Below are 115,343 nucleotides of genomic sequence, written 5' to 3' on the forward strand. Positions count from 1 at the left end.
TGGGCCAAAGGATTTTGATGAAGCAATCAAATTGTTAGAGCAAGCTACTAGAGAAGGCATTACAACTATAATCGCAACATCACATATCAAACATCCTCTATATAGTGTGGATTATGAGGTTGTTAAGGAGCAGGTTGAATGTTTACAGGAAACAGTAGAGGAACGAAAACTACCTTTAAACCTTTATACTGGCCATGAGGTAAGATTGACAGAAAATATGTTGGAGCTTTATGAGATGAAACAAATCCACACATTAGCGAACTCAAAGTATTTATTAGTTGAACTGCCTAATAATATGATCCCCTTTTATACAAAGAAGCTTATTGTATCACTAGTGGGGGCAGGTATTACACCGATTATTGCACATCCTGAACGAAATCGAGCAATTATTGAAAATCCAAAGCGACTAGAGATCTTAGTGCGTGAAGGGGCGCTTTCTCAAATAACTGCAGGGAGCTTGACAGGACAATTCGGTAGAAAAATTCAACATTTTTCAATGGAATTAGTGCGCTCCAATCTTGTTCACACATATGGGTCAGATGTACATAATTTAAGCACGCGACCTTTTCTATTTAATCAAGGGCTAAAAATTTTAGAGAAACATAAAGAATTTGAAGCTGTTGATTATTTACTAGGAAATAATGAAAAGATAGTAAGAAATGAGCGAATAATACCTTATGAACCAGAGGATATTATTCCAAAGAAATGGAGGCGTATATTTAAAAATTAAGTTCTATTTTAACTTCTTTATAGCAAATTTTTTTCGTAGCGAAAGTGAAACGTCAGAACGTCTATTATGCCGAGGCATAATGGATGTCTTATTTTCTTAAATAAATGTGGGTTATCATTGACGAAAAGCCCTCATCAATAAACTCCCTGCTTATACATGTCTTCATGTGATCAAGTTGTTTTTCTAATAGACTTTTAATAATAAGCTTTAGCAGAAGCTAAGGTTGTTTTAAGCATGGACAAATTTAAAAATCAAATGACGAAATAGGTGAGTATTGATATTTCTAAGTTACTAATGAATAAATAATAGATTAAATTAATATAATAAGTGATTGAATATCATAGAGTGAGCGCAAAAGGAGGGACTGGGAAAATGAACGAAATAAGAACGGCTGCGATTTTTTCCTATGTAACTATCTTTTGTACTTTTGTTGTTTCTATAGTGTATACACCATTTATGATTCGCATACTAGGGCAAGAAGAGTATGGTTTATACTCATTAATGATGGTACTTATTGGCTATTTCTCGATTTTAGATTTAGGATTCGGTAATGCGATTGTTCGTTATATATCGAGAAATCGTGCTCTTGGTGACAAGAACAGTGAAGCGGAATTAAATGGATTTTTCCTGAAATTATTTATCTTAATTGGTCTGATTGCAATTGGAATTGGAGTAATTTTATATTCACAAGTCGACAATATTTTTGGAGGCAGCTTATCCGATCATCAATTGGGGAAAGTAAAAATGATGATTATTTTTATGACCATTAGTTTAGCAGTGCAATTTCCATTAAGCGTATTTTCTTCAATCCTACAAGCGTATGAACGATTTATTTTTATTAAACTAGTATCTTTAATACAGGTGATCATTCAACCAATTACGATGCTGATTTTCCTTTTACAAGGTGCTGATTCTGTTACGTTGATTGGTATTGTTGCGGTTTATAATACGTTATTTATCCTAGTAGATGCATTAATTTGTATGAAAATTCTTGATGTAAAATTTACTTTTACAAATAGTAATCAGAACTTGCTAAAAGAGATTTGTCTCTATGCATTTTTTATTTTTGTCACTGTAATTGTAGATAAAATTTATTGGCAAACGGATCAACTACTTTTAGGTATTTTAAAAGGCACTGTAGATGTGGCTATTTATGCGATTGCCATCCAGATTGTTATGATTTTTATGTCATTGGCACTAGCTATTAGCAATCTCTATTTGCCTAGAATATCTATACTCGTTACGCAAGAAGATGGTCTAATGCATATTAATCATCTATTTAAAAAAGTAGGATCGATTCAGTTTTTAATAGTTGGATATGTTATGGGGGGGTTCATACTTTTTGGAAAAGATTTTATTGCGCTATGGGTCGGAAAAGAGTTTCTACAAGTTTATTATATTGTATTGATCATTATGATCCCTTTCACAGTGGACCTTATTCAGAATTTAGGATTGAGTGTCTTAAAAGCGAAAAATTTATTTCGATTTAGAACAATTCTATTAATCTGTATTGCTTTGTTAAATCTGATGTTATCAATTCCCGCTATTAAATATTTTGGTTTACTAGGAACAGCAAGTATAACAGCATTATCATTGTTAGTGGGTAATGGTGTCATTATGAATGTGTATTATCACAAAAAATTAAAATTAGATATCAAAGGTTTTTGGCTGAATATATCAAAATTAATGATCGCTCTCTTTTCCTCAACAATTACCATGAAGTTACTATTATTTATATTTAATCCGAATATTACATGGGTTTCTCTCATTAGTTATATAATTTTATATGGCATACTTCTATTTCTAACTCTCTTTGTGTTTGGAATAAATGCTCAACAAAGAAAAACGCTAATCCATGTTGCAAAAAGTAAAATTCCGAACTTATTAACAAGAAAAGTGGAACGGGAATAAGCAAAATGCATAATTTATTCTCTTAAACTATAGCTCCAATGATTTACTTTAACTTCTTTCAGCACATGTCTTTTGCAGCGAAAGCGAAGCAACAACAACAACAACACACGACTGAGTGACCAACACCATGTTTTTGCTGTCTTTTTGCCACCTCATGAACATCCTTTTGCAAGAGCAGAGGAATTAGTCGAAGAGGCGCGTAAAACGTCACCGTTAGTTCGTTTATTTCCACGATAATGGCCACAAGTGAGAAAATTGCACTCGGCTGGCATTTAGATGCGAAGGCAGTTGAGACCCCACAGGAGCGAAAGATGAGCGACGAGAAGGCTCAGGTCACTCCTGCTGTGGAATGTGCAGTCAAGTACATATTTTGGTGAAGAGCCAAATTTCCCATCGTTTTTAAGTAGAGAATAGAAGCACTTTATATAAAGACACATTGATTGCTTAGAAATGGTGGGTGGGAAAATTGAAGCCAGTTGTAAAAGAAATATATTTATTAAGATTTGTAGCTTGTCTGGGGATTGTGTTCATGCATGCAATCACGTTAGCATTGGACATGTATGAAATTGAAGGAAGTCAACTTTTCATTGGACTGACAGCTGTTCAACTAGCATTAATGTTTGGAACACCCATCTTTATTTTTATATCAGAGTTTGTTATCGCTTATTCCTACCCGGAGCAAATGCCAAAGGGGTTTTATAAAAAACGTTTTCACTATATTTTTATCCCTTTTCTAATAATAGGTATTCTTGACGCAGCTTTTCATAATAATACTGAATTTGAAAAGAAAATCATTTTAAATATTTTTGAAGGTGACTTTCATGGTTACTTTATCGTCATTATCTTTCAGTTCTATTTTTTACACCCATGGTTTGTGAAAAATATTGCATCGAAATTTTCAGCTAGTAAAGTAATAATAACCGCGTTTTTCATTAATTTTGGATATTTAGCTTTTTTTAATTTTTTAAATCCAGAGAAGTATCTTTATTTTATTCCTCATGTGAAACTGGAATGGGGATTTTTAAATAAAATGCCGTTTCCTGCATGGATCGCTTATTTTGTAGTTGCTTATTATTGCGGCAAAAACTATGAGACGTTCCTAGCCTTATTGCAGCGCTTCCGAAGACAATTATTCATTTCCTTTTTTATGACGCTGATCATTTTACTCGCTTTCCATTTTTCTGGCTTAATAAGTGAAATGTATTCAAAGAGAGTGGATGTTATCTTCTATACACTAAGTATTGCATGTTGCCTGTTTTTTATTGCGAGTAAAATGCGTAAAATGCCTCAATTTGTTCTATTGATTAGTCGTTATTCCTTTGGTATTTACTTATTACACCCATTTTTCAATCTACTAGTGAGTGATATTTTAAAGAACCATACGGAAAACGTGAACATTTTTTTTGCCATTATGATGTCATTTATTGTAAGTGTTACTTGTTCTATTCTTCTTACGTATCTATTGAACAAGTGGAGATTTGGTGCTTATATAGTAGGAAGGGTAAGTGGTGGTACAAGAAACAGCTAAAACATTGTATCGATTATAGAATTTCATCGGAAACTGTTGTTTAAAAGTAGTAAGAGCATCCTTTGCACAAATCATTAATAGCAGTTTTCAATTGGGAATTTGGATTATATTTTGCAGTTCACCGTGGAAAAGTGCTAAACTAAAGGGTGCTAATTAATGAAAGAGTGGTTTTGGAAAATGAAAGTTTTATTTATAGGAGATATTGTAGGTTCAATTGGTCGAGATGCGGTGGAAAAATATTTACCCCGCTTAAAGAGAAAGTACAATCCAGACGTTGTTATTGCAAATGGAGAAAACGCAGCAGCGGGACGTGGGATTACGCGTAATATTTATAATGACCTATTGCAAATGGGTGTAGATGTTATTACGATGGGTAACCACACTTGGGATAATAAAGATATTTTTGATTTTATAGATGATGCAGATTATTTAATACGCCCTGCAAATTTTTCAAGTGAGGCACCAGGTAAAGGCATGATGCAAATTTCAAAAAAAGGCGTTACATTATCTGTTATTAATTTGCATGGTCGAGTGTTTTTACCTCCTCATGAGGACCCATTTGCGATGGCAGAGAAATTGATCGAAGAAGCACATAAAACGTCACCACTTGTATTCGTGGATTTTCATGCGGAAGCGACAAGTGAAAAGATTGCCCTTGGATGGCATTTAGATGGAAAGGCCTCGGCAGTCGTTGGTACACATACACATGTGCAAACAGCTGATGCACGTATTTATCCAAATGGAACAGCCTATATTACGGACGTTGGTATGACAGGTCCATACGATGAAATTTTAGGGATGACGAAGGAAAGTGTCATTTATAAATTCCAAACAAATATGCCATCTCGTTTTGAAGTACCTAAAAAGGGACGTGATGTGTTAAGTGGTTTCTTTGTAGAGATTGATGATAAAACAGGAAAAGCTCTACATTGTGAGCGAGTTTATATAAACGAAGATTATCCGTTCCAAGCATAAGAAGAGAAACTATTGTGTATTAATAAATGCACAATAGTTTTTTTGTTTAAAAAATTGTTGTGTCAATAAAAATAAACTATCGTATTAAATAAAATATGACTCTTCGGCAAAACGAGGGGTTGATTTCCGCTCCGACTGGGCGCTTTCCTGGGGGCGTCCGATGAGCCGCTTCACTCGCGTTGCTCGCTCCAGGGTCTCATCTGTGACGCTAATCCCCAAGGAGTCGCCCAGTCTCCGCTACAATCAACCTCTTCACTTAGCATGTATTTTCTGGCATGTTAATCTAATTTATAGGGATAAAATCAAGCTTCAACAAGATGTCGTTATTTGTGCGAAAGCGAAGCGGCAGCAAAGACATATATACAATTACCTTAACTGTTATAAGTTTCTATTCTGAATAGAGTAACCATCAAGGTTCACTTTTGAATTCTTAAATTTTATAAAAGTTCTACACTATTGTTGATTGCAGTGGAAGGCTACTCGACTCCCGTGGGATAGCGAGACAGGCGAGACCCTGCACGGAACGAATGTTTTCCGTGCGAAAGCGAAGCGTCAGCAACAAAGCGAGTAGCCTGGAACGGAAATCATCCCCTCGTTCTGCAAAGGAGCCCAAGTTATTTAAAATGGCACCTTTATTTCATTGACAAAGTAATTTTCTAACGGGAATTTTCAGTCTTTTTCGATTGTTTCAATATATAAGAAATGAAAATAGTCTATTTTCTTCTTGCCGAGCATAAAATGACCTACGGACAATAACTTGAGGTCCAAAAAGGGGGACATGAGTTGTTGAGCGTAAACACTATTCGCGAAACGGGGAGGAATAATTGTGGATTCATTAAAAGTATCATCACGCTCTAATCCAAATTCAGTTGCAGGTGCATTAGTCGCGGTAATCAGAGAAAAAGGGCAAGCAGAAATGCAAGCAGTTGGGGCAGGTGCACTTAACCAAGCCGTGAAAGCAGTGGCCATTGCACGCGGATTTGTAGCGCCAAGTGGCACAGATTTAATTTGCGCACCGGCGTTTGCCGATATTTTAATTGCTGGTGAGGAACGTACAGCCTTAAAGCTTCTTGTAGAAAAGCGTACTCGATAAAAAAGTTATGAAGTAAAATGCCTTGCACATAATAAGCTGCAAGGCATTTTTTCGTTTTGTATAGTAGTAGCCGATTCCGGACGCAATTATGCCGAGGCATAATTGATTATTTAGCTGATTTGAAAATTACAACTTTTTGAACAGGATTTTCAGTCAAAGGTCTGATTTTCGTTTAAAACGTGGAATAACAATAGTGCAGACCGTTTCTTCGTGTTAAACTTATGAAGGAAAAATAAATAGTACACATTGGATTTAAGGAGTTGTTGACATGTTACATCAGCTTTCATGGAAAGTCGGTGGGCAACAGGGTGAAGGGATTGAAAGTACAGGGGAAATTTTCTCAATGGCAATGAATCGTTTAGGTTACTTCCTATACGGTTATCGTCATTTCTCTTCTCGAATTAAAGGTGGCCATACGAATAATAAAATTACAGTTCGTCCAACAGAAGTGCGTTCAATTGCGGATGATTTAGATATTTTAGTAGCGTTCGACCAGGAAACAATCGACGTCAATTATAAAGAGCTAACAGAAACAGGCGTTATTTTAGCTGATTCAAAATTTGATCCAGTGAAGCCAGAAGATTCAAAAGCGCCATTATTTGCGGTACCTTTTACAGAGGTAGCGGCAGAGCTTGGCACTTCGTTGATGAAAAATATGGTGGCAATCGGAGCAACAGCTTCATTGCTGAATTTAGAGGACGCAGTGTTCCAAAATGTTGTAGATGATATTTTTGGCAAAAAAGGCGAAGAAGTTGTTCAGAAAAATATGGAGGCCATCGCACGCGGTCATGAATTAATGAATGAGCTTTTAGGCAATCGTGTAGGTGAATGGGCTTTAGCACCAGCAGATGGTAAACGTCGTATGTTCATGATCGGGAACGATGCAGTTGCACTTGGAGCACTTGCAGCTGGGACACGCTTTATGGCAGCCTACCCAATTACACCAGCTTCTGAGATTATGGAATACCTAATTAAAAAATTACCGAAATTCGGTGGTACGGTTATTCAAACAGAAGACGAAATTGCTGCAGCGACAATGGCAATTGGGGCAAACTTTGGTGGTGTTCGTTCCTTTACAGCTTCTGCTGGTCCTGGTCTTTCATTAATGATGGAAGCACTAGGTCTTTCAGGTATGACGGAGCAGCCACTAGTTGTTATTGATACTCAACGTGGTGGTCCATCAACAGGTTTACCGACAAAGCAAGAGCAATCAGATCTAATGGCAATGTTATATGGTACGCATGGTGAAATTCCGAAAGTTGTGATTGCACCTTCTACAATGGAGGAAGCATTCTTTGACACAATCCAAGCGTTTAATATTGCAGAGGAACTACAATTACCAGTTATTTTAATGACTGACTTGCAATTATCTCTAGGTAAACAATCTGTTGAACCATTTGATTACAATAAAATTGAAATTCGTCGCGGTAAAATTGTCACTGACGACATTGAAGAAGTGACTGATAAAGCATACTTCAAACGCTATGAAAATACAGAAGACGGCATTTCACCGCGTGTATTACCTGGTACGTTAAACGGTATTCACCATGTAACAGGGGTTGAACACGATGAAACAGGTAAACCATCTGAAGCAACTGGTAACCGTCAAGTACAAATGGATAAACGTTTCCGTAAGCTAGCTGCATTGAAATTTGATACTCCAGTGTACTCAAATGCGCCACACGAAGAAGCAGATATTTTATTGGTGGGCTTTAACTCAACTCGTGGAGCTATTGAAGAAGTACAAGAGCGATTAAATGCTCAAGGTATGAAGGTGAACCATGCACACATGCGTTTAATTCACCCATTCCCATCTGCTGAGGTGGCACCACTTGTAGCAAAAGCGAAAAAAGTAATCGTTGTAGAAAATAACTACACAGGTCAATTAGCAAATATTATGAAGATGAATATTGGTGGTCACGATAAAATCGAGACTATTACAAAATATAATGGTACACCATTCTTGCCAGGTGAATTAGAAAATCGTGTGAAGGAGTTGACTCGCTAATGGCAACATTTAAGGATTTTCGTAATACAGTGAAACCAAACTGGTGCCCAGGCTGTGGTGACTTCTCTGTACAAGCAGCGATTCAGCGCGCCGCGGCTAACGTTGGTATTGAACCAAACGAACTAGCTGTTATCTCAGGGATTGGCTGTTCAGGTCGTATTTCAGGTTACATTAATTCATACGGTTTCCACGGTATTCATGGTCGTGCATTACCGATTGCACAAGGCTTAAAAATGGCTAACCGTGATTTAAACGTTATTGCTTCTGGCGGTGACGGGGATGGCTTTGCGATTGGTATGGGTCATACAATTCATTCTATCCGTCGAAATATTGACATCACGTACGTTGTTATGGATAACCAAATTTATGGTTTAACAAAAGGGCAAACATCTCCACGCTCTGCTGCAGGATTTATTACAAAATCTACGCCAGGTGGTGCGATTGAACCATCATTAAAACCATTAGAAGTCGCTTTAACAAGCGGAGCTACATTTGTAGCACAAGGTTTCTCAACAGATATTAAAGAGTTAACCGCTATAATTGAAGCGGGCATTAATCATAAAGGCTTCTCATTCATCAACGTATTCTCACCTTGTGTTACTTATAACAAAGTGAACACGTACGATTGGTTTAAAGAAAACTTAACGAAGCTTGCTGATATCGAAGGCTATGATAATTCTGACCGTAGTATGGCAATGCGTACAGTGATGGAGCATGAAGGTTTAGTAACAGGTATTATTTATCAAGATACTGAAACAACTTCATATCAAGAAAAAGTACCAGGCTATTCAGAGCTACCATTAACGGATATTGATATTAAAATGAGTGAAAATGATTTTAATGATTTAGTGAAAGAATTTATGTAAATTCAATTTTATATAACATTAAAAAAGCATTTGGGATTCCTCCAAATGCTTTTCGTGTTTTTGAAAGACTGTTATGTCAATGAAATTAAGATATTAAAAAATTATTATTTTGTCGCTACGTTAGCACTACGCTTTCGCACATTTGAAACATTGATAAAGTTTTGTTTTATCCTTATAAATGAGTAGATATATGCTCTGTGAAGTGGTTGATTGGAGTGGAGACTGAGCGACTCCTCGGGGATCAGCGTCACAGATGAGACCCTGCAGCGCAGCGAAGCGGCTCATCGGACGCCCCCAGGAAAGCGCTCAGTCGGAATGGAAATCAACCCCCTCGTTTTGCCAACCAATTTGATTTTTATAGGGTTGTTCTTCAAAAAATTCTCGAAATCCTTATAAAATCCTTATAATCATTTTCTACACTATAATCATCGAAAGGAAGATGATTATAGATGGAAGATATTATTTTACAAACTGAAAATCTTAGTAAAAGCTTTAAGGGGCAAAAAATTGTAGAGGACTTGTCGTTGACGATACCTCGCAATACTGTTTACGGTTTACTCGGTCCTAACGGTGCTGGGAAATCAACAGCGTTAAAATTGATAACAGGGATGCTGCGTCCGAATGCAGGAAAGATACTTTTTAATGGACGTGAATGGAATCGTAATGATTTAAATGACCTTGGTGTATTAATTGAAACACCACCGCTTTATGAAAATTTAACGGCAAGAGAAAATCTCAAGGTTCGAACGATTGCCCTCGGATTGCCACAGTCACGTATTGATGAAGTATTAAGAATCGTAGACTTGACCAATACAGGAAAAAAACGAGCAGGACAATTTTCCTTAGGGATGAAACAGCGTCTAGGAATTGCTATTGCGCTATTAAACTATCCAAAGCTTTTAATTCTTGATGAGCCGACAAATGGTCTCGATCCAATCGGCATTCAAGAACTTCGAAAGCTGATCCGATCTTTTCCAGAGCAAGGCATTACAGTCATTTTATCTAGCCATATCCTGTCAGAGGTAGAGCAGGTCGTTGATGAAATTGGCATCATTGCAGGAGGAAAATTAGGCTATCAGGGAGTTGCCCCACAAGGTCAGGAATTAGAATCATTATTTATGCAAGTAGTGTCTGCTAATAGAAAGGTAGGCATGTAACATGATTTCAATTATGAAAGCTGAAAGATTAAAATGGAAAAAGACTTTTATTATTAAATTAGTTTGGCTAGCGCCTATTGTTGCGATATTACTAACTGCAGTATTAATGGGAGGAAAGTTTTTTCAAAGTGGTGCTTATAACTTTTGGTATACAATGCTCCTACCAGGTGCTCTGACGATATGTTGTGCATTAGCTGTGGAAAAAGATGCTAAATTGAAATATCATAGTATTCTCGCAATGCCGATTGATCTGAAGAAGATTTGGTTTGGCAAAATACTAGCATGTAGTGCCTGGTTGTTAGTAACTACGCTTATTTTCTTTGTAAGTATAACTGCTAGTGGAATACTTTTTGGCACTAGCTATTCTTTAACAAGTAGTCTTACAGGTAGTTCGTTAATTTTCTTAACGCTATTATGGCAAATTCCATTTTGTCTATTTCTTGCGACAAAATTAGGCACTTATATGGCTATTTTAATTAATTTAGTTGGCAATATTTTTGGCGTGGTTGCATTTGCTGATGGAGAGTTTTGGTATAGCGTACCTTATGCCATTACAGCAAGATTAATTTGTCCAACACTAGGGATATTACCAAATGGTCTGCTAGTGCCTGAAGGAAGTCCATTATTGAGTATGTCGGTTATAGTTCCGGGCTTACTGATTGCTTTAGCTTGGTTTGCGTTAATTAGCTACTTTACTGCACGTTGGTTTCAGAAAAGAGAGGCGAAATAGTATATGGTAATGTTAAGATTACTGAGAGCAGAGTTTCTTAAAACAAAAAGAACGCCATTTTTACTAATTCATCTCTTTGTACCTATTATTATTTCTGGTCTGTTTTTAGCATACTACACATATTCGCCATGGGATTTCAATGGGAAAGTATCAACCTATTTTCAGGCTCTCGCGTGTGGATTTCCGATTATAATTGGAGTAGTTTGTTCAATGATGTCGGAGCAAGAAGCTACTGCATGCCATTTTCAGGAGATGCTAACAGCTTCTAAAACAAAAATATTGGCCTTTTTAAGCAAGTTGCTACTGTTATTGTTATTTAGTTTTGGAGCAATATTACTGTCCATCGGTATTTTTAGTTTTGGTTTTATTGAACTTTTACATGAGGATACTTTTAGTTTTCAATTTTATGTAATAGCTGGATGCATTCTATTTGTAAGCTTTGCATTTTTATATATTTTACATTTTTTTGTTAGTCTTCATTTTGGTAAAGGCGCCTCCATAGGATTAGGTATTGTGGGATCACTATTAGTAGCCTTACTACTCACTGGATTAGGTGAAGGTATTTGGTCATTTATACCTTATGGTTGGGGCGGTCAGTTTGTTTCGTTATGGACAATGAAGGCGTCAGGGCTTGACCTATCAACGGTGGAAATAGGACTACAGGAAGGTATTATTGCTTCCGTTTGCGGAACATTGCTAGCGTTAGTATTATCTTGTTTATGGTTTTGGAAATGGGAAGGAAGAAAGTCTGATAATTAGGGTATGAAGAAATGATGAGGGTAGAAATATGGCAAAAATATTAGTAGTAGATGATGAAAGAGACATTTTAGTATTAATAAAAAATGCATTACTAAAAGATGAACATTTAGTAACGGCAGTCTCTGATGCAACAGAAGTAAGTAAAATGGATCTTGGTGCCTTCGATTTAATTTTACTGGATGTGATGATGCCCGAAATTGATGGATTTACTCTATGTGGCCAAATACGTCATGCTGTTGATTGTCCAATCCTTTTTTTAACGGCTAAATCATTGGAGGAGGATCTAATGTATGGTCTAGGTCTTGGTGCTGATGATTATATTATCAAGCCGTTTGGAATTGGGGGGCTACGTGCAAGAGTGAATGCGCATTTGAGACGCGAAAAAAGAGAAAGACGTAGCATTCTTTTTGTAGATAATGTTCACTTCAATCTATCAGGTAAAGAGCTGTTTGTAAATGAAGTGAAGGTAATGCTGACAAAAAGCGAATATGAAATATGCGAATTTCTAGCTCGAAATCGAGGACAGGTATTTTCTAAAGAAAAGATTTATGAAACTATTTTTGGATTTGATGGGAAGAGTGACAGTACAGCTATTACTGAGCATATTAAAAATATTCGTTCAAAGCTACATGCCTTTGAGATTGACGTCATTGACACTGTTTGGGGGATTGGATACAAATGGAGACAATGAAGCCCAATAAAGGAACACGCCTTCATACTTTTTTTCTTCGATATCTCCTTTTCCTAAGTTTAGGCACCATTCTGTTAGTAGTGTTGCTGATCGGTTTAACGATGTTTGCCTTTTCTACCAACATCGTATTACCAGCAAATTATGCAGAAACTCAAATTTCATTATCAAGAGATCGTATTGCGTCTAGTAGTACGGTTACAGCTGATATGATCCCAGACCTTGTTGATTACGCAGTCTTTTCTAAAGAAGGTAAACTTCTTGCAGGAAATCTTTCAGAGAAGGAAGCCTATAAAGCTTGGAATGCAATGAAAAAAGAGCAAACTCAAGGTATCTCCCAATTTTACTCGTTTATAGAGCGAGAAAATGAGATTTGTATATTACGGTATTATATATTGCCACAGTATCGTTCGGCTAATATGAGGGAATATTTACCAAATCCACAACTGTTAGATGTTCTATTATTTATTATAGGAATAATAACGCTAGTAACTGTCCTTGCGATCCATTTTGGAAGAAAGCTTAAGAAAAAAATGTTTGGTTTGCAGGAAGCGATTGAAAAAATACAAAATCAAAATTTAGATTTTACGATAAGCCCTTCAGGAATTCGTGAAATAGATGAAATATCCATTTCTCTTGAGCATATGAGAGAGGCTTTAAATAGCTCCTTAAAACAACAATGGGAATCAGAACAGACCCGTAGAGAACAAATTTCTGCTCTTGCCCATGATCTGAAAACACCTCTTACAATTATTCGAGGGAATGCAGAGCTTTTACAGGATACTGTTCAAGATGACATTCAAAAAGAATATAATAACTATATTTTGAAAAATACAATCGAAATAGAAAAATTCACGAAAGAGCTAATTGATTTATCGAAAATGGAGAAAAATATCGTTCGTGAAAAAACAAATGTTAAAGCGGATGCATTTATGACAGAAGTAGAGAATCAAATGAGAGCTCTTTCGTTGGAAAAAAGGCTACAAGTGGATGTAAAGAAGGAAATGATTCCTGCATTTATGTTTATCGATGAAGAACAGTTCTATCGAGCGATTTTAAATGTTATTGCCAATGCTGTGGAGCATACACCTGAAAATGGTAAGGCGACATTCACTGTGCAAGGCGCTGCTGATTTTATCCAATTTATCGTTACTGATAGCGGCTGTGGATTCTCTCCGAGAGATTTAAATGAGGCTACCAAACAATTTTATCGCGGAGATCCAAGTAGGAATGCAGGAAATCACCATGGCATGGGACTTTATATTGCTCAATCAATTGTTCAGAGTCATAGTGGCACACTGCTAATTGGCAATGATTTAACAACTAGTGGAGGAAAAGTGACCATTACAATCCCAATCAAAGAAGCGCACAGCCAGAACGGAAATCAACCCCACGCTATGATGACGAGCCTTTAACTAATAAAAATGGTTGGCTAACACACCTGGATAAAATATCTTGAGAAAAGAATGATTTTGGCAAATTTGCTAATATCATTCTTTTTTTGTTTTGGTAGAAAGGGAAAAAATGGGGAGCGTGTTCGGGCAATAGTATTGTAAAAAATGCTACAATAAAAGAAAAAAAGAAGAGGCGATGCACGTGGATAACGTCATTGATTTTATTGCAAAGAAAAAAGAACGCGAAGAAAGACAGCGGGCTCAGGATTTAGAGAGGTACGTTGCGACGCAATGTAATTTTCATCAACCAGAAAATATTGATGCACTTGTTGATGGAAAAATAATTGAGGTCAAAGACCATACGTTGTTTTTAGGTTTTCTCTCGATATTAAAAGATGAACAAATTGAGCCACTTGATATTTTTCAAGATGTTTTTACATTAGAGCCTGCTCGTTTTGAGATGTCCTACAATATGAGATGGTGGTCAGTTGTACAGCTTGCATTTACATTTTTAACAATTTTAAAGGAAAACGAGCCGCATACATATGCAGATTTTCTTGGTTTATCAGATTAATCTAGAGTGTGTGCACGTCTTGGGAAGATACATAAACGTGCGCATACAAACTAGATTCCCTCTTATCCCCACTCAAACAAATAATCATCTTTACAATTCCCCCTTAAATCAATAATTGTTCATAGATTTTCATAATTCCTTCATAATTTTTACTGAATATTTTAACGTCCTCCATACTTGCTTAATGTTTGTTTTCTAACATAACTGTTGTAAGGCAAATGAAAACAAACATAAACAAATGGAGGTTCCAACTCATGACAATTCAAAAGTTGTGGAAGAAAGGTCTAATCGGTGCATTAGCAATTTCAATGTTAGCAGCTTGTTCTGACAATTCATCTAGTTCCAATGAGGTAAAGAGTGATTTGACGCTTGAAGAGATTACGAAAAAAGCAAAAGAAGAAGGAACTGTAAATTCTGTCGGTATGCCAGATACGTGGGCTAACTGGGTGGAGACTTGGGATGAGCTTGGTACTGAATATAGCCTTAAGCATAAGGATTCAGATATGTCGAGTGCTGAGGAGTTAGCAAAGTTTGAAGCAGAAAAGGATGACGCAACTGCGGATATTGGTGACGTAGGAATTGCCTTTGGTCCGATTGCCAAGGACAAGGATTTAACATTACCGTACAAAACATCTTATTGGGATGAGATTCCTGACTGGGCAAAGGATGAAGAAGGACATTGGATCGTCGGTTACACGGGAACCATTTCATTTTTAACCGATAAAAACAACGTCAAAAACGCTCCAACTTCTTGGGAGGACCTTAAAAATGGAGATTACACTGTCAGCATTGGTGATGCTTTAACAGCGAACCAAGCACAGTTTGCTATTTTAGCAGCTGCTATGGCATTTGGCGGCGATGAATCGAATATTCAACCAGGGATTGACTTTTTCGCAGACTTAGCAAAGCAAGGCCGTTTACAAGGTGATCCATCTGTTGCGAATTTAGAAAAAGGAGAAATTGACGTTGCCATCTTATGGGATTTTAATGCGCTTGGCTATCGTCATCAAATTGATGAGAAACGTTTTGATGTGGTCATTCCATCAGAAGGTTCTGTAACATCAGGCTATGCAACGATCATTAATAAATACGCCAAAAATCCTCATGCAGCAATGCTTGCTCGTGAATACATTTTATCTGATGCAGGTCAAGAAAATTTAGCGAAGGGTTATGCTCGCCCAATTCGCGACAAGGTTCAATTGTCTCAAGAGGTTGAGGAGCTATTATTACCTGCAGAAATGTACAAAAATGCACAGCCAGTAAAAGACCAAAAGAAATGGGAAGAAACTACAAAACAAATTCCACAACTATATCAGGAGCAGGTATTAATTCATGCAAAATAATAAAGTTGTGTTAATTGTCGTAGATGCTCTTCGTTTTGATACAGCCTGTACCCATATGGGATTTATGCACCATTTAGTTGAACGCAAGATTGCAGCACGCTACAAAGTTTGTTCGGAGGTCCCGGCATTATCAAGACCTTTATATGAAACGATTTTAACGGGGACACCACCCATTGTACATGGGGTAACGAGCAATATGACAGTACGTTTATCCACGCAAAATAGTCTATTTCATTTAGCGAAGGAAAACGGTCTGTCCACAGCGGCAGCTGCCTATTATTGGGTCAGTGAGCTATACAATCGTGCACCATTTGTGCATATGGAGGACAGGCTACAATTAGATACTCAATTGCCGATTGAGAATGGCCTATTCTACTTTGAGGATCACTACCCAGACAGTCATTTATTTGCTGAAGCTGCATGGCTAATGGATCAAAAGCAACCAGATTTCTTGTATATTCATCCGATGAATGTAGATGATGATGGTCATAAATTTACAGCAGACTCAGCACAATATCGAAATCGTGTTTTAGCAGTTGATGCATTATTATCTTTATTTATTCCAAAATGTCTTGCACAGGGCTATGAAGTTATCGTGACGGCTGATCATGGGATGACGAGTGATGGTAATCATGGAGGCACGACAGCTGAGGATCGTCATGTACCAATGTTTGTTATTTCGAATCAAGTTAAAGTAGGCATTAAGGATGAGATTGTATCACAGCTACAAATTGCTCCGCTGTGCTGTCATTTATTGAATATCGAACCCTCTGATGAAATGGTTCCGCTGTTATTAGAGGGAATGCATTCATTAAACAAGGTTTAATTATTATTATTAATCCGGCGTGTTAGGGAAGCTTCCAGCAGGGAAATTAAGTAGCCTGTATTAAACAGGTTCTCTAATTGGCTCATCACTAAAAGTTGGGATGACATTTTTAAAATATAAGCAATGTATTAGTTGATTGGAGTGGAGGCAGGGCGACTCCTTGGGGATTAGCGTCACAGATGAGACCCTGGAGCGAGCAACGCGAGCCGGAACGGAAATCAACCCCACATTATGGTGATGAGCCTTCTAATTAATAAAAATGATTAATCTAAATGGCTCTATTAACTATAGAAAGAAGTGATTGTTTTGATTTCGAAGCGGCAAACAGTTGCCTGGCTTTCTCCTTTTCTAGTACTTGTCCTGTTATTTTTCTTAGTACCGTTACTGTATATGCTAATCACAAGCTTTCAAAATAGTGATGGATTTACACTTGCACAATATCAATCTGTACTAACGAATGATTACATTTTACAAGGCTTTAAAAATAGTATTACACTGTCTGTTATTTCAGCAGTCATTGCCTTAATCGTTACCTTATTCTCAGTATATGCGATTATGAGATTTTCTCAGCCAGTGCGCGAGAAAATTTTAATACTGACAAACTTAACGTCAAATTTCTCAGGTATTCCGTTAGCTTTTGCCTTTATCGTATTACTTGGCAATAGTGGGCTCTTTACATTGTTATTCGATAAATGGGGTATCAGCGCTTTATCATCATTTTCTCTTTATAGCTGGGGTGGCTTGTTACTGATTTATATTTATTTTCAGCTGCCGTTAGCCTTAATGCTTTTATACCCAATTTATGATGGAATTCAGCAACAATGGAAAGAGGCAGCGGCCCTGCTCGGAGCTTCTACATGGCAGTTTTGGATGAAGATTGGGATCCCTATTATGCTTCCTGGGATAGTTGGAACATTTAGCGTATTGTTTGCCAATGCAATGGGAGCGTATGCCTCAGCCTATGCGTTAACGAGCAGTAATTACAATCTAGTGGCCATTCGTATTGGCTCTCTTATTAAGGGAGATATTTTTGCCCAGCCAGAGTTGGCAAGTGCTATTGCTGTAATACTAGCAGTAACGATGGTGACGGCCATGCTGTTAAGCGAATGGAGCATTTCAAAAACAAGGAGGAAGTTATAGTGAAAAAAAGAGGCTTTGCTGATTTATTTTTCCTCCTGTTAGTGGTGTATTTAGTGTTGCCAGTTATTGCAACAATGCTTTATGCCTTTGCATCGAATTGGAATAAGACCATTTTGCCAGAAGGATTAACATTTAAATGGCTTGCTACATTATTTCAGGATGCAGAATTTATTCAGGCTTTTGGACGTTCTGTTTTATTGTCGAGTGGGGCTGTAATGATCGCATTGCTCGTTATCGTACCGGCCATTTTCGTAATCGTGTTGTATTTTCCAAAATATGAAAAATGGATTCAGATGGCAGTTGTTATGGTGTATTCATTTCCAGGAATTATTTTAGCAGTCGGGCTCATTCGTGTTTATAGCAAATTTGGTGTGCCGATGATTTTAGTCGTTTTAGGGGCCTATGTCGTCGGTATCCTACCATACATTTACCAAGGGACACGCAATAGTTTGCGGAATGTAGATGCACGACAGTTATTAGATGCAGCACAATTACTTGGAGCATCTAAATTGCAGGCATTTACAAAAATATTGTTACCTACTGTTTATCCAGGCTTATTTGCAGGTGCGTTATTATCGTTTTCCGTGCTTTTTGGAGAGTTTGTACTGATTAATCTTGTAGTCGGTTCTCGCTTTGAAACGGTGCAAATTTATTTAATGAAAAAGCTTAGTACAAGTGGACATATTGCCAGTGCAGTTGTCTTCATTTACATCGTTCTTATGGGCTTATTAACGTTCGTTATTGCAAGATTAACGAAACAATCGAAAGGTGCTACAAATCTATGAGTTATATTGTGATTGAAGGACTTCATAAAAAATATGGATTAACGACGGTTTTATCAAATATAGATATGAAGATTGAAAAAGGTGAATTTATAACTCTTCTAGGTCCGAGTGGCTGTGGTAAGAGTACCATTTTACGTATTGTAGCAGGCTTAACAGATGCATCTGCAGGAAAAATTATCATTGAAGGTAAGGATATGATGGGTGTTCAACCTAAGGATCGTCAAGTTGGCATGGTGTTTCAATCATATGCACTATTCCCAAATATGACGGTGAAAGAAAATGTAGCCTTTGGTTTACGCATGCAAAAAGTAAATCCTGCTGAAGTTGACCAACGTGTTCAAGAAATGCTTGCGCTTGTCCATTTATCTGAAAAAGTAAACGCATATCCGAAAGAATTGTCTGGTGGCCAGCAGCAGCGTGTTGCCCTTGCTCGTGCTTTAATTGTACGGCCAAAGGTGTTGCTGTTAGATGAGCCGCTTAGTGCGCTAGATGCCCAAATTCGTAAGAAACTACAAGCAGACTTACGAGCCATCCAAAAAAAGCTAGGTATAACGATGATTTTAGTAACACATGACCAAGAGGAAGCGATGGCCGTTTCTGACAGAATATTTGTCATGAATAATGGGATGATTGCACAAAGTGGAACACCTACTGCGATTTATACAAGTCCTGAAAATGAATTCATTGCTAATTTTATCGGTCATTACAATGTCTTTACGCGCCGAGCTCTAGAGAAAATGATTGGCGAGACATTGCCAAAAGAATACTCAAAGTTCGCGATTCGACCAGAAGCTATTCATCTCGATCAGAGACAGGGGGATGTTTGTATTACTGGAGAGGCGAAGCAGTCACTAATGAGCGGTAATGTTATTCGAACAACGTTAGAGGGAGAAGGTCTCTTTACGATGGAGCAGCTACACCAACGAGGGCATTCGTTTGAGCTGGGTAAGAAATATAAGTGTTATGTAGCGAAAGAAGATGTGATTGCATTATCATGACCTATTCAAAAATTGAACGTTTCGAATTTATTTTAAATCAGTTAGAGGTTGATGGGAAAATTGTTGTTGCCCATATTGCGGAAGAGTTACAAGTGGCACCAGAAACGATTCGTAGAGATTTTGATGAGCTAGAACAACAGCATTTATTAACGAGAGTACACGGAGGTGCTGTAAAGTATACGCACGTTAGAAATGAACCCGTGTTTTTGCGTAAGCTTCAAATGCAAAAAGACGCGAAACGCAATATAGCTCGTTTAGCAGCAAGACGTATATGTGATGGGGATACAATTGCCGTTGATACAGGTACAACGACCGTACACATTGCAGATTTTTTACTGGCAGTTGATGATATAACTGTCGTAACCAATTCCATCGCTGCAGCTGTACAATTTAATTTGGCTATTGAAGAGCGGAGAATGACGGGGAAGGTCATTTTACTTGGAGGAACAACAAATCCAAAGCAATCTTCAGTAGCAGGAGCTATGACATTAGAAGTGTTAAATAATATGAATTTTGATAAAGCATTTATATCATGCGGCGGTATTAGCGAATGTATCGTTTACGATTACGATTTGGATGAATCGTTAATTTCTAAAAAAATGCTTGACCATAGTAAAATGAACTTTTTACTAGCGGATGCATCTAAAATAAATGGGAAGTCCTTTTATCAAATTTGTCACATAGAGGAGTGCTCAGAAATTCTTTGTGATATAGCTTGTCCATCGGAGTGGCAAGCATATGAGGAAAAGTGGACGGTATGTAATGGAGGGAAAAGCGGATGATTGATTATCATGTACATTTAGAGGAGGGCCCATATTCATTTCGTTGGCTAGAGCGTACTTCTCAGGCAATTAGATTTTTTAATGAAGATGAAGTGACAGCAAAAGGTTCTAAAGCATTTGTGGAGTTGCAAATGCAGCAGTTGTCAAAGCGGTTACAAAGTGGCTGTTATAGTGAAGAATGGTTAGACTTATATCTACAACAGGCTAAACAGCTTGGTTTGCGCGAGGTTGGCATTGTCGACCATCTATATCGTTTTAAGGAGACGCGAGCATATTTTGAGCGTTATATGCAGTTGGATGACAATGAAGTAGGTAAAGTGCAGCGTTACTGGCTTGATCGTGTGATGACGGAAAGCATCGATGATTTTGTGTCAGCCATTAATCGAGCAAAGGAAAAGTGGAGTCGTCATGGTATTTCCTTAAAGCTTGGTATCGAGGCCGATTATTTTGTCGGTGGTGAGGAAGAATTAACTTCATTATTAGAAGGATATCCATGGGATTATGTCATCGGATCCGTCCATTTTGTGGATGGCTGGGGCTTTGATAACCCTCAAACACAGTACATATTTGAGGACATGGACAATGCTACTTTACAACAAAACTATGCACGATTTTTTGCTACAGTTGAAAAAATGATCCTCTCCAATATGTTTGATTTTGTGGCACATTTGGACAACTTTAAAGTATTTGACTATCAAGTGAAGAATACGGCTTTTCTTGACTCTTGGTATGAAAGAATTGCAAAAGCACTTGTGGCAACACAAACTGCCACTGAAATAAATGCTGGCTTATACTATCGCTATCCAGTAAAGGAAATGTGCCCCGGACCTCGTTTCTTACAAATATTAATTGATCATAGTGTAGCCTTTACAGTTTCCTCAGATGCGCATTTCCCAGACGATTTAGGCAAACACACCTTTGCCAATACAGATTTACTAAAAAGCTATGGCCTTCAATCAATTGTTGGGTTTGATCAACGCAAAAAACAATATATAGAATTATAATAAATGTCGCCGTTGATGGATATCTTCGGTGATTTTTTTATCTGGAAGAGGGCGATGAATAGGCTCGGCGAAGTGGCGGAGGGAATCTACGACGAAGCGACCGATGGAACCGCCAAAGTAACGGATAGAATCGTCAAAGTCGTGGATAGAATTTAAAGCGATGGATAGAATCGTCAAAGTCGTGGATAGAACCATCAAAGTGGATAGCCCTGGCAAAGCGACGGAAAGAACGGTCGAAGTGACGGAAAGAATTCGAAGCGCCGGATAGAACTGTCGAAGTGATGGAAAGAACAGGCAAAGCGACGGAAAGAAACGTCAAAGTGACGGAAAGAATTCAAAGCGACGGAAAGAATCGTCGAAGTGATGGAAAGAACAGGCAAAGCGACGGAAAGAAACGTCAAAGTGACGGAAAGAATTCAAAGCGACGGAAAGAACTGTCGAAGTGACGGAAAGAACAGGCAAAGCGACGGAAAGAAACGTCAAAGTGACGGAAAGAATTCAAAGCGCCGGAAAGAACTGTCATAACGACGGAAAGTCCCCCGAAACTAACAGACACGCCCCTCAACCTGACGAATAAATTCATCTAGCTAAGAGTAATTAAGTCTAAACCACGACATTTAGTACGCAAACCTTGTAGGTTATAGCAATTATTCAGTATAATAGTAAAATGGGAATTCAAATGTATGGAATTCGTTTGAAAGGAGTTACCTGATTGCGATGAATGAAGAACAACGCTTAGCTAATCAACAAGTCAATCAACCAAAAAAAGAAGACAAGCCTGAAAAGGATTATAGTAAATATTTTGAAACGGTCTTTACGGCACCTTCATTAAAAGATGCTAAAAAACGTGGGAAAGAGGAAGTTAAGTACCATAAGGACTTTAACATTGCAGAAGAGTTTGCAGGTATGGGCACAGGACGTACATTTTATATTCGTACCTACGGCTGCCAAATGAATGAGCATGATACAGAAGTAATGGCTGGGATTTTTATGCAGCTTGGTTATACACCTACAGATGTTATTGATGAAGCTGACGTCGTGCTACTGAATACGTGTGCTATCCGTGAAAATGCAGAAAACAAAGTATTTGGAGAACTTGGCTTCCTGCTGAAATATAAACGTAAAAATCCAGAAATGCTGATCGGAGTTTGTGGCTGTATGTCACAGGAAGAATCCGTTGTAAATAAAATTTTAAGAAGTTATCCACATGTCGATATGGTGTTTGGTACACATAATATTCACCGTTTACCGAACATTTTAAAAGAAGCATATATGTCTAAGGAAATGGTCATTGAGGTTTGGTCTAAAGAAGGCGATGTTCTTGAGAATCTGCCGAAAAAACGTCTTGGCTCCATCAAAGCTTGGGTAAATATTATGTACGGCTGTGATAAATTCTGTACGTATTGTATTGTACCTTATACGCGTGGTAAGGAGCGTAGTCGCCGTCCAGAGGAAATTATTGCTGAAGTTCGTGAACTAGCGGCTGCGGGCTATAAAGAAATTATGCTGCTGGGGCAAAATGTCAACGCTTACGGTAAGGATTTTGAGGATATTGAATATCGACTTGGTGATTTAATGGATGAATTACGAAAAATTGATATTCCGCGCATTCGTTTTACAACGAGTCATCCACGTGACTTCGATGATCATTTAATCGAAGTTCTTGCACAACGTGGTAACTTAGTTGAACATATTCATTTACCAGTACAATCTGGTTCAAATGATGTGCTAAAAATTATGGCGCGTAAATATACACGCGAGCATTTCCTTGGATTAGTAGCGAAAATTAAAGCGGCTATTCCAGAAGTAACACTAACGACAGATATTATCGTAGGTTATCCTAACGAAACAGAAGAACAATTTGAGGAGACCTTATCCTTGTACCGTGAAGTAGGCTTTGAAATGGCCTTTACTTATATTTATTCTCCTCGTGAAGGTACACCTGCTGCCAAAATGGTGGATAATGTACCTGAAGAAGTGAAAAAAGAACGTCTTCACCGATTAAATGAGGTTGTAGGAGAATACTCTCGCAAAGCATTAGAGGGATTGAAAGGTGAAATAGTAGAAGTATTAGTCGAAGGTACAAGTAAAAAACGCGAAGATGTGTTAGCTGGCTATACGCGTAAAAATCGTCTTGTAAACTTTAAGGCGCCAGCAGATCTAACTGGTCAATTAGTGAATGTGAAAATAGTTGAGGCTTCTTCGTATTCACTAAGTGGCGAATTCGTAGAAGTAGTAAAAAATGAAAAGGTGGAAGCGTAAATGACACAAGTATTGTATACAAAAGATGATTTAATCAAGAAGTCACACGAAATTGCGCATATGATTGCCAATACGCCAGAAGTTGAATTTTTCAAAAAGGCAGAAGCACAAATTAATGAAAACCAACAAGTACGTGAGCGTATTGCAAGTCTAAAGAGCTTACAAAAGCAAGCTGTTAACTTCCAGCACTTAGGAAAAGAAAAAGCGCTGAAATTGATTGAAGATAAAATCGCTAAAATCGAAGAAGAAATCAATACAATCCCAGTGGTACAACAATTTAAAGAATCTCAAGGGGATGTAAATGATTTGTTGCAATTAGTTTCGAATACAATTGCTAACAATGTTACAAATGAGATTGTTCGTTCAACGGGTGGCGATTTGCTACGTGGAGAAACTGGCTCACAAGTAGAAAATACAAAACCAGGTAGCTGCTCATAAAAATAATAGAAGGAAAAGCTCGAATGAATGATTTCATTCGGGCTTTTCCTATTGTTGAAAACTATTGTGTCAATGAAATTAAGATGCCCTATTAAATAAAGTATGGCTCTTCGGCAAAACGGGGGGTGATTTCCGTTCCGACTGGGCGCTTCGTTGCTGTCGCTTCGCTTTCGCACAGAGCAATGCTTCCTGGGGGCGTCGGGGCAACAAATGTTTTCTGTGCGAAAGCGCAGTGCAACGTAGCGGCAGTGGCAGGATGTTGCGCGAAGGGAAAGCGTCAGNTTTTTGCGCGAAAGCGAAGCGTCAGCGGCAGGATGTTTTTTTGCGCGAAAGCGAAGCGTCAGCGGCAGGATGTTTTTTGCGCGAAAGCGAAGCGTCAGCGACAAGATGTTGGTCACGAAGGCGTTATCACAGGACGTGATGCTTTTAGCCTTCGTTCCCCTACCCGCTGCGCTCCAAGGTCTCATCTGTGACGCTAATCCCCAAAGAGTCGTCAAACCTCCACTTCACATATCATGTCTCTTTTGGCATGTCACTTTAATATATGAAAAAAGAATTTTATCAGCAATTCGATTCTATAAAATATATGTTCACCCAATAGGCGTTACCTGCATATGATGGAGTGAAAAGAGTCGAAGGAGGAATTGCGCTGAAACGTTTACGACAAATCGTGACGAGAGCAGTAGTTGCCAAAGGGAAGAAGAGAACGGAAGAACGTGTAACATTAAGTCCATCAAATAAGCCGACGAGTATTCTCGGTTGCTGGGTCATCAATCATACTTGCTCCGCAAAAAAAGTCGGTAAATTTGTAGAGGTATCAGGTAAATTTGATGTCAATGTATGGTATGCCTATAGTAATCATTCGAAAACAGCAGTGTTTTCTGAAACGGTTCACTATAAAGACAAAGTGAAGCTTTCTTTTAGAGAAGGCGAAGTGAGTGTTGGTGATGATGTTCGTGTACGTGTCATTCAAGAGCCAAACTGCATAGAGGCAATCATCTCTCCATGTGGTACGAAATTTGAAATCGTTGTAGAACGCGAAGTCATTGTAGAGGTAATGGGAGAAACGACGATTTGTATTAGTGTACATCCACTAGATTTAGAAGAAGAATGGAACTTTGATGAGGAGAGCTCATCCTCGTCTTCATCTAGCTCAAGTTCCAGCTCTTCGTCTAGTTCTTCGTCCAGCTCTAGTGGAGAAGGCAGGTATGTTTTAGAGTCCTCATCGTTTCCTGGTGAAAGACCAAGATAATACTAAAAGCCATATTTCTTTCATACATGCGAAACGCTAGCATCTTAAAAAAGGTGAATTAAGCGTTTCGCATGTATCTTTTGTTATAATAAAAATATCTATATGATTAGAGCGAGGGAATTTTGAAAATGACAACTTATACACCAATGATGCAACAGTATTTGCAGGTAAAGGAAGATTACAAGGATGCCTTTTTATTTTTTAGATTAGGCGATTTTTACGAGATGTTTTTTGAGGATGCTATTAATGCCTCTCAACTTTTAGAAATTACATTAACGAGCCGAGATGCTGGTGCAAAAGAGCGTATCCCAATGTGTGGTGTTCCACATCATTCGGCAAAAAATTATATTGAAACACTTGTGCAAAAGGGCTATAAGGTTGCTGTTTGTGAGCAAACAGAAGATCCAAAGCAAGCAAAGGGTGTAGTGAGGCGTGAAGTTGTACAGCTTATTACACCGGGTACGATCATGGAAGGTAAGTCGCTTGATGGTAAAACCAATCATTTTATTGGTTCTGCGGAGCAATTCGACGATACGACATTTGGCTACGCTTATTTAGACTTATCTACAGGTGAAGCAGTAGCCTCCTCTATTGAGGGCGACGGTAAAGCACTTTTATTGCAAATGCAGGCATATGGTATTCGTGAATTAATTGTAACGGAAAGTTTGCAACTTCTATTAGCAGAGCATGCAGTAAACGCAGGTATCGTCCTTTCTATTGAAACAGGTGAAATGACATTGGATAAAGCTGCACATTATTTAGATGCGGTGCCAAATGATTTACAGATTGCTTGCCTTCGTTTGCTGGCTTATATCGATAAAACACAAATGCGTTCTTTATCACATATTCAAGCATTTACTTACAATGAAATGAAAAATTATTTACGTATTGACTCTAGCTCAAAGCGTAATTTAGAGCTTATTCAATCTATTCGCGGTGGCGATCAAAAGGGCACACTTTTATGGTTGTTAGATGACACAGTGACAGCAATGGGGGGACGGAAGTTAAAGCAATGGTTACACCAACCTCTTGCTTCACGTTCTGCCATTGAAGAAAGACTAGCAACTGTCACTGATCTATTAGAGGAGTATTTTGTAAGAACGGAGCTTCAAGCCTCTTTAAAACAAGTATATGATTTAGAGCGTTTAGCTGGGCGTGTAGCTTTTGGTAATGTTGGTGGACGTGATTTAGCGCAGCTACGTGATTCATTACGTCAAGTACCTGCCATTCAGCAACAATTACTTGGTGCCAATAAAGAAACATTGCAAAAGCTTGGCGCTGCGCTTGATACGTGTGCGGATGTAGAGGCACTATTAGCTCGTGCTATTACAGACAATCCGCCAATTACGATTAAAGAGGGTGACGTCATTCGAGATGGCTATGATGAGCGCTTAGATGAACTACGTTATGCTTCTCGTAATGGGAAAGATTGGATTGCGCAGCTCGAGCAAGAGGAACGGATAAAAACAGGCATTAAAAACTTAAAAATCGGCTACAATCGAATTTTCGGTTACTATATTGAAATTACGAAATCTAATATCCATTTAGCTGATTTAACACGTTATGAACGAAAGCAAACTTTAGCAAATGCCGAGCGTTATATTACACAAGAGCTAAAGGAAAAAGAAGCATTAATTTTAAATGCCGAGGAAGAAAGTTTAACGTTAGAGTATAACTTGTTTGTGGAAATACGCGATGAGTTAAAGGCATATATTCCGCGTGTACAAGCGTTAGCGGCAAGCATTAGTGAGTTAGATGTGCTGCTAAGCTTTGCGAGCGTTTCAGAGAAATATCGTTTTACAAAGCCAGAATTTCATGGCGGACGTTCGCTTGAAATTATTGAAGGGCGCCATCCGGTTGTAGAGAAAATGCTCAATAAGCAAATGTATGTACCAAACGATTGTGTACTTGAGGAAAATAACAATATGATGCTTATTACAGGTCCGAATATGTCCGGTAAAAGTACGTATATGCGTCAGGTTGCACTAATTGTTGTCATGGCACAAATGGGTTGTTACGTGCCAGCTGAAAAAGCTAGATTACCAATTACAGATCAGATTTTTACTCGTATCGGTGCAGCGGATGATTTAGCTGCGGGACAATCAACATTTATGGTGGAGATGTTAGAATCTCAGCACGCTATTATGCATGCTACGAAAAATAGTTTGATGTTGTTTGACGAAATTGGTCGTGGGACATCTACTTATGATGGCATGAGTCTTGCTCAGTCCATGATGGAATATATTCATGATAAAATTGGGGCAAATACGCTGTTTTCAACTCATTATCATGAATTAACGGCACTCGAAATGGAGCTTCCTCGACTGCAAAATGTACACGTATCTGCTACTGAAAAAAATGGCACGGTTGTCTTTTTGCATAAGGTGAAAAAGGGAGCTGCCGATAAATCTTACGGTATTCATGTAGCACAGCTTGCACAATTGCCAGAGGAAATTTTAACAAGAGCACGCGTTCTGCTTGAAAACTTTGAGGCTGGAAAGGAAGTAGCCATATCACAGGAGGTAACTGAACAGCCAGTGCAAATGTCACTATTTACGGAGGAAGAACAAGCCTCACCAGCAGAGGCAGAAGTGCTTAAAAACTTAGAAAAAGTAAATATTCTTGGCACTTCACCAATGCAAGCCATGAATATTTTATACGAATTACAGCAGCAGCTAGTAAACGCAAAAAAGTAAAGGAGTGATGCGCTATGGGAAAAATACAAATTATGGACGAGTGGCTGTCCAATAAAATTGCTGCAGGGGAAGTAGTTGAAAGGCCAGCCTCTGTAGTCAAAGAGCTTGTTGAAAATGCCATTGATGCAGGAAGTACGTCCATTGATGTTTTTTTACTAGAAGCGGGCCTCACTTCAATTCAGGTCATTGATAATGGTGGTGGCATGGATGAAGAGGATGCATTAATATCATTCTCTCGCCATGCGACAAGTAAAATCCATCAGGAGCATGATTTATTTCGAATTCGTACACTTGGCTTCCGTGGGGAGGCATTAGCTTCAATTGCATCGGTGTCTAAAATGACACTCATTACATCAAATGGTGAATCGGGTACTTATTTAGAGCTTGAGGGTGGGCATATCGCCACACATAAACCTGGCCCTTTGCGCAAGGGAACAGATATTACAGTGGCGCAGTTATTTTTCAATACACCTGCTCGATTAAAATATATGAAAACAATTCAGACCGAGCTTGGGCATACAATTGATCTGATGAACCGCCTTGCACTTGGAAATCCACAAATTGCGTTTAGATTGCTACATAACGGCCAGCAATTGTTACAAACAAATGGACGAGGTGACGTGCAGCAAGTATTAGCTGCCATTTACGGTGTGCATAATGCCAAGAAAATGGTGTCCTTCCATGGAGAGTCACATGATTATAAGATTTCTGGCTTTGTATCACTACCAGAGGTGACCCGTGCCTCGAAAAACTATATGTCGTTGTTTGTGAATGGTCGCTGGGTGAAGCATTATTTAGTACAAAAAGCGATTGTAGATGCCTATCATACGTATTTGCCAATTGAGCGTTTTCCAATTGTAGCACTCTTTATAGAGGGTGATCCTTATTTAACAGATGTCAATGTGCATCCTGCAAAACATCAAATACGTTTAAGTAAAGAACCAGAGCTTCTTAAACTAATTGAAGGAACAGTACGGGAGCAAATACGCAATGTAATTCGAGTGCCACAAATGGAAAAGAAAGAGAAAGTCGCGAAGTCTGCGACGGAACAGTTAAATATATGGAAGCCGGCACCAAAGCTTGATGTGGAGAAAATGAATGCCATTGTAGAAAAGCTTTATGATGTGCAAACTGTTCAGGAATCGAACACATTAGACCCTATAGTGCCAGAACCCAAGTCCGTCCCTACTGCCATAGAGGACAGTTGGCAACCAACACCAATGATAGAAGTGAACCCTCTTGAAGAAGTGACCCTAGAGGAGGCAATGGAAGTTCTAACGGATGAGCCTATTCAAGAGCCATTCCCTGCGCTTGAAGTAGTAGGGCAAATTCACGGCACATACATTGTTGCACAGATGGAGGATGGATTTTATTTAATCGATCAGCACGCTGCTCAAGAACGTATTAAGTATGAATTTTTCCGTGAAAAGGTCGGTCAGGTGAATCCAAATGAGCGTCAGGCTTTATTGCTTCCATTGACCTTCCATTATGCAGCTGATGAGGCACTTATATTAAGAGAAAATAGGCAGGAGTTAGAAGCTGTTGGCGTATTTTTAGAAGAGTTTGGACAGTCATCATTTGTCGTGAGAGAGCATCCTAGTTGGTTTCCTACAGGGGAAGAACAAGAAATTATTGAGGACCTAATTGAACAGGTGCTAACAACTAAAAAGGCGGATGTCAAAAAATTACGTGAGGCGGCAGCTATTATGATGAGCTGTAAAAAATCGATAAAGGCCAATTATTATTTAACGAAAGAGCAAATGGAAACGTTATTGCAAGATTTACGCAATGCTGATAATCCATTTACATGCCCGCATGGACGTCCAGTACTTATACATTTTACTACTTATGAAGTGGAAAAAATGTTTAAACGGGTAATGTAGTTGGAACGTCTAGAACAACAGCTCAAGAGCAACATGAACAATCCATGCGCATAAAAGGAATTTTATTTTATAGGTAAAGCTTAATACAAATGACATTAGAATTTCTATGCTTAAAGTTATTGCTAGTGTAATCAGGTTAGCATACGCAGTAGAAGTTACACGTATTTTCAATTTATAGCAAATGGGGGAGAAAGATATGTTTTCATTTGAGCATCGTCCTAAAATTATGCATTTTTTAGAGCAATATAGCTTTGACGTATTAGTCATTGGTGGTGGCATCACTGGTGCTGGCATTGCGCTTGATGCTGCATCTAGAGGGTTATCAGTCGCTTTGATTGAGATGCAGGATTTTTCTGCTGGCACATCAAGCCGTTCAACAAAACTTATCCATGGTGGACTTCGCTATTTAAAGCAATTTGAAGTAGGTGTAGTAGCTGAGGTTGGGCGTGAGCGTGAAATTGTTTATGACAATGCTGTTCACGTGACAACACCTGAAAAAATGCTACTCCCATTATATAAGAAGGGCTCACTTGGTCCATTTACAACGTCATTGGCATTGAAGGTATATGATCGATTAGCAGGTGTGAAAAAGCATGAACGTAGAACAATGCTGAACGCTCAGGAAGCGGCAGCACTAGAGCCTTTACTTAATCGAGATGAGCTTGTCGGTGGTGGCTATTATGTTGAATATCGTACGGATGATGCCCGTCTGACAATTGAAGTGCTGAAAAAAGCTGTGGAATATGGGGCGCTTTGTCTAAATTATGCAGAGATGGCAGGGTTTTTATATGAGAAGAAAAAACTTGTTGGGGTACAAGTGAAGGATCATGTGACAGGGAAAACAATCGAAGTGCAAGCTGCTCAAATCGTCAATGCTACTGGGCCTTGGGTGGATGAGGTTCGTCAAAAGGATAAAGTAGCAGACAAAAAGCAATTACGCCTCACAAAAGGGGTTCACATTGTCCTTGATCAAAAGGATTTTCCACTAAGGCAGGCAGTGTACTTTGATATAATGGATGGACGTATGGCCTTTGCTATTCCACGTGATGGCAAAACCTATGTAGGGACAACAGATACGGTTTACGAGGGAGATCCTGTACATCCTGTAGCTACCCAAGAGGACGTTGATTATTTAATTGCAGCTGCAAAAACTATTTTTCCAACAGCAAATATTTCAAGAGAAACGATTGAATCGTCGTGGGCAGGTGTGCGTCCACTTATTTTTGAAAAAGGAAAGGATCCATCCGAAATTTCACGAAAAGATGAAATATGGATGGCACCAAGTGGACTAATAACAATTGCAGGTGGCAAACTAACGGACTACCGTCAAATGGCAGAAACTATCGTTGATAAAATTGTGAAAATGCATAAATTTAAGCATGCAAGTCCATGTGTGACGCGTGAGTTATCGCTTTCAGGAGCAAAAGGCATTAACGCCATCAATTTCACTGATTATAGTGCTTATAAAGCAAGAGAGGGCGTTCAATATGGCCTGAATTATGATGAAGCAAAACAGCTCGTACAAAAATATGGCACGAATGTTGATGCATTATATAACCAGGTGAAATATTTGCATGAACATGGAAGTACGATGCCCCTTGCCTTACATGCAATGCTACTTTATGGCATAGAAGCAGAAATGGTGTACACTCCAAGTGATTTCTTTATTCGCCGTACAGGCTTATTATACTTTGATATTGATGCGGTAAAACGTTATAAACAGCAGGTCATTCAAGTTATGCAGCAACATTTTCACTATACAGAATCACAAAGAAATACGTATATCGCTCAACTAGAGCAAGCTATTTTAGATGCTACAAATTTTGTGGAGGGAGGAGTGTAAGGGATGGAACGTTATATTGAAATGTCAGACGGCCATTTTGTGTTTACTCGAACATTCGAGCCGTCGAATCCATGTATTGGTCATATTCATATTTTGCATGGAATGGCGGAGCATAGTGGACGTTATACAAAATTTGCTCGTACACTAAATGAAGCTGGCTATGCAGTGACAATGCATGATCATCGAGGACATGGAGAAACGGCAGCCTATAATGGCACTCTAGGTTTTTTTGCTGAACAAAATGGGTTTGACCGTGTCGTAGAAGATGCACATGAGTTAGTAACATTGTTGCATGCACAATTCGCAGATGTACCTTTAATTTTATTTGGTCATAGTATGGGATCGTTCATTACTAGAAGATATATTCAATTGTATAGTAATCAAGTGGATTATGTGATTCTTTGTGGAACAGGAAACGTTACAGCATTGCATAAGATGGGGAATTTAGTAGCAAAAACATTAGCAAAGCAGCTTGGAAAAGAGACGGAGAGCAAGTTGTTAAATACGTTGAGCTTTGGTAGCTTTAATAAGCAGTTTCCAAATTCGAAGACTTCGTATGATTGGCTATGTTCAGTAGAGGATGAGGTTCAAAAATATATAGATGATCCGTATTGCGGCTTTATCCCAACAAATCAATTTTTTGTGGATTTAACAACTGGTTTTATGTCGTTAAATCGTAAAAAAGAGATAGCAAAAATAAAGAAAGACTTACCTATACTGTTGATAAGTGGTAGCAAGGATCCGGTCGGAGAACAAGGACAAGGCGTATACGCTGTTGCAGAACAATTTGTAGCAGCGGACTTACAGGATGTGACGGTCTACTTAATTGAGGATAAGCGACATGAAATCTTGAACGAGGATAATCAAGAGGCAGTCTATCAAGTTTTATTACGGTGGTTAGAAAAATATGATACAAGATAAAATACAACAGGCAGAGGTCGTAGCAATTGTTGGGCCTACTGCTTCTGGTAAAACGGCACTAAGCATTGAGTTAGCGAAAAAATATAATGGTGAAATTATTAACGGTGACTCCATGCAAATCTATCAAGGGTTAGACATTGGTACAGCGAAAATTACTGAGGAAGAGATGGAGGGTGTGCCACATCATTTACTGAGCTTTAAAGAGCCAACGGAGCCTTTCTCAGTAGCTGACTATCAAAAATTAGTGCGAGCTAAAATTGCGGAAATTCAAGCTCATGGCAAGCTACCGATTATTGTAGGAGGCTCAGGCTTATATGTGCAGGCAGTGCTCTATGATTTTCAATTTACAGAGGAGCAGGTAGATGAGGTGGTACGAAAAGCCTATTATGAGGAACTGGAGAAATTAGGTCCAGAAGCAATGCATGCTAAGCTTAAAAAACTTGATCCACAAACAGCAGAGACAATTCATCCAAATAATACGCGCCGTGTCATACGTGCGTTAGAGATGATTGAACTTAGTGGCGTTTCAAAGGCATCCGAAGCACACAATCGTGGAGAAGTTCCACTTTACAACCATGTGATTTTAGGGCTTGGGCAAAATATGTCACGTGAAGAGCTCTATGATCGTATTAATCTTCGTGTCGATTTAATGATGGAAAAAGGGCTTTTGGAAGAAGTAAAGGGTTTATGGCAGCAAAATATTCGAGGTGTGCAGTCGATCCAAGCAATTGGCTATAAGGAATTATATGATTACCTAGATGGAAAATGTTCTTTAGAAGAGGCCATTGACAGTTTAAAACAAAATTCTCGCCGCTATGCGAAAAGACAGCTAACATATTTCCGGAACAAAATGGATGTACATTTTCTTAATACTGACGAAAAACTTTTTTAATCCAAGGTGAAATCAACCACACGTTATGATGATGATCCTAAATGAAGAAAAATTTCTAAAAATTACTAATTGATAAATTGGTAGAACATGCTACTATAGGAATGAAGAGGTAGAAAGAGAGTATGGGGAGGCATCTTTAATGAAATCAATTAACTTGCAAGATACGTTCTTGAACCATCTACGTAAAAACAGTGTTTTTGTAACTGTGTTTCTGTTAAACGGATTTCAGTTAAAAGGGACTGTGAAATCCTATGATAATTTTACAGTGTTATTAGTAGATGCTGAAAACAAGCAGCATCTTATCTACAAACACGCTATTTCTACATTTGTTCCAGCAAAGCAAGTCGATTTTTTAGAGAAAGAAGAATAGAAACATTATATTTAAACAGTTAGTGTTCACGACACTAGCTGTTTTTTTGCCTTCGGGCTATAATGGAAAAGGAAATTGACATATTGGAGGACTACACTTATGAAATCTATGGATACAACAGAAATAGTAGAACTATTAGATGCAAACGAAGACCTATACATTATTGATGTTCGTGAAGATGATGAGGTGGCACAAGGCGTGATTCCAGGTGCTCAACATATTGCACTTGGGACAATCCCTGAGCGCTTAGGTGAATTAGATGCTTCTAAACCATACATTATCGTTTGCAAGGCTGGCGGTCGTTCAGCAAATGCTTGTGCATACTTAGAAGCTCAAGGCTTTGACGTAACAAACCTTGAAGGCGGCATGCTTGCTTATGATGGAGAATTAGAATTTAAGTAATGACATACTTAAAAAAGAAAGAGCCTTTCAATATTTGCTCTTTCTTTTTTGTGCTTATTTTTTTAGTGAGTCTATGATAAGGCTAAAATTTTTTTCGAAATTATTGTATGGGTTATCATTTTTTAGCCCGCGAAACTTTAAATTATAACTGGCAAAGTTTAAACCAGCACCGTAAACTTGTAATGCGCCATTCGCAAGATCACCTTTCTGAAGAAGTTGAATACCTTCCTTTAAGAAGTTTTCGCTCTCATCGAAGTGACATTCAGTAATGTTTTTATCGCCACTGTGGAATAACTTTAGATTTTCAATGATTTTATTCGCTGTATCTTCACTTATTGAAGCGTCTATATTGATTAATATTTGGTTTATCGGTTTTACTAGCTGAGCATATAGGCTATCATAATTTTCACATGTTTCAGCAATTGCATTTCGTAGCTCTTTTGTGTCCATCGTTTCTTCACCTACCTTTTTAATTTTGTCCTACCTTACATTGTATTAACTCCAAAACTTATCTAGCATGCCAGTTTTCAATAATTTTTATCGTTTCTGGTACTTATCAAAAGATAGCATCTAGCATTAATATTCTTACGCATGAATATTCAGAAATATGTTATAATTGAATCCGTTAAGGAGGGATTAGTATGTATCGAACAATAGCACCCCCAACAATGTCTTTACAGTAGAATCTGCTGTTTAGGCATTCATTAAAAGCTTGCTAATTCTCAATAGATTCTACTGTATATCGTTGACTATATACATGTAGAAAGTAGGAATTAGAAATGAGCGGAAAATTATCTTTTATTTTATCAATGATTATTTTTGGAGCTGTCGGTGTTTTTGCAAAATATATTAAGTTGCCTTCAAGTGAAATTGCCTTTTGGATGAGTCTCATTGGCTCTTGTTTTTTACTTGTGATTTTCTTTTATAAAAAAGAAAGGTTTACGAAAATATCTATTTTGCAAAACAAATGGCCATTGGTACTTTCGAGCTTAGCCTTGTGCGGGAATTGGATTTTTCTTTTCCAAGCGTATAAGGAGACGACCATCGCAAATGCTGCTCTAAGCTATTACTTTGCTCCAGTACTAGTGATTTGTTTGTCACCTATAATTTTGAAAGAGAAAATATTAGTAAGAAAAGTTTTTTATATTTGCGTGGCTCTAGTAGGACTATTTTTTATCGTTCAAAGCCAAACTACTGAAACGAGCGAACATTATATCGGTATTGTATATGGGCTCATTGCAGCTTGTTTCTATACAATAGTAACATTCACAAATAAGTATATTCGTGGATTAAAAGAGCCTGATAATACGATTATTCAGCTTGCTTTAGCAGCTTTATTCCTTGCACTTTATCTTTTGGGGACCAATGGATTTCAAGTCATGCAAATCGATATAAAGTCAATTAGCTTACTTATAGCATTGGGCATTGTCCATGCTGGAATCGGCTTCTATTTGTTCTTTTTCGGGATGCGTCATCTAAAAGGGCAAAGTATAGCTATATTAAGCTATATTGATCCACTGACATCATTAGTTATTTCGACAATGATTATAGGAGAAAAAATGACGACCCTACAAATAATAGGCGCTATTCTTTTGCTCGGTGCAACATGTCTGAGTGAAATGGATAAAACAAAGCATATATCACAGTAGTAACAAACAAGAAGCTCCTGAAAGTATTTGTGCATAGCAGAAGTTGCACTTTGCCTTTCAACTATACTCTTAGTTGACTTAGTTGTGGCAAGAATTGTAGCAGCGACTTGAATCGGAGCTTGTGGAACTGGTATAGGAACAGTTTTTCAGCTTGTATTGGTGGGGTTTTTCTGCTAGGTGGATATAATATGGACCACGTTATTGCTTGTTTTAAAAAATAGCCACTGTATTCTTAAATAAGTAAATTGAATCATGTATTTTGATAAAAACAAGAAGCCTTCGAAAGGCTTCTTGTTTTTTTCTTACTTTTTTTGTGAATAGATATACTATAAAAAATATTTAAAGAGATAAGTAGACAAATGAATTAAAATAGCACCTATAGTAAGAACAGATATTACCTTTATCAAGTCTTTTTTTATTCTTTTTTCAAGATAACGCCACCTATAACACTTAATTGTAGTTAACTTAAAAAGTACATTATATGATATGTTCTACAAATTTATACTAACATCTATTTCGAAATATTCGCACTATTGTGCAAGGATGAGTGCTTTTTACTACGTTTAGTGTAAACATTACTACTAGTTAATTATTAGCAGCGTGAATTAGTCTTTCGTTAGATGAAAAAATACAGTTAATATACTTAATATACACAAGTATGCTATTTAATACTTAACAACCCTCGCTTAATAGCTGTCACGACAGCACCTACTCGAGATTCTACGTCTAATTTCCTAATGATTGATGAGATATGGTATTCAACTGTTCTTATGCTTATCATCATTTCCTTACTAATTTCAATATTGGTTTTATCTTCTGCTATTCTTTTTAATACTTCAGACTCTTTTTGTGTAAGCATTTTATCTATCTGATTTTTTTCAACTTTAGGAAACATTTTGTCACCTAAGTATACTTGTCTAATAGTAAAGATTAATTCTTGGAATGGTTTTTCTTCTGATATAAAAGCGCTAGCTCCTGCATTATAGGAAGCTTGGATATATTCTGTATATTCATGCTTCGATAATATAACAACTCGTAAATTAGGAATATTTTTTAATAGTTTAGTTAAATCGATTTTGTTAGATAATTCCATTCGGAAATTCATTATTACAATATCCGGAGAGTTAGTGATTATTTCATGTTGTAAATACTCAGGATTAGAAAGAGCCCCTATCACGCAAATATTTGGTTCTTTGTTTAATCTGTGTTTTAAGCATTCTAGTACTAATTGACGATTATCGACAAGTAGTAGTTTAATATTCAAGATATTCACTCCTTGGTTATATATCAATCTCCATCTCCAAAAAAGGTCTATTATTGTCATTAAATGATGAGAGAAAAACTAAAGATTCAGTTTGAATAATATACCCTTTAAATGTTTTTCAAAACTTTTAATCACCAATAACTGAGGTAATTCTGCATTATTATGTGAAATATATATGAAGTTAGAATAATTGCGGGAAATACGGGTGTTTTAAAAGTTCTATTTGTTATATTCATATATAAGAATTCGGAAAAAAACGAAAATTAAAAAATAAAATAACCTGTGTCTTAATATTCAAGATGTGTTTCTTTAAGTGAATCTCAATTAATAGCAAGAAATTAATCTTTAAACAAATCTATTAGTACCTAGTAAAACACGTTGTATAACCCAATATAACGGCGTGATTACTATATAAAACTAAATAAGTAGTAAGGTGGTGTATGATATGCAAATTATTGAATTAAATGAAGGCTTGCGCTTATTTGATGTTCCTTCAACTGCAGAAGATATATGGTGTTGCTGTTGTTATTTCTGTACTTCTACAGGATGATTTGTAAAAAATAAAACACTTATTTACATATTTTGAGAGTGCAACAATTGTTCAAAGACTTTTCAAAATGAGAGGAGGAAAATAAGCGTTTTATTACTATTGAAAAATCATTATTTTTATTTTGTTACACAAAGGATTTTAGCCTCTTTTGTTAATGTATGAAGAAGTTAGCAAGGTTCAAAACCAAGTTAAAGGAGACAAAAAAAGATGATTAATAGATTATTATTAGTTTCATTTTCATTTCAGATACTTTTTTTTCTTCTTTTTTTTAGTACCTTACTATCAAAAATACCAGAGCCATTCATGTCAGTTATTATCCTATTAATTGCTTCTATGGGTTTAATAGTTGCTATAATTTCTGTAATTAAAGGACAAACCTCAAGGTTAGCTCCCGTAGTACTGGGAATATCGTTTTTGATATTTATAATGTTTGTATTTGCAATGCTTTTATCAGGAATGTAAATGGTCAATCCTAAATTTCCTAGCGGGAATGTTATTATATAGGGCTAGAAAAGGGATTCATCCTAATATATACTACTTTTTTGGAGAAGGTTCTAAGGGCGAGCCTTCGAGGACCTATTTGTATTTCAGATTCCCTTTAATTTTTGGATTTTTATAAAAGTAGTTGACCACTTATATTAAAATAAATTTTTGAAAAACTATACCAATTAAAATTAAGGAGAGATTAAGAATGAAGGTTAGAAAAAGGTTTAAAACTGGTATTGTAGCAGCTTTATCGACACTATTTATTTTTTCGGGAGTACTAAATGCTAGTATAGTTAATGCGACAGAGCCAGCAGCTGCTATTCAGGACGGAAATGTTCAGGGGAAAGCAGGAATAGTTATGAAGATTGATCTTACTGAAGAAGATAAAAAGCTATTGGGAGATGAAGATGAATTTCTTAAAGAAGTAGAAAAAGAGGGATGGAAAAAAACTGAAAATGGTTATGAGAAATTTTATCCTGCCAAAAACGGCTCATTAACTATTAATGAACAAGAGGTTGAATTGACTGCTAATGGTACATTCGCAATAAATGAAGATGATGCTAATTTGGATATTCAATTTAAGGCTAATGGGCAAGAAATTAAAACAAATGTTAAAAATGATAAGAACAAATCTCAATCTATAGATCTAGTAAAGACTATCAATTTCAAAGACTTCGCAAAGTCAATGGATGGTGAAATGACTAGTACAGAAAATGGCAAAAGCAGCCGATCAGAGGTGGGCCAAAAACACTCTCCAGGAGATCGTGTTCACTGTAACCGATTCAACGGTAGTGTTTCTAATCATAGATACTATAATCACTGGGATCCAAGGGCATGGAAAAACTTTGTAGGAAGTGATTGTGACTATGCTTTCTTATCTTATGACTGTCAAAATGATTACACAAGTAATACAAATTGTCGTGGTCTTCAATCAGCTTATAACTACAAAAATTGTTCATGGGCTTTATATCATTCTAACAGATATCACTACTATGGCAAATCAGGACACTGAAACTATTATTGTTCTGGGGAGATAGATTAGTATGAAGAAATTTTTATCTTTATTTCTATTCACAGTTTTTTTATTTTTAAATGCCTGTAGCACTACACATACAAACCAAGTATCAAGTATTGCTGAAGAGCTTAACAATATCGAAACCAATCATATTTATAAGAATGGAGTACTAACAACTAAATTATCAGTTCCAGAAAACCTAAGAAATGAAGAAAACTTCAGTATTATAATGGATTTAAAAATGCAAAATATGGATCATAATATTAAAGATATAAACCTATCAAAAGAACAAAACTATTATGCTGCCAAAATTGAATTACCAATGGAAGGTATTTGGAATATAAATTATCAGTATGTTTTAGATGAAAATACTAAAATTGATTCCTTTACTGAAGTTTTTGGTAAAGTCAGTGAAGAACAAATAGATGATGTGACCCTTAATATTACAACAGATCCCGAGGTTATTCAGCCAGATAAAGAAGGAATTCTAAACATTACACTTCATGATAAACAAAACAATATTATTCAAGATTCAAAAGTAAGTTTACAATTTGATTTACTGGAAAGGGATATTCATTTTACGGAGGATTTAAAAAGCGAAAATGGAGTTCATCAATTTAAAGGTAAATTTGAAGCAGGAATTTGGAATGTTACTATACATGCCTTTGCAGAGGGAAATGAGCATTTAATGGAAACTGTTATTTTACCAATTGGTACAGAAGCTGTAAAAGAAGTAGAGAGAGAATCATTAAAAAAGGGGCATCAACATTAATATATTTTCGTGGCGATGTTATGAATAGGAGTAACGAAGAAAGCTCAATTTCTTATTTTTAGTTTTTAACACTAGTGTTACGCAAAAAGTTCTGAATTTTCCATTTAAAATGTTGACACAAAAACCACTTTGACGTAAATTTAAAATAATTGCATAAAAGCATTAGGTGCCCATTGCGGGAGAATAGGGAATAAAGTGAAAAGCTTTAGCGGTCCCACCACTGTAAAAGGGAGTTTCATAGAGAATGCCACTAGCATCGTTCTGGGAAGGTTCTATGAAATGTTGAAATTCAGCCAGGAGACCTGCCTATCTGCTTCGGTTATATAGACGATGGAAAAGTCTGTAGTTTATTTGTTATGGAATAAACTACAGGCTTTTTATTTTTTCTCTAAATCATTCTTCGAGTAACAAGGGCAAAAAAGAAAGGGGAAATTTTCATGCAATTATTACAACAAACGATTCAAAACATTCAAAGTGCCGACCACAAAATGATGGAGGAAGCAAGAGAACGCATAGATGCACTTTGCAAGCCGCCTAGTAGCTTAGGGAAGCTGGAGACTCTAGCTGTGCAACTATCCGGTATTACAGGCGAACTATTTCCTACGATAGATAATAAGGCAATTATTGTCTGTGCAGCAGATCATGGTGTTTGTGATGAAGGAGTAACATCAAATATACAAAATGTGACGGTCTTTCAAACGTTAAATTTCCCTAGAGGAGGAACTGGTGTCTGTGCTATCGCAAAAATCACAGATGCAAAAGTTGTTACAGTAGACGTTGGCGTAAAAGAGGATATTCCACTTGATGCTGGTGTCATCATAAAAAAAATAAAATATGGAACGGACAATATGGCAAAAGGTCCTGCTATGTCAAGGGAAGAAGCCATTCAATCTATTGAAGTAGGAATTGAAGTAGCTACAGAAGAAATAAAAAAAGGGGCGAATGTACTCGGGACAGGAGAAATGGGGATTGGTAATACGACGCCAAGTGCTGCAATATTATCGGTTCTTTGCGAGTGTCATCCAATTGAAGTGACGGGATTCGGTGCAGGTGTTGGACCAGGAGGGATTGCGCATAAAGTAGAGGTCATTCACAATGCCATTGTATTAAACAAACCAAATCGCGATGATGCTATTGATATTCTTGCAAAAGTTGGAGGGTTAGAAATAGGCGCTATGGCTGGGGTAATACTTGCAGCTGCTGCAAATCGCAAACCTGTAGTGATTGATGGCTTTATTTCTACTATTGCTGCTCTTATTGCATACGAACTCGAACCAAAAGTAAAAGACTATATCATTCCTTCTCATGCCTCCGAAGAACCAGGTGCTAAAATTGCTGCCGAATTGCTAGGAGTTGAACCGATGCTACATATGAATATGCGATTGGGCGAGGGATCTGGCGCAGCTTTAGCGTTTCCTATTTTGGACGCAGCTTGCTCCATGATGAAAAACATGGCTACATTAGAGGAATCTATGCAGCTGTTAGAGAAGTAATCATATGAGTTTTCAATTAAAGAAATACTAGTGCCTTCACATATTCTCGACAAGCACAAAGTTTACTGAGGATTTAGGAGAAACACATATTCTAAAAAAACAAGCCCAAATAACAGCTATTTGGGCTTGTTGTTATGCAGCGGTATAAGGAAACTTATCTATGCTCGATTCAACTTCCGCAACGGTAAACGCCATTTCTTTATATATGAAAGTATTCTTAGTGCTGTGATCACACCAAATAATACATATAAAAAGATATCCCCTGACAATAATTCAAGTCCAATGATCAGTCCTGCTAGTGCTGCCCAAACGCCATAGACTTCATCACGAAGAACTAATGGTTTACGTCTAGCTAATAAATCACGAACAATTCCACCACCTGATCCTGTTAAAACTGCAGCTACAATAACGGCACTAATAGGCATGTCGAGCTTCACAGCATAAAGGGCACCTTGAATCGCAAATGCCGATAATCCAATAGCATCAGTGAAGTTGCCCCAACGATGCCAATGTTGAATGAGTCGATGTGGAAATAAGAAAAAAATTGTGATGGCTGCAATGGCAATTTGGAACATCATATCTTGCCCCCACAGTGTAGTTACAGGTAAACCTATTAGTAGATTTCGTATAGCTCCACCACCGAAAGCGGTTACGATACCGAGTATATAGACGCCGAATAAATCGTATTCTTCCTCCATTGCAATTATTGCCCCGGAAATAGCGAAGGCAATTGTTCCAATGATACTAAAAACCTCCCAAGCCAACCCTTTCACCCCTTATGTGAATAAATCATTTCATGTTGTTGTAGATTACATACTAGAAAACTTTAAGTTACCTTTTTGTATCTAGAAGTTTTTGCCAAGAAAAGCATCGACTTATGATTTGGAATTATCAGATATCAAATATCTCATTATAGCAGAAATAAATAGATTAAGTCCGTAATTTGGCTTAGTGCCTAATGCAATTAGCAAGTTTTGCAGGCAAGCTCACAAATTGTTAAGATAAGATTTGAACAAATGTGAAATGGAGAAGAATATAATGACTTTTACAACCAATTTAACGGAAGAAACATTAGCATTAGCTGCTAAAATAGAAGAAAAGGTACGCCCTTTTCATGCCAAGGTAGAAGATATGGCGTTCTTCAATCAACAAAAAGTGCTTGCAGCGTTCCGAAAGCATCAAGTAAGTGACTATCATCTGCACCCGTCTAATGGTTATGGCTATGATGATGAAGGGCGTGACAATCTAGAACGAGTTTATGCAGAGGTCTTTGGAGCGGAGGCTGCCATTGTACGTCCGCAAATTATTTCTGGTACACATGCAATCACACTTAGCTTATTCGGAGTGCTTCGTCCTGGTGATGAATTACTTTATATTTCAGGTCAGCCGTATGATACATTGCAATCAATAGTTGATGGTGGCGATAAGGATACTGGCTCATTAAAAGATTATAAAATCGGTTATAGCCATGTGGATTTAATCGATAATCAAGAGATTGATTGGGAAGGTGTTGCAGCTGCAATTACACCAAACACAAAAATGATTGCTATCCAACGTTCGAAGGGCTATGCAATACGCCCATCCTTTACCATTTCACAAATTGCAGACATGTGTGCAAAAATCCGTGAATTAGCACCAGCTGCTGTTATTTTCGTTGATAATTGCTACGGTGAATTTGTGGAGGCACAGGAACCGACAGAGGTTGGGGCTGATTTAATGGCAGGCTCACTCATTAAAAATCCTGGTGGAGGCTTAGCGAAAATTGGTGGTTATATTGCGGGTCGTGCAGATTTAGTAGAGAAATGTGCTTATCGTATGACTTCACCAGGTATTGGTGCTGAAGCAGGAGCAACATTAAATACGCTCGGTGATTTCTATCAAGGATTTTTCCTTGCGCCACATGTTGTATCTCAAGCATTAAAAGGTGCCATTTTCACAGCTGCTATGCTAGGGGAAATAGGCATGAATACATCGCCAAGGTATGATGCGAATCGTACGGATTTAATTCAATCGGTTTCTTTCCAAACGGCGGAACAAATGATTGCTTTTTGCCGTGAAATTCAAGCGAACTCACCAATTAATGCGCATTATGCACCAGAGCCAGCGTATATGCCTGGCTATGAGGATGATGTCATCATGGCAGCTGGAACATTCATTCAAGGTTCCAGTATTGAGCTGACAGCAGACGGTCCTATCCGTCCGCCATTTACAGCATTTATTCAAGGTGGGTTAACATACGAGCATGTGAAATTTGCTATTTGTAGTGCCGTTCAAACGATAAAAAAATAGGTAGTTAAAAACTATTCAAAACTTCCATTTTGAATAGTTTTTTACTTATGGACAAAAAATTGAAGATAACATTTGTTGAAACGTATGCCATTTATATAAGTTGATTGGAGAGGAGGCTTGACGACTCCTTGGGGATTAGCGTCTCATTGGACGTCCCCCAGGAAGCTCTGCTCTGCGCGAAAGCGAAGCGTCAGCGGCAAATGTTTTATCTGTGCGAAAGCGTAGCGGCAGCAACAAAGCGCCAAGTCGGAACGGAAATCAACCCCACGTTAGGATAATAAGCTTAGTTTTTTACAATTTTTCATCATTTCCAAAAATATTTCAATCCGTGTAAGGAAACCTCACATGAGTGGTTGACAGTGTAAATTTTTCGTTATATTATTAGCAGGTATTGGAGGGGACTTAAATGAGTCGTGAAATTAGACGAACTATGCCGTTATTATCCATGAATATCGTGATGCAATTGACCGAGCTTTCGGCACGCCAGATTCGTTATTATGAAGAACACCATTTAATTGAGCCGCACCGAACAGAAGGCAACCGTCGAATGTTTTCATTAAATGACGTCGATATATTGCTGGAAATTAAAGATTACTTGGAACAGGGTATGAACATGGCGAAAATTAAAAAGCTGTTCGCCAAAAAGAATGAACTTGTTACAACAGAGGACTCAGATTTAAGTGACTCAGAATTACGTCGCATCATGCGTGAGGAAATGCGTCAAGCACAACGCATGCAAAAATCATCCATCCGTCGTGGGGATTTATCTCGATTCTATTAATAAAAGGCAACATCGTTTATTACTTTTAACTAGAATAGAGTAATGATAAAAGCTAGACAATTTATAGGAGTGTGGAAAACTGTGGGTAAATACACAAAAGAAGACATTAAAAGTCTAATTGAGGAAAAAAACGTAAGCTTTATACGTTTACAATTTACGGATATTCTTGGCACAATCAAAAACGTTGAAATTCCTGTAAGCCAATTAGACAAAGCTCTAGAAAACAAAATGATGTTTGATGGCTCATCCATTGAAGGTTTCGTACGTATTGAAGAATCAGATATGTATTTATATCCTGACTTAGATTCTTTCGTAGTGTTCCCTTGGACTTCTGAAAAAGGGAAAGTAGCACGTTTTATCTGTGATGTATACACTGCTAAAGGCGAGCCATTTGCTGGTGACCCACGAAACAACTTAAAACGTATCCTTAAGAAAATGGAAGATATGGGATTCTCAAGCTTCAATTTAGGACCTGAGCCAGAGTTCTTCTTATTCAAATTAGATGCAAAAGGTGAACCTACATTAGAAGTAAACGACCACGGTGGTTACTTCGACTTAGCACCGACTGATCTTGGCGAAAACTGCCGTCGTGATATCGTATTAGAGCTAGAAGAAATGGGCTTCGAAATTGAAGCATCTCACCATGAGGTAGCTCCTGGACAACACGAAATCGACTTTAAATATGCAAACGCAGTCTCGGCTTGTGACAACATCCAAACGTTCAAATTAGTTGTTAAAACAATTGCTCGTAAACACGGCCTACATGCTACATTCATGCCGAAGCCATTATTCGGGGAAGCTGGCTCTGGTATGCACTTCAACGTTTCATTATTTAAAGGTAAAGAGAATGCATTCTACGATGAATCTACTGAACTAGGTCTTTCAGAAACAGCAATGCAATTCATGGCAGGTGTCCTTGCTCACGTTCAAGGCTTCACAGCTGTGACAAATCCAACAGTTAACTCTTATAAACGTCTTGTACCTGGTTATGAAGCACCATGTTATGTAGCATGGTCAGCTCAAAATCGTTCACCACTTATCCGTATCCCATCAGCACGTGGTCTTTCAACTCGTGTAGAGGTACGTTCAGTGGACCCATCTGCAAACCCTTATTTAGCAATGGCTGTTATTTTAGAAGCAGGTCTTGAAGGCATTCGCCAAAAATTAACACCACCAGCTGCCATTAACCGTAACATCTACGTGATGTCTGAAGAAGAGCGTAAAGCGAATGGTATCGAAAACTTACCACCAGCACTTGACGATGCTTTGGCATTACTTGCTAAGGACAAAGTATCTCAAGAAGCTTTAGGTGAGCATATCTACGCAAACTTTAAAGAGGCAAAAGAAATCGAGTTTGACATGTACCGTACAACAGTACACCAATGGGAACGCGATCAATATTTAAAAATGTACTAAAGATATTAACCGAGTGCCTAGTAAAGGTGCTCGGTTTTTCTATTTAAAATAAAGAACTTGATAGTAAATACCATAACGAGAAATGATAGAGATTAGGCATTTTTCACAATAGAGTGCTTTTGAAAATCAATATAAAGAAGCGATGAGGCATAATTTAACCTCATCGCATATTTCATTAATATCCCATATGATGATGGTACGGCATATGGTGATGATGATGACCCATGTCATGGTGATGGTGTCCCATGTGATGGTGATGGTGTCTCATATGATGCGGCATATGGCAAGGCTCAGGTGGCATTTCACAAAGTGTATGGGTCTCGCAACATTCATCCACTACAGCCTCAGTACAAGGGAAATGATACTGATGATCAATCATATGCTTATTAACTGTTGTTACATGTGTTGGCTGTACATGTGGTACAACTGTATGGATGTAATTAGTGCGTACATATTCCTCTGGTGGACAACAATGTGGTGGCTCAAATTGAGTTGGGCCCATTTGTGGTGGACAACAATGTGGACCTGCATGATGATGATGATGGCGCATATGTCTATGCATGGTAAAACCTCCTGTTTTGATAAGTTGTGGTTCATAATTAACATATGAGATGGAAGACAGTATGGTCTATTTGTATGCCTATTAAGGGCTGGTTAAATCTCTTAGGCAATCAAAATAGGTTGATTTAGAAGAGTTTCATACCAATTTTAATGACGTGAACTATCATCGAAAGGAGAAGAGATGTAATGCATGTCAAAATTTAATGGATTTATAACCATTTCTATAATTTTTTTATGGTTGGGTAGTTTATTATAGTTTGACAGTGCACAATATGTAAGGGAGAACGTACTGAAAGAAAGACATTTGAATTAATCATTTAGAAGAAATGGGCTAAATTCAAAAGTAGTAGATGGTACACATAAAAGATTAGCTAAAGAATAATTGAGTTTTGTTAAATTGTTTTTGTTAAAAAGAAGAAGTTCGGATTTATGAGATGAGGAATTATTACAATAAAAAATTATTTTGAACTGTATAAAAATCCGGTTTTTTGTTAGGTTTAATCGAATATATTGTAGGTTTTACAATGGTTTTGCAACATGAAAATGTTATAAAATCATGAATAAAGATGGTATTATTCTAAGTTAAACCGATTACTTCATTGTCATCAATCGATTGCAGACAATTCCGAAAATGGATATGGTACTAAATTTCTCTATATTGTTGAGAGTAGTACCGTTATAATGGAATTGATGATACAGAGTTTCAAAACTAAGTGGAAAATATGGGAATAACGACAGTAGCATTAATGAATACTATATTTAAGAAAAGTATAGGGTGAATTTACGATACAAATTTTTTACACTATGATGAAACTCTTCTATTTGTGAAATTGAATGATCGATTAAAATGCTTGAAATGGAGCATTAGGTGAAGTATGGCTTAATGTATTGGATGTTAATAATAAAAAAGTAGTACTTGGGCATTCCTTGGTTACTTTTTAGAGGAATGTTTTTTTATTTTATCCGTATTCCATTTTTATGAAAAATGATATACATATCTTGGCGGTTTAACAGTACATAACTAACAAGCCTGATGTATACAACTTCGATAAAACTAAGAAATGAGGCTTTTAATTATGAAAAAATACCCTACTTCTTCATACTTTTTCTTCATAATCCCCTCTCTTATTGGTGTCCTATTATTCATGACACCGGTCTTAACGGAAGAAGGATGGAAAGTTCCAATTGCTATTTTAGCAAATTTATTAGCAGGTGTTATTGCTCCTGTTATTAGTTATATTACTATTATTATGTTTGCGATTTCGGCAATTGGTTCACTCATTGCCAAATTCATTCCTCGAAATAATACAAAGAAACCTAGTATTTTAGATACATTATTTTATGTAAATTGGTTTTGGACAATTGTACGAGTAATCGGTTTAGTATTTGCATCAATGGTTGTGTTTGATTTTGGACCATCAGCAATTAACAATGAAAATACTGGTGGATTATTAATGAACCCAGACGATGGTTTGGTAACATTTTTGTTTACGATTTTCTTATTCGCAGGTCTACTATTACCGTTTTTAACAAACTTTGGCTTGCTTGAATTTTTCGGAACGATGATGGTGAAAATCATGCGTCCTCTCTTTAGAAGTCCTGGTCGTTCATCGATTGACGCACTTACATCGTGGGTTGGTGATGGAACAATTGGTGTTCTAATGACGAGTAAGCAATATGAAATGGGGAACTACACGAAAAAAGAGTCCGCTATTATTGCAACGAGCTTCTCAGTTGTATCCATCACTTTCTGCATCGTAGTACTAGATACAGTGGACTTGTCACGCTATTTCATTCCATATTATTTAACGGTTGTACTTTGCGGTCTTGTGTTAGCGATAATTATGCCACGAATTTATCCGCTTGCTAATAAGGAAGATACTTATATCGATGGTACTCCATTAGATTTATCGCGTGAGGAATTACCAAAAGGCTATAATTCTGTGTCACATGGCTTAAAAAATGCTTTAGCCGTTGCACATGCAAATCGAGATCCACGTCAATTTTTAAAAGACGGGTCCAGAAATGTTGTGGACTTATGGATTGGCGTAGCACCAATCGTTATGGCATTTGGTACTATTGCTTTGATGCTTGCCGAATTCACTAGTGTTTTCACAGTTTTAGGGAAGCCATTCGAGCCTATATTAACAGTGCTTGGTTTACCAGAAGCAGCTGAAGCAGCACAAACAATGGTTGTTGGTTTTGCCGATATGTTCCTTCCGTCCATTTTAGGAGCAGGAATCGAAGCTGAAACTACACGATTTGTGATTGCTGTCGTTTCTGTTACACAACTTATCTATATGTCTGAAGTCGGTGGACTAATTTTAGGTACAAAAATTCCGCTGAAGTTTTTTGATTTAGTTGTTATTTTCTTATTACGTACAATTATTTCACTACCAATCGCAGCATTAGTTGCACATTTAATCTTCTAGACTAATAAGGCAATTGTTCGTATTTACTAATACGGACAATTGCTTTTTCTTGTCAGGGAAGATTAACTGTGGGAGATGGGGAAAAACCCGCGCTTCAGGGGAAATACCCGCGCTTCAGAGGAGAATACCCGCGGAAGAAAGGGAAATACCCGCGCTTCAGAGGAGAATACCCGCGGAAGAAAGGGAAATACCCGCGCTTCAGGGGAGAATACCCGCGGAAGAAAGGGAAAATACCCGCGCGTCAGAGGAGAATAACTCGCGAAAGAAGGGTGAATACGTGTTGTTCCCTCCAAGGCCTTAAAATATTTATGATATAAAAAAACAATAAATAACAGTGAACATCATGTAACTTGCCACATAAATTCATTGAATTGGGAAAAACTACACTTAAAGTGATACTGAGGTGATAAAATGGACAGAATTTTTTCTCTCTGCTTAAGTTCCTGTTATTTATTGTTTTCTCAACCAAGTGATGCCTATATAAATGATTCGCTTACTCCTTATGAAGAAATTTATCCTGAAATAGGCTATAAAACGGTTGAAGCGGCTGCCTCCGATTTTGAACGGCACTTTCATCATGAACTAAAGCTACCACTTCGAGTACCTCCTATTAGTTTTACCCATCATTTTGGTCGGTTTAATGATCTTGATGGTGATATGAATGATTTTTTTGAAGTTACATTTATTAATAATCAACTTCCTGAGCATCATTATAAAATAACTGTTCGACCTATTCAGTTTAAGTTATCATCTAAAAAGGAATATATAGTAAAGACATTCGGCTTGAAAAACGGAACAACAGCAACCTATATGGAAATCTCAGGTTTCAATGTTCTTGCCTTTGAAAGAGGAGATTGGCAATATATGCTGTGGATTGATAACAGGGTTTCAAATAAGGTGACGCCTGAAGTGTTAGTCGATATCGCCAATTCCATTGACTATACAATGCAAGAGGATGATCGTGGTTAATTTTTCAACTTTCTCAATAAAAAAATGCCAAGACCTTTAATTTGGACTTGGCATCATTTTCTGATTAACGTAAAAGCGTACTGTCGAACCCCTCAAGTTGAATTATGCGGGATTTACAGAAGCATTTCGGATCGCCATCGTTAGGATAGAGTAGAGTAAAATACTAAAAACTAATAAACTACTTACTAGGGTAAAGGTAGACGTATTTGATAGTAGGTCAAACAAAGAAGAATACCACTTGAAAATGATTGTAACAATTGAAATTAAGGCGAGTAACCCTATAAAGCTGTAACCGCCAATAGTTCCTAAGCGATAAAAGACAACATTCAGCAAAAGGCCGGCTGTTAGGAAGAAGAGCAGTAAAACAGTATCAAATGCCATCGTTTGTAAAAATGATGGGGAATTATTAAAAAGTAAAATAGGATGAATAATGAATATGTTAGAAACGAAAGTAATTATTTTTTGTGTACAACCAATTATGAAGGCACCTACTAAGCTCCAACAGATGAAAAAGAGCCCCACATTGAACATAAATTGCAAGCGGCATAAACCAAGCCTTAAAAAATAGGACAAGGTTTTATTTAGTAACTTTGCTGCCATGACACTGGAAAAGATATAAACAGGTATAGAAATCATGATGGAAAAAGAATAAATATGCAGTTCAAAAAAAGTATCTATGAAAAGCGAAAATAGGACGATTGAAAATAAAATGCACCAAAAAGTTATAATTTGTTTTTTATAGCTTTGAAATAATACATACAAACTACCCTTTACTGTATTCATTTAATAGTCCTCGCTTTCTGCTGTTTACTTAAATACACCAACATATCTTGTAATGAAACACGTTCAAGCATAATATTCTGTCCTTCAATGGATTGACCATCAGTGAATACAATTGCAGTTAGCTCCTGCATAAACGTATGCTTATAAATACTCTTTAGACCACTAATTGCCTGCTCAACATCAGAAGGACTACCTTTTACTGCAACAATATGCTCATGCCATTCCTCCGCTGTTTTCTGAAACAGTAATTGTCCTTCGTGTAAAATAAGTATTTCCTCAAATAGCTCACTTGCTTCATCAATTAAATGTGTAGACAAAATAAAAAGTCTTGGATTGTCGGTTTGTTGTTCAATCAATAAATCATAAAATGTATTACGAGCAGCTACATCAAGTCCGATATAAGGCTCATCAAAGATCGTAATCCCTGCATTACTCGCAAAGCCTGTGATGATTCCTAACGCAGACACCATTCCTTTTGATAAACTGCGCACCTTTTCCTTTGGATTTAGAGCAAAAACTTCTAGTAGCTCCATTGCGAGATTCGCATCCCATTTCGGATAAAAGAAGCTATTCGCCTTTAACGTTTGTGCTATTGTCATCTCCTCTTGAAAGTTTCGACTCTCTGCCACAAAACAAATATCACGTAAAATTGCAGGTGCATTGAAAACATTTTCGCCATTTACGGAGATGCTCCCATTAGACGTAGCGATAAGTCCTGATAATAAATTTAAGAATGTTGTTTTGCCAGCGCCATTATGACCCAAAAATCCAATGATTTTAGGACCTTCGATTGAAAAATTGATATTTTTTAAAGCTTCCCTATGTTTATATGATTTACTAACATTTTTCGCTTCGATTATCATACGTTAACCCCTTTGTAACATATTTTGTAATTCTTCATCTGAAATACCTAATCTTATTGCCTCTTTCTTTAATGGCTCTATATGTTGCTGAAAGAAATTTTCCTTACGCTCTGCAATTAATATCTCGCGAGCATTAATACTAACAAACATGCCGACACCGCGTTTTTTATAAATTACACCTTTATCCACTAATTCGTTCACGCCCTTTCCAGCTGTTGCAGGATTAATTTGATATTCCTTTGCAAATTCATTTGTGGATGGAATGCGATCTTCGGGTTGCAGATGTCCATCTAAAATTCCATCCTCTATTCGTTCGCGTATTTGCTGGAAAATGGGCTTTTCATTGTTTAAAGAATGAATCACAATCCACCTCCTTGGTTATATGGTTAATTACTTATGTAACTAACCATATAACGTAAGGATATTTTTGTCAATACATTTGATAAGAAAAATTGTAGTTGTACAGAACAAATAAAGTTGGAACCGGAATAATAAATGGAACCGTACAAAAAAAGTTGGAATCTGTGAATAAGTATTATGCCACCTTATTTTCAGAATAAATCTAAAACTTGATGAACTATTATGGAAAAGAAGATGGACAGTACTACCACGGATACTGTGAAAGATTCCTAGTCTTATTGGTTTTGAAGAAACAAGTAGATAGCGGAAATTGAATTATCAAATATAGATAATTATATTTTCTATGTGAATCCTTATCGTGAGGAAGATAGAAGTAAGGGTACGGAAGATATTGAAAATCAACAATATGGAAGGGCTCGCCATCATGAACTTTCAAAAGGTGTAGCCTTTTAATTAAGATTGATAATTTATAACAAAGCTCGATAATTTTAAATAAAGATTGATTAAAATCATCTCCCATCTATAGGTTTAATTAGTTGAGAGATGGTTTTTGTGTTGGATATTTATGTTAATACTATCACTATAAAGTTTGTGAAGAAATGTACTTAAACTCCCATGAAAGAACGTAATAATCTTTCATTTTCTGTGGTGTAGCGCTGGTTTTTGCGCTACATGGATGGCTAACGGGGCAGTTTGCTTCAATAAGGACGATACGACCTAAAGGCAGACTTTCTATATGTCTGCCAATTTTTTATAATTTTTGTAACGAAACTCACTTTACTTAGTCTTAATTATGAAAGGAGGTAGAAATGTGACTGAGTTTGAGAGTATATACAATCAATATTTCCGAGATGTTCACTCGTTTGTATTATCATTAAGTCGCAATGAAAAGATAGCAGAAGAAATAACACAAGAAACTTTTTTTAAGGCTTTAAAAAGCATTGATAAATTCAAAGGCAATTGCAAAATCAATGTATGGCTTTGTCAAATAGCAAAAAATACATACTTTACCTATCTCGATAAACAAAAGCGATATGCTACAGACGATATACCAGAAGAAATAAGCGAGAATAGCATTGAATCAATGATAGTGAATAAAGAAGAAACCTTCCGTTTACATAAGGTCTTACATCGCTTAGAAGAGCCTTATAAAGAAGTTTTTACATTAAGAGTGTTTGGAGAACTGTCCTTTAAACAAATAAGTCAACTTTTTGAAAAAACGGAGAGTTGGGCAAGAGTAACATTTCACCGAGCTAAAGGTAAAATTCAAGATTTACTGAGGGAGGAATAGATATGAGTAATAAAGTGTCATGTGAAATCATTAAAGATATGCTTCCGTTGTATTATGACGATGTATGCAGTGATGAGAGCAAAAGGATGGTAGAAGAACACCTTGTTGGGTGTCATAATTGTAAAAACGAATTAGATAGATTAAATGCTGATTTTAAATTACCGAAAGAAGAAATCGAAACAATTAGAAATGATAGTAATGTTATAAAAAATATTTCTTCTTTTTGGAATCAGTCAAGAATTAAATCCTTTATGAAAGGGATAATTATTAGTGCATTATTGTTTTCGCTTATCATTTTGGGGTATTTTGGCTTGTTTAATTGGCAAATCATAAGCGTTTCAACTGATGAGGTAGAGATAAAGAATGTAAGCCAATTGGCAGACAGCAAAATTTTCTATTTTGCTGAGACAAATGATGGTTATAGTTTGGATAGGTTAAATTACGATATGGATAAGGAAGGTAACTTTTATATTACTCCTTTACGACCAATAATTAAGCAAGAAGCACAACCACATAACGGTTTGGAAAAAAGATATCATTTTATTGACATTAAGTACCAGGAAGAAGCTCGTGGTAAGGAGATAAAAAAGATTTATTATGGAACTCCAAAAGATAAAATTTTGATTTGGGAAAAGGGAATGGATTTACCAAAAGTAAGTGAAGAAATAGAAAATATGTATTATAATGGTAAATAATGTTAATATAAAATGTAAATAATTTTATTTAGGAGTGCAACTATGAAATTATATAGGATTTTTAGGCATTGTATTTATTAAGGTTGTAGGTATTTGTGCTGTATATGGAACTAAATATTCTTGGATAAGCCAATGAATCAAGAATATACCAAATGAATATTGACTTACTAAATTAATGATTTTTAGTTTCGGCGTAATTTGTCCACATGCTAAAATGCACAAAGTTATCGAAATGATAAGCAAAATCATATCTAATCGTCTTGATATGATTTCAGTAGCTCCCAAATTATAGTTTATAGCCAATATGCATGTTGAAAGAATAACGAAAACTAGCGTTGCGAATTTGTATTTAACAATATTTAAGGCAACCCATTTATAATGTGTACCGATTAAATAAGCAATTGTAAAATAAGGAAGCCAACCAATAAATAGTAAACGAACAAGATTATCATTTTCTATAAAGAAATCAACATTCAGCTTTACAAGAATCATATATAAAATAGCGAGTGTAAGTAAAATAGGAGTTAGCCAGACGCTTGATAGCTGACATTTTTTAATAATAAAGAACAGAATGTATAACTGAAAGATTGTCATGACAAACCATCCTGAAAAATCTCCTAAAACAATATGACGATAAAGCGCATTCCAAAAACTTTCATCATAATGAAGCGCTGCGTTTACTGCGTATAAAATACTAGCCGCCACAAATGGAATATAAACGAATTGAAACCGCCGGCGTAAAAATTTTTGGGGCAGCTCAGCTTGATAGCGTTTAGCTAAAATAATGATAGACAATAGAATGAAGGCTGGCGTCGCAAAACATAATACTAATCTAAAAATTGATAGTACGGATTGTCGATGTAGCCGTTAATAATTTCCATATTGGTTGTAACGTGTAATAACACGATAGATATGCAGGCAATTGCCCTCAAAACATTCCACTCATACACCATTTCAATCACCCACATTTACGTAAATTTGAAGGCATCAACTAGCAAGTTGTACCTAACTATTTATATGAGTAAAGTATTCGCAGTAAAACACATTGATATAGAGGGTTGAAAATTTTTAATAATTTAGAGAAGGTGCATATGTTTCCTATGGTATTCTTCTGTTGGAAGTATGACAATCTTTGATGGTATAAATGTCAGCATCGAGATGTACATTTTTGCTTGTCTAAGCAGGTACACTTTCGCTCAAAATAGCTTCTCTATTCATGTGAATGATTAATTACAATTCGACATGGAGACTTCTACTGCATGAATCGGCAGGCAAAACCCAGCTACTACAAGAGCTGACTAGCCAAACAAGGCTATCATGCTCGCCACTCCAAGTGAAGCTGTCATATACATTGGTGAGCAAAATGTCCATGGTTATATGAGCATTTTGTACATACTTATAAGCGCATTTATAGATGGAACTCCCACAACAAAAAAATATTTAAAAGAATCCTTCCAATTCCATGTTTATAGCTCCATTTTTGCATATGTGCCATGTTACCGCGGAGCATATACTGTGGATGAGAAGGGGGGAGGTGAGCGTTTATGAGAATTAACTGGAAGATCCGTCTTCAGCATAAACCGTTTTTACTGGCGATATTTTCATTGATTTTATTACTCGCACAGCAAGTAGCAGCTATTTTTGGCTATGATTTAACGAGTGCAATGAGTGAGCAGCTAACGTCCGTCTTAAATACCGTATTATCAATTCTCGTTTTAATGGGGATTGTCGTAGATCCAACTACACGGGGAACCAGTGATAGTCAACGTGCCTTAATGTATCGAAGACCTAGATAAAAGGGAAGTAAAAATAAATTTAAAGTGTAATTTTACAATATGGATAAATGTGTTATAATGTTAAAAAATTGATGAAGTGGGGAGGATGATTGAATGTCGCTTGAAATGGAACAGAGGGTTGCCAAGCTCGAACAGGAAATGATGGATTTACGGCAGGAATTAGAGGACTTAAAGCGTCAACAATCTGTTGAAAAAATAAGTACACTAAGTGCCAGAAAAGCCATGATTGAGCAATCTACGCCAAAACCAGCGCAAAACCTAAAGCCAAATTCGAATCCAAATCCGAATCCAAAGCCAAAAACAATGACAGCTCCAGAAAAAAAGATGCAGCCACAGCGAACATTGGAGGAGCGTATTATGTGGGCACTTCCAAAATTATTTATGGTTATTTTAGTGATGGGGGTGCTTTGGGGCCTTAAACTCGTGAGTGATTATGGCTTTTTATCGAACGAGGTTAAAATCATCCTCGCTTATGCATTATCTCTTGCCTTAGCCGCAATAGCTTATGTGTTGGAGCATAAAAAAATAGGATCACCAGCCATAACAATTTCCTTATACGGCGGGGCATTTATTGTTGGGATATTAACAACAGCCGCTAGTGCAATATTGTATGAAATTATAGGTTTAACGATGGCACTTGTTATTGCCGTTGTTTATATCGGCTACGGTATTGCTATTAGCTTTTTAAAGAAAAATGAGGTATTAACAGTGTTTGTAGCATTCACCTCACTATTACTACCTTATTTACTAGAATATATGGATTTTAGTCCTGTTATTATTTTAATCTATGTGATTGTGCTATTTACGATGCTGCAATTGGTCATTCATCACCACAAGCAGAAATTGGCACTCTATATAGCAACCTTTTTCTCTGTGCTAGCTGTCAGCATTGTAGCGTTTATGAACGATGACAATCAAGCAGTTTTTGCAATAGGTTTGCTTGTTGTCCTATCTATTTTTTACACGAGTTGGTGCCGTTTATATAATGCAGAGTCTAAATGGAAACATATTCATGTTGGACTCCAATTTAGCCTTGGAACCTTTAGTTTATTGCTCATGAACTTTATCATTAGATTTATTGAATATAACGAAGCACTATTACTCATATTAGTCATCTTATTTGCGGTTTTAGCGGGTTATGGCTATAAGCAAAAATGGCAGGAGGCATTTGATAGTGCCGTAACACTCGCATTTATTACACTATGTAATACGCTACTAGTTATGAATTTACCAGAGAAAGTGGATCATTTATTAATCCCATTCATCATCTTTGCAGGCGTTATGATGGGTTTACGTTTGCGAGCAAGTATGATGAAGGTTGTCGGCTCATTTTTATTTGCGATTGCACTCGCTTTAAGCTTTATTATTCATGAGCCGACACCATTGTTCAGCATAGATCATGTTAGCTTGATAATGCCGGGAATATATCTCCTAATTATTTATGTATATGCGAGACGTCCAAAAGAGACACTGACATCCTTCGAAAAGTTTATGAAGGAAATGTATGTGGTTGATATTGTAGCGGTTATTACGGCTGGTTATTTCTTAGCCTATATCGGAAAGCTGGATGGAACGTACTTTGCAAGTGTTGGTAATATCCCGCATCTAACGTGTTTGATCCTCGCTTTACTATTCGTGGGATCACTTTTAGTACCAACAAAATACAAGGGTCGTGCATTAACGCCAGTCCTTAGTGGATTTTTCGTTCTCTTCACCGTAATGCTTGAAATTATTCCGTACAATATGCAGGGTGTCGAGTGGCTAAATATAGTAACAAGAATCGTGTATATTGCTGTGATCGTAGCAATTATGATTGATGTACTGATGAAGGGTCGCATTTATCAAATCTATCAAGAGCAAGCAGAGAAACTTCTAGACCAAATTGTAAGTGCAGGTATTGTGCTTACGATGATATCGGTTTGGGGTCTCATATACCAACTTTCCTATAATAGTTTGCTTGATTGGAAACTAAGCATTGCCTTTTCAACGATCACATTATTCCTGACAGCGAGTATTTCGCTATGGCTTAGCACTGTGCGTAACTTACAAACATTACGCCTAACAGGTTTTGTCATCTTAGTGATTGCGTTTATTAAGCTTATATTCTTTGATTTATCCGCTTTAGACTTATTAATACGAGCAATCCTGTTTATTTCGATAGGTGGGATTGGGTTGCTGTTGTCGGGTAGGTTGTTGAAAAAATAAAAAGAAAAAGAGATTCCAAAGTTTTTTGGAATCTCTTTTAAAATCTTCAGACAAATAGGCTAGAACTCTTTCGGATTTCTTATATTCTTTTCAGCACTTAGAAGTCTACGAAGTTTCTATTGGTGCATCAGGATTAATAAAGTCACCATCTGTAGAATATTTTTGTTTTTCTGATGGAGAAAATAGATCTAAATTTAATTTAGATTTATCAAATTTATGGCGCGTGTTTGAGCCAACTGCATCAATCTTATTTCCTATGATAGTTCCAAAAATCTGTGAACTACCACTGAAATTTAAAGAAGCATTAGGAACTAATATAACACTATGGTGATCTTCATTTCCAAACATAGTATTTCCAGTGACATCCATAGTTTTATTACTAGCAATTAATAGATTTCCTGAAATATGACCATCAGAAGTTATACTTACAGCACTATTTTTGACATATAAGTTACTTTCAAATTTTTTAGAAACATTTATAGCACTAGGTCCCTCGTAGTAAACTGTTGTATCAAAAGGACTTCTTTCATTACTAGAAAAATTTACAATAGATAGATCATTTTTCACCAGTAGATTTAATTTACCAGTACCTTTAATTTGAATATGTCCGTTACTTGCATTTAAGTGATCAATAACAAGAGTCCTGTTTTGATTGCCAACATCAATCGTTAAAGTTAAATTGCTGTTAATGGAGACGTTTTTAATATAACTATTATTAGTTAGAGTAATTATTTTTGCCTGGCCTCCACTAAGTGATAAGTCATTTATCTTTTCAAAATTTGAGCTATCAACATTTAGAAATGGAGGAAGCTCGGGAATTTGCGCATTTACAAATGACTGATTTTCACAGTTGTTATTGTTCGGGGTTTCGTGCCTATCACTTAATTTATTTAAATAGTAGTTATAATCTACATTTTCACTAGCTAAATATTGATTAAACTTTTCTTCGTTCTCAGCTTTAATATTAGTAGTACTATCGCCTTTATGATAAATAATATCCCCCATCGAATATCTTTTTCTTCCTAAACCCGTAGCCCAGTTTGTCGAATCTTTAACACTTTCTTTCCCGAATATCACTCCGCTAATATCGGAACCTTTTTCATTTAAAAAGTTTTTATGGGCATATACAAATCCATCTGTTTTTGTTGCATCAATGCCTACCTTAAGGTTAATGTTACCCATAGAAAAAATATTACCGTTAATACGTGGAGAACCACCGCTAGCTATTATATTGCCTTTAGAAATTATATCTTTATTAAATGTTGCTCCATTTTTAATAATTATATTATTTAATGATATGACATCACCATTAATAGTGGATGTATTAGTAAATGTAATTGCTCCTTTTGCATAAATATTCTTTCCGAGAGTACCTGTATTATTAATTGTTAAATCATTTAATGAAACAATGTCAGCATCAGTATTTAGTGTATTCGTTGTTGTAAATGAGTTTGTTAACATGCCATAGCAGAAATTATAGTTAGTGGAAGGTGGAACTTCTTCATCTTCGGATTTTTCCTTCACAGGTTTTTTGATCGTAAAGGTTTGTGATAGTGTTCTAGACGTTCCATCAATTTTTGCTTCGGATTTTAAGGTGTAAGTATATGGTTGATCTTTTATTAATGTTACCTGGGATGAAGGTTGAAGCCCTTTTTGTTTTTCGTAATTTGTTACTTCAGCCCATTTCCCAACTTCAGCCCATTTCTCAACTTCAAGTCCATTTATTTTCTGAGTTAAATATTCATCTGCTAACTCGAGGTATTCTTTTTCAATTTTATCCCCATCTTTTTCTATATCAAAATTCGCATTATTATTATACTTGTTTAAAAACGGAATTAAGACAGACTCAAGTTCATTATTAATTTCTGCTCTCTTTACATTTAAATCAGCCTCGGCAATATAAAATACAGATTGGTCATTGCGCTCATGTTTCGTAATATTTAATGTGTTTGATGTTATGAACATTAATCCGAGCCCTAGTACTGAAATTAAAACAATAACGAAGAGGGCAATTAGAAAAGTATAACCATGTTCATTTTTTAGTAAATATTTTTGTCTCACTTTGTTCCCGCCTTTCTTAAATATAATTCAGCAGAAAATTTTTTACCTTGTACATTTGTAATTATTATTGTAATGGCTTGCCCAGTAAAATTAATTTCAAAATCCTGAACACCTGTAGAGAAAATAACACCATTTCTATTTATGCTTTGTTTCTCTTTATCTAAAACAAATTGTATTTCTCCTTCAAATCCTCTGTTAATAGTTAATTCTGTACGGTAGTTTGAAGAAACAGTATTTGGATTTTTACGTATTTCTTTTGTAATCACCTTTAAAGCATAGGCGGCATCATTAATATTTTTGTTTGTCTCAGCTTGTTTGTGATAATTAGTTGAGCTTTGGGAAAGGACAGAATAAATTATTAGGGCAATCAGGCTTGAAATGACGATAACGGCTAAAACTTCGACAAGTGTTAAGCCAGATTCCTTATGTATCTTCATTATCTAGCCTCCATTCATAGATGCTCTCCATTTGAGCTTTTATAGCAGCGTTTTCGCATGCTTTACCTTTTTCACATGCATATATAGTAAAGCGAGTTAAATTTCTATCTAAATCCTCATATTTAATCTTAAGTCTATAGTTAAATACTTCGCCTTCTTTCGTAAAGGAATCCACATCTTGTTTAAAACCAATCCTTGAAACGGCTAGAATAATATCTTTTCTTTTTTTTATATTAGTATCATTTTTTTTGATTAATGTACTTTGAGTAATGTTATAAAGCTCTTCCATTTCCTTCTGAGCATAGTAAGTAGCATCAAAGATGGTGCTGGATGTCTTCGTTGTTTTCGCGGTACTAATAAAAAATGAGAAAAAGCTCAGTAGAATAATCGTGATGATTACGAGCGAAGCAAGAACTTCAACAAGTGTAAATCCTTGTTGCTTTTTTTTTATAAACATAAAATCACTTCCATTCTTCAATAAAATATAAAATTCTACGCATCAATCCATTCTAACTTCCTTTTTCTTTTAGTGAAAAAATATATGTATTTACATGAATAAGGAAAATTTACATATCTATTATACTTTCAGCTAGTTTGATATACCTTCCTGTAAAGAGGCAAAAGTGTTTTGAATGTGTCGAATATTTTTAATAAAATTCGATAATTATTTGTGTTTTATAGGTCTTATCACCTCTTTCTTTATGTTTTTTTGAAACTAATTAAAAAGAAATAAGTACTTTACTAATTTATTACGGAAAAAGTATTGTATTTTGTAATTGAATTATAGTATTTTTTATATAGTAAAGGCAATAATTAATAAGGACATTTACTCATAAAGGATTTTAACGGAAGGTGAGTGTCGATGAACAGATACATAAAAAAAATAGTAGGAACAATTGTTTTATTATTTACATTAATTGGTGTAAGCCTATCTCTTATGCTAGAAAACAGTACTGTATTTGCAAATGGACATAGTAGTTTGTCGACAATCGGCGATATTGAAATAGGTAATCTAAAAGAAAATGAGTTAGAAATGAAGCTTCAAGAAGCCATTGATGCGTGGGCTGAAACACCTATTACTGTAAATGCAGGAGAGGTAAGTATTACTTTTCCATCTAATAATTTGTCATTTGATATATCTTCAGTAATTACTCAGTACAAGTCATTGACAGAAAAGCCTTGGTATGCATTTTGGCAAAAGGACAAAGCTGTACATATTCCGATTCCAGTAACAGCTAACGAAACAGTAGTTCAACAAGTTGAGTCAGTTGGAGCCTGGGATACAGAAAAAACACTTCTTCAAATAACAACACAGGCAAGCAATTTAAAAGATCATGAAATGGAAGCGGTCGTCAAGAAGGATTTCACGCAAGCAGAGGAAAGAATTGCTTTTCAAGTTGCTGAGGTACCTGGAGCGGTACAAGACATATCCAAAATTACGTCATTATTAAATGATGTGTTAATCGTTCCAAATCAACCTATGTCATTTCTTGCTTTACTAGGTGAACAATCGAATTTGGTAAATGAAGCAAGCCTAAATTTTATTGCATCCATACTTTATAGTGTATTACTTCAAACCGACTATGAAATTCTAGAGCGTCATTCTCAACAAATCATACCTTCATACTTACAACAAGGTATTGGAGCAGATGTAAATCCCTTTTTAGAAAAAGACCTCCAGTTTATTAATAAATCAAATCAACCTGGGAAACTGAAAACAACGCTTGAGGGAAATAAATTAAAAATAGAAATCTTTGCAGCAACAAAGGACAAGGAAATAAAAGTTCGTGTAAGCAAAGATAAAATTGTTAAACCACGTGTTATTTATCGCTATTCGGATGAGTTAAAGGCCGGTCAAGAACGTATAGAGCAAGAAGGTCAAGAAGGTGTTCGTATTGAGGTTTACCGTTCAATTGTTGAGAATGGTGCAACGAAAGAACAATTAGTAAGCAAAGAGTACTATGCACCACAAAATCGGATAGTGACTCGTTCATCAAGAGAACCTGTCTTAGTGACTGCTTCAACACAAAATGAAGGGACAACCGATCCGGATTTAGAAATGGATTTAGATGGCGATGGCTTACCAGATACTGCACCATCAACTACAGTCGATTCTACACAAGAAGATGGACCTGAAATTGTCTATGGTTACTATGACAAGGGTGGCAATTTTGTACAAACAAGTCCGTAGTGAATGGAGGGAAGTACATGGTAGCGAAGGCAGGGCGTAAACGTTTAGGAGATTTACTTGTTGAATCCGGCGTAATTACAGATGAGCAATTGGATTACGCATTATTGACAAAAATGAAAGATGAGAAGTTAGGAGATTTTCTTATTAAGGAGAATTTTTTAACAGAGCAACAACTTATTGAAGTACTAGAATTTCAGCTTGGTATTCCACATATTAGCTTAAATCAATTTTCTATAAGTCCTGAATTATTGCAACTAATTCCAGCAGAGCTTGCGAAGCGGACAAATATTATGCCAATTCGTAAAGAGAAAAATAAATTATTTATCGCAATGGAAGACCCAATGGATTATTTTGCAATAGAAGAAGTACGAATGACAACCGGCTGTCAAATAGAGACGAGTATCGCGGCCAAAGATGATTTATATCGCACAATTACAAAATATTATGATTTACAGGAATCCATGGATGCAGCGTTATTAGATATAGGAACGACTGGGACTGACACTCAGGAAGAAATAGAAAATGAGGATTCCCCCATTGTTCGATTAGTAAATCAGATCATAGCGAATGGCGTAGCACAGCGAGCAAGCGATATCCATTTTGATCCACAAGAAACGGAACTACGTGTTCGCTATCGAGTAGATGGTGTTCTTCGTACCGAACGATCATTGCCAAAGCATATGCAAAATGTTGTGCTTGCTCGTATTAAAATTATGGGTAACTTAAACATTACTGAAAACCGTATTCCACAGGACGGTCGTATTAAGACCAATGTTAATTTCAGACCTGTAGATATTCGATTATCCACATTGCCAACCGTTTATGGGGAGAAGGTCGTTATGCGGATTTTAGATTTAACAACTGCGGCAAATGATATTGATAAATTAGGCTTTAGTGAATGCAATGAAGCTCTTTTCCGCAAAATGATAGCACATCCAAATGGCATTATGCTGATAACTGGACCAACGGGCTCAGGGAAATCCTCAACTTTATACGCTGCTCTTACTCATTTAAATGAGGAGGGAGTAAATATTATTACGGTAGAGGACCCAGTGGAGTATCAATTAGATGGCATCAATCAAATCCAAGTAAAGGAAGAGGTTGGTTTAACATTTGCGGTCGGCTTACGTTCGATTTTACGACAGGACCCTGACATTGTGATGATTGGGGAAATTCGTGATCTTGAAACTGCACAAATTGCAATTCGTGCTTCACTCACAGGACATTTAGTGTTAAGTACCTTACATACAAACAATGCAGTAGAATCCATTTCACGCTTACATGATATGGGGATTGAACCATTTCTTTTATCCTCTTCACTTATAGGAATTATGGCGCAAAGATTAGTACGTGGAGTCTGTCGAGATTGTGCAGAGCCTTATGTATTTACTACACGTGAACTTGAAATACTAGAGGAGAATGGCATAGAGGGTGTGACTCATGGTAGGAAGGGGCGTGGATGTCCCGCTTGTAATCATACTGGCTACCGTGGACGTATGGCTATTCATGAAATTTTACCAGTCGATCGACAAGTAAAGGACATGATTTTAAGTCGCATGGGGGATATGGTTTTACAAGATTATATGAAGCAAAAGGGTTATCACACATTATTAGTAGATGGACTTTTAAAGGTCGTAGCAGGCCAAACGACCACATCAGAAATTTTACGCGTGGCAAGCGCAGACTAGGATGTGATAGGGATGACAGCATACTCAATTGTAGAATTGTTAACACGAGCATTTGAAGAAAAAGCATCAGATTTGCATTTAACAAAAGGCATTCCACCTGTTTATCGTATTCATGGAAAGCTTGAACAATATGGATCGATACCATTAGAGACAGAAGACCTGAAAGACATGGTAAAAGATATTCTTCCAGATCATAAAAAGCAAGAATTTGAAGAAAAAGGTGAGACTGATTTTAACTTTTCATTGCCTGGGAAATGTCGATTTCGTGTGAATGCATATCATCAACGCAATGAAGTAACGGTTGCGGCTCGCTTAATTGAAGCAATAATTCCTTCGATAGAATCACTCAATATGCCAGAGGTTCTGTATAAGCTTGCAGAAAAACCACAAGGATTGATTTTAGTAACAGGTCCTACCGGTTCCGGTAAATCGACAACATTAGCAGCAATGATTGATCATATAAATGAGACACGTTCGAAGCATATTATTACGTTGGAGGATCCAATTGAATATTTACATGCGCATAAAAAATCAATGATTAATCAACGCGAAGTTGGTGTAGATACAATGAGTTTTGCGAATGGTCTGCGTGCTTCATTGCGTCAAGATCCCGATATAATTTTGGTCGGTGAGATGCGAGATTATGAAACGATTTCAACAGCCATAACAGCTGCTGAAACGGGACATTTAGTGATGGCAACACTACATACAAGCAGTGCACCAACAACAATTGACCGCATTATTGATGTGTTTCCACCACATCAGCAAAGTCAAATTCGTGTGCAACTTGCGAATGTGCTACAAGGTATTATTTCACAGCGATTATTTGTACGTAAAGATGTAAAAGGGCGTATCGCTGCAACAGAAATTTTAGTACAAGCACCTTCCATTTCAAACTTGATCCGTAACGAAAAAATTCATCAAATCCCAAGCGTTATGCAGACAAGCAAGGCATTGGGCATGCACACACTAGAATCATCAATGCAGCATTTAATCGCAACAGGGAAAATTTCTCTAGAGGATGCAAGACCCTATATGAACGCTGGTGATTATAGTTGACGGTATTTCGTTATAGTGGACGTACAAAAACAGGTACTCCTAAAAAGGGCATAATTGATGCGCCAAATAAAAAGGTAGCCATGGAAAAACTCCGTGCACAGGGCATTAATGCACGAGAACTTCAAGAATCAAATAGTATTTTACATAAAGATATATCTCTTGGAACAAAGGTTAAGCACCAAGATTTTGTTATTTACTGTCGACAATATGCAACTTTAATTCGTGCAGGCGTATCAGTTGTAGAGGCTACACATATTTTGGGTGAACAAACAAAAAGTAAGCCATTAAAACGGGCATTGAAGCAGGTGGAAGAAGATATACGTAACGGTACATCATTTTCAGATGCAGCAAGTAAACATCCAAAAGTGTTTCCTGTACTATTTGTGAACATGATGCGTGCAGGTGAGGTGACAGGAAGTATTGATGATACATTAGATCGCTTAGCTGGCACACTTGAAAAACAGTACAAAATTAAGAAGAAAATACAATCTACTATGATTTATCCAGCAATATTATCATTTTTAACGGTAGTTGTTGGCATGTTTTTAATGGTTTTTATTGTACCAACAATTATGGAAGCTTTTAAGGATATGGATTTGGAAATGCCATTCATTACAGTTATCGTCGTAGGGATTAGTGATTGGCTTATCGAATTCTGGTACTTTGTTATTTTAGCACTTATTGTGATAGTAGTTGGATTTCACTTTTTCTATAAAAATAATAAAGAGTTTCATTTTACAGTCAATGTATTTCTATTACGAATGCCTATATTTGGACAGCTGTTGCAAAAAGATGTGATAGCCCGAATGACTCGAACATTATCGACTCTTTTTAGTAGCTCGGTGCCAATTCTACAGGCGCTGACCATCGCTGAAAAAGTTGCTGGTAATCCTGTAATTGGGAAAATTGTTTTAGAGGCTCGTGATAATTTGGAAAAGGGTGGGACATTATCGGAGCCACTCGAAAAAAGCTGGCTCTTTCCACCACTTGTTACTCAAATGACTTCCATTGGTGAGAAAACAGGTTCACTAGATTATATGCTAGAGAAAATTGCTGATTTTTATGAGGAAGAAGTAGATCGTGCTGTCGATACACTGAAATCTTTAGTCGAGCCCCTTATGATACTCGTGCTCGCTTTTGTTGTCGGTATTATCGTGGCGGCTATTTTCCTACCTATGTTCCAATTATATGAAAATATGTAATTTTGTAATAATTTAAATAATGATAGATTTAGAAAATTTATAAGGAAGTTCGTGTTATTACACTTCAAATAAAAAATATAAGGGGGAAACCTACTATGTTTAAAAAATTAGTAAACAAAAAACGACTTAACAATGAGAAAGGTTTAACATTAATCGAGCTATTAGCGGTAATTGTAATTCTTGCAATTATTGCGGCGATTGCTATCCCAGCGATTGGTAATATCATTAATAAATCGAAAGACCGTGCAATTTTAGCGGAAGCTTCGAATATCCTTGCAGGAGCAAAAATTGCTTATGCTGACGGAGTTTGTGATGGTGATACAAAAGCATGTGATGAATCATCATTAAAAGATTTTGTAGAAGGTGTTGATTTGCCAACAGGTACTAAAGTGACTTATGACAAAACAAAAAAAGAATGGTCAATCAAATATCCAAGATTTGAAGATATTAAATTGCCAGATTACGAAATGACAGATAAGACAACAACTGAAAATGAACTAAATAAAAAATTAACAAAAGCAGGAGTTAAAACAGAAGCAAGTACAGGAGGAAGTGGAAGTTAAAGAAAATCAGTACAACAATCAGTCCTCCCAACCCATTCAGAAACGTTAACTCTAACGTTTCTGGCTGGGAAATGGATGACTAATTAAGGAAATTCATTGAATAGGATAAGGAGGTCTTTTCACATGTTTAGAAGAAAGAAAAAATCGCATGTTTCAATTGAATTAAAGGATTATGTGCTTCGTGCGATTGTGGCGAAAGGACCAGAGCCTAGTCAGTGGGAGGGATATGAATATCCTTTAGCTGAGAGCATCGTTGAAAATGCGACAATTATGGATGAGGTAGCACTTTTTGAAATTATAAAAGAACAGGTAGTGAAATGGACGGGGAAAAAACAGCCTGTACGTATGTTTGTACCAGATACGACGGTGCTTTTAAAAAGTTTTGAGCACCCGAAAGATATTGAAGCAGCTGAATTGCGTGGTTATGCAGAGATGGAGTTAGGGCACGCCATTCATTTACCTTTCCAAGAACCACTTATAGATGTTTATGATGCCGATCCTGAGGATGGTAAGGCCATGCTATTTGCAGCACCGTCAGAGGAAATTACTAAAATGGTTGGCATGTTGCTAGATGTTTCGTTAGATCCTGAAGCTGTGGATATTCGGGCATTATGTAATATTCGATTATTGGAGCATATGTCATTGTTAGCTCAGGACAAAACCTATTTAATTGCTGACTGGTCAATAAATGAACTCTCTATCAGTATATTTTCACAGGGACAAGTTGAATTTTTACGTTATCAATCGATTGAAACTAATTTATCGCAATGGCAGGGCAAACAAGAAGATGAATTTAGCTATCAATTTGAATATAGTGACAAAACCGATGATTATCATATGGTCGTAATGGACCAAGTTTTAGAAATTGATCGGATGATGAATTTCTTTAAATTTTCTTTACATAAAGGTGAAAAATCAGTGGATGAAATCATTATTCTTGGTGATAATCCACAGCTAACATCCATTAGTAATTTATTAGCTTCTAATTTAGCGACACCTTTGACAATTGTTGATGGTGCAAAAATAGCAAAGTTTTTTCCGGCTTTTAAAAAGGAATTTTCAACGTTGCTTGGCTTAGCTTTAAAGGAGGTTAAATGATGGTACCAGATATTAACCTTTTACCGCAGCTTGAAAAAAGGGCAGACGCTCCAAAGCTCTTCTATAGTTTGCTTATCCTAGTAGTCGGTATTGTCGTTACATATTTAATATTTTTATATTTTACGGCGAAAAGTGATCTCTCCATGCTACTTGCGGAAGAACAGTCTCTAACGACACAGGTTGAACAATTACAGCAAGAGCTGGATACAAAACAAAATGTCAATCAAGGATCATTGGAAGAGTCCATGCAATTTGTGCAGAGTGTTTCGTATCCAGTTACTCCATTAATGGAAGAAACACAAAAATTATTACCAGCCTATTCGAAATTACGTGGCTATGAATTTGGGCAAGATTTAATTAACATTACAGTTGACTTCGAATCAATGCCTGACATTTCTAAATATGTAGAGAGACTTTTAGCTAGTCTTTACTTTACAGATGCACAAATCAACTCCATTTCTAACTTTTATGTGCAAGTGGGTGGACAAAAGGAGCTAACACCGGAACAAAAATTTAAAGAAGTTCCTCGTTACTCCGTGTTAATTACAGCGACCATTGATCAAATGTTCTTAGCTGGAGGTTAACGCCCATGAATAAGCTAACAAGTAGTAAAAAATCATCTATTATGCTATTAATAGCCTTAATAGCCGCTATTTTATTTGCTTTATATTACTATTTACTTTTACCTAAAATGAATGAAGTTGAATCGAAAGAAAGCAATGTGAAGCAACTTCAACAACAAATTACTAGTTTAAATGGGCAACTAGCTAAATTAGATGAAAAGCAAGGAGTACCAACCTCAAACCTTTTAACGATGAGACAAAAACTACCGGAAACAAGAGCGATTGAAAAGGTTGTTTTAGATTTAGCTGAGATTGAAGAAGTATCAGGGACACGTATTGAGTCAATGAATTTTAATAATGATGATACATCTGTAGCACAATCAGATGTCCCTGATCCGAACATGCTTGAAAAAGCGGATGCAGAAGTCAATGGTGAGCAAGAAAATACGGAGGAGAAATCTCTCATTTCTTCTATTGCAAAGGAATCACTTCCTGCTAATTTAAAATTAATCACCTTTAATTTGGAGGTCGCTGCTTTAGACCTTAAGTCACTAGAAAGCTTTTTAAAGGAAATTGAACAATTAGAGCGCGTGATGAAAACGGATGCCATTAACTTTACTATACCAGGTGAACAGGATCAGTTAGAGAAGGACGCCGATTTAACTTTAAAAGCTACCGTACAAGTAACGACGTTCTATTATGAAGGACAACAATAATTTAACTTCTTTCAGCGGGTGTCAAAACACCTGTACCTGTCTGCATCGGTGCCGCTACGCTTTCGCGCAAAAAAACATCTGCAAGCCTAAGCACAAAGCCGATTCCAGACGCAATTATGCCGAGGCATAATTGATTGGCGCGCATACTTAAAATGTATGGGCGTCTATTAGTATAGGAGGACATAAAAATGGAAATTGCTTATACAATTACAGTTTTATTATTTGGGCTCGTTCTTGGCTCCTTTTTTAATGTAGTTGGCTTACGTGTACCTTTGAAGGAGTCCATTGTACGTCCACCTTCGCATTGTACTAATTGTCAGAGGCAGTTAACAGCGCTTGATCTGGTGCCCGTTTTGTCTTATTTATTTTTAGGTGGGAAATGCCGTAGCTGTGGACAAAAGATTTCTTGGATTTATCCATTGATGGAACTTATAACAGGTGTATTATTTGCTTTTGCTTATTGGAAATTAGGCTTTAGCGTAGAATTTTTCGTCGCCCTATTATTGATTTCATTATTAGTTATTGTTGTCGTATCAGATTTTGCGTATATGCTTATTCCTGATAAAGTACTTCTATTCTTTTTGCCATTGCTAGTTATTGGGCGTGTAGTATCGCCTTTGTCTCCGTGGTGGGACAGTATAGTGGGTGCCATCGTAGGCTTTGGCATATTATATTGTATAGCTGTCCTATCAAGAGGGGGGATGGGTGGAGGCGATATTAAATTATTCTTTTTACTTGGTCTCGTACTTGGCGCAATACATGCACTTCTGACGCTATTTTTAGCATCGGTGATTGGCATGATTGTTGGGATAGTTGTGTTAAAGGTACGTGGGCAGGGAAGAAAAACGCCTGTACCTTTTGGACCATCTATTGCTCTAGCAGCTATTATTGTCTATTTCTATGGGGATGCGTTGATTAATTGGTATCTTGGATTTTGGTAAGTTAGTGGGGATTTTCTTCATCTCCACTCACCAATCGGGCTTTTACGGGCAGTTAACCTTTCACCTAACTACTTTGCTTTCGCTAAATTTTGAGGTGGGGATCTTGTACCTGACGCTACGCTTTCGGTACAGATAAATTACTGTCCGTTAATGCGGGATAAATTTTGTGGAATCATGGAGGGGATAAGGTGAAACCAGTTATCGGTATAACGGCCTTTGTGGAGGATGATTTGTCCTCAAGATTAAATGAGGCCTACAGCAAAAGTGTCATTGAAGCTGGTGGTATTCCACTTATAATTCCACTTGGAGTGGAAGAGGATGTAGTACAAATTTTATCGTTGACGGATGGATTATTACTATCGGGTGGCTATGATGTACATCCATTCCTTTTTGGTGCCGAACCTACACCAAAATTAGGGAAGGTTCATCCAGAACGGGATTCAGTGGAGCTTGCCTTAATTGAAGCGGCCTATATTCGGAAAATGCCGATTTTTGGTATATGCCGAGGGATTCAAATGCTAAATGTGGCGCTGGGAGGCACGTTATATCAAGATATGGAGAGTGAATATCATAGTAGTAAACTAATTAAGCACTTGCAACAGGCAGCTCGAGGCGTTGCTACACATTATGTTAGTCTAACACCTGATACATTATTAAGGACGATTATAGAGGAAGAGAAAATTGCTGTGAATTCATTTCATCATCAGGCTGTAAATGTAGTAGCAGAAAAGTTGAAAGTGGCAGCAAAATCAAGTGATGGTATCGTTGAAGCGGTGGTACATGAAGATTTACCATTTTGTCTAGCAGTACAGTGGCATCCTGAAGAGCAAGCAATGGCAGGTGATGAAGTATCGAAGAAATTATTTACTGCATTTGTAAAGGCTAGTTTGATGTTCAAGGTAGAAGCATAGAATTTATTATCGAGGGAAAGATAACCCTGGTGATGAACATGAAAAAAATAGTGTTGGTATTGCAGATCTTCATGCTGTTATTTTTATCGATTCAACATGTAAAGGCAGGACCATATGGTAATGATGTAGTAAGCAATTTTACGATGGCATTGATGAAAAAAGATGAAAAACAGGCGAGGACTTATTTATCTTCAAATGTTAAACTTCCTGAGATAAGGGAAGAGACTCCAATTAGAAGGGTTTCGGGTTTGCCTTCACTTAAAGCTAATGTGAGAGTATCATTGGCTTATTTTGACGATGGAGAAGATATGCCTGAAAGAATAGCTTTTATATGGGAAATAACATCTAATCAAGAAAAAATAACAGATATTCGTGTTATTTACGACGGGTCCAACCCATTTATGAATGAATCGAAAATGATAAAGGAATATTCGAACAAGCATAAAGCGAATATCCTGACTGCATCCAAATTTCCGTTTGACATTACGCATGTAGAAGGAAATATAAACAAAGATACTCTTCTAATAAGGTATCGAAATGTAAAATTACATGGATTGTTACAGGTGAAAATCGAGCCGGGAGAAGAGGATTTAGAGGCAGCCAAGGGTGAAAATATTTACACCTTAAAGAATGGTATAAAAGCATTGTATCTGCGGAACGAACTGATTTTTCTTCATGACAGTTTAAAGTATTCAATTAGGATAGAAAGTGAAATACCACAAGATTTCACGGTGTATGATTTGCTTGAAATTGCTAATTCAATGTTTTAATTTAACTGAATACATTGCTAGCGTGTAGGGAATCCATGTTAAAATGGATTCTTTTTTTAACTTTGTTCGAATATAAAATGGAACTCATAAGAAAAAGAGGTATATGCGAACATAATATCCTCTTTTTATACTTTATTATTAAGATACTTTTAGTGTACACGGCGATAGAGGCCAACAACTTGCCCCAAAATAGAAACTTGGTCTACGATAATTGGCTCCATTGTTGCGTTTTCAGGCTGTAAACGAAAATGATTTTTTTCCTTGAAGAAACGCTTTACAGTTGCTTCATCCTCTTCAGTCATTGCTACGACAATATCACCATTATCAGCCGTTGCTTTTTGTTTAACAATGACTAAATCTCCGTCTAAGATGCCAGCTTCAATCATTGATTCACCCATAATTTCTAGCATAAATAATTGATCTTCACTTGTACCATAAGTATCTGGTAGTGGGAAATATTCATCGATATTTTCAACAGCAGTTATTGGAGAACCTGCTGTAACCTTCCCAACAAGTGGGACATGTATAACATGTTGCTTTTGAATAGAATCCTCTGGCTCTAGAATTTCAATAGCGCGTGGTTTAGTTGGATCTCGACGAATAAAGCCCTTTTGCTCTAAACGAGCTAAATGTCCATGAACTGTTGAGCTTGAAGCAAGTCCAACTGCTTCACCAATCTCACGTACAGATGGTGGATACCCCTTTGTGCGCACTTCTTCTTTGATGAACTCTAATATGGCCTCTTGTCTTTTCGAAACTTTTTTCATGATTGCTCACCTCTTTTTTCTAATCATTCTACTTATTAGTAGTATAACAGAATGCGAACACTTACGCAAACATAGGTTCGAAAAGTGTTTGACAAAAACGTTTGTTCGTACTATTATAAGAACATATATTCCGAACAAACATTCTTAAAAAGGGGTTATGATTATGAACTGGTTAAAGAAAAATCCACATATTACAATTTTATTAGGGGCTTGTCTACTATTTGCAGCATACCTTTTTATAACAGATCCAGGCGATGTTAGTTACACAGAAATTGAAATCGAACATGGTGATAGCTTATGGTCGTTAGCTGAACAATACCGTGGTAAAATGAAAAAGGATGATTGGATTAAACTTGTGAAGGCCGAAAATGAATTATCGAACGTTAACATTATTGCAGGTAAACCCCTAGTGATTCCAGTAGTGGGTGACCATCCCAATCCCATAAATTCTATTGAAATTGCGAGAAATGAACAATGATAAATAAAGAACAAACGGCTGTTGTCTATTGCCGTGTGAGTACAGAAAAAGAGACACAAAGTTCCTCGCTTGAGCGTCAGCAGGAGGAGTTAATGCGCTATGCTAAAGAGCAGGGCTATGAAGTGAAGAGCGTTTTTAAAGACAAGCATAGTGGCTATGATGTAGAACGAGAAGGCTTACTTGAAATGCTCGATTTCATTAAAGAAAAAGAAATTAAAGCATTATTTGTACAGGATGAAACACGCTTAGGACGTGGAAATGCTAGAATGGCAGTATTGCATTTATTGCAAAAAACTGAAACTGATGTTTTTTCTATGCGAGACGCGGGGCCTGTACAATTAAATGAAATGGATACGATGCTTCTAGAAATTTTAGCGATCGTAGAGGAGTACCAGCGCAGAATCCATAATGCTAAAATACGTCGTGGCATGCGTCGTGCCGTTGAAAATGGCTATCGTCCTGAAAACAATTTATCTAATCGAGGAAATCCTAATGGTCAAGAACGTAAGGATGTACCTGTAGAAGAAATTGTGAAGCTACGTAATCGAGGCTTCACCTTTGAGGAAATCGCCGTGACACTTAGAGGTCTAGGCTTTGATGTAAGCAAAGCTACTGTACATAGGAGATTTAGGGAACATCAAGAGGGAATCGAACAAATTAAGTGACGTTTTAATCAGTGGGAGTATGTCGTCCCGCTGATTTTTTAATTTTTAAAGACTCTAGATGGAGGTGAAGGACCAAGAAGTGATGGATAGAATCATCGAAGTGACGGATACAACCACCGAAGTAAAGGATAGATGAACTGTAGAGATGGGTTCCACCATAAAAATGACGGATACAATAAATAACTAAATTCCATCTATCCTAAAAGTATTAAATTAATACAAACTTTCAATAGTAACATTGTCTGGTAGTTTGAATGGATTTTCTTTATTTATTCTGTCATAAAACATGATCCCATTTAAATGATCTATTTCATGTTGCATTAAGATTGAACCGTATCCATTAAATTGAAAAATGGCTTCTTGCCCATGTATATCATATGCTTTGACTTTAATTCTTTCATATCTTGGAACAAATCCACTAACTCTTCTATTAACTGAAAGACATCCTTCCCCCTCAGGTAAATAAATCATGTTTAAAGAGTGACTAATGATTTTTGGATTAATGAACATATATTCATGACTTTTATCTCCATCTTGAAAAAATGCAGCAAACATTCGTTTATTTAGACCAATTTGATTAGCCGATAACCCTGATCCAGGACGCAATTTGTGTTTTTTGGAAAGATCCGGATCTTGGCTATTTCTCAAGTATTGAAGCATGCATAATAAACTATCTTTATCATCTTCTGATACAGGTAACGTAACCTCTTGAGTATTCTTACGTAATATTGCAGCACTCTCTTTAACGAAATCTTTCATTGTTATCATATACGCTGAACGGAACTTACTCATATATAAACACCTCATCTACTTTTCTATTTAGAGCTTTAGCAATTTTAAAGGCTAATTCAAGAGTAGGGTCATACTTATCATTCTCGATACAATTAATGGTTTGTCTTACAACGCCACACTCCCTTGCTAGGGCCTCTTGAGTCATTCCTAATTTTTTTCTTAAAGCTTTTATAATGTTTTTCAGATTTATCCCTCTTTTGTCAAAAGTAATTGACACTATTATAAAAAACAAATCAATAAATGTCCAATAGATTGGACATTTTGGGAATGAAATAAGAGAAGTAGCGATTTCTACCTCTCTTGCTCAAATTCTCTATAATGTTTGAAAAACAATTTGTCATCTTTTACTGTAGTAAGCTTTCATATCGATTAGTGTTATTTCGTTATCCTCGGTACCAATTTTCATCAAAAGAGAGATGGAGGGCTTTACCCACAGTGATACCAAATTGTATAAAACCTCTACCTCTTGCAGTTATTATGTTTCCATCTTGTACAACTAGGTCTTCAGAGAAATGATTAAGATCGAAGAAGTCTAATTTTCTTATACCTTCTGGCGGCAATCCAACAGTATACTTTTTGTTTTTTAATACTCCAGCTTTCGCTAAAAGAGATGGAGAGCTAGAGATACTTGCAATGATTGCTCCTTTGGCATTCGCATTACCAATAAAATCAATTAATTTTTGCTCATTTATTAGTAAAGCTATATCCATACATCCTGGTAGCAACAAGCTATCGATTTCGTCAAGATTAACTTCACTTATTTGTGTATCGGCTATACAAGATAACCCAGATTCCCCTTTAATTTTTTCATTGTTTAACCCAACAGTTATAACGGGTTTATTTCCTTGCATTAATATAGATAATGCCACACTCAATTCATATTCACTAAATTGTGGATACAATAATATAGCGGTCTTTTTCATATAATTCTCCCATCTATTTTAAAACGAAGATTTAGAACTCGACATAGCAGAATAATGAAAGTATCTTATACCCATTCCTCATCTAAGACAGCATAGTAAAATTCATTCCACCACTCATCTTTGTGTGGGATGCATTTTTTAAAATAACCCTCGCGTCTCATGCCGATTTTCTCCATCACTTTATAGGAAGGGATATTTTCCGGCTGGCAAGTTGCAATAATTCTATGAAGTTTCATTTCTTTAAATCCGTAGTCCAGTACAGCTCTTGCTGCTTCAGAGGCATATCCATTATTGTAATAGTTCGGATTCAATACCCAACCAATTTCATATGTATGGTCACCAAAATACTGATGGAAAACAATATGACCAATAACAATGTTTTCGCTTAGTAAAATAACAGGGAAGTATTTTGCTTGTTCACCGCTATTTTCTGAAACAAACTTTTTTGCTAGCTGCTCATTAAAAACGCCCTCTGGAATATACTTCATCACATTTGGATTTGAAGTATATTTATAGACAGCTTGCCAATCTTGAACTTCAAATTCTCTTATTAAAAGTCTTTTTGTTTTGATAAACATTTCATTTCCCCCAAGTAATGAAATTTCACATTAATTATAGAGTATTATTCTTATTTATTAACTCATCAATCTTTTTATTCATCTTTTTCACTTCCGATTGGTTATATAAATAAAATAACAGCCAAATAAGAGTAAATAGCAAAACGCTAAAGAATAGCATTAACATAGTTATTGCTATAGATGATGTTGGAAGCCAATGTAAAGATAGCGCAACAACAATAAAAGTACTTATAGAAATTGCAAAATGGATGGCTGTTTGTAGTAAAAACGTTAAACGTTCTACTTGATAAATATATGAGGGTAATACGCAAGCAAGCCCCACAATAATTGAACCTAGAGCCTGTTGTATAAAATCAGCTGTAATAGCTTCTAAAAAAATATCTCCAAAAATCCAAGAACCAAAAAGATTAATAAAAACAAAAACTGTACAGCCCATACTTACACCAAACGCTACATTTTTAAAAAAATGCATCTACCTTAAACCCCCAAACGCTTTTTAAATTGCCTTCGATAATTACGAGAAATAATTTCTTTAATTCCTAAAACTAGCTCAATTTCCATTGTTCCGTTAAATGAAGCTTCGATATTTTTAACTTTTGTTAGATTTATAATTGCAGATTTAGAAATCCGTATAAAATTATTCCCTAATTGTCGCTCTAATTCATATAAAGGTTTATTCAATATGAGACGATTATTATCTTCATCATATAAAGCTAATTCTCTTCCTTCCGTTCGAATAACAATAATTGAATTTGGATCAATGATATATGTTTTATTATTTGCTATCCCTGTTAAAATTTGTTTTTCTTGCTCTTGTTGTAATAAAGAAATAGCAGCTTGTATCGTAGGAGTAAGTTTAGCTGTACAAATTGTTACATGTGGCTCTTCATACTCTGCATCTATTTTTACCTCTATTTTCAGCTTTATCACCTCTCAAAAAAATTATAGCATATACAGCATTTTGGAAAATGCAGATCATTCTTTGAAAAAGGCATTTTACACAAACATAACAACATGTTACTCCAAACGTATTGTTGGCATATATTTCGTTCGTTATATTGAGTCCAGGTAAGATGCACTGCAAATGAAATAGAGGTCTAAACAAAATTGGCACATGAATTTTTTGAAGAAATGAGTGTTCGGCCAGTTCATGACTAGGAGGCTAGGGCTATTATGAATGAATTAACTACTTCAAGTGAAAGAAATAAAACTAGTTGGATATTAGTAAGTATTTCAACGATGCTCACAGCTAGTATAATTTTTTGGTTTTTTAATAATCCTGAAGGTTTTATTGAAAATGGAGTTGGCTTTAGGACAGATGTATTTTCGAATATATTTATTTGGATTTTTACGCTTTTTATTATAATGGGATACATTGCTTATACAATCATTGCATTACCTTTTGTAAAAGCACATTTATTTACAATTTCTTGGCTCAAAGTAATTGGAATATGGGCTGCTATTGTGGCAGGGATAGTAGAAGAAGTTGTTTTTAGACATTTACTTATGGAATACTTATTAACTATTGGAGCTTCAGCCGTAACGCAAATACTAACTTCAGGGATACTCTTTGGAATTGCTCACAGTGTATGGGTACTTATGAGAGGGGATTGGAAGTTTGCGTTCCCTGCAATTATAAGTACCACAATTTTAGGAAGTCTTCTCGCAATGCTTTATATTATGGCTGGAAGAAGTACATTTGCACCAATCGTAGCTCATATTTTAATTAATATGGTTATTGAACCATGGCTAATGTTATCTGCTGTTTCTGGAAAATGGGATAGTAAACTAAAGTAATTATATTATTGATAAATTGTAAGTCTTTTCAGAGTTCCCTAAGGTGAGGTCAGTAGGCAATGTAGAAAATTATCGAATTCTTGCCTGATTTTATTGGTCTTTGATTCAAGTGAAATTCCAAATTATTGAATAACAGTGAGATCAATAGAAAATAGTGAAACTTATTTAAACTGAGGTCGTAGTATTTATTAGGGAGGGATTAATTTGAAAAAATACTTATTATTTGTAGGGGTTTTCACTATAGCGATTGTAGTATTGGAAGTGCTATCAGGTATGCTATTAACAATGTTTTATACGCCTAGCATACCATGGGAAGAGGCTTCCGCTTTATCTTCAGAAGTGATGTTTGTAAATACAAGCTTTATTCCGCCACTTATTATATCTTTATTAGCATTGTTAATTGCTTTTGGTAGTACTAAGCTAATCAGTAAAAAGGTTGTTCACTAATAAAAAGGAAGGGAGTCTATTCCCTTCCTTTTTGGATATTAACTATTGCCCTGTCCATTCCTGTTCAGACACTCGCCTTATTTTTAGTAGCCCCACATAACCCCAAAAACTTTTTTCATTCATTGTCTTGCTATACCTCCTAAAGAATAAAATGATGCTAGAAAGGTTGGTATAACTGCATTTAAAGGGAATTCATGCTATACTTTGCATACCATATTCATTAAGATATGTATTGAAAGGTGTGTAACTATGTTATCAAAAGAAAAAATTAACCGTATCAATGAACTTTCTGCTAAGGCTAAAAGTGGTACTTTAACAGAGGCAGAAGCAAAGGAACAAACAGCGCTTCGCAAGGAATATCTAGATACATTTAGATCAACGATGCGTGATACAATTGAAAACGTAAAAGTGGTGGATGCTGAAGGAAATGATGTTACACCAGACAAAGTAAGACAAGCGAAAAAAAATAAATTTCTAAATTAATATGACTCATTTCTATAAAGTATGTTACAAAAGGGAAATAGTATAACAAAAGCATTGTTTTCTGAAGCAATGTTGACTAAACTGTAGAAGAACAATATATAGGACGAGAAAGGATGTCACAACATAATGACTCAACATGCGGATCAACTAGCGATTAATGCTATCCGAACTTTGTCAATCGATGCAATTGAAAAAGCAAACTCAGGTCACCCAGGTTTACCAATGGGGGCAGCGCCAATGGCTTATACGCTTTGGACAAAACAACTTCGCCATAATCCGGCGAATCCAAAATGGTATAACCGCGATCGTTTTGTACTTTCTGCAGGTCATGGCTCTATGCTTCTATACAGCCTACTTCATCTTGGTGGCTACGGCTTACCAATGGAAGAAATTCAAAACTTCCGTCAATGGGATTCATTAACTCCAGGACATCCTGAATATGGTCATACTGTTGGGGTAGAGGCAACAACAGGTCCTTTAGGTCAAGGTATTGCTATGACAGTTGGTATGGCAATGGCTGAACGCCATTTAGCAGCTACTTACAATAAACCAGGACATGACATCGTTGATCACTATACATTTGCACTTTGTGGCGATGGCGATTTAATGGAAGGTGTAGCAGCTGAAGCTATCTCTTTAGCAGGTCACTTAAAACTTGAAAAGTTAATCGTTTTATACGATTCAAACGATATTTCTTTAGATGGTGATTTAGAAAAATCATTCTCAGAAAATGTCCAAAAGCGTTTTGAATCTTATGGCTGGAACTATTTAAAAGTTGCTGATGGTACGGATGTTGAAGAAATTAACGAAGCTATCGAAGAAGCTAAAAATTCAACTGGCAAACCAACACTTATCGAAGTGAAAACTGTTATCGGTTTTGGTTCACCAAACAAATCAGGTAAAGCTGCTTCTCACGGTGCACCACTTGGTCAAGATGAGGTCGTTTTAACAAAAGCAGCTTATGAATGGGCGCACGAGCCATTCCAAATTCCTGCTGAAGCATATGATACGTTCGCAGCAGCTGCTGAAGTTCAAGGGGCACAACCTGAAGAAGCTTGGAATGCTAAGTTTGAAGCATATAAGCAAGAGTTCCCAGAATTAGCAGTGCAATTTGAAAACGCAATGAATGGTCAATTACCAGAGAATTTCGCTTCAGAATTACCAGTATATGAAGCAGGTAAATCAGTAGCAACTCGTTCTTCTTCTGGAGATGCAATCAATGCCATTGCGAAGAAAACGCCATCATTCTTCGGTGGTTCAGCTGACCTTGCTGGCTCAAATAAAACTACGATGAAAGACGCTGGAGATTTCTCTGCAGACGATTATGCTGGCCGTAATATTTGGTTCGGCGTACGTGAATTTGCTATGGGTGCAGCTATGAACGGTATGGCACTTCACGGTGGTCTTAACGTATTCGGTGGTACATTCTTCGTATTCTCTGACTATGTTCGTCCAGCTGTACGTCTTTCTGCATTAATGGGTCTTCCTGTTACTTATGTATTTACACATGACTCAATTGCTGTAGGGGAAGATGGTCCGACGCATGAACCAATCGAACACCTTTCATCTTTACGTGCAATGCCTAATTTATCTGTTGTTCGTCCAGCTGATGCAAATGAATCAGCAGTTGCATGGGAGCTTGCAGTAGCATCTGAAAAAACACCAACTGTATTAGTATTATCTCGTCAAAACTTACCTGTACTTGACGCATCTATTGATACAGTACGTGAAGGTGTTACAAAAGGTGCTTACACAGTGTCTCCTGCTACAAAAGAAGTGGCCGATGCCATTTTAATTGCAACAGGCTCTGAGGTTTCACTTGCAGTTGAAGCACAAAAAGCACTAAAAGCTGAAGGCATGGATGTGGCAGTTGTTTCAATGCCATCTATGGATCGCTTCGAAAAACAAGACGCAGCTTACAAAGAATCTGTTCTTCCAAAAGCTGTGACAAAACGTCTGGCAATCGAAATGGGCGCATCATTCGGCTGGCATAAATACACTGGTTTTGAAGGAGACGTTCTTGCAATCGACAAGTTCGGCGCTTCTGCACCAGGTGAATTAGTAATGGAAAAATACGGATTCACAGTAGAAAATGTTGTAGCGAAGGTAAAAGCGCTATAATTAATAAATACCGCAATACTCAGTGGGTTAAATCTCCTCTGAGTACTGCGGTATTTTTTCGCGTTTAGAAGATTTCATTAAAGAAATCCAAATAGCTGCACAATGAATTAAAAGCATCACGACAAAACAAAAAAAGCCCTTGGTACTTCCTTCAATATTTAGCTCATCAGCAATAATACCACTAAACCAAAGAAGCTGACCTGTGACAATGACTGAGAGACTTGCAAAAAGTAAACAAACCCAAATAGATACTTTTTTTATAATCACAATAATGAGTAGTAATACAGCAAAAAGTAAGGTAGCTTCAAAAATCGGATTAAGAAGTGAAAACGTATTTTCATTTACGAAATGCTTATAAGTAAATCGAGTATCCATACGACCCCTCCTATTAACAAATAACAACGATTTTGGAAATGAAAGGTTCCTGAATTTAACTCCCCAAAAGATAAGGATGACATTTGTTAAAACTAGGCGATTCCTTGGGGATCACAGATGAGGCCATGGAGCAAGCCAGTTCACGTCCTGTGATAACGACTTCGTGACCAACCTCCTATTGCCCCGAGCAGCTTATCGGCGTCGGACCGGAAATCAACCCCATGCGTTATGTCGATGATCCAATAATGAAACACCCTAGAATTATTTTCCATTTGATGTACAATGGTAGCAGGAACATTTACTAGAGTAGACATAAGATTAGTTGTCATAGGGAGGGTGTTCGTAAAAGGGGTATTTAGATGAAGCTACAAACTATACTTACACAAGTAAAGAAAACCTTCTCAGAATTAGATTGTACAGGTGGCGGAGTTATTATTAATAAACATGGTCAAACCGTACTAGAAGAATATTTTGGTGTACAAGGGCAACAAAAAGAAGCAAAGAAGGTGGGACCACATACTCTTTTTCATCTTGCTTCTGTTCGTAAGGCCTATGTTGGATTTGCTGTAGCATATGCGATTTATCATAACTACATTGCCTCGATAGATGATAAACTAAGTGATTATTTAGAACATGAAAAAAACTTTGAGGATGTATCAATCAGACATCTACTAACACATACGCATGGTTTACGTAGGCAAAATGAAAAAGTAATTAAGGAATTCAAAGCTGGCTATAACTGGGCTTATCGAGATATCAATGTAGAACTACTTGCCAAAGTCATTTTTAAAGTTACTGGAAAAACTATTTCAGAAATTCTAGATGAGCAAGTATTTCAGAAATTATCTTTTACAGAAACAAATTGGTTCAGTGAAAAATTTGAACAGCAAATAGAAGTAATACATAATGATAATCCGTTTTGGTATGAAAGTGATGTATGTGATGGCAGCAAAATGAATATGTATAGTTCATTAAAAGAGCTAGCTAAGTGGGGACAAATTCATCTGGATAAGGGGAAAATAGATGGAAAACAATTTATACCTGAGGAAATCATACTGCTGTCAACGACAATTCAATCGCCTAATTCTAAACCGAAGTACTCGCCAACTAATGGATTTTTCTGGTTTGTTCAGCCTCAACAAAGAGAAGGGATTACAGAGTTAAGCCCAATATTACCTGTAGGCAGTTTTCAATTACTAGGTTACACAAGTGTTGCATTATTGGTAATTCCTGAAGAAAATATTGTTGCAGTTCGAGGATTTAACAGCTTTGGATCATCAGAAGGATTTGATTACATCAAAGATATTCAAGAATTTGGTTCAATAGTCTATCATTCTTTTCGATAAAGTAATTATTATTAACAATATAAAAATGTAAGGGAGAGCTTGTAATGAAAAAGTATAGCGTTGTTTTATTTGATTTAGACGGTACATTATCCGATCCTAAAATTGGCATAACGAAATCTGTTCAATATGCTTTAGAAAAAATTGGTATAGTTGAAGAAGACTTAGATAAACTTGAAACATTTATTGGGCCTCCGTTGCAAGTATCATTTCGAGAAATATATGAATTGGATGATGTTCAAATAAAGCAAGCAATTGCCTATTACCGTGAACGTTTTATCCAAATCGGTATGTATGAGAATAATTTGTATCAAAATATATCCTCATTGTTAGAAGATTTACAGAAGGAGGGATATCAGTTAGCGATAGCTACGTCTAAGCCGACAGTATTTGCAGAACAAATTTTACAATATTTCAACCTTGAACAATTTTTTGACATTGTCGCAGGTAGCAATCTAGATGGTACACGTTCAGCAAAAGGAGAAATCATTGCATTTGTACGCGAACATTTTAATGAAGTGGAAAACAATCAATTTATTATGATTGGAGATCGAAAATACGATATCGTTGGGGCACATGAAAATCAAATTGATTCTATCGGTGTTACATATGGCTATGGTTCACTTGAAGAATTAACTGATGCCAAAGCAACTTACATAGTTAACAGTGTAAATGAGCTTAGAGAATTTTTTAGTGAATAGATTAGGTTAAAAAAATACGAAACTGCATTGGTAGAAAATGCAGTTTCGTATTTTTTTTTGGGATTCGTTGATAAAACTGACGAAATCGCTGATATCCCAGCAAAATCATTGATAAATCAAACGAACCAAATGTAGCGGTATAGTGAATGATAACTTACTTCGCTAGCCCGTTTTGAAAAGCGTAGACAACTGCTTGTGTGCGATCTTGAACATCGAGCTTCGCTAAAATATTGCTGACATGTGTTTTTACAGTTTTTAATGCAATGTATAAGTCATCGGCGATTTCCTGATTGGCTTTGCCTTTAGCCATGAGCAATAATACTTCCATTTCACGCTCGGTAAGCTGTTCATACAGTGGAGTACTATTACCGTGACGCATGCGATGCATCATTTTGGATGTTACTTCTGGCTCTAAAACGGTTTCGCCTCCCATTGTTTTACGAATGGCATCGGCGATTTGCTTCGCATTTGATGTTTTTAAAATATAGCTGACTGCACCAGCCTCTAATGCTGGATAGACTTTGTCATCATCTAAAAAACTTGTCACCATCATAATTTTTGCCTCTGGCCAGACCGCTAAAATTTCAGCTGTCGCCTCAGCTCCTGTCATAACTGGCATCACATTGTCCATTAAAATAATGTCAGGACGCAGGGCTAGAGCACGTTCCACTGCCTCTTTACCATTCTCAGCTTCACCCACAACGGTGATATCTGGTTGTGCTGACAAATAGGCAGAAACACCAATCCGCACCATCTCATGGTCATCCACTATTAACACTTGAATCATTCACTTCAACCTCCTTCTGTAGTGGAATTTTAACCTCTACAATTGTACCTTCTCCAGGCACTGACACAATTTTGTACATACAACCTATTTCTACAGCGCGCTCGGCAATATTTTGCAAGCCATAAGAAGTAGATTTATCAGCTTCGACATCAAAGCCGAGGCCATTGTCCTGAATACGTAAAATGGCTAAATCATCGCGGGCAACGAGCAGTAATTCAACTTCGCTCGCTTTGGCATGGCGTAGCGTATTCGATAACGCCTCCTGTGCAATACGGAATAAATGATCCTCCTCCGCTTTGGATAACGCCATTTCTTCAAGCTCATATTCAATATGAAAAAATACTTTTTGCTGCAGCTCAATAATAAGTTCCTCAAGACCTTGCGCAAGAGTCTTATTATGGAGGGCTACTGGGCGTAAATGTAATAATAATGCACGCATTTCAAGCTGTGCCTGTTGCACAACTTTTTCGACCTGCTTTAAGCTTGTAGCATTTTCATCGGTTTCGGTTAATGCGGAAAGTAACATCGAAGCAGCGAATAATTGCTGTGATACAGAATCATGGAGCTCACGAGCAAGGCGTTGACGTTCAGCAATAATTCGCTCTTGAATAATTTTATCATTAGCTTCTGCACGTTCATTGGATAAGCGCTGTAAGCTTTTTCGTTGCGTATCAATTAACTCACTTGTTTGAACTAAAGCTTTTTTCAAAGGTTTTGGTAAAGGCTGTTTTTTAGGTAATACAAAATCAGGTTCAACTAACTGTTTCACGATGCGGGTTGCCTGAGCCTCTCTGGCACGGGCAGTCATACTAATCCAGCTTGCAATGAGTAAACTAAGCCCAAAAAGAGTGATGACAATAAAACCACCGAGTGGGATATTATTATAATTCTGCTGCCATAATGGTTCCCATGTTTTCTCGTTTGGCTCGCCCCAAACAACGACAAGGAGACCGAATGCAGCACTCATCAAAATAAAAAGTAGGGTAAATATTCTTGAGATAAAGGCAATCATTTACGTAGCACCTCCAAGTCCCCAAGCCATGTTGCAACATGTATCACAAGTGTACGCTTTGCATCCTCAGGGTTTCCATCTGAGAAACTAACACTTTCATTGAGTAAGCGTTGTGGCCCAACATGTAGGCATTTCAATTCACCAAACAATGTCGTGTATTGTAAGCGAAATGGAATTTCATATGGAATATACACTTGCACCTTACCAATACCTTGTCGAATCGTAATGAGACTTGTGCCGGCAGGTAAAATTGTTTGTGTTGTATCAATCGTAATGTCGCCTGCAAGTCGTTGAATTTGAACATCTTGCCATTTATAGGCTTCTACCGGTGCAGGCATTGTACCAAATAATTCGTTTTTCGAAGCGGGAAGCTTTTCGAAAAGCTCCAAACCAACTACTTTTGGTTCGTTTTCTCTTTGCAAGTATTGATAGAGCATATATAAAAGAATGATGACGATAAATAAGCGTAAACTCCACATTGTAAAGAGTGCAATCGAGATAAAGAAAATTCCTGTCCATTTAAAGAAACGAATTTTTTTCGAGAAACTTAAATAAAGAAGTCCTACCCCAATCAATAGACAAAAGGCGCCACCGTTATTAAAAATTGTGAGCTCCACAAAAACGAGTAAAAAGAAGCCTAGTACCCAAAATGTAAACTTATTTGTTGTGAAATTTTGCAAGAGGGTCACCCTTCTTTCTACAAATTGATGAGAGAAGACGAACTTCTCTTAAAAATAATTATCTTCAAGCATTTTTTTGATTGTGTCATTCATCAATGTTGAATCAAGTGTATTTGGATAATGAGCAGAGTGCTCTAAAGTGATAAACTCCTTACCATCTGGTGCATCTAATATCTCATAATATTGCTTTGCTATTTCATAGTTCGTCTGTTTATCATATTTACCTTGTATAAAATAAACGGGTATATCTATACTTTTTACAGAATCAAAAAAATTAGTAAGAATGATTTCTTTTTTTAGCTCTTGGCTTTTTATAAGGCTAAATTGTGGCCCTGAAATAAATGCTTTATACAGATCCTGTAAAGAGTAATCAGGGGAAGTAAATGCCCCTTTTATCAAGTCAAAGAGGTTCACTTTCTTTATCGTATCATCAAAATAATTCATGCCTTTATATTGATTGATAAGATCGCTAAATTGATCCTCATCTTTTGCTAAATAAGGACCTTTTCCTATATCTTCTAAAATACGGAGTGTTTTTTTATCTCCATTAGCGATAGCTTCATCCTGTAACCAACTGTATCCAAGTTCTTGGCCTTTACTAGTATTTGTTAATTGAGAAATTCCTAAGTAGGCATAGAACTTCTCAGGATAATTAGATACTAATTGAGTTCCGATTACTGTACCGAAGGACTGACCAATGACAAATATTTTTTCCTGTTGATAATGTTCTCTAATATAATCAACTATTATATTAGCATCTTCTGTAAATTGAGAAAGGGTCAGTGTAGTATTCGTTAATTTTTTGTTAAAACTTTTTCCAGAACCTCGTTGATCATAATAAACTGCGACGCAATTCTCGGTTATTTCAGGATACAATGTTCGAGCACTCACGCCATAGGGGAAGGGAGACCCCGGTCCACCATGTAGGAATAAACAAAATGGTTTCTCCTTATCTTTTCCTTCCACTAATATATATTGTTTATCTCCATTTACATTGATTGCCTTTAACTCACTAATACCACCATTTTCAATAACTTCAGCACTTTCCTGTTTAATTTGTTGTTGTACAATGAAGCGATAACCTAATAACAAAATTATAAATAATATAAGAATAAAGAAAGCAAAAAGGCATATTTTAATCATAGGACTAAACCACTTTCTGTTTACACTTTTTTTCATAATAATTTCCTTAATCTCTTTTTGGTCACCAAGGTTTTTTCATCAAAGAAATGGGATGCTTCAATAATTGAGGCATCCCTTATTTCTTTATATTATAACACGTTATTTGTTTTCGATTAGCAGTGGTGCGTTTTCGTCCACCGCATTTTTTTCTAGGTGTGCAAGACGAGCCTCGAAAGTTGTTACTTCATGACCCTTGTCAATTTGGTAAGCAAGCTTATCGATATATGCTTCTAAATCCTCAAAGTTAGTTTTATTGTTTTTAGCAAGCATACCGTCCATTTGATGGTGAGCGCGTGTCACGTTTTCTTTGCCCATAAGCTGTAATTGACGCACTTTCATATCTTTAATTTTGTGTTTCATCGTTTCAAATTTGCGTTCAAGCTCGAAGTATTCACGTGTACTTGCTTCGATACTCGTTTGCAAAGTGTTGTTGCGTGCTGTGTAGGCAGCCACTTCGTCAGTAGCGAAATCGATTAAATCTTGTTCGCCGCTAGTAGTAGCTAATTTTAGCTGAGCTTCACGCTTTGCAAGTAACTCTGCGTTTTGTTTATACTCCTGCTCCAGTTTTTCCTTTAGCTGACCTTGACGCTCTAATAATGTACCTGTTTGCTCTGTTTGTTTTTCTGCCTCACGAATGTATTGGTTTAACATCGCAATTGGATTTTTTTGTTCCTTCTTATCAAATGCATGATGTAAATCTGCCTCTATTGTATATTTAAAACGTTGAAATAAGTTCATGAATATTCTCTCCTTTTATTTTGTTAAGTTTGACCATTCTTTTTCAAAGTTTGTAAACGGATCTTCTTCTTTAGCTTCAATTGTTGGAATTTTTACAGCTTCGCCATTCCATTTTTTATAGATAACATAGATGATAGCGATTGCTGCTAAACCAACCATTGCTGGGATATTAGATACTGCTGATAGAACACCAATCAGACCCACTGTAAACCAAATGATTTTGCCGAATGTCGACTTGCTTGCCATGTAGAAGTGCATGCCGAGTGCTACAAATAATCCCGAAAATAGTAGACCTGCAAGTGGTCCGATTAGGGCAAGTGCAACACATCCTGCGATGAAGCCCCCTGTTAATAGAAGAAATTTTTTCATATGTTTTAGCTCCTTTCGTTTGTACCTTTATATTACCTATTAGAAAGCTAAAACGGNGACTGGAAATGGATTTTACTCTAGGTCTTGAGGCTGAGAACATTCTAAGATGCTATAGAAGAAGCTCAAATTTGCAGAAATAGAACTCCAATAGAGTCCGTGAGTATTTAATGGGGAACTCATTATGCCATAAAGTAATTGATAGATCGGAAAGTAGAAAGTTTTCGACAAAAATAGAAGATGAATACCTCCTTCGTTTGACAAATTAAAGAGTTTGAATGAGCTATACTTATGAAAAAGAAATGAGCGAAGGAGGATTTCTAGTGAGAACTTATTCCATATATAAAATAAAAGAAGAGCATTTAACGTTTATTTTCGGCAGAGAGCGTAAGTTATTAGAAATGATGCAGGGCTGTGAAGACGCTAATGAGAAATCCTTAAAAGAGCTTGCATATATATGTGAAACCGTTCGCTTCGACGAGATTGCTGCAATGCTGGAGGCGCAACTAGATTCCAAGTATGCACATTTAGAGAGGGCTCGTAATGCCTTATTTTTAGAACATCCTATTAAAGGGAAAATGGCTATTTATTTAGTGGAACGAAAGATTTGTGTCTATTGCGAAGGTTCACGAATGCTTGATTTGGATCTTTTTCAGATGCTTGCAAAAATGAGCGAGCGCTTTATTGCTTTTAATAAACAAGATAATGAGTGTGGGTGGTTAAAGCCGATGAAGTATACAATGCATTAGGAAAATTCACTACAATATATAGTAACACGCTAAAATTTGGTGTATAATGGAGCGTGGAGAGTTTTTCTCGGTATATTGTAGTGGAGGAGGTTGGTTGTATGCCTACATGGGGCTGGATTATTATCGTAATTATCGCATTAGCAGCGGGCGCGGCACTTGGTTTTTATTTCGCTCGTAAAGCTATGATGAAATATTTAAAAGAAAACCCACCTATTAACGAGCAAATGATTCGTATGATGATGGCGCAAATGGGTCGTACGCCGTCTGAAAAGCAAGTACGTCAAATGATGGCACAAATGAATAAATTCCAAAAATAGTAGGAATTTTAAAAGAGCAACTAGTCCAAGCCTTGGCTAGTTGTTTTTTGTTTTATCTTTTTTCGGCAAATGCTTTTTATAGCGAAAGCAAAGCATCAGTTACAATTACGCTAAGGCAGAATTGAAAATAAATTTAAATAATTCATAAAAATCATACAATTCTATCGGGAAACTCGTTATAATGGAAATATTCTATATAAAGGAGTTGTGTGCATTGCAGACAGAAAAAACCAATGTTGAAAGCTTTGATTTAGATCATACGAAAGTTAAAGCGCCGTATGTACGTTTAGCAGGTGTGAAAACAGGGAAAAATGGCGATGAAGTATACAAATATGATATTCGTTTTAAACAGCCAAATAAAGAGCATATGGAAATGCCTGCATTACATTCCTTAGAGCATTTATCGGCAGACATTATCCGCAATTACTCTGATCATATTGTTGATTTCAGTCCAATGGGGTGCCAAACAGGCTTCTATGTATCGCTAATAAATCATAATGACTATGAACACTTATTAAATATTTTGGAAAAAACATTTACGGATGTAACAAAGGCGACTGCCGTTCCTGCGTGCAATGAAGTACAATGCGGCTGGGCAGCTAGCCATAGCCTAGAAGGTGCACAAGCGTTAGCCAAAGAATTTTTAGCGAAACGTGATGAATGGCATATCGTTTTCGCAGAATAAAAAATTTGAAAAACCTTGCGTGAATGAAGTTTGCAAGGTTTTTTTGTGTCTAAAAATAAAATGGTCAAGAAAATCTTTATAAAGATTGTGGCGCTTTTCCGAGTGTGATAAAGCCACTTCGCTTTCGCACAAATATTTGTTGATATTTTGTTTTATCACTATAAATTAAAGTGACATGCTAAGTGAAGTGGGTGATCTTCGTTCCAACTGGGCGATTCCTTGGGGATTAGCGATAGAGTTAAAACCATCACGTCCTGTAATAACACCTTCGTGACCAACATCGGTGCCGCTGCCGCTTCGCTTTCGCGCAAAAAACATCTGTTGGCCCGAGACCCTGGAGCGAGCCGGCAGAGGAACGAAGGCTAAAACATCACGTCCTGTGATAACGCCTTCGTGACCAACATCCTGTTGCCCCAAGCGACTCATCGAACGCCCCCAGTCGGAACAGAAATCAACCCCTCGTTTTGCAGAAACAATAGTTTTTCGGTTGTACTAAAAATGAAATGGAATGACATTAGACGAAGAAGAATCACGATTAATTTTTTGATAGATGAAACTTTCTAAAAAGTCGTGAATTAAATCTTCATATTCAGCCATATTTTCATTAAAGGATTGTGCATGAGCACCGTTATCAAATAGCTTCAATTTCTTAGGGCCAGTTTTTTTATTGTATAAGTCCAGTGACATGGAAGCTGGGATAAATGTATCAGGAATACTATGGATAAAGAGCACTGGTTTTTCAATATTTGTCACAGCTTCAGCAGGTGTCACGCTTTTAAAGGAATAGCCGTCACGTAAGCGGACAAAGAAATCTGCAAACCGAATTGGAATAATCGAGCCGTATTTAAATTCTGTCTTCGCAATTTGTTTCAGCAGCATTGAAAAATCAGAAAACGCACAATCAGAAATATAGAAATCTGCACCATCCTCCACAGTTCCTGCATATAGTAGCATTGTTGCGGCACCCATCGATTCACCGTGAATACCAAGAATGGCGTTTTCACCAATCATTGCCTTTATAGTTTTGACTACTGCGTCAAGGTCATTTTTTTCATAATAGCCATAGCTAGTCGTTTTTCCACCTGTCTCCCCATGTCTACGATGGTCAAAAATAACGGAATTGTAACCAAGTCGTTCAAAAAGTCGAGCATATTTAACGGAGTTGATTTTATTTTCTGTTACTCCATGGCAAATAATGATGGTATTATTTGTTTCTAATGGTCGAAACATAATGCCGCGAATACTATAGCCATTTGGAGAGTCGATATTTAATTCACATTTTAAATTTTTATTGTACCAAGCTTCGTCAAAACGTTTAGCAGTGGTTTCACGTTCACGAACAAATTCAGGATCCTTTTGCTTAATGTACATTAATTTATTGGAAAGTGCGAAACCGAACAGACCGGTTGCTGCTGCGGCAAGCGTCGTCGTTATACCTGAAAATAAAAGTATTTTCTTTTTCATTATTAACACCTCCACGTCCTGTTTCTTTTGTTGTCTAGGCATACAAGCGACATCATTCGTATGTATGCACTTTTCTTAATTGTAATGTTCCCAACTGAGATTGTTTAAAACACGTCAACATTTTACATTATCTTTGGCAAAACTGCGATTATTTCTGTTATCGAAAATCGTCAAAATATTTGTTAAAATATACATATCTGCTAGTAGCATATGCATGCAGTGTTGATTTTTGAACGGGGAAAAGGGGAGAATGTTTATGACAAACGAGGTAGTAATAGTGAGTGCTGTACGTACAGCTATTGGTTCATTCCAAGGAACATTAAAGGATGTACCAGCGACAAAATTAGGTAGCATTGTTATTAAAGAAGCATTAGCACGTGCTGGCGTAACAGGCGATCAAGTCGACGAGGTCATTATGGGGAATGTCTTATCGGCTGGACTTGGTCAAAATCCAGCTCGTCAAGCAGCAATTGCAGCAGGATTACCACATGAAGTTTCTGCACTAACGATTAATAAAGTTTGTGGCTCAGGACTAAAAGCAGTTCACTTAGCGACACAGGCCATTTTAGCAGGTGATGCGGATATTATCGTTGCAGGCGGCTTTGAAAATATGAGCCAAGCACCATATGTATTAAAAAATGCACGAGAAGGCTTCCGCATGGGGGATCAAAAGGTAGTCGATACGATGATTCATGACGGATTATGGTGTGCATTCAATGACTATCATATGGGCAATACGGCTGAGAATTTATGTGACGCCTATGAGATTTCTCGAGAAGAACAAGATGCTTTTGCAGCACGTTCACAGCAGCGTACAGAAGTAGCAATTGCAACAGGGAAGTTTAACGATGAAATTATAGCTGTGGAAATTCCACAACGCAAGGGCGAAGCTATTATTTTCGATAAAGATGAATTCCCACGTCAAGGTGTTACAGCTGAATCCCTATCTAAACTCCGTCCTGCCTTTAAAAAGGATGGCTCTGTGACAGCAGCAAACGCATCTGGTATTAACGATGGTGCAGCAGCTCTTGTTGTCATGTCGAAAGAAAAAGCGGAAGAGTTAGGCATTCGACCAATGGCACTAATTACAGCGAATGCGAGCGCAGGTGTCGACCCAGCTATTATGGGAACTGGCCCTGTAACGGCAGTGAAGAAAGCATTAGCAAAAGCTGATGTGACGTTAGAAAATATAGATTTAATAGAAGCGAATGAAGCATTTGCAGCTCAATCTATTGCTGTAGATCGCGAACTAGGCTTTAATCATGATAAACTAAATGTGAACGGGGGAGCAATTGCCCTTGGTCACCCAATTGGTGCAAGTGGTGCTCGTATTTTAGTAACGCTTTTACATGAGATGGAAAAGCGTGATGCAAAAACAGGTCTCGCAACACTATGTATCGGTGGTGGGCAAGGCGTAGCAACAGTTGTCAAGCGCCCGTGAAGTCAATAAGAAGGTGAATAGCAATGGGAAAGAAACGAAAACAACAGCAACGTGTAGAAGCTAACGTGACAGCTAACCAACCAAAGCAGGAGGCCGTTACATTAGCGGATCAGTTGGGCGGTGACGTGCTTGCCAAATTAAAAGCTGCAAAGCAAGACTTAACAGCGAAAGAGCAGGCCGCTGAAGAAGAGCGCCAAGCAAAGCTAGCATTTGAACGCAAACAACGCGAAAAGAACAAATCGTTTGAAGAACTACTAAACGAATATGGCGATAAAGGCACAAAGTTTTAAAGAAAAACAGTGAATCCAAATGCGGATTCACTGTTTTTATGTTTTATCGGAAAGATTTCGAGATTTATCGGAACAATTTAATATTTTATCGGAATGATTTTTATGTTTTTATCGGAACATTTTTCACAAGAAATAATTGTTGCCAAATACTATTGAGTTTAGTCAAAAACACTTTGAGAATCGAGAAAACTACTAAATAGATAGTATGTAATCACGAGGATAAAAGAGTTGATTTTATATATTCTTCTGTATTGTGAAATAATAAACGTTTCGATAATTAATTTAGTTTGAAATAAACAAAACATAATTATTTATGAAAAAAAATAACTAAAAAATGATTTAATTTAACATTTTAAGTTGACAAAAAATATTCAGAATAATATGATTATTACGAAAACGATGCTTAACCGAGAGTTTTATATTATTTTTTAATAGAAAAGGGGGATTTTCATGAAAAGATTTGGAGTCTCGTTGATAGTTCTTGTGGGAATACTTGTTTTGGCAGCTTGTAGTAATGATAGTGCTACTAAAAGTGGCACAAATGAAATTATTGAAGGTGTGCCTGAAGGTGTACAAAACGGCGTAAAAATTGCTGTATTACGTAATCTAGCATCAGATGATCATACGAAGCAATTTTTAGATGGTGCACGTAAGGAAGGCGAATCTTTGGGGTTCAAAGTGGATACGAATATAGTTGAAAATAATGATGCTAAATTCCAAGAGTTAGTTTCACAAATTACGCAGCAAGACTATGACGGTATTATTATTTCACACGGTAAAGAAGACTATTCATATGACATGATTAAGCCTGCCGTCGATAAAGGCATTAAAGTGACATTATTTGATACTGTCGCTAAAAAAAGTGGTCAGAGTTTAGATGGTGTTACAGCTACTTTCCAAGATGATTATGAGTTAGCACGGTTATCCCTTCAAGAAATTGCGGATTTAAGTAATGAGCCAGTAAAGGTTATTAAATTATGGTTTGGAGGACTATCTCCATTAGATAGACGTCAGGAAATATATAAGGAGTTCGAGGATAAAGGTGAGATCGTCACTTTAGAAACAATTGGGCCTACTAATTTCCAAGATATACAAGGTGACATTGCAGCAAAAGTGAATGCCGTTTTAGCAAAATATCCAGAAGGTACAGTAGATGCCATTTGGGGATCATGGGATGAGTTAGCAAAAGGGGCTTATAAATCATTAGTAGATAACAAACGTACAGACATTAATTTGATTTCAATCGATGTATCAAACCAAGATATTAACTTAATGAAAGAAGATAATAGTCAATGGATTTCCACAGCTGCTGTAGACCCAGCGCTAATAGGCCGTATGAATATGCGTTTAATGGCAAAAAAATTAGCGGGTGAAGAAACTCCTGAAGAGTACGATTTAACGGCAAAGTTAATTAAACAAAGCGATTTAAAAGATAACACAACGATGCTCAATCTAAATGAAATTATTGATGGCTGGGGCGTATCTACTGATTTTGATGAGGAATGGATGAAAACATTACGTGAACACTATTCAAAATAATAGAAAGATGACGTCTTGTTTTCAATAAGACGTTTTCTTTTACCTAAATGTGAAAGGCGTGTTAGCTATGAAAGCCAAGACAGTCATTGATATGAAAAAAATTTCAATCGAATTTCCTGGTGTGAAAGCCTTAAGTGATGTCGATTTCCAATTAGAATCAGGCACGATTCACGCTGTTATTGGTGCTAATGGGGCTGGTAAATCGACGCTAATGAAAATTCTCTCAGGAGCCTACCCACATTATACGGGGGATATTTTTATAAACGGTGAACTAGTTTCTATTACTGATGCGAAAAAATCAAAGGAATTAGGTATAGATATTGTTTACCAAGAAGTTGATACAGCGTTAATACCCTATTTAAGTGTTGCGGAGAATATAATGCTTGATCAACTGATATTCGATAAAAAATCAATTATCAATTGGCGAAAAATCCGTCAGAGTGCGAAAGAAGTGCTTAGTCGGATTGGTATCGAGTTAAATGTTGAAAAAAAGGTGAAAGATATCTCTTTAGCTGAAAAACAAATGGTGTTAATTGCGAGAGCCATAATTCATGAGAGAAAATTTCTTATATTAGATGAACCAACCGCCCCTTTAAGCCAAGCGGAAACTGAGAAATTGTTTTCTATAGTCCGAGATTTAGTTAAAAATCATCATCTTGGAATTGTCTTTATTTCTCATCGACTACCAGAGCTATTTGAAATCTGCGAAAAAATCACCATTATGAAAGACGGCAGGATCGTAAAAGAAAACTCGATTGAAGAAATTTCCCAAAAACAAGTTATTGAGCACATGCTTGGTAAAACTTTTGATTTAGTCCATCATAAACAATTAAAAGAAAAAGGAGAAATAGCCTTACAGGTCAACCATCTAGTCGATGATTCGGGCTTGGTCAATGACGTATCTTTTCATGTTAATAAACATGAGATTATTGGTTTGGCTGGTTTAGTTGGTGCTGGTAAAACAGAATTATGTAAAGCGGTATTTGGCATGTCTAATATTAAAGCAGGTTCCATTGAATTATATGGAAAAACGATTAAAAATCTAACTCCCTACCATGCTGTTAAAAACCATTTCGGATTGATTCCTGAAGAACGTCGGAAAGAAGGCGTATTTGTTGAAGAGCCGATTTTTAAAAATTTAACGATGGCCAATTTACAGTCATTCACACGTTTAGGTAGTTTTATTAAACAATCGGAAGAACGAGAGGCTGCTCGATCGATGATTCAAACAATTGGCGCTAAAACACCAAACGAGCTTCAAAAGGTTGCGAATCTTTCTGGTGGTAATCAACAAAAAATCGCAATTGGTAAATGGTTAATGACCGATGCGGAAATCCTTCTGTTTGACGAACCTACAAAAGGTGTCGATGTTGGAGCTAAAAGCGATATTTTTAATTTAATTGATGAACAGGCAAAAGAAGGAAAAATCATTATCTATGCGACGAGTGAATTAAGTGAAATTTTGTTAATTACCGATCGAATCTACGTGATGTACGACGGGAAAATTGTGAAAGAGTTAGTCACTAGCGAAACGACAGAAGATGAAGTCATGTTCTATGCTACTGGAGGCGAAGCGTATGCAAGAGCGTAAAAACAATCAGGCGCTATTATTTATTAAAGATTGGGCAATTGTATTAGCTGTTATTTTGTTGATTATAATTTTCACTGTTACTATCCCTAATTTTATGCAAACAAATAATGTTTTAAATATTTTAAGAAGTATTTCAATCGTTACGATTATAGCAGTTGGATTAACAGTTTCTTTATCTGTTAATGGTTTTGATTTATCGATTGGTTCGACAGCTACATTGGCAAACTCAGTTGTTGTTTCTATGTTTGTATGGTTTAGCATGCCAACAGGTGTATCCATTTTGGTTGCTATTTTAGCCGTACTTTGTGTAGCACTATTTAATGCGTTTTTAATCGTAAAAGTGAAAATACCCGATTTGTTTGCCACACTAGCAACTATGTTTATTGTTGAAGGTGTTGCTATGACCTATACAGGGGGTGGTTCAATCTCTGCTGGTATGCCTCGTTTAGATGGGACACCAACAGAAGGTAGAATTTCGGATTTCTTCTTATTGTTAAGTAAGACACCTTGGATCATTTTAATCATGTTGGTCATCGTTATGTTAGTACATGTATTTTTAACATATACCAAACATGGGCGTTTTTTATACGCTGTTGGCGGCAATGAAGAAGCAGCAAAATTATCAGGGATTCCTGTCAATCGTTATAAAATGATAGCTTATATTTTTTCAGCGGTTTTAGCGGGGATTGGTGGGTTATTGCTTGCATCCCAAATTGGATCCGCCCAAATTAATGCGGGTGCAGGTTATTTAATGCCAGCTGTTGCTGCAGCTTTTATAGGACAATCATTCGCTGGTCATGGGAAACCAAATGCCATTGGAACATTATTTGGAGCCGCATTAGTAGGTATTTTAGAAAATGGATTAGTCATGTTATCAGTTCCTTACTATTCTTTGAATATTATAAAAGGACTTGTTTTAGCATTTGCGCTAGCTTCAACTTATTACAGTAGAAAAAAATAGGAGGTAATTGTTATGTATTCCAAATATTTTTTGATGAACGAAGAAGATGTTAAAAGCTATGTACAAGTAAAAATTAAAGGTTTTAGTGGAACACTACATAGTGACGAAATTGGTGATGGCAATTTAAATTATGTATTTCGTGTGAAAAATGAGCAAGGTGACTCTGTCATTGTCAAACAAGCAGGTCCCCAAGCTCGTATTTCTGAGGATTTCGTGTTATCTACAGACCGAAATCGAATAGAAACAGAAGCTTTAATAATAGAGGGTGAGCTTACTCCTTCCCTCGTACCAGAAATTTTATTGTTTGATGAAGTTATGAGCTGTTGCGTAATGGAAGATTTAAAAGATTTTGAGATTATGAGAAAGCAAATGAACGTATTTAAAACATATGATCATTTCGCTGAGTTAATCTCTACTTTTATGGCGGAAAATCTTATTCGAACAACGGATTTTTTGCTAGATCCAAAGAAGAAAAAAGAATATCAAAAGCGATTCATCAACCCTGAGCTGTGTGAAATTACAGAACATCTAGTTTATACGGAGCCTTATATTGATTTTAAAAAGCAAAATATTTTAACGGCTGGAAATGAAGAATGGATTCATTCATTTGTATACAAGGACACAGCTCTACATTTAGAAGTTGCTAAGCGGAAAATACAATTTTTAACAGAGGCGCAAGCGCTTTTACACGGTGATTTGCATACAGGCTCTATTTTTATTAATGATGAAACATTGAAGGTTATTGATCCAGAATTCGCCTTTTATGGACCTATAGGTTATGATGTGGGGAATTTAATCGCCAACTTAACATTTGCCTGGGCAAGAGGATTAGCTTACAAAGAAGACGAATTTGTTTCGTGGATTGAAGAAACATTACTTTCTACTATTCAATTATTCCACAAGAAGGCACGAAATATTTTAGCCGCATCAACGGAGCAGTTTGCTGTCTACTCTGCCTTACTCGATGACTATATGGAACAAATTAGTCGAGATGCATTTGCAATTGCAGGAATCGAGATGAACCGTCGCATAATTGGCTTAGCAAAAGTAACAGATATTACGAGCATTGAACCAATTGACGCTCGTATAACAGCTGAAAGACGTTGTTTAAATATTGCGAAAGAGTGTATTTTAAATAAGGAAATCAGCCATATACAAGACTATATAAAACTATTACAAAAATATAAGAATGGAGTGTTGATTTAATGGAATTAAATACAATAGAATGGAAAAAAGATACACTCGTTCTACTAGATCAAACAAAATTGCCTAACGACATTGTGTATGTAGAAGTACAAACTGTAGAAAAAGTATGGGATGCCATTCATACGATGATTGTACGAGGGGCCCCAGCCATAGGCGTAACAGCAGCTTACGGGGTCTATGTGGCGATTCAGCACTTTGAAGGTTCTGTTACTGCGGCAAAGGAAGAAGTACAAAAGCAAGTACAGTATTTAGCAACTTCTCGTCCTACAGCTGTCAATTTATTCTGGGCATTGGAGAGAATGGAACAGAAGGCCTTACAAATAGACACGAACGATTTAGAAATGTTCCAAGACATCTTATTACAAGAAGCGATTGCTATTCATACTGAAGATATCGAGATTAATCGTTCCATAGGTGAACATTTATTGACGCTGTTGGAAGATGGACAAGGGGTACTAACTCATTGTAATGCCGGGGCTCTAGCTACGACAAAATACGGCACAGCAACTTCTCCTTTTTATTTGGCAAAGGAGCGGGGAATGAGTTTTAAAGTATTTGCAGACGAAACAAGACCTCGTTTCCAAGGTGCCATGCTTACATCTTTTGAACTCTTTAACGCTGGTATTGATGTTACGTTGATTACGGATAATATGGCAGCGACAGTTATGGCACAGGGGAAAGTGCAGGGAGTTATCGTTGGCTGTGATCGTGTAGCTGCAAATGGTGATGTTGCTAACAAGATTGGTACACTCGGTGTGGCCATTTTAGCTAAATACTATAATATTCCCTTTTATGTAGCGACACCAACACCGACGATTGACTTACATTGCCCAACTGGTGCGGATATCCCAATTGAAGAGCGTAGTGTAGATGAAGTGTTAAAACCAACAGGACAATATGTCGCACCAGCTGATGTAAAGGTGTACAATCCTTCTTTTGATGTGACACCTGCTGCACTCATAACAGCGATAGTCACAGAAAAAGGAATCATCGAACACCCGACAGAAGAAAAGGTGCGTGCAATTTTTAACTAATCAAAGATAGGATGACACGCATGACAAATTCTCTTAAACGAAGACAAGATGAAATTAATAAACTAGTGAATCAAAAAAATTACGTAGAAATTTCAGATTTAAGTGAACGATTTCAAGTGTCCGAGATGACGATTCGACGCGATTTAGAAAAGATGGAAAGTGAAGGGTTATTAATTCGTGTGTTGGGCGGCGCAAAGCCTATCCAAAAATCCTTTGTTGAAGATAATTTAAATTTACGCGCATCTGAAAACTTAGAGGCTAAGCAATTAATGGCTCAAGAAGCAGTTACATTAATCCAAGATGGAGACGTAATTGGCATCGATGCAAGTACTTCGGCATCAGAAGTCGGAAAATTGATTAAAGGGATGAAGAATATAACAGTTGTTACGAATAATATCAGCGTTGCCCTTGATTTAATATCGAGTGAAGTGACGACGATTTTACTCGGCGGTTATGTACGCCCAAACTCTATTTCAACGATGGGAACGTCTTTGAAGAAATATATGGAATCTATCAATATCGATAAACTGTTCATCTCTGCAAGGGGCCTGACATTACAAGAAGGATTAACCGACTCAACAATTGATGAGGGCGAAGCTAAACAAGCAATGATTCATAAATCTAATGAGGTTATTGCACTTATTGATCAAAGTAAGGTGGGCATCAAAAAACTATTCCAAGTCATGCCAGCTGATGCTATTTCTACAATTATCGTTGATGAAATTAAACCATTTAACGAAGAACAGCAAGAAGTCGTTAATGAGTTTTTGGAAAATAATTTAGATTTACGCATTGTACGAAAAAAATAAATCGTCACCAAATTGTCTAGAGCAATGTTGAAGGGTGGAATTAGATGAGACTACAAACAGAGCGGGAAAAAGTTGTTCTTCATTGTCAATTAATGATTCGAAATGGATTAACAAAAGGAACTGGTGGAAATATTAGTATCTATGTTCCTGCTGAAAATTGCGTCGCCATAAGTCCAAGTGGTATCCCTTACGAAGAACTAACCGCTGCTGATATCGTTTTGATTGATTTAGAGGGTCAAGTAATCGAGGGGCATCATAAACCTTCAAGTGAATGGGCGATGCATACAATGGTGTATAAAAGGCGCCCTGAACTGAAAGCGGTTGTGCATACACATTCTATTTTTGCTAAAACACTTGCTTGTTTGCGTGAAGACTTACCTGCAGTCTCTTATTTGGTTGCAGTGGCAGGTAAAGCGGTTCAATGTGCTGAGTACGCAAGCTTTGGCACACCGGCCCTTGGTGAAAATGCACTTAAAGCAATGGAGGGTTCGAAAGCAGTGTTACTGGCTAATCATGGTTTGTTAGCAGGTGGTGCAAATGTGGAAGAAGCTTTTAATATTGCTGAAGAAATAGAATTATGTGCAGAAGTATATGTTCGTGCCAGATCTATTGGTACACCAGTTATTTTAGATGAAAAAGAAATGACATATATGTTAGAACGATTCCAAACTTACGGGAAACCAGTAGAAAATAAATAATCATATAAAACCCCTCCTCGAAAGCTCTCTTAGCAACCTTTCGAGGGGGGATATTTTATTTATCGGAACGATTCTAAGATTTATCGGAATGATTTTTGTTTTTATCGGAATAATTATGTTCCTTGCTCAATTTTATATTTGTATACCAGAATTAACGATTTCAAGTACTTTTTTCTGAAGTGCTGGAGTTAGTGATAAATTTTTAAGTACACGATTAAATTCAGGAGAGTTTAATCGGATTTGTTTCATTTAAATTGCTCCCTTCTCTTACTTCTTATTAAAAGCTGTTGTGACAACTTCGACAATGAAACACTTTCTCATAGTTTCTTTCAAGACAATATGGAGGTTAATTTAATTTTATGCGGGTTCACTGTTTTTTTATGTTTTATCGGAAAGATATCGAGATTTATCGGAACAATTTTATGTTTTATCGGAAAGATTCTAAGATTTATCGGAATCATTTTTGTTTTTATCGGAACAACTATGTTCCTTGCTTAATTGTTTATTACTTCTTAATAGATAAATCATTATTGCTCTATTATTGCTTTATTGTTAAAATTAGGGTTAATTATCGTATGCCCGTAATAAGTTGATTGTAGTGAAGGCTGGACGACTCCTTGGGGATCAACGTCACAGATGAGACCCTGGAGCGCAAGCGAAGCGGCTCATCGGATGCCCCCAGGAAAGCGCCCAGTCGGAACGGAAATCACCCCCGCTTTATGGTGATTAAATTAAAATTTATTTAAAAATAAAAACACGGGAGACGCTGCCAATACATATTTCTCTTTATAGTTTAGTTTACAATCTATGATAGGAGAGAAAAAATGATTGAATTAAGCACTAAAAGATTAAGACTAATCCCATTAAACGCAAAGTATTTAGAATTACTAATTAATGAAGAAAAGACATTGGAAATAGAGTTGTCAGTAAGTAGTAAAGAAACTTTTCTTGATGAAGAACTAAGACAAGCTTTGAAGTTTAGACTATCGAAAGTATTAGAAGATGAAGAAAATTATATTTGGTACACGAATTGGGTAATCGTGTCGAAAGAAAAAAACAGTATCGTTGGTGGCATCATGCTAAAAGGTCAACCGAATGAGCAGGGTGAAGTCGTAATCGGATACTATACTTTTCCGCAATATCAGGGAAAGGGATACATGACGGAAGCTGTTAGGATGATGAAAGATTGGTTGCTACGTCAATGTAATGTTAAGTATGTGATTGCCGATGCTGATAAAAATAATATTGCCTCACATAAAGTATTACAAAAAGCAGGGGCAACGTTATATTCAGAATCTGAAGAACTATATTTCTGGAGATTCGAATAACATCAACTAAAAGACAAAGGGTGCTTTTAAAGCGCCCTTTGTCTTTTGAAAATCTTCCTCGCCAACACTACAATCCCAACAAAAACAATCGCTCCAGCTGTATCCAAAATAACATCCTGTCCACTCATCGTGCGTCCTGGTGTAAAGCTTTGACGAAACTCATCTAGCATTGCAATAAGAGCTGTCCCAGCAATAGCGACACCTGCAGCGAATCGACGTTTTCCCCATGCAAAGTAAATACCAAGTGCGATACAACCGAATCCAATAAAGTGCGTTAATTTTCGAATTAAAAACTCTACAAATTTAAAGTAACCACGCTCTTCAACAGAAACAACAGTATCCCAATAAGGAATTTTTAGTAAAGAGAGTTGCCTTTCAAAAGGTTTATTTGCCAATACATCCTCTAATTCTGGAAGTATACTTTGTTGTTCATAGGTCATACTAGAGGAAATCGCAAGTACTACTAAAAATGCTATTAAGATAAGCCATTTTTTCATCGGTGATCCATATATTGTTCGGCTTTAGTTAGCTCTTTGACTGCTTTAAAATCAGTTATCGAATCTATTTTTTCATAAGCGGCTAGTGTTTGCGTAAGCTGTTCCTGTGAGCTTGCACCAATCACTGTTGAGGCTACAGTAGATTCCTTTAGATTAAAGGCAAGCGCTAATGCATGTAAATCGTCATAATGTGAAGCTAAGCCTGGTAATGTTGTTGTTAATTCTTCAACTGTATACGTGTTAAAGCCATTAACACGCTGTAAACGTTCTTTCCAACTATTAGTTAGTAAACCCTTTGCAACAGTACCACGTGTTACAACGGAAGCTCCCTCACTTACGATAAAGTCGAGCCATTCTTCTGGACGACGATCTAAAGCACTATATTGCATCATGACACTTTTTGCAGAACTTACTGGTAAAAAACGTTTTAGTACATTTGGTCGAATAGAGGAAATCCCATATTCGCGAATCAGGCCGTCCTTTTTTAAGCCTTCGAATGTGTCGATAATTCCATCCCAGTCGTCCTCAATAGTGCCACCATGTAACTGATAGACATCAATATAGTCAGTATCTAGTCGCTTCAAGCTAGCGTGTAGAGCTTCCTTTATATATGACGATGATGCATCCCAATGCCAGCCTTCTACACCTTCTGTCCAACGATTACCAACTTTCGTAGCTACGATAACATCCTGACGACGCTTCCTTAAAATAGCTCCAATAATTTCTTCATTTGCTCCAAAATCATATAAATCGGCTGTATCGATATAATTAATGCCAGCATCTAGTGCCATATCGACAATATCAGCAGCCTTTTTCTTATCTGTCGAAAGAGACATGCCCCCTAAACTAATTTCTGAAATAAACAATTCACTTGAGCCAAGCTGTCTTTTTTTCATGCCAATGACCTCCTTCGATTTCTCTACTTGTAATGGTACAATGAACATATCTGAAGAACAAGCGAGGTTATCGTCAATGAAAAAGTTTGAGGAAAAAACGATAAAGACTACATCCATTTATGATGGGAAAATTGTGAAGCTACAGATTGATGATGTCACTTTACCGGATGGTAATGTTGCAAAAAGGGAAATTATTAAGCATCCAGGTGCAGTAGCAGTGATTGCTGTTACTGATGAAGGCAAATTAGTATTGGTGGAGCAATATCGTAAAGCTTTAGAGCGTTCCATTATTGAAATTCCAGCTGGTAAGCTTGAACCTGGTGAGGAGCCGCTTGTTACAGCACGTCGTGAATTAGAGGAAGAAACGGGTTACGGTGCACAGAGCTTTACTTTTTTACAGGCGTTTGCAACATCCCCGGGCTTCGCAGATGAGATCATTCATCTATTTGTGGCAAAAGATTTATATAAAATTGAAAACAAAGCAGATTTAGATGAGGATGAGTTTGTCGAATTATTAGAAGTTTCGTTGGAAGAGGCTCATCAAATGGTTGCAGACGAGCGTATATATGACGCCAAGACAGCGTTTGCAGTACTTTGGCTTGCGGCACAATAAGAAAATAATCTTTAGCATAATAGAGACGGACGAGCATAAGCTGTACAAACCTTGATAGAAAAGGAGCATGTTTATGTCTCGTACGGTGTCTATATTTTATCACGCATCCATTATAGCTATGAGTTTCGTTTGTGGTGTTATCTTCTTTCATATTATTGGTGGGCCGAATGCAGAGCCTTTTATTTTATTTATAGAGCCTCGTTTAGCAGATGGGGACAGGCATTCTATATTTCGTTTAGTATTACCCGTTGCTGTTTCAATAGCTCTTGTGCTATTGCTTGCAACACATAGTGTCTTGAAGGTTTTAGTGCGAGTAACAGTGGCGATACGTGCAACCTTTTTTGGCTTTAGCTCGGTTTTTTTATTACAAAAACTTGAAGCTATTTGGGTTTATTCGATTTGGTGGTTTCCATTTCAGCTTATCTATTGTATATTGTTGCTAGTCCTATGCAATTTACTTGTACCCGCTTGGTCAAAGCGAAAAATCGGGAAAAATGTACATGGTCGGACAATTTTGTTGAATTTTATCGCATTTTTCATCATAATAGTGGCTGAGTTTATCGTTATTTCTTATGTATTAAATTGATAAATACAATATGAAAGTTGCTCATCACCAAAAGTTGTGGATGACATTTGTTAAAACATATTAAGTTGATTGGAGTGAATACTGGACGACTCCTTGGGGATTAGCGTCACAGATGAGACCCTGGACCGAAGCGGCTCATCGAACGCCCTCAGGGAAGCGCCCAGTCGGAACAGAAATCAACCAAATGTTATGGTGATGAGCTACGAAAATTTAGCATCAGGTAAAAACATACAAAAGCATATTTGAAATCTACTCACTATCTTGTAATAGGATTTACTCCTTTGGTATAATGGAAAGAGTTTAGGGGGGCGTCACATGGAGAGCCGAATTGATCGTATAAAAAAACAGTTGCATAGTGCTAGTTATAAGCTGACGCCGCAGCGAGAAGCAACAGTTGCTGTACTGCTTGAGCACGAGGAAGACCACCTAAGTGCAGAAGATGTTTACCTTTTAGTAAAAGAAAAGGCACCAGAAATTGGTCTTGCTACTGTCTATAGAACGTTAGAGTTACTAACTGAGCTCAAAATTGTCGACAAAATCAACTTTGGCGATGGCGTTTCGCGCTATGATTTACGCCAAGAGGGAGCTGCGCATTTCCACCATCATCTTGTCTGTATCGAATGCGGTGCGGTTGATGAAATTCAGGAAGATTTACTTGAAGATGTGGAAGCCGTTGTTGAAAAACGTTGGAACTTTATCATAAAGGATCACCGACTAACTTTCCACGGCATTTGCTGGCGCTGTCATGATAAAAACGACGAATCGAATGAAGAAAATTAACGAGAAACTGTCTGTTTTAATCTTAAAGATTGAATCGGGCAGTTTTTTGTTTTGTTGGAATAAGACTTTTAACGTAATAGCTTGGACTAGTAGGGGGACGTTTTAGCACAATTCTAATAGCCGTGCTAAAATAGAGAATAATTGACAGTAGGAGGGCGTTGTGATGAATGAATTTCAATATGCAATAGAGGATTATATCCATTTTATCCAAGTAGAACGGCAGTTATCCGATAATACATTAGCATCCTATCGCCGAGACTTAGAAAACTATGTGAATTTTTTGCAGGAAGTGGCGGCAATGTCTGATTTTAATAAAGTAGAAAGAACGACCATTTTACGTCATTTAGAGCAGTTACGTATGCAAGGAAAGACAAGTCGTACTGTGGCCCGCCATATATCCTCCATTCGTAGTTTCCATCAATTTTTACTTAGAGAAAAGCGAGCAGAAACAGATCCGACAGTTCATTTAGAAATGCCAACCATTGAGCAAAAGCTACCAAATGTTCTTTCTATTGAAGAAATTGAAGCTTTACTAGCGGCACCAAATCGCGGCAAGCCACAGGGCATCAGGGACGTGGCAATGCTAGAGCTATTATATGGCTCAGGGATGCGCATTAGTGAGCTGATTGCGTTGGATTTAGCTGATATTCACCTAACGATGGGCTTTGTCCGCGTTTTTGGTAAGGGAGGCAAGGAGCGTATCATTCCCCTTGGAAAAAGCGCTCTTTCTGCATTAAGTAATTATTTAGGTGGTGCACGGAGTCAATTACAAGGAAAATATCCAAAAACAGATGCTTTTTTTATCAATCAAAGAGGAAAACGTTTAACAAGGCAGGGTTGTTGGAAATTAATGAAGGAGCATGCTTTAAAAGCAGGCATTAAACATGAATTAACGCCACATACATTACGTCATTCTTTTGCAACACATTTAGTGGAGAACGGTGCGGATTTACGAGCAGTACAAGAGATGCTTGGACATGCCGATATTTCCACAACACAAATTTATACGCATATTAGTAAAACACGACTATCAGAAGTTTATAAGCAATTCCATCCACGAGCTTAAGAGAGAAAATTATATGTTAGTCGGAGGTCTGACCTTTATTTTTCGCTTTTTTTTGGTAAAATAGAGACAAGAGATTAGGAGGCAACAATTATGAATAAACCATTTAAAAAAATCCATGTCGTAGTATTGGACTCAGTTGGTATTGGTGAAGCTCCAGACGCAGCGAACTTTGGAGATGTAGGCTCACATACTCTCGGACATATCGCTGAAAAAATGAATGGGCTTACAATGCCACATATGGAGTCTTTCGGCTTAGCGAACATTGAACCATTACAAGGTATGAAGGCTACTGACGAACCTAAAGCATACTACGGAAAAATGCAAGAAGCATCTGTTGGTAAAGATACGATGACAGGGCATTGGGAAATCATGGGGTTGAATATCGATAAACCATTTAAGGTGTATCCTGAGGGATTCCCAGCTGAGCTTATTGCAGAGCTTGAAAAACGTACAGGCCATAAAGTGCTGTGCAATAAACCTGCGAGCGGGACACAAGTAATCGAGGACTTTGGCAAGGAGCATATGGAGACAGGAGCAATTATTGTCTATACATCTGCTGACCCTGTTTTGCAAATTGCTGCACATGAAGAAATTATTCCATTAGACGAACTATATAAAATTTGTGAAATTGCTCGTGAGTTAACATTACAACCAGAATATTTAGTTGGCCGTGTTATTGCTCGTCCATTTATCGGTACGCCAGGAAACTTCACACGTACATCTAATCGCCATGACTATGCGTTAAAGCCATTTGGTCGTACAACGATGAATGTCTTAAAGGATGCAGGCTTAGATGTTATAGCAATCGGAAAAATTTCTGACATTTTCAACGGCGAAGGTGTCACAGATGCAGTACGTACGAAAAATAATACGGATGGTATGGATAAGGTTGCAGAAGTAGTGCGTCGTGATTTCCATGGTATAAGCTTCTTAAACTTAGTGGACTTTGATGCGAATTTTGGACATCGTCGTGACCCACTAGGTTATGGTAACGCACTACAAGAATTCGATGCGCGTTTACCAGAAATTACTGAAGCGATGACAGAAGACGATTTACTAATCATTACGGCAGACCACGGAAATGATCCAACATTCCCTGGGACAGACCATACACGTGAATATGTACCGTTAATTGTTTATTCACCACGCTTTAATGGTGGTAGTGAGCTAGCACTTCGTGAAACTTTTGCAGATATTGCAGCAACAGTTGCAGAAAACTTCAAGGTAGAAGCACCAAAGTTTGGTAAAAGCTTCTTAAATGATCTGAAGTAAGGGGGATTATTGATATGAATATGGCACAGCTATTTGAAAAGAAGAAGCAAGGCAAGGAGCTATCACAGGCTGAAATTCAGTATTTTATAGAGGGCTACACTACTGGTGCAATCCCTGATTATCAAGCAAGTTCCCTACTAATGGCAATTCGTTTATTGGGCATGACATATGATGAAACATTTTATTTAACAAAAGCAATGATAGAATCTGGAGATGTTATTGATTTATCATCTATTGAAGGTTTTAAAATTGATAAACACTCGACAGGTGGTGTAGGCGATAAAGTTACACTAATTGTCACTCCGATAATTGCTGCACTAGATATTCCAGTGGCGAAATTTAGTGGTAAGGGTCTAGGCATTACAGGTGGTACAATCGATAAATTAGAATCGATTCGTGGCTTTAAAACGGAGCTTTCATCACAGGAATTCATCGACAATGTCAATAAACATAAAATTGCGGTTGCTGGTCAAACAGGCAATCTTGTACCAGCTGACAAAAAATTGTATGCATTGCGAGATGTGACGGGTACTGTCGATTCAATACCTCTTATTGCCGCGTCTATCATGAGTAAGAAAATAGCAAGTGGTGCAGACGGCATTGTACTTGATGTGAAATGTGGCTCTGGTGCATTTATGAAGACAGAAGAAGAAGCGCAAGTTTTAGCTGATACGATGACGGCAATCGGTGAAAAGCTAGGACGTAAAGTAGTCGCACATATTAGTGATATGGATAATCCGCTAGGTAAAATGATTGGTAATAAGCTTGAAGTAGTAGAAGCATTTGCTTTACTAAGTGGACGTATGGACGAAACACATGTGGATCTACTAGAGGAATGTATCATTATCTCTTCGCTTATGTACCAAGTTGCAGCAGGAGTGAATGAGGCCGAAGCAACAGCAGCGGTTAAACGAGTGCTAGAAGATGGTTCAGCAGCTGCAAAATTTGAAGAATTTATCGTTGCACAAGGTGGCGATTTAGCAGATATTGTACAAAAAGACACAGCAAATAAAGTAGCTGTCAAAGCACCTACTGAAGGCACGGTAGAAACGATTAATGCACTATTGATCGGGGAAGCAAGTGTTGGTCTTGGTGCAGGTCGATTAACAAAGGAATCTGAACTTGATTATGATGCTGGTATTCACTTGATTGCCAAAAAGGGCGACCATGTTCGTGCTGACGAGACGATTGCTTACTTATATTCAAATCGTGAAATCGATGAGGAAACAATCGAAAAAGTACAGAAGGCTTATACAATTGCATAAATAATACGAATACGAAGCGAGAACTCTCTTTGAGAAGGGGGGTTCTCGCTTTTTTTTATTCTGAAAGCAGGGCGCCGGAAAGAAAAGCTAAAGCGACGGAAAGAAGGGCCGAAGTGACGGAAAGAAGGCAGAGCGACGGAAAGAAGGGCCGAAGTGACGGAAAGAAGGCAGAGCGACGGAAAGAAGAGCCGAAGCGACGGAAAGAAGGCAGAGCGACGGAAAGAAGAGCCGAAGCGACGGAAAGAAGAGCCGAAGTGACGGAAAGAAGAGCCGAAGCGACGGAAAGAAGAGTTAAAGTGACGGAAAGAAGGGCCGAAGTGACGGAAAGAAGGCAGAGCGACGGAAAGAAGGGCCAAAGCGACGGAAAGAAGGGCCGAAGCGACGGAAAGAAGGCGGAGCGACGGAAAGAAGGGCCGAAGCGACGGAAAGAAGGTAGAGCGACGGAAAGAAGGGCATAAGCGACGGAAGAAGAGCCGAAGTGACGGAAAGAAAAGTTAAAGTGACGGAAAGAAGTCAGAGCGACGGAATAGAAGGGCCGAAGCGACGGAAAGGAAGGCAGAGCGACGGAAAGAAGAGTCAAAGTGACGGAAAGAAAAGTTAAAGTGACGGAAAGAAGTCAGAGCGACGGAATAGAAGGGCCGAAGCGACGGAAAGGAAGGCAGAGCGACGGAAAGAAGAGTCAAAGTGACGGAAAGAAAAGTTAAAGTGACGGAAAGAAGTCAGAGCGACGGAATAGAAGGGCCGAAGCGACGGAAAGGAAGGCAGAGCGACGGAAAGAAGAGTCAAAGTGACGGAAAGAAAAGTTAAAGTGACGGAAAGAAGTCAGAGCGACGGAATAGAAGGGCCGAAGCGACGGAAAGGAAGGCAGAGCGACGGAAAGAAGAGTCAAAGTGACGGAAAGAAAAGTTAAAGTGACGGAAAGAAGTCAGAGCGACGGAATAGAAGGGCCGAAGCGACGGAAAGGAAGGCAGAGCGACGGAAAGAAGAGTCAAAGTGACGGAAAGAAAAGTTAAAGTGACGGAAAGAAGTCAGAGCGACGGAATAGAAGGGCCGAAGCGACGGAAAGGAAGGCAGAGCGACGGAAAGAAGAGTCAAAGTGACGGAAAGAAAAGTTAAAGTGACGGAAAGAAGTCAGAGCGACGGAATAGAAGGGCCGAAGCGACGGAAAGGAAGGCAGAGCGACGGAAAGAAGAGTCAAAGCGACGAATAGAAGAGTCGAAGTGACGGAAAGAAGGCAGAGCGACGAAAAGAAAAGCTAAAGCGACGGAAAGAAGAGCCGAAGTGACGGAAAGAAGGCAGAGCGACGGAAAGAAGAGCCGAAGTGACGGAAAGAAGGCAGAGCGACGGAAAGAAGAGCCGAAGCGACGGAAAGAAGGTAGAGCGATGGAAAGAAAAGCTAAAGCGACGGAAAGAAGGGCATAAGCGCCGGAAAGAAGAGTCGAAGTGACGGAAAGAAGGCAGAGCGACGGAAAGAAAAGCTAAAGCGACGGAAAGAAGAGCCGAAGTGACGGAAAGAAGGGCCGAAGCGCCGGAAAGAAGGGCCGAAGCGACGGAAAGAAGAGCCAAAGCGACGGAAAGAAGGCAGAGCGACGGAAAGAAGGGTCGAAGCGACGGAAAGAAAAGCTAAAGCGACGGAAAGAAGGGCATAAGCGACGGAAAGAAGAGCCGAAGCGACGGAAAGAGGGGCCGAAGCGACGGAAATAAGGCAGAGCGACGGAAAGAAAAGCTAAAGCGACGGATAGACTATCAAACAGACAGAGAGACTGCCAATAATTTGATTACATTTATAGCGCTTAATAATAATTCTTGTGAAAAATGTATGCCACGTTTAAAAAATGTTGATTTATCCCATACTGCATTTAAACCTAAAAAAGCTATAAGAATGTCGATTTGACACTATTTCGGAAGACTTTGCACTAGTTCTGTCAGCCGCAAGGATTCACCACTTTGGATGTGGAATTGCACGAGGAGGAGGCGATGTTCATGCATTTTCAATTAGAGATGGTAACAAGGGAGACAGTAGTTATACGTTTATTTGGGGAGCTCGATCATCATGCAGTAGAGCAAATTCGAGCTAAAATTTCTACAGCAATTTTTCAGGGCGCTGTAACGACCATCATTTGGAACTTAGAGGGGCTTTCCTTTATGGATAGTTCAGGTGTAGGTTTGGTGCTTGGTCGAATGCGTGAGTTAGAGGCAGTCGCTGGACGAACAATTTTATTGAATCCATCGCCGACAATGCGCAAAGTATTTCAGTTTTCAGGTTTAGGGCCGTGGATGATGGATGCAACAGAAGAAGAAGCGATTGATCGAGTTAGGGGGATTGTAAATGGATAACGAAATGACATTAACTTTTTTAGCAATTAGTGAAAATGAAGCCTTAGCGCGTGTAGCTGTGACAGGCTTTATCGCACAATTAGATCCAACAATTGATGAGCTATCCGAATTTAAAACGGTTGTCTCAGAGGCTGTTTCCAATGCTATTATTCACGGTTATGAAGAGAATGGTAAGGGTGTTATTACAGTTCGTGCAAAACGTGAGGATGATATTGTAACCGTGTCTGTTATGGATAAAGGTATTGGCATTGAGGATGTAAGTCGAGCTATGGAGCCGTTATTTACGACGAAAAGTGCGATGGAACGTTCAGGTATGGGCTTTACCATTATGGATAGTTTTTCAGATCAGTTGACAGTAATGTCCAAGTGGCAAGAAGGTACAACTGTCACGTTTACGAAGAAATTTTACTCGGTTCGCACACCGGTAATGTGAGGGTGCGATTGTGAAGCCGCTAGAACAGTCGTCCGATAAGCTATTGTCACAGGAAGAAATGCGAGATTTAATTGCACGTGCACAGCAGGGCGATCATGAGGCTCGTAAACGAATGATTGAGGGGAATACGAGGCTTGTGTGGTCTATCGTCCAACGCTTTACAAGTAGGGGGGTAGAGCTCGAGGATTTATTCCAAATTGGCTGCATAGGACTCATGAAGTCTGTGGATAAATTCGATCTAACGTATGATGTAAAGTTTTCGACATATGCTGTACCAATGATCATCGGTGAAATTCAGCGCTTTCTAAGGGACGATGGCATGGTGAAGGTTAGCCGATCTATTCGTGAGCTTAATTTTAAAATTCGCCATGCAACCGATGAATTCATTAAAAATAATGAGCATCCACCAACTATTCATGAATTAGCACAGGTTCTTGGTGTCACAACTGAGGAGATTGTAACAGCTTCAGATGCATTGAGAGATCCTGCTTCCTTACATGAGCAATTGTATGAGAGTGAAGGGGATTCTATTACATTAATGGATCAGATGAAGGACGAAAAATCCGAGCAGCCATTTGACTATATTCCACTAAAAGAGGTGCTCACAAGACTTGAGCCTAGAGAGCAATCCATTATTTATTTACGATATTTCTCAGATTGTACCCAAACTGAAATTGCGAACAGGCTCGGCATATCACAAGTTCAGGTATCACGATTAGAGAAAAAAATTCTTGCCCAATTGAAAAATTGGATGGCTACAAGTGCCACAGTTGAAGAGGAAGAAGTAAAAAAAGACATTTAAGAAAATGGTGACAGCATGACAGATAAACTATTTAACAGCTTAGAAGAAGCCGAAAATTTTCTTAAAGAACAATTTGGTGACGGCGAATCATTTGACGTAATTGTTAAGCATTTATTTGTCAAAGATTTGCCGGTCCTTTGCGCATATATAAGCGGACTTGTAGATAGTGTAGTGTTAACGCAATTACTCTCTAATATGTTGCCTGATGAGGACATTGATATTGAGGATGAAAAGGAGTATTTTGAAGCAATTTTCAATTACCAAGGCCGTTCGGAGGAAACCAAACGTGAAGCCTTTTTATTATCCATATTAAGCGGACAAGTAAGCTTCGTCACTAAAAGTGGTTACGGCTATGTTGCCGAGATTCGAAATTACCCGGGGCGCTCACCAGAGGAGCCTGATAATGAAAAGGTAATTCGTGGATCTAGGGACGGCTTTATTGAAGGTATTTCACAAAATACTGCTTTGATTCGTCGGCGAATTCGCAATAGTAATTTACGTTTCGAGCTACATAAAATATCCGAAATCGGTCAAACCGATGTCGCACTAGCGTTTATAAAGGGTATTGCCAATGATGAAATGCTCGATAAATTGCGACAGCGCCTTGGGCAAATTCACCATGATGGCTTGACAATGGCTGATAAATCACTAGAGGAATGGTTGTTTAAACAAAAGTTCCATCCAGTTCCTTTTGTACGTTATACGGAACGACCGGATATTACCGCTGCGCATTTACTTGAGGGCCATGTAGCCATTATTGTCGATACGTCTCCCTCTGTCATTGTTGTCCCTGCAACAGTTTTTCATTTACTGCAACATGCTGAGGAGTATAGGCAGGCACCAGCAGTCGGAACCTTTGTCCGTTTTATGCGCTATTTTGGAGCAATTATGGGTTTATTATTATTGCCTTTATGGTATTTATTTGCAACGCACGGGATATTTTTACCAGATGCGTTATCCTTTTTAGGTGCAAAGGAAAAATCACATATCCCACTTTTACTACAAGTACTTATTGGAGATGTTGGGATAGAATTTTTGAGGATGGCCGCCATTCATACCCCATCTCCATTATCCACTGCGATGGGGTTAGTTGCCGGTGTAATTATTGGTCAGATTGCTATTGATGTTGGGGTATTCTCGCCAGAAGTAGTGTTATATACAGCCGTTTCAGCTATTCTGACATTTATTATTCCGTCTTATGAGCTAAGTATCTCCATTAAACTCTTTAGACTAGTGTTGTTAATAATGACTGGAATTTGGGGAGTTAATGGGTTATTTATCGGGTTTTTTATATTATTTACGTATTTATGTTCATTACGTCCGATGCAAGCGCCATATTTGTGGCCACTTATTCCGTTCTTTCCAAATGCGATGCTTCGCGTACTTGTACGTTTCCCAATGACAGCAGATGCATTAAGACCTTATGTAGTCGATTCCAAACAGCGAAAAAGATCATAGGAGCCGTTGCACTCGTTTTTTTCATGTGATAAAGTTCACATATAGTATTTTGTGATTTTTGCAAAAATTATCTTCATTCAGCAAAAGGTTCGCCAAGATAATATGTCGAATGTAGTAATACCTCTAAAAAAGGATAGTAGACTAATATTGCTACGTCCATTCTAAAATTGAGGTGCAATTTATCACAAGATGGAACGATGTGAAAAGGGAGAGATGCACATGCATTTATATGGAACACAAGCGATTTCTGAAGATGGTCATTTAACGATTGGACAGGTAGATACACTAGAGCTTGCAAAAGAGTATGGTACACCTTTATTTGTGTATGATACAGCGCTTATTCGTAAGCGTGCTCGCGGCTTTATTGATACGTTTAAAAAACTAGGTGTAAAAGCAGAAGTAGCTTATGCTTCTAAAGCATTTGCATGTGTAGCTGTGTACCAATTAGCGGCAGAAGAAAATCTATCTTTAGATGTTGTCTCAGGTGGAGAATTATTTACAGCTTTAAAAGCTGGATTCCCTACAGAACGCATTCATTTCCATGGCAATAATAAAAGCATTGCTGAATTAGAATTAGCCTTTGACTCGAAAATTGGTTGTATTGTCGTGGATAACTTCTATGAAATTCAGCTTTTACAAGAAATTTCAGAGCGCCGTCAACAAAAAATGCGTATTTTACTACGTGTCACACCAGGTGTTGAGGCACATACGCATGATTTTATTACGACAGGTCAAGCGGATTCTAAATTTGGCTTCGACTTAAATAATGGTCAAGCAGATGAAGCTTTCCGACAAACTTTTAACCATGAATACCTAGAGCTTCTAGGGCTACACTGCCATATTGGCTCTCAAATTTTTGACACAGCTGGCT

General features: G+C 37.2%; 120 protein-coding genes, 1 pseudogene and 1 riboswitch (2 of these 122 running past the window's edge). Of the genes and pseudogenes, 90 read left to right on the forward strand and 31 right to left on the reverse strand.

Annotation, left to right across the window (positions count from 1 at the left end; all coding sequences use genetic code 11):
- From AN161_RS10405 to AN161_RS10555, 31 genes and pseudogenes are all read left to right on the forward strand, one after another.
- A protein-coding gene (locus AN161_RS10405) for a CpsB/CapC family capsule biosynthesis tyrosine phosphatase (protein WP_343069287.1) crosses the window boundary here: on the forward strand, positions 1 to 730 show its 3' portion. The gene continues 32 nt to the left of window position 1, outside the view; only the last 730 of its 762 coding nucleotides appear in the window; its start codon lies off the left edge, out of view; it ends in the stop codon at positions 728 to 730.
- A gap of 372 nt (positions 731 to 1,102) precedes the next feature.
- A complete protein-coding gene (locus AN161_RS10410) occupies positions 1,103 to 2,641 on the forward strand; it encodes an oligosaccharide flippase family protein (RefSeq protein WP_075807217.1) in 1,539 nt (512 codons plus the stop codon).
- Between the two features lie 138 nt (positions 2,642 to 2,779).
- Positions 2,780 to 2,928 (forward strand): annotated as a pseudogene (locus AN161_RS30570) (metallophosphoesterase); the annotation flags it as partial.
- Positions 2,929 to 3,107: 179 nt separating this feature from the next.
- A complete protein-coding gene (locus AN161_RS10415) occupies positions 3,108 to 4,169 on the forward strand; it encodes an acyltransferase family protein (protein WP_053594283.1) in 1,062 nt (353 codons plus the stop codon).
- A gap of 177 nt (positions 4,170 to 4,346) precedes the next feature.
- Entirely contained in the window at positions 4,347 to 5,144 is a 798-nt protein-coding gene (locus AN161_RS10420; protein WP_053594561.1) for a TIGR00282 family metallophosphoesterase, read from the forward strand.
- 826 nt (positions 5,145 to 5,970) lie between these two features.
- Positions 5,971 to 6,237 carry a stage V sporulation protein S gene (locus tag AN161_RS10425; protein WP_053594284.1) on the forward strand — a complete coding sequence of 89 codons (267 nt, stop codon included), beginning with the start codon at positions 5,971 to 5,973 and terminating at the stop codon, positions 6,235 to 6,237.
- Positions 6,238 to 6,505: 268 nt separating this feature from the next.
- Positions 6,506 to 8,245, forward strand: a complete 1,740-nt coding sequence (locus AN161_RS10430) for a 2-oxoacid:acceptor oxidoreductase subunit alpha (RefSeq protein WP_053594285.1) — start codon at positions 6,506 to 6,508, stop codon at positions 8,243 to 8,245.
- Positions 8,245 to 9,111, forward strand: a complete 867-nt coding sequence (locus tag AN161_RS10435) for a 2-oxoacid:ferredoxin oxidoreductase subunit beta (protein ID WP_053594286.1) — start codon at positions 8,245 to 8,247, stop codon at positions 9,109 to 9,111. Before AN161_RS10430 ends, AN161_RS10435 begins: the two co-directional genes overlap by 1 nt.
- A 449-nt stretch (positions 9,112 to 9,560) precedes the next feature.
- Positions 9,561 to 10,268, forward strand: coding sequence for a lantibiotic protection ABC transporter ATP-binding protein (locus AN161_RS10440; protein WP_053594287.1), 708 nt, complete (start codon positions 9,561 to 9,563; stop codon positions 10,266 to 10,268).
- A gap of 1 nt (position 10,269) precedes the next feature.
- Positions 10,270 to 10,998, forward strand: coding sequence for a lantibiotic immunity ABC transporter MutE/EpiE family permease subunit (locus AN161_RS10445; RefSeq protein ID WP_053594288.1), 729 nt, complete (start codon positions 10,270 to 10,272; stop codon positions 10,996 to 10,998).
- 3 nt (positions 10,999 to 11,001) lie between these two features.
- Entirely contained in the window at positions 11,002 to 11,757 is a 756-nt protein-coding gene (locus AN161_RS10450; RefSeq protein WP_053594289.1) for a lantibiotic immunity ABC transporter MutG family permease subunit, read from the forward strand.
- Positions 11,758 to 11,785: 28 nt separating this feature from the next.
- Positions 11,786 to 12,448, forward strand: a complete 663-nt coding sequence (locus tag AN161_RS10455) for a response regulator transcription factor (protein ID WP_053594290.1) — start codon at positions 11,786 to 11,788, stop codon at positions 12,446 to 12,448.
- Entirely contained in the window at positions 12,436 to 13,860 is a 1,425-nt protein-coding gene (locus AN161_RS10460) for a HAMP domain-containing sensor histidine kinase (RefSeq protein WP_053594291.1), read from the forward strand. The genes AN161_RS10455 and AN161_RS10460 overlap by 13 nt, the downstream gene beginning before the upstream one ends.
- Positions 13,861 to 14,035: 175 nt before the next feature.
- Positions 14,036 to 14,413 (forward strand): ELKS/Rab6-interacting/CAST family protein, encoded by a 378-nt coding sequence (locus AN161_RS10465; RefSeq protein WP_241774539.1) that lies wholly within the window; start codon positions 14,036 to 14,038, stop codon positions 14,411 to 14,413.
- 254 nt (positions 14,414 to 14,667) lie between these two features.
- The gene (locus AN161_RS10470; protein ID WP_053594293.1) at positions 14,668 to 15,756 is read left to right on the forward strand and encodes an extracellular solute-binding protein; all 1,089 of its coding nucleotides are present in this window, start codon (positions 14,668 to 14,670) and stop codon (positions 15,754 to 15,756) included.
- Positions 15,746 to 16,582, forward strand: a complete 837-nt coding sequence (locus tag AN161_RS10475; RefSeq protein ID WP_053594294.1) for an alkaline phosphatase family protein — start codon at positions 15,746 to 15,748, stop codon at positions 16,580 to 16,582. Before AN161_RS10470 ends, AN161_RS10475 begins: the two co-directional genes overlap by 11 nt.
- A 297-nt stretch (positions 16,583 to 16,879) precedes the next feature.
- Positions 16,880 to 17,722 (forward strand): ABC transporter permease subunit, encoded by an 843-nt coding sequence (locus tag AN161_RS10480; RefSeq protein WP_198926866.1) that lies wholly within the window; start codon positions 16,880 to 16,882, stop codon positions 17,720 to 17,722.
- On the forward strand, positions 17,722 to 18,507 hold the full coding sequence (locus AN161_RS10485) for an ABC transporter permease subunit (protein WP_053594295.1): 786 nt from the start codon (positions 17,722 to 17,724) through the stop codon (positions 18,505 to 18,507). The genes AN161_RS10480 and AN161_RS10485 overlap by 1 nt, the downstream gene beginning before the upstream one ends.
- The gene (locus AN161_RS10490; protein WP_053594296.1) at positions 18,504 to 19,505 is read left to right on the forward strand and encodes an ABC transporter ATP-binding protein; all 1,002 of its coding nucleotides are present in this window, start codon (positions 18,504 to 18,506) and stop codon (positions 19,503 to 19,505) included. Before AN161_RS10485 ends, AN161_RS10490 begins: the two co-directional genes overlap by 4 nt.
- The gene (locus AN161_RS10495; protein ID WP_053594297.1) at positions 19,502 to 20,287 is read left to right on the forward strand and encodes a DeoR/GlpR family DNA-binding transcription regulator; all 786 of its coding nucleotides are present in this window, start codon (positions 19,502 to 19,504) and stop codon (positions 20,285 to 20,287) included. The genes AN161_RS10490 and AN161_RS10495 overlap by 4 nt, the downstream gene beginning before the upstream one ends.
- On the forward strand, positions 20,284 to 21,291 hold the full coding sequence (locus AN161_RS10500) for a histidinol phosphate phosphatase domain-containing protein (protein WP_053594298.1): 1,008 nt from the start codon (positions 20,284 to 20,286) through the stop codon (positions 21,289 to 21,291). The genes AN161_RS10495 and AN161_RS10500 overlap by 4 nt, the downstream gene beginning before the upstream one ends.
- Before the next feature lie 717 nt (positions 21,292 to 22,008).
- Entirely contained in the window at positions 22,009 to 23,553 is a 1,545-nt protein-coding gene (miaB, locus tag AN161_RS10505; protein WP_053594299.1) for a tRNA (N6-isopentenyl adenosine(37)-C2)-methylthiotransferase MiaB, read from the forward strand.
- Positions 23,554 to 23,991, forward strand: coding sequence for a RicAFT regulatory complex protein RicA family protein (locus AN161_RS10510; protein ID WP_053594300.1), 438 nt, complete (start codon positions 23,554 to 23,556; stop codon positions 23,989 to 23,991).
- A gap of 622 nt (positions 23,992 to 24,613) precedes the next feature.
- The gene (cotE, locus tag AN161_RS10520; protein ID WP_241774540.1) at positions 24,614 to 25,243 is read left to right on the forward strand and encodes an outer spore coat protein CotE; all 630 of its coding nucleotides are present in this window, start codon (positions 24,614 to 24,616) and stop codon (positions 25,241 to 25,243) included.
- Between the two features lie 128 nt (positions 25,244 to 25,371).
- Positions 25,372 to 27,939 carry a DNA mismatch repair protein MutS gene (gene mutS, locus AN161_RS10525; RefSeq protein ID WP_053594302.1) on the forward strand — a complete coding sequence of 856 codons (2,568 nt, stop codon included), beginning with the start codon at positions 25,372 to 25,374 and terminating at the stop codon, positions 27,937 to 27,939.
- A 14-nt stretch (positions 27,940 to 27,953) separates the two neighbouring features.
- The gene (gene mutL / locus AN161_RS10530) at positions 27,954 to 29,822 is read left to right on the forward strand and encodes a DNA mismatch repair endonuclease MutL (RefSeq protein WP_053594303.1); all 1,869 of its coding nucleotides are present in this window, start codon (positions 27,954 to 27,956) and stop codon (positions 29,820 to 29,822) included.
- A 196-nt stretch (positions 29,823 to 30,018) separates the two neighbouring features.
- Positions 30,019 to 31,665 carry a glycerol-3-phosphate dehydrogenase/oxidase gene (locus AN161_RS10535; RefSeq protein ID WP_053594304.1) on the forward strand — a complete coding sequence of 549 codons (1,647 nt, stop codon included), beginning with the start codon at positions 30,019 to 30,021 and terminating at the stop codon, positions 31,663 to 31,665.
- Between the two features lie 3 nt (positions 31,666 to 31,668).
- The gene (locus AN161_RS10540) at positions 31,669 to 32,586 is read left to right on the forward strand and encodes an alpha/beta fold hydrolase (protein ID WP_053594305.1); all 918 of its coding nucleotides are present in this window, start codon (positions 31,669 to 31,671) and stop codon (positions 32,584 to 32,586) included.
- Positions 32,573 to 33,478: a tRNA (adenosine(37)-N6)-dimethylallyltransferase MiaA gene (miaA, locus tag AN161_RS10545; protein ID WP_053594306.1), complete on the forward strand. Its 906-nt coding sequence runs from the start codon at positions 32,573 to 32,575 to the stop codon at positions 33,476 to 33,478. The genes AN161_RS10540 and miaA overlap by 14 nt, the downstream gene beginning before the upstream one ends.
- A 139-nt stretch (positions 33,479 to 33,617) precedes the next feature.
- On the forward strand, positions 33,618 to 33,848 hold the full coding sequence (hfq, locus tag AN161_RS10550) for an RNA chaperone Hfq (protein ID WP_053594307.1): 231 nt from the start codon (positions 33,618 to 33,620) through the stop codon (positions 33,846 to 33,848).
- A 99-nt stretch (positions 33,849 to 33,947) separates the two neighbouring features.
- The gene (locus AN161_RS10555) at positions 33,948 to 34,250 is read left to right on the forward strand and encodes a rhodanese-like domain-containing protein (RefSeq protein ID WP_053594308.1); all 303 of its coding nucleotides are present in this window, start codon (positions 33,948 to 33,950) and stop codon (positions 34,248 to 34,250) included.
- A gap of 54 nt (positions 34,251 to 34,304) precedes the next feature.
- Here AN161_RS10555 and AN161_RS10560 read toward each other — a convergent pair whose 3' ends face one another.
- On the reverse strand, positions 34,305 to 34,700 hold the full coding sequence (locus tag AN161_RS10560) for a hypothetical protein (protein WP_053594309.1): 396 nt from the start codon (positions 34,698 to 34,700) through the stop codon (positions 34,305 to 34,307).
- 329 nt (positions 34,701 to 35,029) lie between these two features.
- Between AN161_RS10560 and AN161_RS10565 the strand changes: the two genes are divergently transcribed.
- A complete protein-coding gene (locus AN161_RS10565; RefSeq protein WP_053594310.1) occupies positions 35,030 to 35,899 on the forward strand; it encodes a DMT family transporter in 870 nt (289 codons plus the stop codon).
- A 661-nt stretch (positions 35,900 to 36,560) separates the two neighbouring features.
- On the opposite strand, the gene AN161_RS10570 is transcribed toward AN161_RS10565, so the two are convergent.
- Both AN161_RS10570 and AN161_RS10575 read right to left on the reverse strand, forming a co-directional pair.
- Positions 36,561 to 37,163 (reverse strand): response regulator transcription factor, encoded by a 603-nt coding sequence (locus AN161_RS10570; protein WP_075807218.1) that lies wholly within the window; start codon positions 37,161 to 37,163, stop codon positions 36,561 to 36,563.
- A gap of 792 nt (positions 37,164 to 37,955) precedes the next feature.
- Positions 37,956 to 38,183 carry a hypothetical protein gene (locus tag AN161_RS10575; protein ID WP_053594311.1) on the reverse strand — a complete coding sequence of 76 codons (228 nt, stop codon included), beginning with the start codon at positions 38,181 to 38,183 and terminating at the stop codon, positions 37,956 to 37,958.
- A 221-nt stretch (positions 38,184 to 38,404) separates the two neighbouring features.
- Here AN161_RS10575 and AN161_RS10580 point away from each other — a divergent pair, with 221 nt between their 5' ends.
- The 3 genes from AN161_RS10580 to cobT all read left to right on the forward strand — a co-directional run bounded on the left by AN161_RS10580 (position 38,405) and on the right by cobT (position 41,479).
- Entirely contained in the window at positions 38,405 to 39,211 is an 807-nt protein-coding gene (locus tag AN161_RS10580) for a hypothetical protein (protein WP_053594312.1), read from the forward strand.
- A gap of 31 nt (positions 39,212 to 39,242) precedes the next feature.
- Complete coding sequence (locus AN161_RS10585; protein WP_053594313.1) at positions 39,243 to 39,986, forward strand: hypothetical protein; 744 nt, start codon at positions 39,243 to 39,245, stop codon at positions 39,984 to 39,986.
- Positions 39,987 to 40,133: 147 nt separating this feature from the next.
- Positions 40,134 to 40,311: riboswitch (cobalamin riboswitch) on the forward strand.
- 112 nt (positions 40,312 to 40,423) lie between these two features.
- Positions 40,424 to 41,479 carry a nicotinate-nucleotide--dimethylbenzimidazole phosphoribosyltransferase gene (gene cobT, locus AN161_RS10590; RefSeq protein ID WP_053594314.1) on the forward strand — a complete coding sequence of 352 codons (1,056 nt, stop codon included), beginning with the start codon at positions 40,424 to 40,426 and terminating at the stop codon, positions 41,477 to 41,479.
- Between the two features lie 158 nt (positions 41,480 to 41,637).
- Here cobT and AN161_RS10595 read toward each other — a convergent pair whose 3' ends face one another.
- Complete coding sequence (locus tag AN161_RS10595; RefSeq protein WP_053594315.1) at positions 41,638 to 42,243, reverse strand: trimeric intracellular cation channel family protein; 606 nt, start codon at positions 42,241 to 42,243, stop codon at positions 41,638 to 41,640.
- A 274-nt stretch (positions 42,244 to 42,517) separates the two neighbouring features.
- Here AN161_RS10595 and AN161_RS10600 point away from each other — a divergent pair, with 274 nt between their 5' ends.
- The 4 genes from AN161_RS10600 (at position 42,518) to glnA (ending at position 45,965) form a co-directional block, all read left to right on the forward strand.
- Positions 42,518 to 43,768 carry a methionine gamma-lyase family protein gene (locus tag AN161_RS10600; RefSeq protein WP_053594316.1) on the forward strand — a complete coding sequence of 417 codons (1,251 nt, stop codon included), beginning with the start codon at positions 42,518 to 42,520 and terminating at the stop codon, positions 43,766 to 43,768.
- Positions 43,769 to 43,896: 128 nt separating this feature from the next.
- Positions 43,897 to 44,046 carry a hypothetical protein gene (locus AN161_RS29595; RefSeq protein ID WP_158003008.1) on the forward strand — a complete coding sequence of 50 codons (150 nt, stop codon included), beginning with the start codon at positions 43,897 to 43,899 and terminating at the stop codon, positions 44,044 to 44,046.
- A 128-nt stretch (positions 44,047 to 44,174) separates the two neighbouring features.
- The gene (locus AN161_RS10605) at positions 44,175 to 44,549 is read left to right on the forward strand and encodes a MerR family transcriptional regulator (RefSeq protein ID WP_053594317.1); all 375 of its coding nucleotides are present in this window, start codon (positions 44,175 to 44,177) and stop codon (positions 44,547 to 44,549) included.
- A gap of 81 nt (positions 44,550 to 44,630) precedes the next feature.
- Positions 44,631 to 45,965, forward strand: a complete 1,335-nt coding sequence (glnA, locus tag AN161_RS10610) for a type I glutamate--ammonia ligase (RefSeq protein ID WP_053594318.1) — start codon at positions 44,631 to 44,633, stop codon at positions 45,963 to 45,965.
- Positions 45,966 to 46,140: 175 nt separating this feature from the next.
- On the opposite strand, the gene AN161_RS27505 is transcribed toward glnA, so the two are convergent.
- A complete protein-coding gene (locus tag AN161_RS27505) occupies positions 46,141 to 46,527 on the reverse strand; it encodes a spore coat protein (RefSeq protein WP_241774541.1) in 387 nt (128 codons plus the stop codon).
- Between the two features lie 1,075 nt (positions 46,528 to 47,602).
- Between AN161_RS27505 and AN161_RS10615 the strand changes: the two genes are divergently transcribed.
- The 3 genes from AN161_RS10615 (at position 47,603) to AN161_RS10620 (ending at position 49,927) form a co-directional block, all read left to right on the forward strand.
- Positions 47,603 to 48,958 carry a YjiH family protein gene (locus AN161_RS10615; RefSeq protein ID WP_053594319.1) on the forward strand — a complete coding sequence of 452 codons (1,356 nt, stop codon included), beginning with the start codon at positions 47,603 to 47,605 and terminating at the stop codon, positions 48,956 to 48,958.
- 68 nt (positions 48,959 to 49,026) lie between these two features.
- Positions 49,027 to 49,275, forward strand: a complete 249-nt coding sequence (locus AN161_RS28755; protein WP_143114719.1) for a hypothetical protein — start codon at positions 49,027 to 49,029, stop codon at positions 49,273 to 49,275.
- Between the two features lie 94 nt (positions 49,276 to 49,369).
- Complete coding sequence (locus AN161_RS10620) at positions 49,370 to 49,927, forward strand: hypothetical protein (RefSeq protein WP_053594320.1); 558 nt, start codon at positions 49,370 to 49,372, stop codon at positions 49,925 to 49,927.
- 102 nt (positions 49,928 to 50,029) lie between these two features.
- Here the strand turns inward: AN161_RS10620 and AN161_RS10625 are convergent, their stop codons facing one another.
- The 3 genes from AN161_RS10625 to AN161_RS10635 are packed head-to-tail and all read right to left on the reverse strand — an operon-like array spanning position 50,030 to position 51,936.
- Positions 50,030 to 50,710, reverse strand: coding sequence for a hypothetical protein (locus AN161_RS10625; RefSeq protein WP_053594321.1), 681 nt, complete (start codon positions 50,708 to 50,710; stop codon positions 50,030 to 50,032).
- Positions 50,707 to 51,573 (reverse strand): ABC transporter ATP-binding protein, encoded by an 867-nt coding sequence (locus tag AN161_RS10630; RefSeq protein ID WP_053594322.1) that lies wholly within the window; start codon positions 51,571 to 51,573, stop codon positions 50,707 to 50,709. The genes AN161_RS10625 and AN161_RS10630 overlap by 4 nt, the downstream gene beginning before the upstream one ends.
- A gap of 3 nt (positions 51,574 to 51,576) precedes the next feature.
- Positions 51,577 to 51,936, reverse strand: coding sequence for a GntR family transcriptional regulator (locus AN161_RS10635; RefSeq protein ID WP_053594323.1), 360 nt, complete (start codon positions 51,934 to 51,936; stop codon positions 51,577 to 51,579).
- A gap of 808 nt (positions 51,937 to 52,744) precedes the next feature.
- On the opposite strand from AN161_RS10635, the gene AN161_RS10640 reads away from it, so the two are divergent.
- Positions 52,745 to 53,224: an RNA polymerase sigma factor gene (locus AN161_RS10640; protein WP_053594324.1), complete on the forward strand. Its 480-nt coding sequence runs from the start codon at positions 52,745 to 52,747 to the stop codon at positions 53,222 to 53,224.
- 2 nt (positions 53,225 to 53,226) lie between these two features.
- On the forward strand, positions 53,227 to 53,919 hold the full coding sequence (locus AN161_RS10645) for a zf-HC2 domain-containing protein (protein ID WP_053594325.1): 693 nt from the start codon (positions 53,227 to 53,229) through the stop codon (positions 53,917 to 53,919).
- A 48-nt stretch (positions 53,920 to 53,967) separates the two neighbouring features.
- Here the strand turns inward: AN161_RS10645 and AN161_RS10650 are convergent, their stop codons facing one another.
- Both AN161_RS10650 and AN161_RS31005 read right to left on the reverse strand, forming a co-directional pair.
- Positions 53,968 to 54,714: an acyltransferase gene (locus AN161_RS10650; RefSeq protein ID WP_075807219.1), complete on the reverse strand. Its 747-nt coding sequence runs from the start codon at positions 54,712 to 54,714 to the stop codon at positions 53,968 to 53,970.
- A 32-nt stretch (positions 54,715 to 54,746) separates the two neighbouring features.
- Positions 54,747 to 54,872: a hypothetical protein gene (locus AN161_RS31005; protein ID WP_277815935.1), complete on the reverse strand. Its 126-nt coding sequence runs from the start codon at positions 54,870 to 54,872 to the stop codon at positions 54,747 to 54,749.
- 591 nt (positions 54,873 to 55,463) lie between these two features.
- On the opposite strand from AN161_RS31005, the gene AN161_RS10660 reads away from it, so the two are divergent.
- Complete coding sequence (locus AN161_RS10660; RefSeq protein ID WP_053594328.1) at positions 55,464 to 55,715, forward strand: phage holin; 252 nt, start codon at positions 55,464 to 55,466, stop codon at positions 55,713 to 55,715.
- Positions 55,716 to 55,808: 93 nt separating this feature from the next.
- A complete protein-coding gene (locus tag AN161_RS10665; protein WP_053594329.1) occupies positions 55,809 to 57,920 on the forward strand; it encodes a DUF2339 domain-containing protein in 2,112 nt (703 codons plus the stop codon).
- A 105-nt stretch (positions 57,921 to 58,025) separates the two neighbouring features.
- On the opposite strand, the gene AN161_RS10670 is transcribed toward AN161_RS10665, so the two are convergent.
- The 3 genes from AN161_RS10670 to AN161_RS10680 are packed head-to-tail and all read right to left on the reverse strand — an operon-like array spanning position 58,026 to position 60,875.
- Entirely contained in the window at positions 58,026 to 59,981 is a 1,956-nt protein-coding gene (locus tag AN161_RS10670; RefSeq protein ID WP_053594330.1) for a hypothetical protein, read from the reverse strand.
- The gene (locus AN161_RS10675) at positions 59,978 to 60,418 is read right to left on the reverse strand and encodes a prepilin-type N-terminal cleavage/methylation domain-containing protein (protein ID WP_053594331.1); all 441 of its coding nucleotides are present in this window, start codon (positions 60,416 to 60,418) and stop codon (positions 59,978 to 59,980) included. The genes AN161_RS10670 and AN161_RS10675 overlap by 4 nt, the downstream gene beginning before the upstream one ends.
- Positions 60,405 to 60,875, reverse strand: a complete 471-nt coding sequence (locus tag AN161_RS10680; RefSeq protein ID WP_053594332.1) for a prepilin-type N-terminal cleavage/methylation domain-containing protein — start codon at positions 60,873 to 60,875, stop codon at positions 60,405 to 60,407. Before AN161_RS10680 ends, AN161_RS10675 begins: the two co-directional genes overlap by 14 nt.
- A gap of 405 nt (positions 60,876 to 61,280) precedes the next feature.
- Between AN161_RS10680 and AN161_RS10685 the strand changes: the two genes are divergently transcribed.
- The 11 genes from AN161_RS10685 (at position 61,281) to AN161_RS10735 (ending at position 72,120) form a co-directional block, all read left to right on the forward strand.
- Positions 61,281 to 62,609 carry a G5 domain-containing protein gene (locus AN161_RS10685; protein WP_053594333.1) on the forward strand — a complete coding sequence of 443 codons (1,329 nt, stop codon included), beginning with the start codon at positions 61,281 to 61,283 and terminating at the stop codon, positions 62,607 to 62,609.
- 17 nt (positions 62,610 to 62,626) lie between these two features.
- Positions 62,627 to 64,297, forward strand: coding sequence for a GspE/PulE family protein (locus tag AN161_RS10690; RefSeq protein WP_053594334.1), 1,671 nt, complete (start codon positions 62,627 to 62,629; stop codon positions 64,295 to 64,297).
- A 12-nt stretch (positions 64,298 to 64,309) separates the two neighbouring features.
- The gene (locus AN161_RS10695) at positions 64,310 to 65,356 is read left to right on the forward strand and encodes a type IV pilus twitching motility protein PilT (protein WP_053594335.1); all 1,047 of its coding nucleotides are present in this window, start codon (positions 64,310 to 64,312) and stop codon (positions 65,354 to 65,356) included.
- Positions 65,353 to 66,558, forward strand: a complete 1,206-nt coding sequence (locus tag AN161_RS10700; RefSeq protein ID WP_053594336.1) for a type II secretion system F family protein — start codon at positions 65,353 to 65,355, stop codon at positions 66,556 to 66,558. The genes AN161_RS10695 and AN161_RS10700 overlap by 4 nt, the downstream gene beginning before the upstream one ends.
- Before the next feature lie 95 nt (positions 66,559 to 66,653).
- On the forward strand, positions 66,654 to 67,121 hold the full coding sequence (locus AN161_RS10705; RefSeq protein ID WP_053594337.1) for a prepilin-type N-terminal cleavage/methylation domain-containing protein: 468 nt from the start codon (positions 66,654 to 66,656) through the stop codon (positions 67,119 to 67,121).
- 123 nt (positions 67,122 to 67,244) lie between these two features.
- Complete coding sequence (pilM, locus tag AN161_RS10710; protein WP_053594338.1) at positions 67,245 to 68,219, forward strand: pilus assembly protein PilM; 975 nt, start codon at positions 67,245 to 67,247, stop codon at positions 68,217 to 68,219.
- Positions 68,216 to 68,803, forward strand: coding sequence for a GerMN domain-containing protein (locus AN161_RS10715; protein WP_241774542.1), 588 nt, complete (start codon positions 68,216 to 68,218; stop codon positions 68,801 to 68,803). The genes pilM and AN161_RS10715 overlap by 4 nt, the downstream gene beginning before the upstream one ends.
- Before the next feature lie 5 nt (positions 68,804 to 68,808).
- Positions 68,809 to 69,498, forward strand: a complete 690-nt coding sequence (locus AN161_RS10720) for a hypothetical protein (RefSeq protein WP_053594340.1) — start codon at positions 68,809 to 68,811, stop codon at positions 69,496 to 69,498.
- Between the two features lie 188 nt (positions 69,499 to 69,686).
- The gene (locus tag AN161_RS10725) at positions 69,687 to 70,439 is read left to right on the forward strand and encodes an A24 family peptidase (protein WP_053594341.1); all 753 of its coding nucleotides are present in this window, start codon (positions 69,687 to 69,689) and stop codon (positions 70,437 to 70,439) included.
- Between the two features lie 188 nt (positions 70,440 to 70,627).
- On the forward strand, positions 70,628 to 71,350 hold the full coding sequence (locus AN161_RS10730) for a gamma-glutamyl-gamma-aminobutyrate hydrolase family protein (protein WP_053594342.1): 723 nt from the start codon (positions 70,628 to 70,630) through the stop codon (positions 71,348 to 71,350).
- Between the two features lie 38 nt (positions 71,351 to 71,388).
- A complete protein-coding gene (locus AN161_RS10735; protein ID WP_053594343.1) occupies positions 71,389 to 72,120 on the forward strand; it encodes a hypothetical protein in 732 nt (243 codons plus the stop codon).
- A 149-nt stretch (positions 72,121 to 72,269) separates the two neighbouring features.
- Here the strand turns inward: AN161_RS10735 and lexA are convergent, their stop codons facing one another.
- Positions 72,270 to 72,887: a transcriptional repressor LexA gene (gene lexA / locus AN161_RS10740; RefSeq protein WP_053594344.1), complete on the reverse strand. Its 618-nt coding sequence runs from the start codon at positions 72,885 to 72,887 to the stop codon at positions 72,270 to 72,272.
- Between the two features lie 163 nt (positions 72,888 to 73,050).
- On the opposite strand from lexA, the gene AN161_RS10745 reads away from it, so the two are divergent.
- Together AN161_RS10745 and AN161_RS10750 are read left to right on the forward strand one after the other, a co-directional pair.
- Positions 73,051 to 73,365 carry a LysM peptidoglycan-binding domain-containing protein gene (locus AN161_RS10745; protein WP_053594345.1) on the forward strand — a complete coding sequence of 105 codons (315 nt, stop codon included), beginning with the start codon at positions 73,051 to 73,053 and terminating at the stop codon, positions 73,363 to 73,365.
- Positions 73,362 to 74,030, forward strand: a complete 669-nt coding sequence (locus tag AN161_RS10750; RefSeq protein ID WP_053594346.1) for a recombinase family protein — start codon at positions 73,362 to 73,364, stop codon at positions 74,028 to 74,030. Before AN161_RS10745 ends, AN161_RS10750 begins: the two co-directional genes overlap by 4 nt.
- Before the next feature lie 213 nt (positions 74,031 to 74,243).
- Here the strand turns inward: AN161_RS10750 and def are convergent, their stop codons facing one another.
- From def to AN161_RS10780, 6 genes are all read right to left on the reverse strand, one after another.
- Positions 74,244 to 74,822: a peptide deformylase gene (def, locus tag AN161_RS10755; protein WP_053594347.1), complete on the reverse strand. Its 579-nt coding sequence runs from the start codon at positions 74,820 to 74,822 to the stop codon at positions 74,244 to 74,246.
- Complete coding sequence (locus AN161_RS10760) at positions 74,815 to 75,006, reverse strand: helix-turn-helix transcriptional regulator (RefSeq protein ID WP_053594565.1); 192 nt, start codon at positions 75,004 to 75,006, stop codon at positions 74,815 to 74,817. The genes def and AN161_RS10760 overlap by 8 nt, the downstream gene beginning before the upstream one ends.
- Before the next feature lie 199 nt (positions 75,007 to 75,205).
- Entirely contained in the window at positions 75,206 to 75,745 is a 540-nt protein-coding gene (locus AN161_RS10765; protein ID WP_053594348.1) for a DJ-1/PfpI family protein, read from the reverse strand.
- 65 nt (positions 75,746 to 75,810) lie between these two features.
- On the reverse strand, positions 75,811 to 76,323 hold the full coding sequence (locus AN161_RS10770) for a GNAT family protein (protein WP_053594349.1): 513 nt from the start codon (positions 76,321 to 76,323) through the stop codon (positions 75,811 to 75,813).
- 34 nt (positions 76,324 to 76,357) lie between these two features.
- On the reverse strand, positions 76,358 to 76,795 hold the full coding sequence (locus AN161_RS10775) for a DUF3021 domain-containing protein (RefSeq protein WP_075807220.1): 438 nt from the start codon (positions 76,793 to 76,795) through the stop codon (positions 76,358 to 76,360).
- Positions 76,796 to 76,800: 5 nt separating this feature from the next.
- On the reverse strand, positions 76,801 to 77,253 hold the full coding sequence (locus tag AN161_RS10780; RefSeq protein WP_241774543.1) for a LytTR family DNA-binding domain-containing protein: 453 nt from the start codon (positions 77,251 to 77,253) through the stop codon (positions 76,801 to 76,803).
- A gap of 243 nt (positions 77,254 to 77,496) precedes the next feature.
- Between AN161_RS10780 and AN161_RS10785 the strand changes: the two genes are divergently transcribed.
- The 4 genes from AN161_RS10785 to tkt all read left to right on the forward strand — a co-directional run bounded on the left by AN161_RS10785 (position 77,497) and on the right by tkt (position 81,171).
- Positions 77,497 to 78,120, forward strand: a complete 624-nt coding sequence (locus AN161_RS10785) for a CPBP family intramembrane glutamic endopeptidase (RefSeq protein WP_053594350.1) — start codon at positions 77,497 to 77,499, stop codon at positions 78,118 to 78,120.
- 204 nt (positions 78,121 to 78,324) lie between these two features.
- Entirely contained in the window at positions 78,325 to 78,567 is a 243-nt protein-coding gene (locus AN161_RS10790; RefSeq protein ID WP_053594351.1) for a hypothetical protein, read from the forward strand.
- A 249-nt stretch (positions 78,568 to 78,816) separates the two neighbouring features.
- Positions 78,817 to 79,050 (forward strand): DUF896 domain-containing protein, encoded by a 234-nt coding sequence (locus AN161_RS10795; protein ID WP_053594352.1) that lies wholly within the window; start codon positions 78,817 to 78,819, stop codon positions 79,048 to 79,050.
- Positions 79,051 to 79,176: 126 nt separating this feature from the next.
- Positions 79,177 to 81,171: a transketolase gene (gene tkt / locus AN161_RS10800; RefSeq protein ID WP_053594353.1), complete on the forward strand. Its 1,995-nt coding sequence runs from the start codon at positions 79,177 to 79,179 to the stop codon at positions 81,169 to 81,171.
- Between the two features lie 27 nt (positions 81,172 to 81,198).
- Here tkt and AN161_RS10805 read toward each other — a convergent pair whose 3' ends face one another.
- Positions 81,199 to 81,546, reverse strand: coding sequence for a hypothetical protein (locus AN161_RS10805; protein ID WP_053594354.1), 348 nt, complete (start codon positions 81,544 to 81,546; stop codon positions 81,199 to 81,201).
- A gap of 359 nt (positions 81,547 to 81,905) precedes the next feature.
- On the opposite strand from AN161_RS10805, the gene AN161_RS10810 reads away from it, so the two are divergent.
- Both AN161_RS10810 and AN161_RS10815 read left to right on the forward strand, forming a co-directional pair.
- Complete coding sequence (locus AN161_RS10810; RefSeq protein WP_053594355.1) at positions 81,906 to 82,892, forward strand: serine hydrolase domain-containing protein; 987 nt, start codon at positions 81,906 to 81,908, stop codon at positions 82,890 to 82,892.
- A 44-nt stretch (positions 82,893 to 82,936) separates the two neighbouring features.
- Positions 82,937 to 83,590 carry an HAD family hydrolase gene (locus AN161_RS10815; protein WP_053594356.1) on the forward strand — a complete coding sequence of 218 codons (654 nt, stop codon included), beginning with the start codon at positions 82,937 to 82,939 and terminating at the stop codon, positions 83,588 to 83,590.
- 154 nt (positions 83,591 to 83,744) lie between these two features.
- On the opposite strand, the gene AN161_RS10820 is transcribed toward AN161_RS10815, so the two are convergent.
- The 6 genes from AN161_RS10820 to AN161_RS10845 form a co-directional block, all read right to left on the reverse strand.
- A complete protein-coding gene (locus AN161_RS10820) occupies positions 83,745 to 84,377 on the reverse strand; it encodes a response regulator transcription factor (RefSeq protein WP_053594357.1) in 633 nt (210 codons plus the stop codon).
- The gene (locus AN161_RS10825; protein ID WP_053594358.1) at positions 84,352 to 85,389 is read right to left on the reverse strand and encodes a sensor histidine kinase; all 1,038 of its coding nucleotides are present in this window, start codon (positions 85,387 to 85,389) and stop codon (positions 84,352 to 84,354) included. The genes AN161_RS10820 and AN161_RS10825 overlap by 26 nt, the downstream gene beginning before the upstream one ends.
- Complete coding sequence (gene liaF / locus AN161_RS10830) at positions 85,386 to 86,069, reverse strand: cell wall-active antibiotics response protein LiaF (RefSeq protein ID WP_053594359.1); 684 nt, start codon at positions 86,067 to 86,069, stop codon at positions 85,386 to 85,388. Before liaF ends, AN161_RS10825 begins: the two co-directional genes overlap by 4 nt.
- Positions 86,070 to 86,117: 48 nt before the next feature.
- Positions 86,118 to 87,248 carry an alpha/beta hydrolase gene (locus AN161_RS10835; protein WP_082340030.1) on the reverse strand — a complete coding sequence of 377 codons (1,131 nt, stop codon included), beginning with the start codon at positions 87,246 to 87,248 and terminating at the stop codon, positions 86,118 to 86,120.
- A gap of 102 nt (positions 87,249 to 87,350) precedes the next feature.
- On the reverse strand, positions 87,351 to 87,989 hold the full coding sequence (locus AN161_RS10840) for a PspA/IM30 family protein (protein ID WP_053594361.1): 639 nt from the start codon (positions 87,987 to 87,989) through the stop codon (positions 87,351 to 87,353).
- A gap of 15 nt (positions 87,990 to 88,004) precedes the next feature.
- Positions 88,005 to 88,358: a hypothetical protein gene (locus AN161_RS10845; protein WP_053594362.1), complete on the reverse strand. Its 354-nt coding sequence runs from the start codon at positions 88,356 to 88,358 to the stop codon at positions 88,005 to 88,007.
- Between the two features lie 320 nt (positions 88,359 to 88,678).
- On the opposite strand from AN161_RS10845, the gene sirA reads away from it, so the two are divergent.
- From sirA to AN161_RS10860, 3 genes are all read left to right on the forward strand, one after another.
- A complete protein-coding gene (gene sirA / locus AN161_RS10850) occupies positions 88,679 to 89,104 on the forward strand; it encodes a sporulation inhibitor of replication protein SirA (RefSeq protein WP_053594363.1) in 426 nt (141 codons plus the stop codon).
- Positions 89,105 to 89,202: 98 nt separating this feature from the next.
- Positions 89,203 to 89,421 carry a YneF family protein gene (locus AN161_RS10855; protein WP_053594364.1) on the forward strand — a complete coding sequence of 73 codons (219 nt, stop codon included), beginning with the start codon at positions 89,203 to 89,205 and terminating at the stop codon, positions 89,419 to 89,421.
- 181 nt (positions 89,422 to 89,602) lie between these two features.
- Positions 89,603 to 90,106 (forward strand): S-ribosylhomocysteine lyase, encoded by a 504-nt coding sequence (locus AN161_RS10860; RefSeq protein ID WP_143114722.1) that lies wholly within the window; start codon positions 89,603 to 89,605, stop codon positions 90,104 to 90,106.
- 165 nt (positions 90,107 to 90,271) lie between these two features.
- Here AN161_RS10860 and AN161_RS10865 read toward each other — a convergent pair whose 3' ends face one another.
- Both AN161_RS10865 and AN161_RS10870 read right to left on the reverse strand, forming a co-directional pair.
- The gene (locus tag AN161_RS10865) at positions 90,272 to 90,532 is read right to left on the reverse strand and encodes a hypothetical protein (RefSeq protein ID WP_053594366.1); all 261 of its coding nucleotides are present in this window, start codon (positions 90,530 to 90,532) and stop codon (positions 90,272 to 90,274) included.
- A gap of 66 nt (positions 90,533 to 90,598) precedes the next feature.
- Entirely contained in the window at positions 90,599 to 91,570 is a 972-nt protein-coding gene (locus tag AN161_RS10870) for an alpha/beta hydrolase (protein WP_053594367.1), read from the reverse strand.
- A 256-nt stretch (positions 91,571 to 91,826) separates the two neighbouring features.
- On the opposite strand from AN161_RS10870, the gene AN161_RS10875 reads away from it, so the two are divergent.
- The 10 genes from AN161_RS10875 to AN161_RS10920 all read left to right on the forward strand — a co-directional run bounded on the left by AN161_RS10875 (position 91,827) and on the right by AN161_RS10920 (position 102,467).
- Positions 91,827 to 93,011: an acetyl-CoA C-acetyltransferase gene (locus AN161_RS10875; RefSeq protein WP_053594368.1), complete on the forward strand. Its 1,185-nt coding sequence runs from the start codon at positions 91,827 to 91,829 to the stop codon at positions 93,009 to 93,011.
- 23 nt (positions 93,012 to 93,034) lie between these two features.
- Entirely contained in the window at positions 93,035 to 93,301 is a 267-nt protein-coding gene (locus tag AN161_RS10880) for a YqkE family protein (RefSeq protein ID WP_053594369.1), read from the forward strand.
- Between the two features lie 450 nt (positions 93,302 to 93,751).
- Positions 93,752 to 94,840, forward strand: a complete 1,089-nt coding sequence (locus tag AN161_RS10885; RefSeq protein WP_053594370.1) for a sugar ABC transporter substrate-binding protein — start codon at positions 93,752 to 93,754, stop codon at positions 94,838 to 94,840.
- Positions 94,841 to 94,907: 67 nt separating this feature from the next.
- Complete coding sequence (locus AN161_RS10890; RefSeq protein WP_053594371.1) at positions 94,908 to 96,431, forward strand: sugar ABC transporter ATP-binding protein; 1,524 nt, start codon at positions 94,908 to 94,910, stop codon at positions 96,429 to 96,431.
- Entirely contained in the window at positions 96,418 to 97,392 is a 975-nt protein-coding gene (locus tag AN161_RS10895) for an ABC transporter permease (RefSeq protein ID WP_241774544.1), read from the forward strand. Before AN161_RS10890 ends, AN161_RS10895 begins: the two co-directional genes overlap by 14 nt.
- A 12-nt stretch (positions 97,393 to 97,404) precedes the next feature.
- The gene (gene mtnK / locus AN161_RS10900) at positions 97,405 to 98,598 is read left to right on the forward strand and encodes an S-methyl-5-thioribose kinase (protein ID WP_075807221.1); all 1,194 of its coding nucleotides are present in this window, start codon (positions 97,405 to 97,407) and stop codon (positions 98,596 to 98,598) included.
- Entirely contained in the window at positions 98,598 to 99,632 is a 1,035-nt protein-coding gene (mtnA, locus tag AN161_RS10905; RefSeq protein ID WP_053594374.1) for an S-methyl-5-thioribose-1-phosphate isomerase, read from the forward strand. The genes mtnK and mtnA overlap by 1 nt, the downstream gene beginning before the upstream one ends.
- 20 nt (positions 99,633 to 99,652) lie before the next feature.
- Positions 99,653 to 100,441 carry a DeoR/GlpR family DNA-binding transcription regulator gene (locus AN161_RS10910; protein ID WP_053594375.1) on the forward strand — a complete coding sequence of 263 codons (789 nt, stop codon included), beginning with the start codon at positions 99,653 to 99,655 and terminating at the stop codon, positions 100,439 to 100,441.
- A 44-nt stretch (positions 100,442 to 100,485) separates the two neighbouring features.
- Complete coding sequence (locus AN161_RS10915; RefSeq protein WP_053594376.1) at positions 100,486 to 101,139, forward strand: L-fuculose-phosphate aldolase; 654 nt, start codon at positions 100,486 to 100,488, stop codon at positions 101,137 to 101,139.
- A gap of 824 nt (positions 101,140 to 101,963) precedes the next feature.
- A complete protein-coding gene (locus tag AN161_RS10920; protein ID WP_053594377.1) occupies positions 101,964 to 102,467 on the forward strand; it encodes a GNAT family N-acetyltransferase in 504 nt (167 codons plus the stop codon).
- A 26-nt stretch (positions 102,468 to 102,493) separates the two neighbouring features.
- Here AN161_RS10920 and AN161_RS10925 read toward each other — a convergent pair whose 3' ends face one another.
- Both AN161_RS10925 and AN161_RS10930 read right to left on the reverse strand, forming a co-directional pair.
- The gene (locus tag AN161_RS10925; protein WP_053594378.1) at positions 102,494 to 102,964 is read right to left on the reverse strand and encodes a VanZ family protein; all 471 of its coding nucleotides are present in this window, start codon (positions 102,962 to 102,964) and stop codon (positions 102,494 to 102,496) included.
- A complete protein-coding gene (locus tag AN161_RS10930) occupies positions 102,961 to 103,860 on the reverse strand; it encodes an aldo/keto reductase (protein ID WP_053594379.1) in 900 nt (299 codons plus the stop codon). Before AN161_RS10930 ends, AN161_RS10925 begins: the two co-directional genes overlap by 4 nt.
- Before the next feature lie 76 nt (positions 103,861 to 103,936).
- Between AN161_RS10930 and AN161_RS10935 the strand changes: the two genes are divergently transcribed.
- From AN161_RS10935 to lysA, 12 genes are all read left to right on the forward strand, one after another.
- A complete protein-coding gene (locus tag AN161_RS10935; protein WP_053594380.1) occupies positions 103,937 to 104,473 on the forward strand; it encodes an NUDIX hydrolase in 537 nt (178 codons plus the stop codon).
- Positions 104,474 to 104,546: 73 nt separating this feature from the next.
- A complete protein-coding gene (locus AN161_RS10940; protein ID WP_053594381.1) occupies positions 104,547 to 105,059 on the forward strand; it encodes a hypothetical protein in 513 nt (170 codons plus the stop codon).
- A 315-nt stretch (positions 105,060 to 105,374) separates the two neighbouring features.
- Positions 105,375 to 105,839 (forward strand): Fur family transcriptional regulator, encoded by a 465-nt coding sequence (locus AN161_RS10945; RefSeq protein WP_008174639.1) that lies wholly within the window; start codon positions 105,375 to 105,377, stop codon positions 105,837 to 105,839.
- Positions 105,840 to 106,002: 163 nt separating this feature from the next.
- Positions 106,003 to 106,905 carry a site-specific tyrosine recombinase XerD gene (gene xerD, locus AN161_RS10950; RefSeq protein ID WP_053594382.1) on the forward strand — a complete coding sequence of 301 codons (903 nt, stop codon included), beginning with the start codon at positions 106,003 to 106,005 and terminating at the stop codon, positions 106,903 to 106,905.
- Between the two features lie 90 nt (positions 106,906 to 106,995).
- The gene (gene deoB, locus AN161_RS10955; protein ID WP_053594383.1) at positions 106,996 to 108,177 is read left to right on the forward strand and encodes a phosphopentomutase; all 1,182 of its coding nucleotides are present in this window, start codon (positions 106,996 to 106,998) and stop codon (positions 108,175 to 108,177) included.
- 14 nt (positions 108,178 to 108,191) lie between these two features.
- Positions 108,192 to 109,442, forward strand: coding sequence for a thymidine phosphorylase (locus AN161_RS10960; RefSeq protein ID WP_053594384.1), 1,251 nt, complete (start codon positions 108,192 to 108,194; stop codon positions 109,440 to 109,442).
- A 1,281-nt stretch (positions 109,443 to 110,723) separates the two neighbouring features.
- Positions 110,724 to 110,864, forward strand: coding sequence for a hypothetical protein (locus tag AN161_RS29605; protein ID WP_158003010.1), 141 nt, complete (start codon positions 110,724 to 110,726; stop codon positions 110,862 to 110,864).
- A 561-nt stretch (positions 110,865 to 111,425) separates the two neighbouring features.
- A complete protein-coding gene (gene spoIIAA, locus AN161_RS10970) occupies positions 111,426 to 111,779 on the forward strand; it encodes an anti-sigma F factor antagonist (protein WP_053594386.1) in 354 nt (117 codons plus the stop codon).
- On the forward strand, positions 111,772 to 112,212 hold the full coding sequence (gene spoIIAB / locus AN161_RS10975) for an anti-sigma F factor (protein WP_053594387.1): 441 nt from the start codon (positions 111,772 to 111,774) through the stop codon (positions 112,210 to 112,212). The genes spoIIAA and spoIIAB overlap by 8 nt, the downstream gene beginning before the upstream one ends.
- 10 nt (positions 112,213 to 112,222) lie before the next feature.
- Complete coding sequence (gene sigF, locus AN161_RS10980) at positions 112,223 to 113,014, forward strand: RNA polymerase sporulation sigma factor SigF (protein WP_053594388.1); 792 nt, start codon at positions 112,223 to 112,225, stop codon at positions 113,012 to 113,014.
- A gap of 15 nt (positions 113,015 to 113,029) precedes the next feature.
- The gene (locus tag AN161_RS10985; protein WP_053594389.1) at positions 113,030 to 114,472 is read left to right on the forward strand and encodes a spore germination protein; all 1,443 of its coding nucleotides are present in this window, start codon (positions 113,030 to 113,032) and stop codon (positions 114,470 to 114,472) included.
- Between the two features lie 219 nt (positions 114,473 to 114,691).
- Positions 114,692 to 115,343, forward strand: partial view of a diaminopimelate decarboxylase gene (gene lysA / locus AN161_RS10990; RefSeq protein ID WP_053594390.1) — the 5' portion only. Its footprint extends 668 nt past the window's final position; the window shows 652 of its 1,320 coding nt (coding positions 1–652); it begins with the start codon at positions 114,692 to 114,694; its stop codon lies beyond the right edge, outside the window.

This window comes from Lysinibacillus sp. FJAT-14222 (assembly GCF_001278875.1).
Lineage (GTDB): Bacteria > Bacillota > Bacilli > Bacillales_A > Planococcaceae > Lysinibacillus > Lysinibacillus agricola.

Excerpts from the sequence above, each read along its gene's own strand:
- miaA (WP_053594306.1), top strand. The coding sequence starts at position 32,573 with ATGATACAAGATAAAATACAACAGGCAGAGGTCGTAGCAATTGTTGGG.
- AN161_RS10795 (WP_053594352.1), top strand. The coding sequence starts at position 78,817 with ATGTTATCAAAAGAAAAAATTAACCGTATCAATGAACTTTCTGCTAAG.
- AN161_RS10915 (WP_053594376.1), top strand. The coding sequence starts at position 100,486 with ATGAGACTACAAACAGAGCGGGAAAAAGTTGTTCTTCATTGTCAATTA.
- AN161_RS10565 (WP_053594310.1), top strand. The coding sequence starts at position 35,030 with ATGAGCGGAAAATTATCTTTTATTTTATCAATGATTATTTTTGGAGCT.
- cobT (WP_053594314.1), top strand. The coding sequence starts at position 40,424 with ATGCAATTATTACAACAAACGATTCAAAACATTCAAAGTGCCGACCAC.
- AN161_RS10560 (WP_053594309.1), bottom strand. The coding sequence starts at position 34,700 with ATGGACACAAAAGAGCTACGAAATGCAATTGCTGAAACATGTGAAAAT.
- AN161_RS10720 (WP_053594340.1), top strand. The coding sequence starts at position 68,809 with ATGAATAAGCTAACAAGTAGTAAAAAATCATCTATTATGCTATTAATA.
- deoB (WP_053594383.1), top strand. The coding sequence starts at position 106,996 with ATGAATAAACCATTTAAAAAAATCCATGTCGTAGTATTGGACTCAGTT.
- AN161_RS10815 (WP_053594356.1), top strand. The coding sequence starts at position 82,937 with ATGAAAAAGTATAGCGTTGTTTTATTTGATTTAGACGGTACATTATCC.
- hfq (WP_053594307.1), top strand. The coding sequence starts at position 33,618 with ATGAAATCAATTAACTTGCAAGATACGTTCTTGAACCATCTACGTAAA.
- AN161_RS10925 (WP_053594378.1), bottom strand. The coding sequence starts at position 102,964 with ATGAAAAAATGGCTTATCTTAATAGCATTTTTAGTAGTACTTGCGATT.
- AN161_RS10805 (WP_053594354.1), bottom strand. The coding sequence starts at position 81,546 with ATGGATACTCGATTTACTTATAAGCATTTCGTAAATGAAAATACGTTT.
- AN161_RS10455 (WP_053594290.1), top strand. The coding sequence starts at position 11,786 with ATGGCAAAAATATTAGTAGTAGATGATGAAAGAGACATTTTAGTATTA.
- lexA (WP_053594344.1), bottom strand. The coding sequence starts at position 72,887 with ATGAAAAAAGTTTCGAAAAGACAAGAGGCCATATTAGAGTTCATCAAA.
- AN161_RS10750 (WP_053594346.1), top strand. The coding sequence starts at position 73,362 with ATGATAAATAAAGAACAAACGGCTGTTGTCTATTGCCGTGTGAGTACA.
- AN161_RS10880 (WP_053594369.1), top strand. The coding sequence starts at position 93,035 with ATGGGAAAGAAACGAAAACAACAGCAACGTGTAGAAGCTAACGTGACA.
- AN161_RS10475 (WP_053594294.1), top strand. The coding sequence starts at position 15,746 with ATGCAAAATAATAAAGTTGTGTTAATTGTCGTAGATGCTCTTCGTTTT.
- pilM (WP_053594338.1), top strand. The coding sequence starts at position 67,245 with ATGTTTAGAAGAAAGAAAAAATCGCATGTTTCAATTGAATTAAAGGAT.
- AN161_RS10855 (WP_053594364.1), top strand. The coding sequence starts at position 89,203 with ATGCCTACATGGGGCTGGATTATTATCGTAATTATCGCATTAGCAGCG.
- AN161_RS10705 (WP_053594337.1), top strand. The coding sequence starts at position 66,654 with ATGTTTAAAAAATTAGTAAACAAAAAACGACTTAACAATGAGAAAGGT.
- AN161_RS10585 (WP_053594313.1), top strand. The coding sequence starts at position 39,243 with ATGAAGAAATTTTTATCTTTATTTCTATTCACAGTTTTTTTATTTTTA.
- AN161_RS10930 (WP_053594379.1), bottom strand. The coding sequence starts at position 103,860 with ATGAAAAAAAGACAGCTTGGCTCAAGTGAATTGTTTATTTCAGAAATT.
- AN161_RS10450 (WP_053594289.1), top strand. The coding sequence starts at position 11,002 with ATGGTAATGTTAAGATTACTGAGAGCAGAGTTTCTTAAAACAAAAAGA.
- AN161_RS10690 (WP_053594334.1), top strand. The coding sequence starts at position 62,627 with ATGGTAGCGAAGGCAGGGCGTAAACGTTTAGGAGATTTACTTGTTGAA.
- mtnA (WP_053594374.1), top strand. The coding sequence starts at position 98,598 with ATGGAATTAAATACAATAGAATGGAAAAAAGATACACTCGTTCTACTA.
- AN161_RS10885 (WP_053594370.1), top strand. The coding sequence starts at position 93,752 with ATGAAAAGATTTGGAGTCTCGTTGATAGTTCTTGTGGGAATACTTGTT.
- AN161_RS10410 (WP_075807217.1), top strand. The coding sequence starts at position 1,103 with ATGAACGAAATAAGAACGGCTGCGATTTTTTCCTATGTAACTATCTTT.
- def (WP_053594347.1), bottom strand. The coding sequence starts at position 74,822 with ATGAGTAAGTTCCGTTCAGCGTATATGATAACAATGAAAGATTTCGTT.
- AN161_RS10840 (WP_053594361.1), bottom strand. The coding sequence starts at position 87,989 with ATGAACTTATTTCAACGTTTTAAATATACAATAGAGGCAGATTTACAT.
- AN161_RS27505 (WP_241774541.1), bottom strand. The coding sequence starts at position 46,527 with ATGCATAGACATATGCGCCATCATCATCATCATGCAGGTCCACATTGT.
- AN161_RS10960 (WP_053594384.1), top strand. The coding sequence starts at position 108,192 with ATGAATATGGCACAGCTATTTGAAAAGAAGAAGCAAGGCAAGGAGCTA.
- AN161_RS10865 (WP_053594366.1), bottom strand. The coding sequence starts at position 90,532 with ATGAGTCGCTTGGGGCAACAGGATGTTGGTCACGAAGGCGTTATCACA.
- AN161_RS10620 (WP_053594320.1), top strand. The coding sequence starts at position 49,370 with ATGGACAGAATTTTTTCTCTCTGCTTAAGTTCCTGTTATTTATTGTTT.
- mutL (WP_053594303.1), top strand. The coding sequence starts at position 27,954 with ATGGGAAAAATACAAATTATGGACGAGTGGCTGTCCAATAAAATTGCT.
- AN161_RS10465 (WP_241774539.1), top strand. The coding sequence starts at position 14,036 with ATGCACGTGGATAACGTCATTGATTTTATTGCAAAGAAAAAAGAACGC.
- AN161_RS10490 (WP_053594296.1), top strand. The coding sequence starts at position 18,504 with ATGAGTTATATTGTGATTGAAGGACTTCATAAAAAATATGGATTAACG.
- AN161_RS10785 (WP_053594350.1), top strand. The coding sequence starts at position 77,497 with ATGAATGAATTAACTACTTCAAGTGAAAGAAATAAAACTAGTTGGATA.
- AN161_RS10695 (WP_053594335.1), top strand. The coding sequence starts at position 64,310 with ATGACAGCATACTCAATTGTAGAATTGTTAACACGAGCATTTGAAGAA.
- AN161_RS10470 (WP_053594293.1), top strand. The coding sequence starts at position 14,668 with ATGACAATTCAAAAGTTGTGGAAGAAAGGTCTAATCGGTGCATTAGCA.
- AN161_RS10680 (WP_053594332.1), bottom strand. The coding sequence starts at position 60,875 with ATGTTTATAAAAAAAAAGCAACAAGGATTTACACTTGTTGAAGTTCTT.
- AN161_RS10745 (WP_053594345.1), top strand. The coding sequence starts at position 73,051 with ATGAACTGGTTAAAGAAAAATCCACATATTACAATTTTATTAGGGGCT.
- AN161_RS10935 (WP_053594380.1), top strand. The coding sequence starts at position 103,937 with ATGAAAAAGTTTGAGGAAAAAACGATAAAGACTACATCCATTTATGAT.
- AN161_RS10675 (WP_053594331.1), bottom strand. The coding sequence starts at position 60,418 with ATGAAGATACATAAGGAATCTGGCTTAACACTTGTCGAAGTTTTAGCC.
- AN161_RS10735 (WP_053594343.1), top strand. The coding sequence starts at position 71,389 with ATGAAAAAAATAGTGTTGGTATTGCAGATCTTCATGCTGTTATTTTTA.
- AN161_RS10920 (WP_053594377.1), top strand. The coding sequence starts at position 101,964 with ATGATTGAATTAAGCACTAAAAGATTAAGACTAATCCCATTAAACGCA.
- AN161_RS10600 (WP_053594316.1), top strand. The coding sequence starts at position 42,518 with ATGACTTTTACAACCAATTTAACGGAAGAAACATTAGCATTAGCTGCT.
- AN161_RS10685 (WP_053594333.1), top strand. The coding sequence starts at position 61,281 with ATGAACAGATACATAAAAAAAATAGTAGGAACAATTGTTTTATTATTT.
- AN161_RS10500 (WP_053594298.1), top strand. The coding sequence starts at position 20,284 with ATGATTGATTATCATGTACATTTAGAGGAGGGCCCATATTCATTTCGT.
- AN161_RS10810 (WP_053594355.1), top strand. The coding sequence starts at position 81,906 with ATGAAGCTACAAACTATACTTACACAAGTAAAGAAAACCTTCTCAGAA.
- AN161_RS10510 (WP_053594300.1), top strand. The coding sequence starts at position 23,554 with ATGACACAAGTATTGTATACAAAAGATGATTTAATCAAGAAGTCACAC.
- AN161_RS10985 (WP_053594389.1), top strand. The coding sequence starts at position 113,030 with ATGACAGATAAACTATTTAACAGCTTAGAAGAAGCCGAAAATTTTCTT.
- AN161_RS10615 (WP_053594319.1), top strand. The coding sequence starts at position 47,603 with ATGAAAAAATACCCTACTTCTTCATACTTTTTCTTCATAATCCCCTCT.
- AN161_RS10435 (WP_053594286.1), top strand. The coding sequence starts at position 8,245 with ATGGCAACATTTAAGGATTTTCGTAATACAGTGAAACCAAACTGGTGC.
- AN161_RS10540 (WP_053594305.1), top strand. The coding sequence starts at position 31,669 with ATGGAACGTTATATTGAAATGTCAGACGGCCATTTTGTGTTTACTCGA.
- AN161_RS10460 (WP_053594291.1), top strand. The coding sequence starts at position 12,436 with ATGGAGACAATGAAGCCCAATAAAGGAACACGCCTTCATACTTTTTTT.
- AN161_RS10430 (WP_053594285.1), top strand. The coding sequence starts at position 6,506 with ATGTTACATCAGCTTTCATGGAAAGTCGGTGGGCAACAGGGTGAAGGG.
- mutS (WP_053594302.1), top strand. The coding sequence starts at position 25,372 with ATGACAACTTATACACCAATGATGCAACAGTATTTGCAGGTAAAGGAA.
- AN161_RS10820 (WP_053594357.1), bottom strand. The coding sequence starts at position 84,377 with ATGATTCAAGTGTTAATAGTGGATGACCATGAGATGGTGCGGATTGGT.
- AN161_RS10665 (WP_053594329.1), top strand. The coding sequence starts at position 55,809 with ATGTCGCTTGAAATGGAACAGAGGGTTGCCAAGCTCGAACAGGAAATG.
- spoIIAA (WP_053594386.1), top strand. The coding sequence starts at position 111,426 with ATGCATTTTCAATTAGAGATGGTAACAAGGGAGACAGTAGTTATACGT.
- AN161_RS10945 (WP_008174639.1), top strand. The coding sequence starts at position 105,375 with ATGGAGAGCCGAATTGATCGTATAAAAAAACAGTTGCATAGTGCTAGT.
- AN161_RS10875 (WP_053594368.1), top strand. The coding sequence starts at position 91,827 with ATGACAAACGAGGTAGTAATAGTGAGTGCTGTACGTACAGCTATTGGT.
- AN161_RS10725 (WP_053594341.1), top strand. The coding sequence starts at position 69,687 with ATGGAAATTGCTTATACAATTACAGTTTTATTATTTGGGCTCGTTCTT.
- AN161_RS10775 (WP_075807220.1), bottom strand. The coding sequence starts at position 76,795 with ATGCATTTTTTTAAAAATGTAGCGTTTGGTGTAAGTATGGGCTGTACA.
- AN161_RS10845 (WP_053594362.1), bottom strand. The coding sequence starts at position 88,358 with ATGAAAAAATTTCTTCTATTAACAGGGGGCTTCATCGCAGGATGTGTT.
- AN161_RS10835 (WP_082340030.1), bottom strand. The coding sequence starts at position 87,248 with ATGAAAAAAAGTGTAAACAGAAAGTGGTTTAGTCCTATGATTAAAATA.
- AN161_RS10580 (WP_053594312.1), top strand. The coding sequence starts at position 38,405 with ATGAAGGTTAGAAAAAGGTTTAAAACTGGTATTGTAGCAGCTTTATCG.
- AN161_RS10870 (WP_053594367.1), bottom strand. The coding sequence starts at position 91,570 with ATGAAAAAGAAAATACTTTTATTTTCAGGTATAACGACGACGCTTGCC.
- AN161_RS10495 (WP_053594297.1), top strand. The coding sequence starts at position 19,502 with ATGACCTATTCAAAAATTGAACGTTTCGAATTTATTTTAAATCAGTTA.
- AN161_RS10555 (WP_053594308.1), top strand. The coding sequence starts at position 33,948 with ATGAAATCTATGGATACAACAGAAATAGTAGAACTATTAGATGCAAAC.
- miaB (WP_053594299.1), top strand. The coding sequence starts at position 22,009 with ATGAATGAAGAACAACGCTTAGCTAATCAACAAGTCAATCAACCAAAA.
- AN161_RS10445 (WP_053594288.1), top strand. The coding sequence starts at position 10,270 with ATGATTTCAATTATGAAAGCTGAAAGATTAAAATGGAAAAAGACTTTT.
- AN161_RS10630 (WP_053594322.1), bottom strand. The coding sequence starts at position 51,573 with ATGATAATCGAAGCGAAAAATGTTAGTAAATCATATAAACATAGGGAA.
- mtnK (WP_075807221.1), top strand. The coding sequence starts at position 97,405 with ATGTATTCCAAATATTTTTTGATGAACGAAGAAGATGTTAAAAGCTAT.
- AN161_RS10605 (WP_053594317.1), top strand. The coding sequence starts at position 44,175 with ATGAGTCGTGAAATTAGACGAACTATGCCGTTATTATCCATGAATATC.
- AN161_RS10825 (WP_053594358.1), bottom strand. The coding sequence starts at position 85,389 with ATGATTGCCTTTATCTCAAGAATATTTACCCTACTTTTTATTTTGATG.
- AN161_RS10940 (WP_053594381.1), top strand. The coding sequence starts at position 104,547 with ATGTCTCGTACGGTGTCTATATTTTATCACGCATCCATTATAGCTATG.
- AN161_RS10625 (WP_053594321.1), bottom strand. The coding sequence starts at position 50,710 with ATGAATACAGTAAAGGGTAGTTTGTATGTATTATTTCAAAGCTATAAA.
- spoIIAB (WP_053594387.1), top strand. The coding sequence starts at position 111,772 with ATGGATAACGAAATGACATTAACTTTTTTAGCAATTAGTGAAAATGAA.
- AN161_RS10910 (WP_053594375.1), top strand. The coding sequence starts at position 99,653 with ATGACAAATTCTCTTAAACGAAGACAAGATGAAATTAATAAACTAGTG.
- AN161_RS10715 (WP_241774542.1), top strand. The coding sequence starts at position 68,216 with ATGATGGTACCAGATATTAACCTTTTACCGCAGCTTGAAAAAAGGGCA.
- AN161_RS10535 (WP_053594304.1), top strand. The coding sequence starts at position 30,019 with ATGTTTTCATTTGAGCATCGTCCTAAAATTATGCATTTTTTAGAGCAA.
- AN161_RS10645 (WP_053594325.1), top strand. The coding sequence starts at position 53,227 with ATGAGTAATAAAGTGTCATGTGAAATCATTAAAGATATGCTTCCGTTG.
- AN161_RS10440 (WP_053594287.1), top strand. The coding sequence starts at position 9,561 with ATGGAAGATATTATTTTACAAACTGAAAATCTTAGTAAAAGCTTTAAG.
- AN161_RS31005 (WP_277815935.1), bottom strand. The coding sequence starts at position 54,872 with ATGGTGTATGAGTGGAATGTTTTGAGGGCAATTGCCTGCATATCTATC.
- AN161_RS10890 (WP_053594371.1), top strand. The coding sequence starts at position 94,908 with ATGAAAGCCAAGACAGTCATTGATATGAAAAAAATTTCAATCGAATTT.
- AN161_RS10895 (WP_241774544.1), top strand. The coding sequence starts at position 96,418 with ATGCAAGAGCGTAAAAACAATCAGGCGCTATTATTTATTAAAGATTGG.
- tkt (WP_053594353.1), top strand. The coding sequence starts at position 79,177 with ATGACTCAACATGCGGATCAACTAGCGATTAATGCTATCCGAACTTTG.
- AN161_RS10660 (WP_053594328.1), top strand. The coding sequence starts at position 55,464 with ATGAGAATTAACTGGAAGATCCGTCTTCAGCATAAACCGTTTTTACTG.
- AN161_RS10765 (WP_053594348.1), bottom strand. The coding sequence starts at position 75,745 with ATGAAAAAGACCGCTATATTATTGTATCCACAATTTAGTGAATATGAA.
- AN161_RS10770 (WP_053594349.1), bottom strand. The coding sequence starts at position 76,323 with ATGTTTATCAAAACAAAAAGACTTTTAATAAGAGAATTTGAAGTTCAA.
- AN161_RS10420 (WP_053594561.1), top strand. The coding sequence starts at position 4,347 with ATGAAAGTTTTATTTATAGGAGATATTGTAGGTTCAATTGGTCGAGAT.
- AN161_RS10860 (WP_143114722.1), top strand. The coding sequence starts at position 89,603 with ATGGAAATATTCTATATAAAGGAGTTGTGTGCATTGCAGACAGAAAAA.
- xerD (WP_053594382.1), top strand. The coding sequence starts at position 106,003 with ATGAATGAATTTCAATATGCAATAGAGGATTATATCCATTTTATCCAA.